At 66.3% G+C, this 110,888-nt stretch carries 109 protein-coding genes (1 of these 109 running past the window's edge); 44 read left to right on the top strand and 65 right to left on the bottom strand.

The window, feature by feature from the left end; genetic code table 11:
- Window positions 1-24: 24 nt before the first annotated feature.
- The gene (locus tag ACZ1I5_RS15480; protein WP_465170129.1) at window positions 25-477 is read right to left on the bottom strand and encodes a MarR family winged helix-turn-helix transcriptional regulator; all 453 of its coding nucleotides are present in this window, start codon (window positions 475-477) and stop codon (window positions 25-27) included.
- 156 nt (window positions 478-633) lie between these two features.
- On the opposite strand from ACZ1I5_RS15480, the gene ACZ1I5_RS15475 reads away from it, so the two are divergent.
- Window positions 634-1,047, top strand: coding sequence for an organic hydroperoxide resistance protein (locus ACZ1I5_RS15475; RefSeq protein WP_465170128.1), 414 nt, complete (start codon window positions 634-636; stop codon window positions 1,045-1,047).
- Between the two features lie 212 nt (window positions 1,048-1,259).
- Window positions 1,260-2,267, top strand: a complete 1,008-nt coding sequence (locus ACZ1I5_RS15470; RefSeq protein WP_465170127.1) for an alpha/beta fold hydrolase — start codon at window positions 1,260-1,262, stop codon at window positions 2,265-2,267.
- A 103-nt stretch (window positions 2,268-2,370) separates the two neighbouring features.
- Here ACZ1I5_RS15470 and ACZ1I5_RS15465 read toward each other — a convergent pair whose 3' ends face one another.
- Entirely contained in the window at window positions 2,371-3,702 is a 1,332-nt protein-coding gene (locus tag ACZ1I5_RS15465) for a methyl-accepting chemotaxis protein (RefSeq protein ID WP_465173983.1), read from the bottom strand.
- A 355-nt stretch (window positions 3,703-4,057) separates the two neighbouring features.
- Between ACZ1I5_RS15465 and ACZ1I5_RS15460 the strand changes: the two genes are divergently transcribed.
- Window positions 4,058-6,319 carry an NADP-dependent malic enzyme gene (locus tag ACZ1I5_RS15460; RefSeq protein WP_465170126.1) on the top strand — a complete coding sequence of 754 codons (2,262 nt, stop codon included), beginning with the start codon at window positions 4,058-4,060 and terminating at the stop codon, window positions 6,317-6,319.
- A gap of 151 nt (window positions 6,320-6,470) precedes the next feature.
- On the opposite strand, the gene ACZ1I5_RS15455 is transcribed toward ACZ1I5_RS15460, so the two are convergent.
- Both ACZ1I5_RS15455 and ACZ1I5_RS15450 read right to left on the bottom strand, forming a co-directional pair.
- A complete protein-coding gene (locus ACZ1I5_RS15455) occupies window positions 6,471-7,259 on the bottom strand; it encodes an SDR family oxidoreductase (RefSeq protein ID WP_465170125.1) in 789 nt (262 codons plus the stop codon).
- A gap of 126 nt (window positions 7,260-7,385) precedes the next feature.
- A complete protein-coding gene (locus ACZ1I5_RS15450; RefSeq protein ID WP_465170124.1) occupies window positions 7,386-8,531 on the bottom strand; it encodes an acyl-CoA dehydrogenase family protein in 1,146 nt (381 codons plus the stop codon).
- Between the two features lie 155 nt (window positions 8,532-8,686).
- Here ACZ1I5_RS15450 and ACZ1I5_RS15445 point away from each other — a divergent pair, with 155 nt between their 5' ends.
- Both ACZ1I5_RS15445 and ACZ1I5_RS15440 read left to right on the top strand, forming a co-directional pair.
- Window positions 8,687-9,517 (top strand): SDR family NAD(P)-dependent oxidoreductase, encoded by an 831-nt coding sequence (locus tag ACZ1I5_RS15445; protein ID WP_465170123.1) that lies wholly within the window; start codon window positions 8,687-8,689, stop codon window positions 9,515-9,517.
- Window positions 9,514-10,977, top strand: a complete 1,464-nt coding sequence (locus ACZ1I5_RS15440; RefSeq protein ID WP_465170122.1) for an MFS transporter — start codon at window positions 9,514-9,516, stop codon at window positions 10,975-10,977. The genes ACZ1I5_RS15445 and ACZ1I5_RS15440 overlap by 4 nt, the downstream gene beginning before the upstream one ends.
- 3 nt (window positions 10,978-10,980) lie before the next feature.
- Here the strand turns inward: ACZ1I5_RS15440 and ACZ1I5_RS15435 are convergent, their stop codons facing one another.
- Window positions 10,981-11,439, bottom strand: coding sequence for a hypothetical protein (locus ACZ1I5_RS15435; protein ID WP_465170121.1), 459 nt, complete (start codon window positions 11,437-11,439; stop codon window positions 10,981-10,983).
- A gap of 203 nt (window positions 11,440-11,642) precedes the next feature.
- On the opposite strand from ACZ1I5_RS15435, the gene ACZ1I5_RS15430 reads away from it, so the two are divergent.
- Window positions 11,643-12,191 carry a CHAP domain-containing protein gene (locus tag ACZ1I5_RS15430; protein WP_465170120.1) on the top strand — a complete coding sequence of 183 codons (549 nt, stop codon included), beginning with the start codon at window positions 11,643-11,645 and terminating at the stop codon, window positions 12,189-12,191.
- A 196-nt stretch (window positions 12,192-12,387) separates the two neighbouring features.
- Here ACZ1I5_RS15430 and msrB read toward each other — a convergent pair whose 3' ends face one another.
- Window positions 12,388-12,885, bottom strand: a complete 498-nt coding sequence (gene msrB, locus ACZ1I5_RS15425; RefSeq protein WP_465170119.1) for a peptide-methionine (R)-S-oxide reductase MsrB — start codon at window positions 12,883-12,885, stop codon at window positions 12,388-12,390.
- A 234-nt stretch (window positions 12,886-13,119) separates the two neighbouring features.
- Between msrB and ACZ1I5_RS15420 the strand changes: the two genes are divergently transcribed.
- The 3 genes from ACZ1I5_RS15420 to ACZ1I5_RS15410 are packed head-to-tail and all read left to right on the top strand — an operon-like array spanning window position 13,120 to window position 14,868.
- Window positions 13,120-13,584, top strand: a complete 465-nt coding sequence (locus tag ACZ1I5_RS15420) for a carboxymuconolactone decarboxylase family protein (RefSeq protein WP_465170118.1) — start codon at window positions 13,120-13,122, stop codon at window positions 13,582-13,584.
- Window positions 13,571-14,467, top strand: a complete 897-nt coding sequence (locus ACZ1I5_RS15415; protein ID WP_465170117.1) for a sigma-70 family RNA polymerase sigma factor — start codon at window positions 13,571-13,573, stop codon at window positions 14,465-14,467. Before ACZ1I5_RS15420 ends, ACZ1I5_RS15415 begins: the two co-directional genes overlap by 14 nt.
- On the top strand, window positions 14,467-14,868 hold the full coding sequence (locus tag ACZ1I5_RS15410; RefSeq protein WP_465170116.1) for a hypothetical protein: 402 nt from the start codon (window positions 14,467-14,469) through the stop codon (window positions 14,866-14,868). The genes ACZ1I5_RS15415 and ACZ1I5_RS15410 overlap by 1 nt, the downstream gene beginning before the upstream one ends.
- 151 nt (window positions 14,869-15,019) lie before the next feature.
- Here the strand turns inward: ACZ1I5_RS15410 and ACZ1I5_RS15405 are convergent, their stop codons facing one another.
- Both ACZ1I5_RS15405 and ACZ1I5_RS15400 read right to left on the bottom strand, forming a co-directional pair.
- Window positions 15,020-16,261, bottom strand: coding sequence for a cytochrome P450 (locus tag ACZ1I5_RS15405; RefSeq protein ID WP_465170115.1), 1,242 nt, complete (start codon window positions 16,259-16,261; stop codon window positions 15,020-15,022).
- Window positions 16,262-16,409: 148 nt separating this feature from the next.
- On the bottom strand, window positions 16,410-17,150 hold the full coding sequence (locus ACZ1I5_RS15400; protein ID WP_465170114.1) for an SDR family NAD(P)-dependent oxidoreductase: 741 nt from the start codon (window positions 17,148-17,150) through the stop codon (window positions 16,410-16,412).
- A gap of 80 nt (window positions 17,151-17,230) precedes the next feature.
- Here ACZ1I5_RS15400 and ACZ1I5_RS15395 point away from each other — a divergent pair, with 80 nt between their 5' ends.
- Window positions 17,231-17,926 (top strand): TetR/AcrR family transcriptional regulator, encoded by a 696-nt coding sequence (locus ACZ1I5_RS15395; RefSeq protein WP_465170113.1) that lies wholly within the window; start codon window positions 17,231-17,233, stop codon window positions 17,924-17,926.
- A gap of 84 nt (window positions 17,927-18,010) precedes the next feature.
- Here the strand turns inward: ACZ1I5_RS15395 and ACZ1I5_RS15390 are convergent, their stop codons facing one another.
- Together ACZ1I5_RS15390 and ACZ1I5_RS15385 are read right to left on the bottom strand one after the other, a co-directional pair.
- Window positions 18,011-19,252, bottom strand: coding sequence for an ABC transporter permease (locus ACZ1I5_RS15390; protein ID WP_465170112.1), 1,242 nt, complete (start codon window positions 19,250-19,252; stop codon window positions 18,011-18,013).
- A complete protein-coding gene (locus ACZ1I5_RS15385; protein ID WP_465173982.1) occupies window positions 19,249-20,187 on the bottom strand; it encodes an ABC transporter ATP-binding protein in 939 nt (312 codons plus the stop codon). The genes ACZ1I5_RS15390 and ACZ1I5_RS15385 overlap by 4 nt, the downstream gene beginning before the upstream one ends.
- Window positions 20,188-20,319: 132 nt before the next feature.
- Here ACZ1I5_RS15385 and queG point away from each other — a divergent pair, with 132 nt between their 5' ends.
- Window positions 20,320-21,453, top strand: coding sequence for a tRNA epoxyqueuosine(34) reductase QueG (gene queG, locus ACZ1I5_RS15380; protein ID WP_465170111.1), 1,134 nt, complete (start codon window positions 20,320-20,322; stop codon window positions 21,451-21,453).
- Between the two features lie 337 nt (window positions 21,454-21,790).
- Here queG and ACZ1I5_RS15375 read toward each other — a convergent pair whose 3' ends face one another.
- Both ACZ1I5_RS15375 and ACZ1I5_RS15370 read right to left on the bottom strand, forming a co-directional pair.
- Entirely contained in the window at window positions 21,791-22,171 is a 381-nt protein-coding gene (locus ACZ1I5_RS15375; protein WP_465170110.1) for a hypothetical protein, read from the bottom strand.
- 13 nt (window positions 22,172-22,184) lie between these two features.
- Entirely contained in the window at window positions 22,185-22,865 is a 681-nt protein-coding gene (locus ACZ1I5_RS15370) for an EI24 domain-containing protein (RefSeq protein ID WP_465170109.1), read from the bottom strand.
- Between the two features lie 97 nt (window positions 22,866-22,962).
- Here ACZ1I5_RS15370 and ACZ1I5_RS15365 point away from each other — a divergent pair, with 97 nt between their 5' ends.
- Window positions 22,963-23,961, top strand: a complete 999-nt coding sequence (locus ACZ1I5_RS15365) for an adenosine kinase (protein WP_465170108.1) — start codon at window positions 22,963-22,965, stop codon at window positions 23,959-23,961.
- A gap of 82 nt (window positions 23,962-24,043) precedes the next feature.
- Here the strand turns inward: ACZ1I5_RS15365 and ACZ1I5_RS15360 are convergent, their stop codons facing one another.
- The 7 genes from ACZ1I5_RS15360 to hisB form a co-directional block, all read right to left on the bottom strand.
- Window positions 24,044-25,570: an amino acid permease gene (locus ACZ1I5_RS15360; RefSeq protein ID WP_465170107.1), complete on the bottom strand. Its 1,527-nt coding sequence runs from the start codon at window positions 25,568-25,570 to the stop codon at window positions 24,044-24,046.
- A 158-nt stretch (window positions 25,571-25,728) separates the two neighbouring features.
- The gene (locus ACZ1I5_RS15355) at window positions 25,729-26,106 is read right to left on the bottom strand and encodes an HIT domain-containing protein (protein ID WP_465170106.1); all 378 of its coding nucleotides are present in this window, start codon (window positions 26,104-26,106) and stop codon (window positions 25,729-25,731) included.
- A 118-nt stretch (window positions 26,107-26,224) separates the two neighbouring features.
- The gene (locus tag ACZ1I5_RS15350; protein ID WP_465170105.1) at window positions 26,225-26,545 is read right to left on the bottom strand and encodes a phosphoribosyl-ATP diphosphatase; all 321 of its coding nucleotides are present in this window, start codon (window positions 26,543-26,545) and stop codon (window positions 26,225-26,227) included.
- Between the two features lie 48 nt (window positions 26,546-26,593).
- Window positions 26,594-27,364 carry an imidazole glycerol phosphate synthase subunit HisF gene (hisF, locus tag ACZ1I5_RS15345; protein WP_465170104.1) on the bottom strand — a complete coding sequence of 257 codons (771 nt, stop codon included), beginning with the start codon at window positions 27,362-27,364 and terminating at the stop codon, window positions 26,594-26,596.
- 217 nt (window positions 27,365-27,581) lie between these two features.
- Window positions 27,582-28,316, bottom strand: coding sequence for a 1-(5-phosphoribosyl)-5-[(5-phosphoribosylamino)methylideneamino]imidazole-4-carboxamide isomerase (gene hisA, locus ACZ1I5_RS15340; protein WP_465170103.1), 735 nt, complete (start codon window positions 28,314-28,316; stop codon window positions 27,582-27,584).
- On the bottom strand, window positions 28,313-28,924 hold the full coding sequence (gene hisH / locus ACZ1I5_RS15335; RefSeq protein ID WP_465170102.1) for an imidazole glycerol phosphate synthase subunit HisH: 612 nt from the start codon (window positions 28,922-28,924) through the stop codon (window positions 28,313-28,315). Before hisH ends, hisA begins: the two co-directional genes overlap by 4 nt.
- Window positions 28,917-29,510, bottom strand: coding sequence for an imidazoleglycerol-phosphate dehydratase HisB (hisB, locus tag ACZ1I5_RS15330; protein ID WP_465170101.1), 594 nt, complete (start codon window positions 29,508-29,510; stop codon window positions 28,917-28,919). Before hisB ends, hisH begins: the two co-directional genes overlap by 8 nt.
- An 86-nt stretch (window positions 29,511-29,596) precedes the next feature.
- Between hisB and ACZ1I5_RS15325 the strand changes: the two genes are divergently transcribed.
- The 4 genes from ACZ1I5_RS15325 (at window position 29,597) to gmk (ending at window position 32,719) form a co-directional block, all read left to right on the top strand.
- Entirely contained in the window at window positions 29,597-30,079 is a 483-nt protein-coding gene (locus ACZ1I5_RS15325) for an SspB family protein (RefSeq protein WP_272625331.1), read from the top strand.
- 99 nt (window positions 30,080-30,178) lie between these two features.
- A complete protein-coding gene (gene fumC, locus ACZ1I5_RS15320) occupies window positions 30,179-31,567 on the top strand; it encodes a class II fumarate hydratase (protein WP_465170100.1) in 1,389 nt (462 codons plus the stop codon).
- Window positions 31,568-31,780: 213 nt separating this feature from the next.
- Window positions 31,781-32,002, top strand: a complete 222-nt coding sequence (locus ACZ1I5_RS15315; protein ID WP_465170099.1) for a hypothetical protein — start codon at window positions 31,781-31,783, stop codon at window positions 32,000-32,002.
- Window positions 32,003-32,053: 51 nt separating this feature from the next.
- The gene (gmk, locus tag ACZ1I5_RS15310) at window positions 32,054-32,719 is read left to right on the top strand and encodes a guanylate kinase (protein ID WP_465170098.1); all 666 of its coding nucleotides are present in this window, start codon (window positions 32,054-32,056) and stop codon (window positions 32,717-32,719) included.
- Window positions 32,720-32,721: 2 nt separating this feature from the next.
- On the opposite strand, the gene ACZ1I5_RS15305 is transcribed toward gmk, so the two are convergent.
- From ACZ1I5_RS15305 to crcB, 7 genes are all read right to left on the bottom strand, one after another.
- Entirely contained in the window at window positions 32,722-33,405 is a 684-nt protein-coding gene (locus ACZ1I5_RS15305) for an ATP12 family chaperone protein (protein WP_465170097.1), read from the bottom strand.
- A 1-nt stretch (window position 33,406) separates the two neighbouring features.
- On the bottom strand, window positions 33,407-33,628 hold the full coding sequence (locus tag ACZ1I5_RS15300; protein ID WP_465170096.1) for a hypothetical protein: 222 nt from the start codon (window positions 33,626-33,628) through the stop codon (window positions 33,407-33,409).
- Entirely contained in the window at window positions 33,625-34,287 is a 663-nt protein-coding gene (locus ACZ1I5_RS15295) for an HAD-IA family hydrolase (protein WP_465170095.1), read from the bottom strand. Before ACZ1I5_RS15295 ends, ACZ1I5_RS15300 begins: the two co-directional genes overlap by 4 nt.
- Entirely contained in the window at window positions 34,284-34,985 is a 702-nt protein-coding gene (locus tag ACZ1I5_RS15290; protein WP_465170094.1) for an FMN-binding negative transcriptional regulator, read from the bottom strand. The genes ACZ1I5_RS15295 and ACZ1I5_RS15290 overlap by 4 nt, the downstream gene beginning before the upstream one ends.
- Window positions 34,967-35,314, bottom strand: coding sequence for a hypothetical protein (locus ACZ1I5_RS15285; protein WP_465170093.1), 348 nt, complete (start codon window positions 35,312-35,314; stop codon window positions 34,967-34,969). The genes ACZ1I5_RS15290 and ACZ1I5_RS15285 overlap by 19 nt, the downstream gene beginning before the upstream one ends.
- Before the next feature lie 201 nt (window positions 35,315-35,515).
- Window positions 35,516-36,625, bottom strand: a complete 1,110-nt coding sequence (locus tag ACZ1I5_RS15280) for an RluA family pseudouridine synthase (RefSeq protein WP_465170092.1) — start codon at window positions 36,623-36,625, stop codon at window positions 35,516-35,518.
- Window positions 36,622-36,999: a fluoride efflux transporter CrcB gene (gene crcB / locus ACZ1I5_RS15275; RefSeq protein WP_465170091.1), complete on the bottom strand. Its 378-nt coding sequence runs from the start codon at window positions 36,997-36,999 to the stop codon at window positions 36,622-36,624. Before crcB ends, ACZ1I5_RS15280 begins: the two co-directional genes overlap by 4 nt.
- 133 nt (window positions 37,000-37,132) lie before the next feature.
- Between crcB and ACZ1I5_RS15270 the strand changes: the two genes are divergently transcribed.
- Window positions 37,133-37,363 (top strand): hypothetical protein, encoded by a 231-nt coding sequence (locus ACZ1I5_RS15270; protein WP_465170090.1) that lies wholly within the window; start codon window positions 37,133-37,135, stop codon window positions 37,361-37,363.
- A gap of 80 nt (window positions 37,364-37,443) precedes the next feature.
- Here ACZ1I5_RS15270 and ACZ1I5_RS15265 read toward each other — a convergent pair whose 3' ends face one another.
- The 6 genes from ACZ1I5_RS15265 to ACZ1I5_RS15240 all read right to left on the bottom strand — a co-directional run bounded on the left by ACZ1I5_RS15265 (window position 37,444) and on the right by ACZ1I5_RS15240 (window position 42,047).
- Window positions 37,444-37,872 (bottom strand): OsmC family protein, encoded by a 429-nt coding sequence (locus tag ACZ1I5_RS15265; protein WP_465170089.1) that lies wholly within the window; start codon window positions 37,870-37,872, stop codon window positions 37,444-37,446.
- Between the two features lie 89 nt (window positions 37,873-37,961).
- A complete protein-coding gene (locus tag ACZ1I5_RS15260; protein WP_465170088.1) occupies window positions 37,962-38,273 on the bottom strand; it encodes a glycine zipper 2TM domain-containing protein in 312 nt (103 codons plus the stop codon).
- 805 nt (window positions 38,274-39,078) lie between these two features.
- Window positions 39,079-40,005, bottom strand: coding sequence for a bifunctional riboflavin kinase/FAD synthetase (locus ACZ1I5_RS15255; RefSeq protein ID WP_465173981.1), 927 nt, complete (start codon window positions 40,003-40,005; stop codon window positions 39,079-39,081).
- Window positions 40,006-40,075: 70 nt separating this feature from the next.
- Window positions 40,076-41,239 carry a dipeptidase gene (locus ACZ1I5_RS15250; protein ID WP_465170087.1) on the bottom strand — a complete coding sequence of 388 codons (1,164 nt, stop codon included), beginning with the start codon at window positions 41,237-41,239 and terminating at the stop codon, window positions 40,076-40,078.
- 141 nt (window positions 41,240-41,380) lie between these two features.
- Window positions 41,381-41,863, bottom strand: coding sequence for a dihydrofolate reductase (locus ACZ1I5_RS15245; protein WP_465170086.1), 483 nt, complete (start codon window positions 41,861-41,863; stop codon window positions 41,381-41,383).
- A gap of 49 nt (window positions 41,864-41,912) precedes the next feature.
- Window positions 41,913-42,047, bottom strand: a complete 135-nt coding sequence (locus ACZ1I5_RS15240; RefSeq protein ID WP_465170085.1) for a hypothetical protein — start codon at window positions 42,045-42,047, stop codon at window positions 41,913-41,915.
- Window positions 42,048-42,204: 157 nt separating this feature from the next.
- Here ACZ1I5_RS15240 and ACZ1I5_RS15235 point away from each other — a divergent pair, with 157 nt between their 5' ends.
- A complete protein-coding gene (locus ACZ1I5_RS15235) occupies window positions 42,205-43,449 on the top strand; it encodes a phage tail sheath family protein (protein WP_465170084.1) in 1,245 nt (414 codons plus the stop codon).
- Here ACZ1I5_RS15235 and ACZ1I5_RS15230 read toward each other — a convergent pair.
- From ACZ1I5_RS15230 to ACZ1I5_RS15195, 8 genes are all read right to left on the bottom strand, one after another.
- Window positions 43,446-44,240 carry a thymidylate synthase gene (locus tag ACZ1I5_RS15230; RefSeq protein ID WP_465170083.1) on the bottom strand — a complete coding sequence of 265 codons (795 nt, stop codon included), beginning with the start codon at window positions 44,238-44,240 and terminating at the stop codon, window positions 43,446-43,448. The genes ACZ1I5_RS15235 and ACZ1I5_RS15230 overlap by 4 nt on opposite strands.
- An 86-nt stretch (window positions 44,241-44,326) precedes the next feature.
- The gene (locus tag ACZ1I5_RS15225; protein ID WP_465170082.1) at window positions 44,327-46,330 is read right to left on the bottom strand and encodes an SPFH domain-containing protein; all 2,004 of its coding nucleotides are present in this window, start codon (window positions 46,328-46,330) and stop codon (window positions 44,327-44,329) included.
- Window positions 46,331-46,398: 68 nt separating this feature from the next.
- Window positions 46,399-47,073, bottom strand: a complete 675-nt coding sequence (locus ACZ1I5_RS15220; RefSeq protein WP_465170081.1) for a hypothetical protein — start codon at window positions 47,071-47,073, stop codon at window positions 46,399-46,401.
- A gap of 109 nt (window positions 47,074-47,182) precedes the next feature.
- A complete protein-coding gene (locus ACZ1I5_RS15215) occupies window positions 47,183-47,881 on the bottom strand; it encodes a class I SAM-dependent methyltransferase (RefSeq protein WP_465170080.1) in 699 nt (232 codons plus the stop codon).
- A 98-nt stretch (window positions 47,882-47,979) separates the two neighbouring features.
- A complete protein-coding gene (gene prfB / locus ACZ1I5_RS15210; RefSeq protein WP_465170079.1) occupies window positions 47,980-49,107 on the bottom strand; it encodes a peptide chain release factor 2 in 1,128 nt (375 codons plus the stop codon).
- A 155-nt stretch (window positions 49,108-49,262) separates the two neighbouring features.
- Window positions 49,263-51,785, bottom strand: a complete 2,523-nt coding sequence (locus ACZ1I5_RS15205) for a penicillin-binding protein 1A (protein ID WP_465170078.1) — start codon at window positions 51,783-51,785, stop codon at window positions 49,263-49,265.
- Window positions 51,786-52,422: 637 nt separating this feature from the next.
- The gene (locus tag ACZ1I5_RS15200) at window positions 52,423-52,662 is read right to left on the bottom strand and encodes a hypothetical protein (RefSeq protein ID WP_465170077.1); all 240 of its coding nucleotides are present in this window, start codon (window positions 52,660-52,662) and stop codon (window positions 52,423-52,425) included.
- Window positions 52,663-52,845: 183 nt separating this feature from the next.
- Window positions 52,846-54,111 (bottom strand): N-acetylmuramoyl-L-alanine amidase, encoded by a 1,266-nt coding sequence (locus ACZ1I5_RS15195; protein WP_465170076.1) that lies wholly within the window; start codon window positions 54,109-54,111, stop codon window positions 52,846-52,848.
- Between the two features lie 479 nt (window positions 54,112-54,590).
- Between ACZ1I5_RS15195 and ACZ1I5_RS15190 the strand changes: the two genes are divergently transcribed.
- From ACZ1I5_RS15190 to ACZ1I5_RS15170, 5 genes are all read left to right on the top strand, one after another.
- Window positions 54,591-57,323: an Rne/Rng family ribonuclease gene (locus ACZ1I5_RS15190; RefSeq protein WP_465170075.1), complete on the top strand. Its 2,733-nt coding sequence runs from the start codon at window positions 54,591-54,593 to the stop codon at window positions 57,321-57,323.
- A gap of 351 nt (window positions 57,324-57,674) precedes the next feature.
- Window positions 57,675-59,027, top strand: coding sequence for a M48 family metalloprotease (locus tag ACZ1I5_RS15185; RefSeq protein ID WP_465170074.1), 1,353 nt, complete (start codon window positions 57,675-57,677; stop codon window positions 59,025-59,027).
- Entirely contained in the window at window positions 59,024-59,770 is a 747-nt protein-coding gene (locus tag ACZ1I5_RS15180; protein ID WP_465170073.1) for a DsbA family protein, read from the top strand. The genes ACZ1I5_RS15185 and ACZ1I5_RS15180 overlap by 4 nt, the downstream gene beginning before the upstream one ends.
- Before the next feature lie 66 nt (window positions 59,771-59,836).
- Window positions 59,837-60,772 (top strand): ABC transporter ATP-binding protein, encoded by a 936-nt coding sequence (locus ACZ1I5_RS15175; RefSeq protein ID WP_465170072.1) that lies wholly within the window; start codon window positions 59,837-59,839, stop codon window positions 60,770-60,772.
- Window positions 60,769-61,545 carry an ABC transporter permease gene (locus tag ACZ1I5_RS15170; RefSeq protein WP_465170071.1) on the top strand — a complete coding sequence of 259 codons (777 nt, stop codon included), beginning with the start codon at window positions 60,769-60,771 and terminating at the stop codon, window positions 61,543-61,545. Before ACZ1I5_RS15175 ends, ACZ1I5_RS15170 begins: the two co-directional genes overlap by 4 nt.
- Window positions 61,546-61,724: 179 nt before the next feature.
- On the opposite strand, the gene ACZ1I5_RS15165 is transcribed toward ACZ1I5_RS15170, so the two are convergent.
- Together ACZ1I5_RS15165 and ACZ1I5_RS15160 are read right to left on the bottom strand one after the other, a co-directional pair.
- Window positions 61,725-63,596 carry a CocE/NonD family hydrolase gene (locus tag ACZ1I5_RS15165; RefSeq protein ID WP_465170070.1) on the bottom strand — a complete coding sequence of 624 codons (1,872 nt, stop codon included), beginning with the start codon at window positions 63,594-63,596 and terminating at the stop codon, window positions 61,725-61,727.
- 77 nt (window positions 63,597-63,673) lie between these two features.
- Window positions 63,674-64,330 carry an FABP family protein gene (locus ACZ1I5_RS15160; RefSeq protein WP_465170069.1) on the bottom strand — a complete coding sequence of 219 codons (657 nt, stop codon included), beginning with the start codon at window positions 64,328-64,330 and terminating at the stop codon, window positions 63,674-63,676.
- Between the two features lie 469 nt (window positions 64,331-64,799).
- Here ACZ1I5_RS15160 and ACZ1I5_RS15155 point away from each other — a divergent pair, with 469 nt between their 5' ends.
- Window positions 64,800-65,195 (top strand): glycine zipper 2TM domain-containing protein, encoded by a 396-nt coding sequence (locus tag ACZ1I5_RS15155; RefSeq protein ID WP_465173980.1) that lies wholly within the window; start codon window positions 64,800-64,802, stop codon window positions 65,193-65,195.
- Window positions 65,196-65,326: 131 nt separating this feature from the next.
- On the opposite strand, the gene ACZ1I5_RS15150 is transcribed toward ACZ1I5_RS15155, so the two are convergent.
- On the bottom strand, window positions 65,327-65,551 hold the full coding sequence (locus ACZ1I5_RS15150; RefSeq protein ID WP_465170068.1) for a hypothetical protein: 225 nt from the start codon (window positions 65,549-65,551) through the stop codon (window positions 65,327-65,329).
- A 160-nt stretch (window positions 65,552-65,711) separates the two neighbouring features.
- Here ACZ1I5_RS15150 and ACZ1I5_RS15145 point away from each other — a divergent pair, with 160 nt between their 5' ends.
- The 5 genes from ACZ1I5_RS15145 (at window position 65,712) to ACZ1I5_RS15125 (ending at window position 71,129) form a co-directional block, all read left to right on the top strand.
- Window positions 65,712-66,443 (top strand): response regulator transcription factor, encoded by a 732-nt coding sequence (locus ACZ1I5_RS15145; protein ID WP_465170067.1) that lies wholly within the window; start codon window positions 65,712-65,714, stop codon window positions 66,441-66,443.
- Window positions 66,440-67,771 carry an ATP-binding protein gene (locus ACZ1I5_RS15140; RefSeq protein ID WP_465170066.1) on the top strand — a complete coding sequence of 444 codons (1,332 nt, stop codon included), beginning with the start codon at window positions 66,440-66,442 and terminating at the stop codon, window positions 67,769-67,771. Before ACZ1I5_RS15145 ends, ACZ1I5_RS15140 begins: the two co-directional genes overlap by 4 nt.
- Before the next feature lie 84 nt (window positions 67,772-67,855).
- Complete coding sequence (locus tag ACZ1I5_RS15135; protein WP_465170065.1) at window positions 67,856-68,551, top strand: carbonic anhydrase; 696 nt, start codon at window positions 67,856-67,858, stop codon at window positions 68,549-68,551.
- Window positions 68,548-70,062, top strand: a complete 1,515-nt coding sequence (locus tag ACZ1I5_RS15130; RefSeq protein ID WP_465170064.1) for a SulP family inorganic anion transporter — start codon at window positions 68,548-68,550, stop codon at window positions 70,060-70,062. Before ACZ1I5_RS15135 ends, ACZ1I5_RS15130 begins: the two co-directional genes overlap by 4 nt.
- A gap of 251 nt (window positions 70,063-70,313) precedes the next feature.
- Window positions 70,314-71,129 (top strand): TorF family putative porin, encoded by an 816-nt coding sequence (locus ACZ1I5_RS15125; protein ID WP_465170063.1) that lies wholly within the window; start codon window positions 70,314-70,316, stop codon window positions 71,127-71,129.
- 48 nt (window positions 71,130-71,177) lie between these two features.
- Here ACZ1I5_RS15125 and ACZ1I5_RS15120 read toward each other — a convergent pair whose 3' ends face one another.
- The 4 genes from ACZ1I5_RS15120 to ACZ1I5_RS15105 form a co-directional block, all read right to left on the bottom strand.
- Window positions 71,178-72,875 carry a hypothetical protein gene (locus ACZ1I5_RS15120; protein ID WP_465170062.1) on the bottom strand — a complete coding sequence of 566 codons (1,698 nt, stop codon included), beginning with the start codon at window positions 72,873-72,875 and terminating at the stop codon, window positions 71,178-71,180.
- A gap of 172 nt (window positions 72,876-73,047) precedes the next feature.
- Window positions 73,048-73,419: a hypothetical protein gene (locus ACZ1I5_RS15115; RefSeq protein WP_465170061.1), complete on the bottom strand. Its 372-nt coding sequence runs from the start codon at window positions 73,417-73,419 to the stop codon at window positions 73,048-73,050.
- 70 nt (window positions 73,420-73,489) lie between these two features.
- Complete coding sequence (locus ACZ1I5_RS15110) at window positions 73,490-74,791, bottom strand: OmpP1/FadL family transporter (protein ID WP_465170060.1); 1,302 nt, start codon at window positions 74,789-74,791, stop codon at window positions 73,490-73,492.
- A 53-nt stretch (window positions 74,792-74,844) separates the two neighbouring features.
- Window positions 74,845-75,252 carry a DUF2147 domain-containing protein gene (locus tag ACZ1I5_RS15105; protein ID WP_465170059.1) on the bottom strand — a complete coding sequence of 136 codons (408 nt, stop codon included), beginning with the start codon at window positions 75,250-75,252 and terminating at the stop codon, window positions 74,845-74,847.
- Between the two features lie 259 nt (window positions 75,253-75,511).
- On the opposite strand from ACZ1I5_RS15105, the gene ACZ1I5_RS15100 reads away from it, so the two are divergent.
- The gene (locus ACZ1I5_RS15100) at window positions 75,512-75,916 is read left to right on the top strand and encodes a hypothetical protein (protein ID WP_465170058.1); all 405 of its coding nucleotides are present in this window, start codon (window positions 75,512-75,514) and stop codon (window positions 75,914-75,916) included.
- On the opposite strand, the gene ACZ1I5_RS15095 is transcribed toward ACZ1I5_RS15100, so the two are convergent.
- The gene (locus ACZ1I5_RS15095; protein ID WP_465170057.1) at window positions 75,851-76,438 is read right to left on the bottom strand and encodes an NAD-dependent epimerase/dehydratase family protein; all 588 of its coding nucleotides are present in this window, start codon (window positions 76,436-76,438) and stop codon (window positions 75,851-75,853) included. The two genes, ACZ1I5_RS15100 and ACZ1I5_RS15095, sit on opposite strands and share 66 nt — an antisense overlap.
- A gap of 143 nt (window positions 76,439-76,581) precedes the next feature.
- Between ACZ1I5_RS15095 and ACZ1I5_RS15090 the strand changes: the two genes are divergently transcribed.
- Window positions 76,582-76,995, top strand: coding sequence for a cupin domain-containing protein (locus ACZ1I5_RS15090; protein ID WP_465170056.1), 414 nt, complete (start codon window positions 76,582-76,584; stop codon window positions 76,993-76,995).
- A gap of 7 nt (window positions 76,996-77,002) precedes the next feature.
- On the opposite strand, the gene ACZ1I5_RS15085 is transcribed toward ACZ1I5_RS15090, so the two are convergent.
- Complete coding sequence (locus tag ACZ1I5_RS15085) at window positions 77,003-77,602, bottom strand: YdeI/OmpD-associated family protein (protein WP_465170055.1); 600 nt, start codon at window positions 77,600-77,602, stop codon at window positions 77,003-77,005.
- Window positions 77,603-77,787: 185 nt separating this feature from the next.
- Between ACZ1I5_RS15085 and ACZ1I5_RS15080 the strand changes: the two genes are divergently transcribed.
- The 3 genes from ACZ1I5_RS15080 to ACZ1I5_RS15070 all read left to right on the top strand — a co-directional run bounded on the left by ACZ1I5_RS15080 (window position 77,788) and on the right by ACZ1I5_RS15070 (window position 79,168).
- Entirely contained in the window at window positions 77,788-78,300 is a 513-nt protein-coding gene (locus ACZ1I5_RS15080) for a DUF3617 domain-containing protein (RefSeq protein WP_465170054.1), read from the top strand.
- Window positions 78,301-78,378: 78 nt separating this feature from the next.
- Window positions 78,379-78,717: a hypothetical protein gene (locus ACZ1I5_RS15075; RefSeq protein WP_465170053.1), complete on the top strand. Its 339-nt coding sequence runs from the start codon at window positions 78,379-78,381 to the stop codon at window positions 78,715-78,717.
- 28 nt (window positions 78,718-78,745) lie between these two features.
- Window positions 78,746-79,168 carry a lysozyme inhibitor LprI family protein gene (locus ACZ1I5_RS15070; RefSeq protein ID WP_465170052.1) on the top strand — a complete coding sequence of 141 codons (423 nt, stop codon included), beginning with the start codon at window positions 78,746-78,748 and terminating at the stop codon, window positions 79,166-79,168.
- 30 nt (window positions 79,169-79,198) lie between these two features.
- Here ACZ1I5_RS15070 and glpX read toward each other — a convergent pair whose 3' ends face one another.
- The 4 genes from glpX to ACZ1I5_RS15050 all read right to left on the bottom strand — a co-directional run bounded on the left by glpX (window position 79,199) and on the right by ACZ1I5_RS15050 (window position 82,526).
- On the bottom strand, window positions 79,199-80,164 hold the full coding sequence (glpX, locus tag ACZ1I5_RS15065) for a class II fructose-bisphosphatase (RefSeq protein WP_465170051.1): 966 nt from the start codon (window positions 80,162-80,164) through the stop codon (window positions 79,199-79,201).
- A gap of 111 nt (window positions 80,165-80,275) precedes the next feature.
- Window positions 80,276-81,043, bottom strand: coding sequence for a glutaminyl-peptide cyclotransferase (locus tag ACZ1I5_RS15060; protein ID WP_465170050.1), 768 nt, complete (start codon window positions 81,041-81,043; stop codon window positions 80,276-80,278).
- Window positions 81,040-81,864 (bottom strand): 2,3,4,5-tetrahydropyridine-2,6-dicarboxylate N-succinyltransferase, encoded by an 825-nt coding sequence (dapD, locus tag ACZ1I5_RS15055; RefSeq protein WP_465170049.1) that lies wholly within the window; start codon window positions 81,862-81,864, stop codon window positions 81,040-81,042. Before dapD ends, ACZ1I5_RS15060 begins: the two co-directional genes overlap by 4 nt.
- Window positions 81,864-82,526: a pyrimidine 5'-nucleotidase gene (locus ACZ1I5_RS15050; RefSeq protein ID WP_465170048.1), complete on the bottom strand. Its 663-nt coding sequence runs from the start codon at window positions 82,524-82,526 to the stop codon at window positions 81,864-81,866. The genes dapD and ACZ1I5_RS15050 overlap by 1 nt, the downstream gene beginning before the upstream one ends.
- A 164-nt stretch (window positions 82,527-82,690) precedes the next feature.
- Between ACZ1I5_RS15050 and ACZ1I5_RS15045 the strand changes: the two genes are divergently transcribed.
- On the top strand, window positions 82,691-83,689 hold the full coding sequence (locus ACZ1I5_RS15045) for an LLM class flavin-dependent oxidoreductase (RefSeq protein WP_465170047.1): 999 nt from the start codon (window positions 82,691-82,693) through the stop codon (window positions 83,687-83,689).
- Here ACZ1I5_RS15045 and ACZ1I5_RS15040 read toward each other — a convergent pair whose 3' ends face one another.
- The 3 genes from ACZ1I5_RS15040 to ACZ1I5_RS15030 form a co-directional block, all read right to left on the bottom strand.
- Window positions 83,690-84,997, bottom strand: a complete 1,308-nt coding sequence (locus ACZ1I5_RS15040; RefSeq protein ID WP_465173979.1) for a sensor histidine kinase — start codon at window positions 84,995-84,997, stop codon at window positions 83,690-83,692.
- 146 nt (window positions 84,998-85,143) lie between these two features.
- Complete coding sequence (locus ACZ1I5_RS15035) at window positions 85,144-85,809, bottom strand: response regulator transcription factor (RefSeq protein ID WP_332720422.1); 666 nt, start codon at window positions 85,807-85,809, stop codon at window positions 85,144-85,146.
- 34 nt (window positions 85,810-85,843) lie between these two features.
- On the bottom strand, window positions 85,844-86,149 hold the full coding sequence (locus tag ACZ1I5_RS15030) for a PepSY domain-containing protein (RefSeq protein ID WP_465170046.1): 306 nt from the start codon (window positions 86,147-86,149) through the stop codon (window positions 85,844-85,846).
- Between the two features lie 122 nt (window positions 86,150-86,271).
- On the opposite strand from ACZ1I5_RS15030, the gene ACZ1I5_RS15025 reads away from it, so the two are divergent.
- A complete protein-coding gene (locus ACZ1I5_RS15025) occupies window positions 86,272-88,053 on the top strand; it encodes an ABC-F family ATP-binding cassette domain-containing protein (protein WP_465170045.1) in 1,782 nt (593 codons plus the stop codon).
- A 28-nt stretch (window positions 88,054-88,081) separates the two neighbouring features.
- On the opposite strand, the gene ACZ1I5_RS15020 is transcribed toward ACZ1I5_RS15025, so the two are convergent.
- The 4 genes from ACZ1I5_RS15020 to prsK form a co-directional block, all read right to left on the bottom strand.
- A complete protein-coding gene (locus tag ACZ1I5_RS15020) occupies window positions 88,082-89,038 on the bottom strand; it encodes a sensor histidine kinase (RefSeq protein WP_465170044.1) in 957 nt (318 codons plus the stop codon).
- A gap of 128 nt (window positions 89,039-89,166) precedes the next feature.
- Window positions 89,167-89,979: an ATP-binding protein gene (locus ACZ1I5_RS15015; protein WP_465170043.1), complete on the bottom strand. Its 813-nt coding sequence runs from the start codon at window positions 89,977-89,979 to the stop codon at window positions 89,167-89,169.
- Window positions 89,980-90,036: 57 nt separating this feature from the next.
- Window positions 90,037-91,401: a PEP-CTERM-box response regulator transcription factor gene (prsR, locus tag ACZ1I5_RS15010; protein WP_465170042.1), complete on the bottom strand. Its 1,365-nt coding sequence runs from the start codon at window positions 91,399-91,401 to the stop codon at window positions 90,037-90,039.
- A complete protein-coding gene (gene prsK / locus ACZ1I5_RS15005; protein ID WP_465170041.1) occupies window positions 91,398-93,458 on the bottom strand; it encodes an XrtA/PEP-CTERM system histidine kinase PrsK in 2,061 nt (686 codons plus the stop codon). The genes prsR and prsK overlap by 4 nt, the downstream gene beginning before the upstream one ends.
- 222 nt (window positions 93,459-93,680) lie before the next feature.
- Between prsK and ACZ1I5_RS15000 the strand changes: the two genes are divergently transcribed.
- Both ACZ1I5_RS15000 and ACZ1I5_RS14995 read left to right on the top strand, forming a co-directional pair.
- Entirely contained in the window at window positions 93,681-94,733 is a 1,053-nt protein-coding gene (locus tag ACZ1I5_RS15000) for a mannose-1-phosphate guanylyltransferase/mannose-6-phosphate isomerase (protein WP_465170040.1), read from the top strand.
- A gap of 200 nt (window positions 94,734-94,933) precedes the next feature.
- Complete coding sequence (locus ACZ1I5_RS14995) at window positions 94,934-95,896, top strand: bifunctional helix-turn-helix transcriptional regulator/GNAT family N-acetyltransferase (RefSeq protein WP_465170039.1); 963 nt, start codon at window positions 94,934-94,936, stop codon at window positions 95,894-95,896.
- A gap of 8 nt (window positions 95,897-95,904) precedes the next feature.
- On the opposite strand, the gene pepF is transcribed toward ACZ1I5_RS14995, so the two are convergent.
- The 5 genes from pepF to groES form a co-directional block, all read right to left on the bottom strand.
- Complete coding sequence (gene pepF, locus ACZ1I5_RS14990) at window positions 95,905-97,773, bottom strand: oligoendopeptidase F (protein WP_465170038.1); 1,869 nt, start codon at window positions 97,771-97,773, stop codon at window positions 95,905-95,907.
- Between the two features lie 117 nt (window positions 97,774-97,890).
- A complete protein-coding gene (locus ACZ1I5_RS14985) occupies window positions 97,891-99,525 on the bottom strand; it encodes a DUF6311 domain-containing protein (protein ID WP_465170037.1) in 1,635 nt (544 codons plus the stop codon).
- A 34-nt stretch (window positions 99,526-99,559) separates the two neighbouring features.
- A complete protein-coding gene (locus tag ACZ1I5_RS14980) occupies window positions 99,560-101,173 on the bottom strand; it encodes a DUF6311 domain-containing protein (protein WP_465170036.1) in 1,614 nt (537 codons plus the stop codon).
- A 397-nt stretch (window positions 101,174-101,570) separates the two neighbouring features.
- On the bottom strand, window positions 101,571-103,214 hold the full coding sequence (gene groL, locus ACZ1I5_RS14975; RefSeq protein ID WP_332720395.1) for a chaperonin GroEL: 1,644 nt from the start codon (window positions 103,212-103,214) through the stop codon (window positions 101,571-101,573).
- A gap of 53 nt (window positions 103,215-103,267) precedes the next feature.
- The gene (groES, locus tag ACZ1I5_RS14970; protein WP_372849354.1) at window positions 103,268-103,555 is read right to left on the bottom strand and encodes a co-chaperone GroES; all 288 of its coding nucleotides are present in this window, start codon (window positions 103,553-103,555) and stop codon (window positions 103,268-103,270) included.
- Window positions 103,556-103,821: 266 nt separating this feature from the next.
- Here groES and sppA point away from each other — a divergent pair, with 266 nt between their 5' ends.
- The 6 genes from sppA to ACZ1I5_RS14940 form a co-directional block, all read left to right on the top strand.
- Window positions 103,822-105,714 (top strand): signal peptide peptidase SppA, encoded by a 1,893-nt coding sequence (gene sppA / locus ACZ1I5_RS14965; RefSeq protein WP_465170035.1) that lies wholly within the window; start codon window positions 103,822-103,824, stop codon window positions 105,712-105,714.
- Window positions 105,711-106,271, top strand: coding sequence for an N-acetyltransferase family protein (locus tag ACZ1I5_RS14960; RefSeq protein ID WP_465170034.1), 561 nt, complete (start codon window positions 105,711-105,713; stop codon window positions 106,269-106,271). Before sppA ends, ACZ1I5_RS14960 begins: the two co-directional genes overlap by 4 nt.
- A gap of 551 nt (window positions 106,272-106,822) precedes the next feature.
- Window positions 106,823-109,780, top strand: coding sequence for an isoleucine--tRNA ligase (locus ACZ1I5_RS14955; RefSeq protein ID WP_465170033.1), 2,958 nt, complete (start codon window positions 106,823-106,825; stop codon window positions 109,778-109,780).
- Complete coding sequence (gene lspA, locus ACZ1I5_RS14950) at window positions 109,777-110,295, top strand: signal peptidase II (protein WP_465170032.1); 519 nt, start codon at window positions 109,777-109,779, stop codon at window positions 110,293-110,295. Before ACZ1I5_RS14955 ends, lspA begins: the two co-directional genes overlap by 4 nt.
- A complete protein-coding gene (locus ACZ1I5_RS14945; RefSeq protein ID WP_465170031.1) occupies window positions 110,288-110,704 on the top strand; it encodes a DUF3035 domain-containing protein in 417 nt (138 codons plus the stop codon). The genes lspA and ACZ1I5_RS14945 overlap by 8 nt, the downstream gene beginning before the upstream one ends.
- 46 nt (window positions 110,705-110,750) lie before the next feature.
- A protein-coding gene (locus tag ACZ1I5_RS14940) for an endonuclease domain-containing protein (protein WP_465170030.1) crosses the window boundary here: on the top strand, window positions 110,751-110,888 show its 5' end (the start). 279 nt of this gene lie beyond the right edge of the window; 138 of the gene's 417 nt are visible here — the first part of the coding sequence; it begins with the start codon at window positions 110,751-110,753; its stop codon lies beyond the right edge, outside the window.

The following is a 110,888-nucleotide window of genomic DNA, read 5'->3' as shown; positions in this document are numbered from 1 at the left end:
GGAGGAAGGCCGGTCCGGCTGGACTCAGGTCTGGTTCCGCGTCGATTCCAGCAGATTGTCGCGCAGCTTGCCGATCGCCCGTTGCAGGATGGGGAATTCCTCCGCGGTCAGGCCGGTCGCCTCGGCGAGGTTCACGCACAGGCTGCGGCGGTGCAGGTCGCGGCCGGCATCGGTAAGGCTGATCAGCACCTGGCGCTCGTCCGCAGCGGCCCGGGTGCGGCTGAGGAACCCCACCGCCTCGAGCTTTTTCAGGATCGGGGTGAGCGTGTTGGATTCGAGGAACAGCTTCTCGCCCAGGCCACCCACGGTCTGATTGTCTTCCTCCGCGAGCGCGACGATCACGATATATTGAGTATAGGTGATGCCGAATTGTTCGAGCAGCGGCTTGTACGCCCGGCCGAAGGCGAGGTTGGCCGAGTAGATCGAGAAGCAGAGAAAGTTCGACAGTTTCAGGTCGGGCGGGATGGCGACGTTCATGGCGGATCCTTGGCGGCGGCGCGGATGCCGTCGATGCATAGTATATATATCGCATGCGATTAAATCGGAAGGGGGTTGACTCGCGTTTTGATCGGCCTATTTAGATCGCATCCGATTGAAGCGGATACGATGAATATTCAACCAAGGAGCCAGACCATGTCCGAGACCAAGACCCTTTACACCGCCAGGACTCACACCACCGGCGGCCGCGATGGTGCCGCGCAGAGCAGCGACGGACGGCTCGACATCAAGTTGTCCTCGCCGGGCAGCACCGGCACCGGCACCAATCCGGAACAGCTGTTCGCGGCGGGCTGGTCGGCCTGCTTCATCGGCGCGATGGGCGTGGTCGCCCGCGCGATGAAGGTGACGCTGCCCGCCGAGCTGGCGGTCGACACCGAAGTGGATCTGGCGAGCGGCGAGGACGGCTATTCGCTCCGCGCGCGGCTGAACGTCAGCCTGCCCGGCGTGGACCCCGACACCGCCCGCGCGCTGGTGGACGGGGCGCATCAGCATTGCCCTTATTCCAAGGCGACGCGCGGCAATATCCCGGTCGAGGTCAACCTGGTCTGAGCGTGCTCGCAGCGGATGGCAGGGGCGCGGGCGGCTTGTGCCGCCCGCGCCTTTTTCGTGTCCGTGGCGGGCGAACCGCTCCCTGGCGTTCGCGCTTACCCCTGCACGTCGGGTGATCGCGAGGGGACGGCCTATACCTTTGGTCAGCTGCGTGACGCGGCCGGAGGCGTTACCTGTCGGTCGCATCATCCACTGCCAGGGGCGAGAAGAACATGTCCGAGACGATCGACCAGAACCGCCGGCGCCTCATCGGGGCAACGGCTGTGAGCATCGCCGCCGCGCCATTCGTCGCCATCGGATCGGCCCAGGCGAGCCCGCCCGCATCCTTCGGGCCGCTGAAGCAGGTCGATGCCGGACCGCTGACCATCGGTTATGTCGATGCCGGCCCGGCGGGCGGCCCGCCGGTGATCCTGCTGCATGGCTGGCCCTATGATATCCACGCGTTCGTCGAGGTCGTGCCGTTGCTGTTAGCCAAGGGGCACCGGGTGATCGTGCCGCATCTGCGCGGGCACGGCTCCACCCTGTTTCGCTCGGCCGATGCGCCGCGCAACGGGCAGCAGGCCGCGCTGGGGCAGGACGTGATCGCGCTGATGGACGCGCTGAAGATTGGCACCGCGATCGTCGCCGGGTTCGACTGGGGCGCGCGCACCGCGTGCATCGTCGCGGCGCTGTGGCCGGAGCGGTGCAGGGCCTTGGTCTCGGTCAGCGGCTATCTGATCGGCAGCCAGGAGGCGAACCGCATGCCGCTGCCGCCCAGGGCGGAATATCAATGGTGGTACCAATATTATTTCACGACCGAGCGTGGCCGCGAGGGCTATGCCAAATATCGCCGCGATTTTTCCCGGCTGATCTGGGAGACGGCGTCGCCGAAATGGTGGTTCGACGACGCGACCTTCGAGCGCAGCATGGCCTCGCTCGACAACCCCGACCATGTCGCGATCGTGATCCACAATTATCGCTGGCGGCTCGGCCTGGCCGAAGGCGAGCCGGCCTATGACGGCCTGGAGAAACGACTGGCCGCGGGCCCGGTCATCGGCGTTCCGACCATCACCATGGAGGGCGACGCCAATGGGGCGCCGCATCCGGACCCGGCCAATTACCGCGCGAAATTTTCGGGGAAATATGCGCACCGGACGATCGGCGGCGGGGTGGGGCATAACCTGCCGCAGGAAGCGCCGGGTGATTTTGCCCAGGCGGTGATCGACGTGGGTGGGTGGTAGGGCGGACCTTTCAGGACATTCCTTGTGCTCCCGCGAAGGCGGGAGCCCAGACTGGGCTCCCGCCTTCGCGGGAGCACAAGGGGGTTAGGCCATCGAGGCGATTTCAGGCCGCCACGCGCGCCGCGAAGTCGCCGGCGCTGCCCTTGAGCGTGCCGAGGCGGGCGTCGAGCCGGTCGAAACCACGGCCGACGCCGTCGATATCCTCGGCCACCGCCTCGGTATCCTCGCGGATCGCGGCGATGGTGTTGGACATGGAATCGGCGGCCAGCGCCGTCTCGTCGACGGCCGCCGTGATCGCGGTCACCGTCTGCGCCTGTGCTTCCATCGCGTAGCGGATGCGGTTCGCGCTTTCCTGAACTTCGGTCACGATCGACTTGATCGAGGCGTTGGTCTCGACCGTGGAGCGGGTGGCGGACTGGATCGCGGCGATCTTGCTGGCGATGTCGTCGGTGGCGCGTGCGGTCTGGCTGGCGAGCGACTTCACTTCCTGCGCGACCACGGCGAAACCCCGGCCGGCATCGCCGGCACGCGCGGCCTCGATCGTGGCGTTGAGCGCGAGCAGATTGGTCTGGCCGGCAATGTCGCGGATCAGCCCGAGGATCGATTCGATCGACTGGGCATGGCTGCTCAGCGTCTCGGACATGCCGACCGCGGCGCCTGCCTCGGACAGGGCGCGGGTCGAGATCTCGGCGGCGGCCTCGACTTCGGTGCGGGCATCCTCGATCGCGCGGATCAGGCCGGCCGAGGTGCGGGCTGCCTCGCGCATCGCGATGGCCGATTGCTCGGCGGCGGCGGCGACTTCGGAGGCCTTGCCGAGCATGCCGCGCGCCGAGGTCGAGCTGGCCCCGGCCTGGCGGCGCAGCTCGCCGCCCTCCTGGGTGGCCGCCTCGACGAGATGGGCGAGCCCGTCGCGGAACTCGGCGGCGAGCCGGTCGCGCTGCCGCTTCGCGTCGAACTCGATATAGGCCGTGAAGAGCGACGCGTAGATGTCGCATTCGAGCGAGCGCAGCCGGAAGAACACGTCGTTGATCTGCTGGCGCTCTTCCTTCGAGCAATCATAGAGCCGCCCGAGGATCTCCAGCATCTGAGTCGCGCCGGCGCAGGTCATCGAGATGAGTGCGGTGAGCGAGACATTGGCGGCAAAGGCCTGGGCGACCATCCGCTCCGCGGCCCGCACCCAATCGAGCTGGTCGGGGCGGTCGTAACGGTCGCGCAGATAGGTGACGCCGGCCTGCACGGTCCATTCGGAGCCCTGGCCGCGATCGCCGAAGAAACGGCGCCACTGCGCCTGCTGAGTCTCGGCGACCCTGGCCAGCTCGGGCTCGGCGATGGTCCACATACGTCGCGCCATGGCGAGATCTTCAGCGCTGAAGCCGAACAGGCGCAGGCGATCGGCGAGATCGATCGCGTCGGCGGCATTTCCGGCGACGGGCATTTGCTTGAGCTGGACGGCATCATTCACGGCGGGGACCCTGTAACGGAGCAAGCAACGGGTGCGGATGACAGAAAGGCCTGGCACCACTGGCGCGGGCTTAGCCGATGCACGGTTAAGGACGGGTTATGCGTGGCGCCGTCAGGAGCCGGGGTGCGCCATGCTTTTCTGCCGAACAGGGGGTTTTTGCCGGGACAGGCTTGTCCCGGCCCGATCCTTGTCGCAAGAGCCCCAGCAACGAGCGGCGGGGTTGGGCCGGGATACAACTCCGGGATGACGTAGGGTCACTTCGTGTCTAAAGGCGATGATCCTATAGGATTCGTGCCCGCTGATGGTGACGAACGAAAGTGAGAGATGCATGGCCGACGAATCGAACGTCCAGTTTTCCGAGCGTGAGGCGCTGCTGTTCCATTCGGAAGGCCGACCGGGCAAGATCGAGATCATCGCCTCCAAGCCGATGGCGACTCAGCGCGACCTCGCGCTGGCCTATTCCCCGGGCGTCGCGGTGCCGGTCCGCGCGATCTACGAGGATCCGGCGACCGCCTATGACTATACCGCCAAGGGCAATCTGGTGGCGGTGATTTCCAACGGCACCGCCATTCTCGGCATGGGTAATCTCGGCGCGCTGGCGTCGAAGCCGGTGATGGAAGGCAAGGCAGTGCTGTTCAAGCGCTTCGCCGATGTCGACGCGATCGACATCGAGCTGAAGACCGAGGATGTCGACCGGCTGATCGATGCGATCGAGCTGATGGAGCCGAGCTTCGGCGGCATCAACCTGGAAGACATCAAGTCCCCCGAATGCTTCATCATCGAGCAGACTCTCCGCGCGCGGATGAACATCCCGGTGTTTCATGACGACCAGCACGGCACCGCGATCATCGCCGCCGCCGGCCTGATCAACGCGCTGTACCTGACCGGGCGCGACATCAAGGACACGACGGTCGTGATGAACGGCGCGGGCGCCGCCGCGATCGCCTGTGCCGAGCTGATCAAGGCGATGGGCCTGCCGCACGACCAGCTGCTGATGTGCGACCGCACCGGCGTGATCTGGCAGGGCCGTACCGACGACATGAACCAGTGGAAGTCGGCGCATGCGGTGAAGACCGAGAAGCGCTCGCTGGCCGAAGCGCTCGACGGCGCCGACGTGTTCATGGGGCTTTCGGCCGCAGGCGCGCTGCCGGCGGAGCTGCTGATGAAGATGGCGGCCAAGCCGATCGTCTTCGCCATGGCCAATCCCGATCCCGAGATCACTCCGCCCGACGCGAAGCGGGCGCGGCCCGACGTGATCATCGCCACCGGCCGGTCGGACTATCCGAACCAGGTCAACAATGTGCTCGGTTTCCCGTTCATTTTCCGCGGCGCGCTCGACGTGCGCGCGACGACGATCAACGACGAGATGAAGGTCGCCGCCGCCGAGGCGCTGGCCGCGCTTGCCCGCCAGCAGGTGCCGGAAGAAGTCGCGGTCGCCTACGGCGTGCGGCACACCTTCGGCCCCGATTACATCATCCCGGCGCCGTTCGACCCGCGGCTGATGGAGATCGTCCCCGCCGCCGTCGCCAAGGCAGCGATGGATTCGGGCGTGGCGACCAAGCCGATCCTCGACATGGACGCCTATCGCCAGACCCTGCGCGGGCGGATGAACCCGACGACGTCGGTGCTCAGCCTGGCCTATGAGGGCGCCAGGGCCCATCCCAAGCGCGTGCTGTTCGCGGAGGGCGAGGAAGAGGTCGTGTTGCGCGCGGCGATCGCGTTCAAGGACGGCGGTTACGGCACGCCGGTGCTGGTCGGGCGCGAGGATGTCTATGACCGTTTGAAGGCACTCGGGGTGACCGATCCGGACAGCTATGAGCTGCACAACAGCCGCAACTCGCCGCTGGTGCCCAAGATGGTCGACTTCCTCTACAACAGGCTGCAGCGACGCGGCTATCTGCGCCGCGACGTCGAGCGGATGATCAACCAGGACCGCAACATCTTCGGCGCGGTGCTGCTCCAGCTCGGTGAGGCCGATGCGATGATCACCGGCATCACCCGCACCTATGCGCACACCATGCGCGAAGTGCGCCGCGTGATCGATCCCGAGGCCGGCCGCACGCCGTTCGGCATCCATCTGATGGTCGGGCAGAGTCACACCGTGTTCATGGCCGACACCACGATCAACGAGCGGCCTTCCGCCGAGGAACTGGCCGATATCGCCGAGCAGACCGCGATGGTCGCGCGGCGCATGGGGCATGAGCCGCGTGTGGCGTTCCTCAGCTATTCGACCTTCGGCAATCCGGAAGGAAACTGGCTGGAGAATATCCGCGCTGCGGTGAAGGTGCTCGATGAGCGCCAGGTGAGTTTCGAATATGAGGGCGAGATGGCGCCGGATGTGGCGCTCAACCCGAAGCAGCTGGCGAATTATCCGTTCGCGCGGCTGTCGGGCCCGGCGAACGTGCTGATCATGCCGGGGCTGCAATCGGCGAATATCTCCGCCAAATTGCTGCGCGAGCTGGGCGGCGACTCCGTGATCGGCCCGATGCTGGTCGGCATGGAAAAATCAGTGCAGATCGCGCCGATGACCTCCACCGCAAGCGAGTTGGTAACCTTGGCGGTGCTGGCTGCGGGCGGCATTGCGCGCTGATTAATTCCTCCCCGAGCTTGCTCGGGGAGGGGGACCAGCGAAGCTGGTGGAGGGGCTTGGAGCGCGGGGCAGACGTTCCGCGCTCCAAGCCCCTCCACCACCCGCTGAAGAAGCGGGCGGTCCCCCTCCCCGTTCCGGGGAGGAGTTAGCGTCACGCGTCGATCGACGTCCCCAGTGCCGCGTTCACCAGGCCGCCATCGACCGTGATCGTGTCACCAACCACATAATCGCCGGCGCGACTGGCGAGGTAGATGGCGGCGCCGGCCATGTCCTCGTCGACGCCGATGCGCTTGGCCGGGATGCTCCGCGCGATGGCGTCGCCATGGTCGCGGGCGGCCTTGTTCATCTCGCTGGCAAAGGCGCCTGGCGCGATCGAGGTGACGTTGATCGAATCCGTGATGAGCCGGGCGGCCATGCGCTTGGTCAGGTAGATCAGCGCCGATTTGGACGCGTGATAGCTGTACGTCTCCCACGGGTTGAGCCGCTGACCGTCGATCGAGGTGATGTTGATCACCTTGGCCGGGCGCTCGGGACTCGCCGCCGCCTTGAGCGCCGGGTGGAGCGCCTGAGTGAGGAAGAAGGGCGACTTCACGTTGAGATCCATCACCTTGTCCCAGCCCTTTTCAGGGAATTGCTCGAACGGCTCGCCCCAGGCGGCGCCGGCGTTGTTGACGAGGATATCGAGCTTGTCGCTATGTTCCGCGAGCTGGGCGGCGAGTGCCTTGCAGCCGGCGACGGTGGAGACGTCCTGGGGCAGGGGGATGCATTTCTCGCCCAGTTCCGCCGCGGTCTCGAAGCAGTTGTCGGCCTTGCGCGAGGAGATGTAGACGGTCGCGCCCTGGGCGATGAAGCCGGCCGCGATCATCTTGCCGATGCCGCGCGAACCGCCGGTGACCAGGGCGATACGGCCGTCCAGGCGGAAGAGGTTGGTGGTGTCCATTGTCGTCTCCTGAATTCCCCTCCCGCTTGCGGGAGAGGCTAGGGGAGGGCCTGTCCTCCCCGCGAGCGTCATTGTTCGGGGACAGGCCCTCCCCCGACCCCTCCCGCCAGCGGGAGGGGAGAAATCCTATCCCCCGCGCTTTATCGTCTCACGGGCGATGATGAGTTGCTGTATCTGGCTGGTTCCCTCGTAGATCCGGAACAGGCGTACGTCGCGGTAGAGGCGTTCGATGCCGTAATCCGCGATATAACCCGCGCCGCCGAAGATCTGCACCGCGCGGTCGGCAACGCGGCCGACCATCTCGCTCGCGAAATATTTGGCGGCGGCGGATTCCATCACCACATCGCGTCCCGCATCCTTCGCCGCCGCCGTCTCCAGCACCAGAGCGCGGGCGGCGAGGGCTTCGGTCTTGGAATCGGCGATCATCGCCTGGATCAGCTGGTGCTCGGCGATCGGCTTGCCGAACTGCTTGCGGTCGCTGGCATAGGCCACGCAGTCGGCGATCAGCCGCTCGGCCACGCCGACGCAGACGGCGGAGATGTGCAGCCGCCCGCGATCGAGCACGCGCATTGCGATCTTGAAGCCCTCGCCCTCGGCACCGAGCCTGTTGGCGGCGGGCACGGGCACGTTGTCCAAGATCACATCGGCGACCTTGGCGCCCTTCTGTCCCATCTTCTTTTCGGGCTCGCCGATTGAGAGGCCGGGCAGGTCGCGCGGCACGAGGAAAGCGGAGACGCCGCGGCCGCCGGCTTCCGCGCCGGTGCGCGCCATCACGGTGAACAGATCGGCCTTGTCGGCATTGGTGATGAAGCGCTTGGTGCCGGTAAGCCGGTACACGTCACCGTCCTTCACCGCCTTGGTCTTCACACTGCCCGAATCGCTGCCGACATCCGGCTCGGTGAGCGCGAAGCTGGTAACGATCTCGCCGCTGGCGATGCGCGGTAGCCACTGCGCCTTCTGCTCGTCCGATCCCGCCATCACCAGGCCCTGGCTGCCGATGCCGACATTGGTGCCGAAGCTCGAGCGGAAGGCCGGCGTGGTGCGGCCGAGCTCGATCGCGACGCGCACTTCCTCGCTCATTGTGAGGCCCAGGCCGCCATATTCCTCGGCGATCGACAGGCCGAACAGGCCCATGTCGCGCATCTCGCCGATCACCTCGGCGGGGATCGCATCGGCTTCCTCGACAGCGGCTTCGAGCGGGCGCAGGCGCTCGGTGACGAAGCGGCGGACCATGTCGATCAGGGCGTCGAAAGTTTCTGGATCGAGGGCCAAGGGTTAGTCTCTCATCGTCACGAGTCCGGGTGACGGTTGGTAGTGAAGGGCACGCGGTCCCGCAAGCGCGCGCAAACCCGAAATTCCAAAAAGGCCGCATTGACCGGGTCAAACCCCATACTATGCTGACCAAAATCATGATGCAGGAGAATGAAATGCGCTTTTCAGGCAAGCGCGCCGTGGTGACCGGCGGCGCTTCGGGGATCGGCCGCGCGACGGCGTTGCGGCTCGCCCAGGAGGGCGCGGAGGTGTGGATCGGCGACATCGACGAAGCCGGCGGGGAGGATGTCGCCGCCACCTCGAACGGGCGGATCCACTTCCTGCGCACCGATGTGATGGAGGTCGGGGACATCGCCGCGCTGATGGCGGCGGCCGATGCGGCGGGCGGTCTGGACGTGGTGTTCAACAATGCAGGCGCCGGCGGATCGCGTGATCCGATCGACGAGATCTCGCCCGAGGACTGGGACAGGACCCAGGCGCTGCTGCTGCGGTCGGTCGCGATGGGCATCCGTTATGCCGCGCCGCTGATGATCGCGCGGGGCGGCGGGGCGATCGTCAATACGGCCTCGATCGCGGCGCTGCAGACCGGCGCGGCGCCGACCGCCTATTCAGTCGCCAAGGCAGGGGTGCTGCATTTGACGACCATGGCCGCCGCCGATCTTTCCCGTCACAATATCCGGGTAAACGCCGTATGCCCTGGGTTCATCACCACGAACATCTTTACCGCGGTGCTAGGCATAGAAGGCGAGAAGCGCGAGATGGCCAATGGCGTGATTCGAGGTATAGCGGCGCATGCCCAACCCATGCAGCGCGCCGGAAAGTCCGAGGATATCGCCGCTGCCGTCGCCTATCTGGCGAGCGACGATGCGAGCTTCGTCACCGGCACGCACATCACGGTGGACGGCGGCATGACGATCGGGCCGCGTCACAGCTGGGATCCCGCCGCGCCGTCGCTGTTCGCCGCGCTCGATCGGTTCGCGTCTTGAGTGGAGTCCTGATCGCCGCGCCGCCGCCGCGCACCCTGAGCGCGCGGAGCCGCTGGTCGTTCGGCTTCGGATCGATCGCGTACGGCGTGAAGGACAATGGCTTCGCGACCTTCCTGCTGCTGTTCTACAATCAGGTGATCGGCCTGCCGGCGAGCACCGTCGGCATCGCCATCATGTGCGCGATGGTGGTCGAGGCGTTCGTCGACCCGGCGATCGGCTATCTTTCCGATCACACGCGCAGCCGCTGGGGGCGGCGGCATCCCTGGATGTACGCGTCCGCCCTGCCGATCGCGATCGGTTGGCTGCTGCTGTGGAATCCGCCGCAATGGTCCGAGACGGCGACCCTGTTCTACGTCTTCGGCAGCGCCTTGCTGGTGCGAATCGCGCTGTCCGCGTTCGAGATTCCGTCCTCGGCGCTGGGCCCCGAGCTGAGCTCCGACTATGACGAGCGCACGCGTCTCTTTTCCTATCGCTACCTGTTCGGCTGGGGCGGCGGGCTGGCGATGCTGGCGCTGGCCTATGGTGTATTCCTGGTGCCGGATGCGACTCATCCGGTCGGCCTGCATAATGCCGACGGCTATTCGCGCATGGCGCTGTTCGGCGCGATCGTGATGGCCGTGTCGATCACGCTGTCGTCGATCGGCCTGCATCACGAGATCAAATATCTGCCCAAGGTCCCGAAATCGACTGCACGCTTCGGCACGCACCTCGCCCAGTTTCGCGCGACGGTGTCGAACAAGGCGTTCCTGATCCTGATGGCGGCCGGCGTGTTCGCCTATTCAGCGCAGGGCATCTCCTTCGCGCTGTCCAACTATCTCTATTCCTATGTCTGGCGGTTCGAGGGATCGGACTATCAATGGCTCTCGCTCTCGCTGCTGCTCGGGGCGATCGGTGCCTTCTTCATCGCGCCGCTGCTGACGCGGGGCGGCAACAAGCCGCGTGTCGGCATGATCCTGTCCTTCGTCAGTGTCAGCCTGTTGGTGGCACCCTATGTGCTGCGGCTGCTCGGGCTGTTCCCGGCGCCGGGCTCCGCGCTGATGCTGCCGCTCCTGCTGCTGATCTTCATGGTCAACACCGCGTGCAGCGTCGGGGCCTTCATCCTCGGCGCGGCGATGCTGGCCGATGTGGTCGAGGAATCCGAGACGCGTACCGGCAAAAGGTCCGAGGGCGTCTTCTATGCCGGCAGCTTCTTCGTGCAGAAGATGGTCGGCGGGGTCGGCATCTTCATGGCCGGGGCGATCCTGGCCTTCGCGGCTTTCCCCGCCGCGGCGCGGCCCGGGCAGGTGCCGGTCGCGACGATCGACCGGCTGACCATGGTCTTCATCTGCCTCGAGCTGCTGTTCTACGGCCTGGCCGCGCTGTGCTATTCGCGCTTCCCGTTCGGCCGGGCGGAGCATGAGGCGCGGCTGGCGCGGAGCACCGCGGCGGCGGAACGCGAGGGCGCGCCGCACGCGCCCTGATGCCTATCCCGCGATCAAGCGGATGAACGCGCTCGATACCCAGCCGGACTTGCATGGGCCATTATAGGCGCGCGGCGACGCCACCGGGGCGGCGACGCCGCAATCCGTGTCGGGCGCTTCGGCCGGCGCGACCACCACGCCCATCCAGCGCTGGTCGATCGAACGGGTGCAGACACGAAGCTGGGTGCCGGCCTCGAGCCGCATCAGCTCGTCGGCCTCGGTGAAGGGCGCGGCGCGCACCGGCAAATAGGCTTCACCGCTGGGCAGGTTCACCACGCGGCCAAGACTGTTGCAGGCCTGGAAAGCGGGGCCGCCTTCGCCGATCCGCACCGGCTGCGTACCCGGGCTCAGCGCGACCGACGTTTCGTTCTCGTTCAGCAGGACATTGTCATTGCCGCCGGCGCCGCTCCGGTCCGAACAGGCGAGAAGGAGCAGGCACAGGGCCGGGACGAACGATTTCATATAGGTGATTCTACCGATGATGCGGCGCCTTGGCGAGCGCGCATTGCGCCGCGCGCGCCAATCGGCGTGCGGCGAGGGGCAGTCATCGCCCGGTAAACACGGTTCGTCCTAAAAGGTTCCCTTCGTCGAGCCGATGGGGTTCCCCATGCCCGTTCGACCTGCTCTTACAGGCTCACGAGTTTAGCGGGACCTGAGGGGGCCACATGAATTTCCGGGCGTTTGCAGCGCGTTTTGCGCTGGTGGCTTCGTGCAGCCTGATGGTGGCGACCCCCGCCATGGCGCAGTTCTGGCAGTGCGCTCCCTATGCCCGCACCATTTCCGGCATCGCGATCCACGGCAACGCCAATACCTGGTGGAACCAGGCAGCCGGCCGTTACGCCCGCGGCCATGCGCCGAAGGTCGGCGCCGTGCTGGCTTTCTCCTCGACCGGCAAGATGCGCCTCGGCCATGTCGCGATGGTCAGCGAAGTCGTCAGCGACCGCGAGGTCCTGCTCACCCACGCCAACTGGTCGCGCCGCGGCGGAATCGAGCGCAATGTCCGCGCGGTCGACGTATCCGAGGCCGGCGACTGGAGCATGGTCAAAGTGTGGTACGGCCCGAATGGCGGCCTCGGCACCAGCGCCTACCCGACCAAGGGTTTCATCTATTCGGATCGTGACGCGAGCACCGACATGGTCGAGAGCGAGACGCAGGAGCCGATGGCGCCGCTGACGATCGCGTCGCTCGGCATGTCGGACGAGATCAGCTTCTGATTTCTTTCCCTCTCCCTTGACGGGAGAGGGTTGCGCAGACTTGGTCCGCGTTCTTCACGCGGGCCTAGTCGGAGCTGGGTGAGGGTGCGCGCTCGCCCTTCCGCGAGCGCGTTTGTGGCCCCACCCTCTCCAACTACGACTAGGCAGCAAGCTGCCAAGTCTTCGTATCCTCTCCCGTCGAGGGAGAGGAAGGTCGTCACACCCTCCCCGGCCTGAACGTCATCGCCACGCCATTCATGCAATAGCGCTTGCCGGTCGGCTTCGGTCCGTCGTCGAACACATGGCCGAGATGCCCGCCGCAGCGCCGGCAATGCACCTCGACGCGCGAGAAGCCGAGCGTGCGGTCCTCGCGAGTGCGCACCGCATTCTCCAGCGGCGCCCAGAAGCTGGGCCAGCCGGTGCCGCTCTCGAACTTGGTCTTCGACGAATAGAGCGGCAGCGCGCAGCCGGCGCAGGAGAAGATGCCGGCGCGGTGCTCGTCGTTGAGCGGGCTGGTGAACGGCGTCTCGGTCGCTTCGTGGCGCAGGGTGCGATAGGCGACGGGGGAGAGCTTCGCCTTCCACTGCGCGTCGGTCATCGTCACTTCGAACGTCTCGGGTGCTCCGGCCGAGGCGCTGCCGCGACAGCCGAACAGCGCGAAGGCCGCGGCGCCGGTGCCGGCAAGGGTGAGGAAGCTGCGGCGGTCTGGGGTCATGATCGTCCTCGAAGGGCTTGATAGGGCATATGTAGGTACGCGGGTCCGCTCCGACGAGATGCACGGCGCGTCCGGAAGGGTCGTCGTGAAACGGAATCACCACGTACGCTATTCGTCGGACCCCGAGTGTCGGTTACGGAGACCCAGCGAAAAAATTCGCTCCCCCATGTCACACTCGCCGGGGCTATCCCGTCATGTTTGTATGCGTGCATGGTGCACGCTTGGAGACAGACCATGACCCCACGTTTGCGCAATCCCCATCTGCTCGCTCCCGAAGCAGTGCAGGCCATGATGGCGCTGGAGGCGAGCTTCGACTCCTCGACGCTCGAATTGGTGCTGCGGAACCTGGTGAAGCTGCGTGCGTCGCAGATGAACGGCTGCGCTTTCTGCATCCACATGCATTCGACTCACCTGCGCGAAGAGGGCGTGAGCGAGATGAAGCTGTACATGCTGCCTGCATGGCGTGAATCGACCCTGTACAGCGATCGCGAGCGGGCGGCGCTGGGCTGGACCGAGTCACTGACCCGTCTGAGCGAGACAGGTGCCCCCGATGCCGATTACGCGCCGGTCAAGGCTGCCTTCACCGAGGCCGAGCAGGTCCAGCTCACCCTGCTGATCGGCGCGATCAATGTGTGGAACCGGTTGCAGGTCGGTTTCCGCGCACCGCATCCAGTGGAGCGCTCCAGTGTCGCAGCCTGATCCGGCCGCTTCGCTATTCGAGGCGCAGCGGCCGCGGCTGCAGCGCCTCGCCTATCGCATGCTCGGCTCGGTCTCCGAGGCCGAGGATGTGGTGCAGGACGCCTGGCTGCGCTGGTCGAAGGTCGAGGAATCGGTCGATGTGCCGGCGGCCTATCTCACCCGCATCGTCACCCGGCTGTGCCTCGACCAGATGCGATCGGCGCGGGCGCGGCGCGAGACCTATTACGGCGCCTGGCTGCCCGAGCCGCTGGTCGGCTCGACCGAGGACGAGCAGGCCGACGACCTGACTCTTACCCTGATGCTTGCGCTCGAACGGCTCTCGCCGTTGGAGCGTGCGGCCTTTCTGCTGCACGACGTGTTCGGCGTCGCGCTGAGCGAAGTCGCCGGCACGCTCGACCGCGATGCGGCGGCGGTGCGCCAGATGGCGGTGCGCGCCCGCAAGCATGTCCAGACCGCGCGGCCACGCTATCCGGTCGAGCAGGCCGAGGCGGACCGCATTGCGCGGGCCTTCTTCGCCGCGGCGCGCGACGGCGATGTCGCGGCGTTGCAGTCGATGCTGGCGGAGGATGTGGCGGTCTATTCCGACGGCGGCGGGCGCGTGCTCGCTTTCCGCAACCCGATTATCGGCGTGGCCAAGGTGCTGCGCATGTTTGCCGGGCTGGCGCGCAAGCATGCCTGGCGGCCGGTCATGCTGAAGCCGGTCTCGATCGACGGGCTGCCCGGCTATGTCAGTATCGACCGCGGACAGTTGCTGCAGACCACGGCGCTGGAGATCCGCGATGGGCGGATCGCGGCGATCTACATCATGCGCAACCCCGACAAGCTGGCTCATGTCGCTGTCGCCTTCAGCCAGGGGCAGGCCGCTATTCCAGGAGGACAATGATGCGGGGCACGGTTCCCATTCTCGCCGCTATTCTCGGCCTCGGCGCGGTCGCCAACGGCCTGATCATGCTCGCCGTGCCGGCCGACTGGTATGTCGCGGTGCCGGGCGTCACTACCACCGGTCCGTTCAACCAGCATTTCATCCGCGATATCGGGCTGATCTTCGTATTGATCGGTGCCGCCTATATCTGGGGCGCCGCGCGGCCGGTGATGCGGGTTCCCTTATGGGGCGCGGCGAGCTTCTGGCTTGCCGGGCATGCGCTGTTTCATTGGTGGGAAGTGGCGGTCGGCATCTGCGGCACCTCCGCCCTCGCGCGGGATTTCCCGGCGGTGACCTTGCCGGCGATCCTTGGGATCGGGTTTACGGTGTGGGCGATCCGGGCGCGCAGCCAATCGGCGTAAGCTGCACTTTACTCCCTCTCCCAGCGGGAGAGGGAAGGGGCCCATCGCTCTTGCGATGGGAAGGGTGAGGGCGACCGGCAGTTTATTGGTCACCCTCATCCGGCGCTACGCGCCACCTTCTCCCGATGGGAGAAGGGAGAAGAGAAGGGTTTTAGTACTTCGAAATCTCCACCGGCAGTTTGCGATAGCCATGGACGAAACAGGCAGCGACGCGTTCCGGCTCGCCGAGCACGTTCACCCGCATGCGGCGCTTGGCCATTTCCTCCAGCAACGTCGCGATCTGTAGTTCCGCGAGCCGCGCGCCGACGCAGCGGTGGATGCCATGGCCGAACGCCAGATGGCGCCGCGCATTGGGGCGGTCGACGATGATCTTGTCGGCATTCTCGAACACGCTCTCGTCGCGATTGGCCGAGAGATACCAGAGCGCGAGCTTGTCGCCGGCCTTGATCTGCTGCCCTTCCAACTCGGTGTCCTCGGTCGCGGTGCGGCGCATATGGGCGAGCGGGGTCTGCCAGCGGATGATCTCCTGCACGGCATTGTGGATCAGCGACGGGTCGCCCTCCAGCTTTGCGCGCTGGTCCGGGAACAGGTCGAGGCCATAGGCCGCGGCGGTCATCGAATTGCGCGTCGTGTCGTTGCCGCCGACGATCAGCAGGATCAGGTTCCCGAGAAACTCCATCTGGTCCATCTCGGCCATCGCATCCGAATGCATCATCATCGAGATGAGATCGGGCGTGGGCTCCTTGCCGAGCTTCTGGTTCCACAGATTCTGGAAATAGCCGCCGCATTCATACATGTGCTTGAGCCGTTCGAGGCGCAGCTCCTCGGTTTTCACCAGCTCGATATCGCCGGCCCAGTCGGACCAGAAGGTCAGCTTGCGCCGGTCTTCCCAGGGGAAGTCGAACAGGATCGCGAGCATCTGCGTGGTCAGTTCGATCGAGACCGTGTCGACCCAGTCGAACTCCTTGTTCCACTCCAGGCTGTCGAGCACCTCGGCCGTGCGCATGCGGATATTGTCGGAGAGGCGGACCATCTCGCTCGGCGTGAAGGCCGGGGCGACGGTGCGGCGCTGGCCGGTATGCTTGGGTCGGTCCATCGCGATGAACATCGGCATGCGCACATCGGTCGGCGAATGTTCGATGAAGTCGGCCAGCGTAATGCCGCCGGCCTGGGACGAATAAATGTCCGGCAGCGATTCGACCTGAACGATCGGCTTGTAGGTCGAGACCGACCAATAGGGGCCGAAGCCGGACCGCTCGACATAATGGACCGGCGATTCGGCGCGGAGCTGCCGAAAGGGTTCCTGCCAGATATCGTCGCGGTAAAGCTCCGGCCGGCTTACGTCGAGCGGATCGACCCTCGTTTCCACCGCGTGCAGAGCCTGTGTCGCCATTTTCGCCTCTCCTTTGGGTGCAGGAAAGCCTTAGCTGACACTCATGTCAATTGCGATGTGCAACGGGATCGGCGAGATGGTGGTTAGCGGCGATGGCCGGGTGACAGCGACGGAGGGGCGCTGACCGCCCCCCAGCCGCCGCGGAGTGTCAGGTCGTCTGTCCGCCGTCCACGGTCAGGATCGCGCCGGTGATATGCCGTGCCGAAGGGCTGGCCAAAAAGGCAACGGCGGCGGCGACATCGTCCGGCGTGCCGTAGCGGCCGAGCGGGCTGAGGCTCCGCTGGAAGTCGGAGAATTCGCCATTGGCCGGGTTCATCTCGGTGTCGGTCGATCCCGGCTGGACGAGGTTGACCGTCACGTCGCGCGGGCCAAGCTCGCGTGCCAGGCCGCGCGTGAAGGAATGCAGCGCGGATTTGGTCATGAAATAGATCGTGCCGGTATCGCCGACGATGCGTTCGGCACCCGCGGAACCGATCGTGACGATGCGCCCGCCCGCGGAAAGATGGGGGATGGCGGCCTGAGCCGCGAGGATCGGGCCGCGTATGTTGACCTTGAGCAGAGCGTCGATCGCCTCGACACTGACGTCCGCGATGGATGCATAGAGCGCGATCGCCGCATTGTTGACGAGGATGTCGAGGCCCCCAAGTGCCGCCGCCGCCTCGTCGACCGAGCGCTTCACCGCTGACGGATCGGCGCTGTCGGCCCGGATCGCTACTGCCTTGCGGCCTTTCTCCTCGATCGCATGGACCACGTCGGCCGCACGCTCGACCGAGCGCTCATAGGTGATGGCGACATCGGCGCCCTTCTCCGCGAGCGCGACTGCGATCGCCGCGCCGATCCCGCGTGATCCACCCGTCACGAGAGCGCGTTTTCCAGCCAGTTCCGTCATCATGGTTACCTTATGTAATGATCGATACATAATTAATATGATCGTTGCCGCGTCACGTCAACGGGATTATATAACGATCGATGCAAAATTCTGACGCTCCGCTCGATACCGCTTCTGCCGCTGCCCGCGGCCGGGGACGGCCGCGCGCCTTCGATCGCGATGCGGCGCTGGAGCGGGCGACCTGGCTTTTCTGGTCGAAGGGATTCGAGGCGACCTCGATCGCCGATCTGACTCAGGCGATGGGCATCGGTGCCCCCAGTCTCTACGCCGCCTTCCGATCCAAGGAGGCGCTCTACGCGGAAGCACTGCGGCATTATGCCGAGACCAACGAGGGCTATGTATGGGCAGGCTTCCGCGTGGCCGAAACCGCGCGCGAGGCCGTCCGGGCCTTGCTCATGGATTCGGCGGCCGCGTTGACGGGTTGCGTCGTGGACATTCCCCGCGGCTGCATGGTCACGCTTTCCTCGGTTGGTAGCGAAGGCCATGCCGAGCTCGGCCAACTCGTCCGGTCGGCCCGTGCGGTCACGCTCGAACGTCTTTTGGCACGTCTCGGTCAGGCCGTGGCCGATGGCGAGATTCCGGCCTCGACAGATATCCACGGGCTCGCCCGCTTCGTGCAGACGCTCCAGAACGGCATGTCGATCCTCGCCCGGGATGGCGCCACGCGCGCGGAGCTGGAAGCGGTCACGGATGTCGCGATGGCCGGCTGGGATGCCAGAACCACTGGCGGCGACGGCGAGGAGCGGGGCTTACTGCGCCGGCCGTTCTCACAATAAGCCTGTTTCGCGCGAGGCGAGTTCCCTGACTTGCTGGTCATCCCGTTCGCACGACGGATGCCAGAGTCGCATCAGGCAGACGCGTCAGCGCCCGATCAGGCCCTTCCAGTTGATCTTGCCGCTGCCTGACTGGAGCACGCCGCGGCGGAAGGCACGGGCGGCGATGGTGATGACGATCGCGACCCACAGCAATTGCCAGGCCAGCGCCGCAAGATGTGGCCAGAGATCCGGCAGGTTCGCCGCGCGCCCGGCCATCGCATAAGGCGAGCTGAACGGGAAAACCTCCACCGCAATTGCCATCCAGCTATTGGGTTTCGATACTGCCTGGACCGACAGGCCGAAGATGATGATCTGCAGGATGGTGATCGGCAGCGACAGGAGCTGCAGCTCGCGCGGGGTGCTGGCCTGGGCGCCGACGCCCATGAACACGGCGCCGAGCAGCATATAGGCCATGGCGAAATAGGCGACGAACAGCAGCGAGAAGACCGGCATGCCGATCGCCGGGCCGATGTCGCGGAACGCGGCGCCGAGCCCCCCCGGCACCAGGACGTCGAGCTGGCTGGCGAGCGTGCCCCAGAAACCGATGAACAACAGCGCCGACCCGAACATGCCGATCAGCTTGCCGAAGAACACTGCCTCGAGCGGGACGGCGGCGGCGAGGATCTCGACCACCTTGTTGCTGCGTTCCTCCGCCATGGTGCCGACCGCCTGGCCCGCGAGGAACAGGGTGAGGAAGAAGATGCCGAACACGGCGAAAAAGGCCGATCGCTTGTTGCCGGTCGGGCTGGGTTCGGCGCGGGCGATCGAAGTCAGGGTCGGTGTGCTGAGCGCGGCGGTGCCGCTCTTCTCCATGCGCAGGGTTTCCTCGGCGAGCTGGGCGAGGAAGTTCGCGTCGCGCCGGCCAAAGCCGCCATAAAGGATCGTCGGGCGGCTTAGGTCGCCGAACATCGCCGCTGAGGCATCGCTGCCCTTGTCGCTGAACGCGATATGCGCCTGGCCGGCGGGATTGTCGGTGGGGGTCTGTACCACCAGCGCCGGTGGCCGGTCGTCGCGCGCATAGAGCTGGCGCAGGCGCGTGTCGGCGGCGCGCATCGCCTCGTGCCGGGCCGGATCGACGATCGCGACGATGCTCGCCTTTTCGACCGAGGCGCTGGTGACGGAGGAGGCGCCCATGCCGCCGATCAGCCCGAAGGACAGCATCAGCACTGGCGTGAACAGGAACACCAGGAACATCGGCGTGAACACGGTCGCGACGAAATCGCGGCGCGCGATGGTCAGGGTCTGGCGGACGAGGCGGCGGAGATTGCCGGGAGGGGAGGCGCTCATGCCGCGACCTCCGTGTCTTCCGTCCGGTCCTTGAGGGCCTCGGGACCGACGATGCGGACAAACGCGTCGTGCAGGCCGGGCCGCTCCATCGCGAGGCCGGAGATGCCGAATCCTCCGTCGATCAATCGTTTCAGGATATCCTCCACCCCGCTGTCGGGCACGATGAAGCGCCAGCCATCGCCGTCGCGTTCTGCATCGGGTGGGAGCAGGGCGGCGATGCCCTCTCCATCGAAATGCGGCACATAATGAGCGCGCATCGGCAGCTTGCCGCGCGCATCCGCCACCGTGCCCTCGAACCGCGCCTTGCCGCCGGCGATGATGGTCAGCCGGTCGCACAGCCGCTCGGCATGCGCCATGACATGAGTCGAGAAGAGGATGGTCGCGCCGCGATCGCGCTGGGCGACGATCAGCGCCTCGAGCCGATCCTGGTTGACCGGATCGAGGCCGGAAAAGGGTTCGTCGAGCACGAGCAGATCGGGTTCGTGCACGACGGACCCGAGCAGCTGGACGAGCTGCGCCATGCCCTTCGAGAGTTTGCGGATCTTGCTGTCGACGGCGTGGCCAAGGCCGGCGCCCTCCATCAGCATGACGGCACGCCTGCGTCCGGTCTTGAGGTCGAGGCCGCGGAGTGCCCCCATGAAGGCGATCGCGTCCTTCGCCCGCATGGCCGGATAGAGGCCGCGCTCCTCGGGCAGATAGCCGACGCGGTCGCTCACTGCGCGCGGATATTCATGGCCGAGCAGGGTGCGGGTGCCGCCATCGGGCTCGATGATGCCGAGCAGCATGCGCAAGGTGGTGGTCTTGCCGGCGCCATTGGGGCCGAGCACGCCGTAGATCAGGCCCTTGGGCACCGCGATGTCGATGCCGTCCACGACGCGGCGGCCACCGAATTTCTTGACCAGCCCGGTAGCGCTGATCGCCAGATTGTCGGTTATCAAGTCTCACCTTCCGTTCGTCCCGAACGGGACGTCACAGGCCAGATACCAGCGCTTCGTTAATGTGTCTCGACCTCTCGACACTTATGGCAGGTGGGTCGCATTTTACGGCCGCTATGGTAGCGGGTGCGCGTGCGCGACGAGATCGCCCTGAATGAAACACTTAAGGCGAAGGCGGCCGAGCTTGGCTTCGCCGCGTGCGGGATTGCGCGTGCCGATGCGGCGCCGCTGACCGCGCAGCGGCTTCGCCAATGGCTGGGCGAGGGCATGCATGGCGACATGATCTGGATGGAAGCCCGCGCGCATCACCGCGAGAGCCCCGCCGGGTTGTGGCCCGAGGTGAAGAGCGTGATCTCGCTGGGCATGAGCTACGCGCCCGCCACTGACCCCTTCGCGCTGGCAAGTGAGGCGGAGAGGGCGCGCATCTCGGTCTATGCGCAGGGCGCGGATTATCACGATGTGATGAAGCGCGCGCTGAAGGCCTTGGCGCGGTGGCTCGTCGCCGAGGTGAAGGACGTGGACCTGAAGGTGTTCGTCGACACCGCGCCGGTGATGGAGAAGCCGCTGGCCGAGGCGGCCGGGCTTGGCTGGCAGGGCAAGCACACCAACCTGGTCAGCCGGGAACATGGCAGCTGGCTGTTCCTCGGCGCGATCTACACGACGCTCGACCTGGTGCCGGACAGACCGGGCCGCCAGACCTGCGGGTCGTGCGACGCCTGCCAGACGGCATGCCCCACGGACGCGTTTCCGGCGCCGTACCGGCTCGATGCGCGGCGGTGCATTTCCTATCTGACGATCGAGCATGCCGGTCCAATCCCGCACGAATTCCGCGCGGCGATGGGCAACCGCATCTATGGCTGCGACGATTGCCTGGCGGTGTGTCCGTGGAACAAGTTCGCGGCGGCGGCTAGCGCGAACAAGGCCTTTGCGCCGCGCGCGGAGCTGGCGGCACCGGCACTGGCGGATCTGCTGGCCTTGGACGATGCTGGCTTTCGCGAGGTGTTCGCCGGATCGCCGATCAAGCGGATCGGGCGGGACCGGATGGTGCGCAACTGCCTGATCGCCGCGGGCAACAGCGGGGCGGCGGGATTGGCCGGGCCGGCGGCAGGATTGCTCGACGACGCGGCACCGGTGGTGCGCGGCGCGGCGATCTGGGCGCTTGGCCGGCTCGATCCGGAGCGCTGGGAAAAGGAACGCACGCTACGGCGCCCGGGCGAGCCGGACGAGACGGTTCTGGCTGAATGGAGCGCCCGTCCGGCCCTGTAAGACGGGCGCTCCGACTCATGCCGACATCCGGATCACGCCGATATGTTGCGCCACGCGGCATCAGCCGCTTTCGCCAGATGCCAGCCATTCTCTCTACGGATCATCTGCCTTCTGCACCCGGTGCAGACGCTGCGGAAATCCTCGCCGTCATGCTTCACCAATCGTCGATCGCGTTTGTGACGCCCCAAGGCACATCGCCAAAGCTGCAAAATGTTCATGTCCAACCCCCCGCCAGGCGGATTGCCTACGGTCCCTCCGCTTCTAACTTTCCGCTGGCGCGATTCGGACTATCACAGCCTGGCTGTGATTTTTAGTGAAAAGCCCGACATGATGGCGACTATCTTGCGGGGTTTCGTCCCACGCTCAACGCCCCGACACAGCTGGCGCGGTCGATCGGGCTGCCGTTGGTCTGCCGCGCATCGACATAGGTGACGACGGCCTCGCCGCGGCCTTTGGGGTAGAGATAGGCATCCAGCACGCAGGTCGCATTGCCGAACTGGAGCTTACGCGCATTGCCCTCGCGCACATCGGCCGCCGGTTTGCCGAACAGGCCGATCAGCGCGTTACCGGTCTGGCCGATCACCCGATCCAGGCCGGTAGTGCCGCCAGGGATCGGAATCGGTACCGGGGCCGCGCGCGCCGGACGGGGGGCCACGCCCGTGTCGCCGCACCCGGCGAGGATCAGTGCGGGCAGCATCGCGAGGGCCAGTTTCTTCATGACGCAAACACCTTCATATCCGCCGTTTTCCATGGAACAGATGCGTTGCCATCGCGGCGCCAAGCACTGGGGCGACGAGGTTGAGAATCGGGATCAGGAACAGACCGGTCCCGGCAAGGCCGAGCAAGAAACGCTGGAAGCTGGTCGAGCCGCGCCAGCTCTTCATGTCCTTGCGCGGCACATGGCGTGCCGCGACCATATCGCCCAGATCCTGGCCGAGCAGCCAGCCGTTCACGACAAAGAACAGCAACGCCGTGCCGACCCCGGTGATCAGCAGCAGCAGGTACAGCGGCGACACGGCAAGGTTGACCAGGATCAGCCGCCCGGCCGAGCCAAGCCCCATCGCCACCGATCGTCCGAACGGCACGTCGCGCGCCTCGGCCAGCGCCTCGGGATAATGTTTCGCCTCGACGGTGGCGACCACCTCGTCGGCGAAAATGCCGATCACCGCGACGGCGATCACGCGGAACAGGAAGAAGCCGGCGAACAGCCATAGCAGCACCGCTGCGGCGCCGGCCCAGCTACCCGCCTCCGGCGTGGCGCCGATCCAGGCGACCAGCCGCACTACCCCGTACCACAGGGCGGCACCGACCAGGAGAAGCACTGTCAGCGTCACCCCGAGCGATTTCAGCAAGACCCTGATGATCTTCGGATCGCCGAGCTGGCCGACAGACAGGAAGAAGGCGCTGAGCATTGGGCCGGTGTAGCCGGGCCTTCTCTCAAGTCCAGACGGTTGCGCTCGTCTGCGTGCCCCTTTACGGCCAGCCGGTATTTCCATTCAGGAGACTGACTTGACCAGCCCAACCTATGACGTGGTTGCGATCGGCAACGCGATCGTCGACGTGCTCTCCCAGGCCGAAGATGCGTTCATCACCGAACAGGGCATGGCCAAGGGCTCGATGCAGCTGATGTTCTCGCCCGAGGACGCCGACGCGCTCTACGCCAAGATGGGCCCGGGGATCGAAGCGAGCGGCGGTTCGGCGGCGAACACCGTCGCGGCGATCGCGGCGCTCGGCGGTCGCGCCGGCTTCATCGGCCAGGTGGCGAACGACCAGCTCGGCGAAGTGTTCGCGCACGATATCCGCGCGACCGGTGTCGCCTTCACCACCGCGGCGCGCGACGGCGAGCCGACCACGGCACGCTGCCTGATCTTCGTCACGCCCGACGGGCAGCGGACGATGAACACCTTTCTCGGCGCGTCGCAGTTCCTGCCCGAGAGTGCGCTCGATCGCGAGCTGATCGCCTCGGGTGCGATCCTGTATCTCGAGGGTTATCTCTGGGATCCCGAGGAACCGCGCAAGGCGATGCGCGCCGCGATCGAGGTCGCGCGCAAGGCCGGCCGCAAGGTCGCCTTCACGCTCAGCGACGTGTTCTGCATCTCGCGCCATGGCGGCGATTTCCGCGACCTGATGGCCAAGGGCCTGGTCGACATCATGTTCGCCAACGAGGCCGAGCTGCTTGCGTTGATGGAGACCGAGGATTTCGAGGCGGCGGTCGAGGCCGCGGCGGCGCAGGTGCCGACCCTGGTGGTGACGCGCAGCGAGAAGGGCGCGATCGCCATCTCCAGCGGCCAGCGCGCGTCGGTGGTGGCGGAGCCGATCGAGAAGGTCGTCGACACCACTGGCGCGGGCGATCTGTTCGCGGCCGGCTTCCTGTCGGGCCAGGCGCAGGGCAAGAGCCTGGAGCAGTCGCTCCGCCTCGGCGCGATCTGCGCGGCGGAGATCATCTCGCACTACGGCGCACGGCCGATGTGCGACATGAAGGCGCTGGTGGCGGAGAAGCTGGGCTAAGCGCTCGCCTTCTTTCGAAACCCACGAAAAAGGGGCCGGGGAGTTGATCCCCGGCCCCTTTTCTTTTTGCCGTGCGGGCCGGTTATTCCGTGATCGGCGGAACCGGCTGCGGCGGCGCATCGGCGTCGGTCTCATGGACCTCGACATGCCCGCGGCCCACATGGCTGCGGCTGTAGCTATAGGAGAAATACACCACCAGCCCGACCGCGGCCCAGCCGAGGAACATCAGCTTGGTCTCCATGCCAAGGCTGAAGAACAGATAGACACAGCCAAGGATGGCGACCGGTGCCGTGAACATGACGCCCGGCGTCCGGAACGGGCGGCGGCGATCCGGGTCGGTCTTGCGCAGCACCATCACCGCGATCGACACCGCCGCAAAGGCGAACAGGGTGCCCGAGTTGGAGATGTCAGCGAGGATGCCGACCGGGAAGAAGGCGGCGAATAGCGCCACGAAGACGCCGGTCAGGATGGTGATGACGTGCGGCGTGTGGAACTTCGGGTGGATCTTCGAGAACATCGCCGGCAGCAGGCCGTCGCGGCTCATCACGAAGAAGATGCGGGTCTGGCCGAACATCATCATCAGGATGACGGACGGCAAGGCGAGACCGGCGGCGAGGCCGATCAAATTGCCGATCTGCGGCCAGCCGATTTCGCGCATCGTCCAGGCCAGGGCTTCCTTGGAACAGACGACGGCGGCATCCTTGATCGCCGCGCACTGGCTGGCAAGTTCGGCGCTGCCTGGTGCCAGCGGCAGCCCGGTCGTGCCCGCAACCGGCTGGGCACCGACACTGCCGATGACGCCGGCGGCGACCAGCAGGTAGAAGACAGTGCAGATCGCAAGCGAGCCGATCAGGCCGATCGGCATGTTGCGTTGCGGGTTCTTGGTTTCCTCGGCTGCGGTCGAGACCGCGTCGAAGCCGACATAGGCGAAGAAGATCGAAGCGGCAGCCGCCGATATGCCGGCAAAGCCGAGCGGCGCAAAGGGCGTGAACTGGTCCATGTTGATGACGGGTACGGCTAGGATGATGAACAAGGTCAGCGCCGACACCTTGATCGCGACGAGCACGGCGTTGACCATGGCGCTTTCCTTGGTGCCGATCACCAGCAGCCAGGTAACCAGCCCCGCGATCAGCATCGCGGGCAGATTGACCAGGCCCCCGTCATAAGGTCCGCGTACCAGCATATTGGGGATATCGATGCCGAACGCATGTTCGATCAGCCCGACGACATAGCCCGACCAGCCGACTGAGACCGCGCCGGCCGCGATGGCATATTCGAGGATCAGCGCCCAGCCGACCATCCACGCGACCAGTTCGCCCATCACCGCATAGCTATAGGTGTAGGCGGAGCCGGAAACCGGCACCATCGCCGCCATTTCCGCGTAGCAGAGCGCAGCGAAGGCGCAGACGAAGCCGGCGATGACGAAGGAGGCCATCATGCCGGGGCCGGCCTTTTGCGCCGCTTCCGCCGTCAGCACGAAGATGCCGGTGCCGATGACCGCGCCGATGCCGAGCATCGTCAGCTGGAAGGCACCTAGCGATCGTGTGAGCGATTTTTTCTCGGCCGTCGCCAATATGGCGTCGAGCGACTTGATGCGTCCGAATATCATGAACGAGGAACCCCCCAGGAGCGACACCGCGGTGCCGCCGGATTTCGCCAATAGCAGCGCTACGGCGCCGCCAAGTTTTTCGATCGCGGGAGCCTAGCCTGAAATCAAGGGGGCGCAATCCCCAAACGCGCGGCGCTCCGGCGGCGCGCCGAAAAGCATCAGCGCGCGAGCATCGGCCCCAGCGGCGCGCCGGCGAAGACATGGACATGGAGGTGCGGCACCTCCTGCCCGGAATGCTGGCCGGTATTGGCGAGCAGCCGGTACCCCGGCGCCACCCCGCCGGCCGCGCGCGCCACCGCACCGACCGCGCGAACGAAGCCGGCGATCTCCGCATCGGACGCCCTGGCGCTGAAATCGTCCCAGGAAACGTAAGGGCCGCGCGGGATCACCAGGATATGCGTCGGCGCCTGCGGATTGATGTCGTGAAAGGCGATGGCGAAATCGTCCTCATAGACGCGCTTCGACGGGATCTCGTCGCGGAGGATCTTCGCGAAGATATTCTGGTCGTCATAGGGCTTGGTGGCGTCGATCGGCATGGCTATTCCCCTCCCGCTTGCGGGAGAGGTCAGGGGAGGGCCTGTCCCCATAGACTCCCGGCGGCATCGATCCTGGACATGCCCTCCCCCGACCCCTCCCGCAAGCGGGAGGGGAGAATTAAGAGGTCCGCCCCGCCTTTTCGTCGATGCCCGACACGCTCTCGCGGCGGCGCAGTTCGGCACGGACATCGTCGAGCGAGACACCGGCATCGGCCAGCAGCACGAGCAGATGGAAGACCAGGTCGGCCGCCTCGCTGGTGATCTCGGTCCGGTCGTCGCGGATCGCGGCGATCACTGTCTCGGTCGCTTCCTCGCCGAGCTTCTGCGCGATCTTGGCGCGCCCGCGCGCGAACAGCTTCGCGACATAGGAGGTGTCGGGATCGCCGCCCTTGCGGGCGCGGATCACGGTTTCGAGCGTGTCGAGGAAATCGTCTGCCATCCACGCGGGCTGCCCCGGACGGGCGCGAAGGTCAATCCCGTTGGGGGTTCAGGCGAAGAGGGGCGTCCGCACCGGCACGCCCGCGGCCGCCAGCGCGGCATGCGCGTCGGCGATGCTTGCCTCGCCGAAATGGAAGATCGACGCCGCCAGCACGGCGCTCGCATGCCCATCCAGCACGCCCGCCACCAGGTCCTGCAGCCCGCCGACTCCGCCCGAGGCGACCACCGGCACCGCGACTTGATCTGCGATGGTGCGGATCAGCGCCAGGTCGTAGCCGTCGCGCGTGCCGTCCCGGTCCATCGAGGTGACGAGCAGCTCGCCCGCGCCGAGCGCGACCAGCTTCAGCGCATGCTCGACCGCGTCGATGCCGGTCTCGCGCCGGCCGCCATGGGTGAACACCTCCCAATGGTCGCCCACCCGCCGCGCGTCGATCGAGGCGACGCAGCACTGGCTGCCGAAGCGGTCAGCGATGTCCGACACCACTTCGGGGCGGGACACGGCGGCCGAATTGACCGCGACCTTGTCCGCGCCGGCGAGCAGCAGCGCGCGCGCATCCTCGGCGCTGCGCACGCCGCCGCCGACCGTGACCGGCATGAAGCACACCTCGGCGGTGCGGCGCACCACGTCGAGGATGGTGCCGCGCGCTTCATGGCTGGCGGTGATGTCGAGGAAGCAGAGCTCGTCCGCCCCAGCCGCATCATAGGCGCGGGCCTGCTCGACCGGATCGCCCGCATCGCGCAGATCGACGAAGTTGACGCCCTTGACGACGCGGCCATTGGCGACGTCGAGGCAGGGGATGACGCGCGCGCGGACGGTCATTCTTCTTGCCCTCCCCCCTTGCGGGCGCAGAGCCGCCGGTTCGTCCCCCGGACGAACCAAAGGGCGGCTCTGCGGGTAGGGGAGAGGGGCCGGCCGCGTCTGCGGCCGAAAAGAATCACCCTCTCCCAGCTACGACTAGGGCCGCGTGAAGAACGCGACCCAAGTCTGCGCAACCCTCTCCCGTCAAGGGAGAGGGAAAGGGAAAGGCGTTCTCCCCTCACGCCGCCGCCGCCACGCTCAGCGCCGCGGCCAGGTCGAGCCGCCCGTCATACAGCGCCCGCCCGGTGATGACGCCTTCGATCCCATCCACCGCATGCAGCGCGAGCACATGGATCTCGGCAATCCCCTTCACCCCGCCCGAGGCGATCACCGGGATCCGCACCGCCCGCGCCAGGTCGACGGTAGCCTCGACGTTGCACCCCTTGAGCATCCCGTCGCGCCCGACATCGGTGAACAGCAGCGAGGCCACGCCCGCATCCTCGAAGCGCCGCGCAAGATCGATCACTGCGACCGTCGAGACATCGGCCCAGCCGCGCGTCGCGACCATGCCGTCACGCGCATCGACCGCGACGACGATGCCGCCTGGGAAATCGCGCGCGGCCTCGCGCACCAGCTCCGGATTCTCCAGCGCGGCGGTGCCGATCACCACGCGCGACACGCCCAAATCGAACCAGCGCTCGATCGCGGCGCGGTCGCGGATGCCGCCGCCCAGCTGGACATGGCCGGGGAAGCGCTCGACGATCGCCTTCACCGCCTCGCCATTGACAGAAGCGCCGGCAAAAGCGCCGTCGAGATCGACGACATGGAGGTATTCGGCGCCCTGTCCGGCGAAGATCATCGCCTGGGCGGCGGGATCGTCGCCATACACGGTCGCCCGGTCCATATCGCCCTCGGCGAGGCGCACGACCTGGCCGCCCTTCAGATCGATCGCCGGGAAAACGATGAGGCTCATGGCCGCCACTCCAGAAAACGTGCGAGCAGCTCCAGCCCGTAACGCTGGCTCTTCTCGGGATGGAACTGCACGCCAAGCATATTGTCGCGCCCGATCGCCGCGGCGACGGGGCCGGCGTGATCGGTGCTGGCGATCACATCCGCGCCTTCGAACGCATAGCTGTGCAGGAAATAAGCCTCGCCCGGCTCGATCAGCGGATGCTGCACGGAAGGGACGACGTCGTTCCACCCCATATGCGGTACCTTGGCCGTGGGATCGGCGGGGGTGAGCAGGCGAACGCTGCCGCTGATCCAGCCCAGGCCCGGATGAATCCCATTCTCCTCGCCGGCATCGGCCATCAGCTGCATGCCGACGCAGACGCCAAGGAACGGCGCGCCTTCCCGCCGCACGCGGCGGTCGATCGCCTCGACCATGCCCGGCACCGCGCGCAGCGCCGAGGCGCAGGCCCCGAACGCACCCACGCCGGGCAGCACGATCCGGTCGGCCCGCGCGACAACATCAGCGGAATCGGTGATCGCGACATTGCCGGCGCCGGCCGCTTTCAGGGCATTGGCGACTGAATGGAGATTGCCCGCGCCGTAATCGATCAGCGCCAGCGTCTCAGCCACCCAGCATCCCCTTGGTCGAGGGAATCGCGTCCGCCTTGCGCGGGTCGATCTCGACCGCGGTGCGCAGCGCCCGGGCCAGGCCCTTGAACGCGCTCTCGATGATATGGTGGTTGTTCCTGCCGTACAGCGTCTCGACATGGAGCGTCAGGCCCGCCGAACCGGCAAAGCTGTGGAACCAGTGCTCGAACATCTCGGTGTCCATCTCGCCGAGGCGCTTCTGCGAGAACTCGCATTTCCACACGAGATAGGGCCGGCCCGAGATGTCGAGCGCGACGCGGGTCAGCGTCTCGTCCATCGGCGACAGCGCGTCGCCATAACGGCGAATGCCCTTCTTGTCGGCAAGCGCCCTGGCGACCGCCTCGCCGATCGCGATGCCGACATCCTCCACCGTGTGGTGCTGGTCGATATGCAGGTCGCCGACCGCCTTCACGTTGAGGTCGATCAGCGAATGGCGCGAGAGCTGCTCCAGCATATGATCGAAGAAACCGATGCCGGTCTCGATCGTGTAGCTGCCGGTGCCGTCAAGGTTGACGGTCACGTCGATCTTTGTCTCCTGGGTGGAGCGCGAGATGGTGGCGGTGCGCATGCGCATCCCCATAGCGTGCGCTCCCCATCATGCAATCTTGCTCGGACAATCTTGACGGGGTTTCAAAGGCCGCTAGTCCATGCGCGATGAGCGATGGCCTGCCCGATAGCCTGATTCCCTATGACGAGATCGTCCAGGAGGCCCTGCGCGCCGTGGTCGGCCGTGTTCTCGGCTCCGTCGCCGAGAATGGCGGACTGCCCGGCGACCATCATTTCTACATCACCTTCAAGACTCAGGCGGCCGGCGTCGACATCCCGCAGCGCCTTATCGAGCGTTTCCCGGACGAGATGACGATCGTGATGCAGAACCGCTATTGGGATCTGGTCGTCGACGATACCGGCTTCTCGATCGGGCTGAGCTTCAATCAGGTGCCCTCGAAACTGGTCATCCCCTATGCGGCGGTGACGGGTTTCCACGATCCCTCGGTCAATTTCGAGCTGCGTTTCCAGGCACAGGAAGGCCCCGAAGGCCCCGATCCGCACGATGAAGCGGAGAATGACGGCCCGACCGTCACGCCGGTCGAGGACGGATCGAACGTCGTCTCGGTGGATTTCAAGCGGAAGAAGTGACCTTCCGTTCGCGCTGAGCTTGTCGAAGCGCTGTCCTGCCTCCACTTCTGCGGCAAGAAAAGCAGCCCTTCGACAAGCTCAGGGCGAACGGAGGTTTGCGTGACTCAGGAAACCCGCACCGAAACCGATTCGATCGGCGCCATCGAAGTGCCCTCCGACGCCTATTGGGGCGCCCAGACTCAGCGCTCGATCGAGAATTTCCCGTTCGGCGCGACCGAGCGCATGCCGATCGGCATCGTCCATGCCCTTGCGCTGGTGAAGCAGGCCGCCGCGCGGGTGAACCGGGCGCATGGACTGGACCCGAAGGTCGCCGACGCGATCGAAGCCGCCGCGGCCGAAGTCGCGAGCGGCAAGCTCGACGATCAGTTCCCTTTGGTCATCTGGCAGACCGGCTCCGGCACCCAGAGCAACATGAACGTCAACGAAGTGATCGCCGGCCGCGCCAACGAGATGCTGGCGGGCACGCGCGGCGGCAAGGTGCCGGTCCATCCGAACGATCACGTCAATATGAGCCAGTCGTCCAACGACAGCTTCCCGACCGCGCTGCATATCGCCGCGGCGATGGCGGCGACGCAGCGGCTGCTCCCCGCGCTCGACCGGCTGCACGATGCGCTTGAGGCGAAGGCGACTGCCTGGACCGGCATCGTAAAGATCGGCCGCACGCACCTTCAGGACGCGACGCCCGTCACGCTCGGCCAGGAATTCGGCGGCTATGCCAACCAGCTCTATCGCTGCCGCGCGCGCATCACGCCCGGAGTAGTGCACGGCATGTGCCAGCTCGCCCAGGGGGGGACCGCGGTCGGCACCGGCCTCAACGCGCCGAAGGATTTCGGCGAGGCGATCGCGGCGCAGCTTTCGGACCTCACCGGGCTGCCCTTCTTCACCGCCGAGAACAAGTTCGAGGCGCTCGCCTCGAACGATCCGATCGTCCATCTCTCGGGCACGCTCAACACGCTGGCGGTGGCGCTGACCAAGATCGCCAACGATATCCGCCTGCTCGGCTCCGGTCCGCGCTCGGGCATCGGCGAACTCGATCTGCCGGCGAACGAGCCGGGCAGCTCGATCATGCCGGGCAAGGTCAACCCCACCCAATGCGAGATGCTGACCATGGTTTCGGCCCAGGTGATGGGCAACAATGCCGCGATCACCATCGGCGGGTTGCAGGGGCATCTCGAGCTCAACGTGTTCAAGCCGCTGATCGGGGCGAACCTGCTGCGCTCTATCCATCTGCTGAGCGTCGGCATGGAGGGATTCGCCGAACGCTGCGTCGACGGGCTCGAGCCGAATCGCGGGCGCATCGCCGAGCTGGTCGACCGGTCGCTGATGCTGGTGACGGCGCTGGCGCCCGAGATCGGTTACGACAATGCCGCGAAGATCGCCAAGCACGCCCATGCCGAGGGGCTGACGCTCAAGGAGGCGGGGCTCGACTTGGGCCTGGTGGACGCCGCGACCTTCGACCGGCTCGTGCGGCCGGAAACGATGGTGTGAAAATTCCTCCCCGAGCTTGCTCGGGGAGGGGGACCGCCCGCTTCTTCAGCGGGTGGTGGAAGGGCTTGGAGTGCGTGACTGACGTTCCGCACTCCAAGCCCCTCCACCATTCGCCGGAAGAGGCGAATGGTCCCCCTCCCCGTTCCGGGGAGGAACTAAAGGGAACCACCCGCCGCCTCACGCGCTCTCCACCCCGCAACAAGGGAACGTCCAATGAAAGCCAGCACCATCATCGGCGGCCTGATCGGCAGCGCGATCGACAAGCGCAGCGGCGACGACAGCAGTGTGGACGGCGCGCTGATCGGCGCCGGCGTGGTGACTGCGGCGCGGGTGATCGTGCCGATCGCGGTGACCTTCGCCGTCGGCTGGCTGGCGCTGCGCGGCCTGAGCAAGCTCACCGATTCAGTGCTTGGCCAGCGTCCCACCGAAAGCTGATCTGCGGCAAGACGGGTTGACGGCGGCGGTACGCCCGCGCCACTAGCGCGCATGGACGCCCATGATCCCGATCCGCACGGCTTCAAACGCCGCGGTGTACTCTTTGTTCTTTCCTCGCCGTCAGGCGCCGGCAAGTCGACGATCGCGCGCAAGCTGCGCGAGGACCAGCCCGAGCTGGTCGTCTCGGTTTCCTACACCACCCGGCCGATGCGCCCGGGCGAGGTGGACGGCGTCGACTATCATTTCGTCGACCTCGAAACCTTCCGGACGATGGTCGCGAATCACGAATTCCTCGAATGGGCGCATGTCTTCGGCCATCGCTACGGCACGCCAAAGGCGCAGGTCTGGAACGTGCTCGAACAGGGGCGCGACATCCTGTTCGACATCGACTGGCAGGGCGCGCAGCAGCTCCACCAGCTCGCCGGCGGCGATATCGTCCGCGTCTTCATCCTGCCGCCCTCGATGGCCGAACTGCGCACCCGGCTCGAGCGCCGCGCGACCGATACGCCTGAAGTGATCGACGCGCGCATGGACCGCGCGGCGAACGAGGTCAGCCACTGGGACGGCTATGACTATGTCCTGGTCAACGACAATGTCGACCATTGCTTCGAGTGCGTGACGACGATCCTCGCGGCCGAACGCCTGAAGCGCTCGCGCCAGACCGGGATCATCGGTTTCATCCGCAAGCTGATCCGGACCTCTCCAACGGGCGAGTGAGCCTAGCGAATCAGGGTTAGGAACCGAACCCCCGCATCGAAATCCCGACGCCGCGATTCGAGCGCGCCGAGCGACAGCTCGTCCCGGCCCCATTGCTCGGCCTGCCAGTCCTCGTCGAGCTCGACTGCGCGCCACACTTCCTCCGCCGTCGCCGCGCCTTCGGCCAGCGCCAGCGCCGCGACCAGCGATCCGCCGATGGTGACGATGGGGGACAGGCCCGCCAGCTCCCACGCGTTCCGCGCGGCAATCGCTTCGGCCAGCCGCGCGATCGTCGCGGGCGGCTGGGGCTTGTGCATCACGCCCGCGGCGATCTCGAAATGCACATCGTAGCGCGTCCGCGCCCAGTCGAGGATCGGGTCCCACAAGGCGGCCTGCCGCGCGACCAGATCGTCGGGGCTCTCGGCGCGGTAACAGAGCAGGTCGCTCTCCCCGAACGCAGCGAGCGCGGCGGAAAAGGCGGCGGGGTCGATCCGCTCGATCGCTGCATTGGCGAGCCCGGTCAGCGGCATTGCGCGGGGATCGATCTCGGCGCCTTCTGCCACGGCGCGCCATTCCTCGGCGACGGCTTCGGCCAGCGCGGGGGTGGGGAGGACGAGCGGCTGCTTGCCGGGCGTCCGCACCGGCTTGCCGTCGAGCGCGATGCCGCGATCCTCGCCGATCGCCACGCTTTTCCAGAATCTCTTCACATCAGGCCTCGGGCGGGGTCCGCCAGCGCCGGGCGAGCGAGCGCGGCACGGTCGCGATCATCACCAGCGCCGACAGCACGATCGCGACCCCCAGGATCTTCGGGCCCAGCGTCTGCGCGCGGCCGAGCAGCACGACGCCGAAGATCGCGCCGGCCGATCCAGCAACCCGGGTGAGCGTCATCGCCAGCCAGCGGTTGCGGGCGGTTGTATCGGGGTCGGTCATACCGTCTCCATATGGTCGGGCAGGCTCGCCACCGTCGTGGCCACGACATGCGCCCCCGCGGCGAACAATTCTTCGGGCGGATGATAGCCCCAGGCGACGCCCAATGCCCGCGTGCCCGCCGCGCGCGCCATCATCATGTCATAGCTGGTGTCGCCGATCATCACCGTCGTTGCGGGCGAGGCGCCGGCCTCGGCCATCGCCAGCTCGATCATCGAAGGGTGCGGCTTGGACGGGTGGCGATCGGCAGTCTGCAAGGTGACGAAGCGGCCGGCGATGCCGTGATGCGCCAGGATATGGGCAAGGCCGCGATCCGACTTGCCGGTCGCGACGCCGAACAGCCAGCCGGCCTTTGCCAGCGCGTCGAGCGCGTCGATCATGCCCTCGAACAGCGGTTCCTCGTCCATCGCGCCCGACTGGCGCAAGGCGAAGAAGCTGGATTTGTAATCGTCGGCGAGCACCCGGTGCCGCTCTTCGTCGAGGTCGGGGCTGAGCGCCGCGATCGCGTCGACCAGGCTCAGGCCGATGATGCGGCGGATCGCTTCTCGTTCCGGGGCGACGAGCCCGCCGATCCTGAACGCCTCCTCCATCGACTGGCAGATATTGGCCTGGCTATCGACCAGCGTGCCGTCGCAATCGAACAGGGCAAGGCGGTTGGTCATGCGTTCCTCATCGGGCTTTGCCTCATCAGATCGGCGAGCGCGGCGTTGCCGCTGCGGTCGAGCCCGTCGATCGCGCCAAGGCGATCGGCCTCCGGCTTGTTCTGGCCCAGCTTGTTGGTGCCGCGCACCGCCTCGATCGTCACCTCGAAACCGATGATCGCGCGCAGCATCGCGCGGAAACGCGCATCGTCCATCTTGGCGCGGGTCCAGGGGTTTTCGGGGACCACGCGTGGCTCATGGATCGCGGCGAGCGTATCGAGCTGCTCGATCAGGCCCTGCTCGTCGATCGCCCGGGCAACGCCCTCGATCTCGACCGCGACATAATTCCAGGTCGGCACCTGCTGGACCGGATCGGCATACCAGTTGGGCGTGATGTACCCGTCAGGCCCGGCGATGCTCAGGATCACCCGGGCGCCGTCGAGCAGCGGGGCGAGCCGGTTGCCGCGCGCCAGATGGAAGCGGAGGTGCTGGTCGCCCGCCGGCACGATCGGCGCGTGCGCGACCATCGGCCCGTCGCTGGTCGCGGCGAAGAGGTGCGCAAAGCCCCGCACGAACGCCCAGTCGAGCATCGCGGCATCGCTGTCGAAGCGGAAGGCCTTGTTAGGGTGCATGACATTGGCCGTAGCGTCCCGGTCGCGGGAATCAATTGCCTGCTGCGGCGGCAGGTCGATGCCGAGCTCTAGTACGCCGGTTTGCAATGGCCGATATCGAACCCGATGGCGCAAACATGGCTATCCACGATCTGCCGTTTACGCGCGCGATATAGGTCGGCGCTCACCGGATCATGCTCTCCAAAGCGTGCGCCGAGGGCGCGTCGTGTGTTGGCCACCGCCGCCGCGCGCGCATAACCATCACAGTTTCGAGCGAAGCGCGAGGCCTGTGGATAGCTGACCGGACGTAGCGCGGCAGCCGAGTGAGCCCGTTCCACCATGCAACGACGAAAGGCTGTCTCGGGGTTTTCCTCGCCTCCACTACAGCCGGCAAGAGCGGCGAGACACGTTACGGCCGTGAAGAAATGCGTCAGCATATGGCAAGGGTACGGCGCGATTTTGATTTGGACAATGTCGGGCTGACAAGAGTCAGAAGAAGGCCTCAATTAAAGACAATCTCTTGAGTTCTATCAGGTGAATGTCAGCAACCCTGATGATATTTTGAATGTCACGGCTTGGTCCAACCAGATTTCCAAGCGTGGCACACCATCGCCGTGGCATTGCCGTCCCGACCGGCCTTAGGCGCTCCCGCGGCTCCGGCGTTCGCCGCGGCGGGCCTTGCGCACCGTCTTGGCGTGGGCCTTGGCCTGCTGCTTCTTGACCGCCTTGTTCGGCGGGGGCGGGGTGTCGAGCGGCATGTTGTTGCCGAGCATCTCGTCGAAGCCGAGTTGCTTCAGGCTTTCCGCGAAATGCTGGGGCAGCTCAGCCTGGATATCGATCTTGCCGCCATCGGGATGGTCGACCGCGATGCGCCGCGAATGCAGGTGCATCTTGCGGCTGATCCCGCCGGTCAGGAACGCGGCCTGGCCGCCATATTTGCCGTCGCCGACGATCGGATGGCCGATCGCCGCCATGTGCACGCGCAGCTGGTGCGTGCGGCCGGTATGCGGGATCAGCTCGACCCAGGCAGTGGTGTTGCCGGCGCTCTCGATCACGCGGTAGCGCGACCGGGCGAGCTGGCCCTCCTTCTCGTCGACATGCATCTTCTCGCCGCCGCTGCCGGGCTGCTTGGCGATCGGCAGGTCGATCGTGCCGTCCTCGATCGACGGCACACCGACGATCAGCGCCCAATAGGTCTTCTTGGCGCTGCGCGAGGAAAAGGCCTTGGCGAAGAAGGCGGCCGCGCGGGTGGTCCGCGCGATCAGCAGGGCGCCGCTCGTGTCCTTGTCGAGCCGGTGGACCAGCTTGGGCCGGCTCTCGCCCTCGAACTGCAGGCCGTCGAGCAGGCCGTCGACATGCTCGTGCGTCTTGGTGCCGCCCTGCGTGGCGAGACCCGCTGGCTTGTTGATGACGATCGCCTGCTTGTCGCGGTGGATCACCGTTTCGCGGATGAAGTCGGTTTGCTCCTCGCTGAGCGGCGGGCGCTCGCGCTTTTGCGGCGCATCGACCCGGACCGGCTCGGCTGGCGGCACGCGGATCGACTGGCCGGCGACGATGCGGTCGCCCGGTGTGGCGCGCGCGCCATCGATGCGCAGCTGCCCGGTCCGCGCCCATTTGGCGACGGTGGTGAAGCTGGTGTCGGGCAGATGCCGCTTGAACCAGCGATCGAGCCGGATGCCGTCGTCATCGGCGCCGACGTTGAACTGGCGGACGTTTGCCTCATCCTTGGTGTTGGGCTTGTCGCTCATGCCGCCACCCGTACCAGCGCAAGGCCGGCGAACAGGGCGGCGATCGCGCCGATCATCGAGAGGAGGATGTAGAACAGCGCCATGCCGAGGTCACCGCGCTGGATCATCGTCACCACGTCGAGCGAGAAGGCCGAGAAAGTCGTGTAACCGCCAAGCACGCCGACGCCGAGCAGCAGGCGCCAGTTCTCGCCCGGAACGGCCATCCGCGCGAGGCTGCCGACCAGCAGGCCCATGGCGAAACCGCCGATCAGATTCACGGCGAGCGTGCCATAGGGAAAGGCCGGGCCGAACGCGGAGAGCGTCGCCCGCCCGGTAAGATAGCGCGCGCCGGAGCCGACGGCACCGCCGAGCATCACGAGAAGAAGTTGGAACATCGCGCCGCGTTAGCGCGGATTGGAGGAAATGAGAACCTTGCCGGCGAATCGGCGATTTCCGACCCGCCTTTCCCGCATATTTGTTTGCCGCGACATACTTGCGTCGGCGGCCAGTGGCCGCCATCATTGAGACATGGGAATCATCGTCAACATCATCTCGTTCCTGATCGGGCTGGTCGCGTTGCCGATCGCGCTGGTCGGGCTGGTGCCGTTCCTGGGCATCGCGAATTATTTCGCGATCCCCATCGCGGCGTTCGGCACGCTCGTCGGCATATTGTCGGGCTACAAATCGGGCCGGAACTTCAACATTATCGTCATCATCATCGCGATGATCCGCCTGTTCCTGGGTGGCGGCCTCATCTGAAACGCGGGCCCATGGCTCAAACGAAAGGGCCCGGCGATCGCTCGCCGGGCCCTTCGTCGTTTCGGGCCGATCGTCGAGAATCAGGCGTTGAGGCGATGGGTCAGGGTGATTTCCGCGTTCAGCACCTTGGACACCGGGCAATTCGCCTTGGCGTCCGCCGCGATCTCGGCGAACTGGTCAGCGTCGATCCCGTCGATCGTCGCGCTGAGGTCCAGGTCGGAACGGGTGATGGTGAAGCCGTCACCCTGCTTTTCGAGCGTCACCTTCGCGCTCGTCTCCAGCGTGCCGCCCGAGAAGCCGGCGCGGGCGAGGGCGAAGCTCAGTGCCATGGTGAAGCAGCTGGCATGCGCTGCCGCGATCAGCTCCTCGGGGTTGGTGCCCGGGCCTTCCTCGAACCGGCTGCTGAACCCATAGGGCGTGTCGGCAAGCGCGCCTGATTGAGTCGAGACGTGGCCGACGCCGTCCTTGCCGAAGCCCTGGTACCGGGCCGATCCGCTGCGAGTCGTCATATTGGGTCTCCTGCGATGGGGAGGCCCGAATACACGAAGGGCGCGACTTGCGCCGCGCCCTTCACCGTTATTTCCGTAAAAGAAATCGTTTAGCGGCAGCGACGCTTGCTGCCGCCGCGATCGATCTCGCGACCGGCGAGTCCGCCCAGGACCGCGCCGCCAAGCGTGCCGACCGTGCGGTCGCCGCTGGTGTCGATCGTGCGGCCGAGCAGGGCGCCGCCCACCGCGCCGACGAGCAGACCGGTCGTGCCGTCCGACTTGCGGCAATAGGTGCGGCCGTCACGACCGCGCCATTCCTTGTACCTGTACTGCTTGCGGGCTTCGGCGCTGCTGACCGGAACGGCCATGGTTGCCGGGATCACCAGCGAGGCGGCAACAGCCGCCATGATCATCTTACGCATCTTCTACTCCCTTGCGTTGAATCAATATCAGGGGCGTAACGCTTCCGGTTTGGCCGAAGTTGCATGAACCTAAAACAACGTGCCGTTCATCGCCGCGCGGGATCGGAGAGGGAGCGGATTCTTCTCCACGATATCCACGTTATCCACAGCCGCGGCGAATCGTTTGGCTCTTTGCACGACTCGGATTCGATGACAGCATCATGACTGTAAGCGGACGATGAGGAAGCGAGAAATCGCAGAGACATCAGTCACTTGCACCAAGGTTGTGGAAAGGTGCCGCAAGGAAACCGTTCATGATGTTGGGGGAGTGTCGGACCACGCAGGAAGGCCCGCCATCGCGCAAGCGAAGGCCTGGCGGACAGGCGAGGAAAGATGTTCCAAGCGTCCTTTTCGATCCCAGCGATGGGGAAGGGCGTGGCCGTGAAGACCGGATACGCGCCGCCTCGCAACGGGTGGAAGGTGGTTCGGAGATAGTGGCCAAAGCGCGATTGTCGGGTTTCGGCCTGATGATCGAGCTGGCCGCCGGAGGTCGCGGCGCTGAGGCCCGCAAGGGTATCGCGCCCGACCCCGGTGACCAAAATGCGAAGCCTGATGCCGTTCGCGGCATGGGTGGAGCATGCCGCCGAAACCAGAGGGCGCGGGCGTCTCTTCGGAGGAGCCAAGCGGATCGAAGTCCGGCGACAGGGGGTCGGCAGCGATGCCGGCCCCCATTTTGCGTTCGCGCGCTTCCCGGCAGTGCGGATGCGCGAGCCCTGCGCGGGCCAAACTTGCTTCTCCCAGGAACGACGTCGCCCGCGCAGGCTCGCTAGCCGGCCAGCAATTCCTTCGCCCGGGCGCAATCCTTTTCCATCTGGGCAGTCAGGGCTTCGAGGGTGTCGAATTTCGCCTCGGGGCGGAGGAAATCGACCAGCGCGATCTCGATCGTCTGGTTGTACAGGTCGCCGGAGAAATCGAAGAAATAGGGTTCGAGCAGCTCGCGCGGGGGATCGAAGCTGGGGCGGACGCCGAGATTGGCCGCGCCGTCGAGCACGCGTCCGTCGGGCAGCCGCCCGCGCACCGCGTAGATGCCGTAAGCGGGGCGCAGATAATTGCCCATCTCGATATTGGCGGTGGGGTAGCCGATCTGTCGGCCGCGCTTGTCGCCATGCTGGACCACGCCCTCGATCGCGAACGGCCGGGTGAGCAGCCGCGCCGCCCCGCGCGGATCGCCGGCGATGAGCAGGTCGCGGATCCGGCTCGACGATACTTCCTCGCCGTCCAGCTCGACCGGGGCGACGGTATCGACCGAAAAGCCGTTCTTCGCGCCGAGATCGGCGAGGACGTCGACATTGCCGCCGCGCGCCTTGCCGAAGGTGAAATCCTCACCCGTCACCACGCCGCCCACGCCGATCTTGTCGAGCAGGCGATCAGCGACGAACTCCATCGCGGTCAGGCCAGCGAGCGCCGCGTCGAAGCGGAACACGATCATCGCGTCGGCGCCGGCGCCGGCGAACAGCTCTTCGCGCTGGTCGAGCGTGGTCAGGCGAAAGGGCGCGGCATCGGGCTTGAAATGCCGCACGGGATGCGGATCGAAGGTGGCGACCAGCACGGGACGGCCTTCCGCACGGGCGCGCTCGACCGCGCGGCCGACCACTGCCTGATGCCCCATGTGGAACCCGTCGAAATTCCCCAGCGCGACGATCCCGCCCCGAAGTTCGGGAGGCACCACCGAGCCGCCGTCAAGCCGCTCCATGAGTTCGGGCATAGGGATGGGAAGCGAGAGACACAATCCTCTCCGTGCTGGCCTCCCCGTGCCGGGAAGGTCATGAAGGCGCGATCCCCGCTTTCAGTACCCGCAACACATTGCCGCCCATCACCTTGGCGATATCCGCATCCGAGAAACCCCGGTCGATCAGCGCCTGAGTCACCGCCACGACCTGGCTCGCGTCGAAGCCGGTGGTCACCGCGCCGTCGAAATCGGAGCCAAGACCGACATGGTCGATCCCGACCACATCCCGCACATGCGCGACCGCCGCCGCGACCGCCTCTGGCTTGGTGGAGCAGATCGCCGCGTCCCAATAACCGATGCCGATTACCCCGCCGGTCTTCGCGATGCCGCGGATCTCGTCGTCGGTGAGGTTGCGGTTGACCTTGCAGGTTGCCTGCACGCCGGTGTGGCTGGCGACGATCGGACGCCTGGCCATGGCGATCACCTGCGCCGTCGTCGCATGGCTCGAATGCGCGACGTCGACGACCATGCCGAGCTTCTCCATTCGCCGCACGACCTGCACGCCCAGCGGCGAGAGGCCGCCCTTGGCGACGCCGTGCATCGATCCGGCCACGTCATTGTCGAAGAAGTGCGCCAGCCCCGCCATGCGGAACCCCGCCGCATGGAGCCGGTCGAGATTGGCGAGCTTGCCTTCCAGATCCTGCAGCCCCTCGATCGAGAGCATGCCGCCCACCACCTTGTTCCCCGCGGCACGATCCGCCAGCAGCGTGTCGAGCTGCGCCGGGGTGCGGATCACGCGGAACTGGCCGTTCGACGCGGCGGCATAACGGTCGAGCTTGGTCGCGTGCCACAAGGAGCGTTCGAGCAGCGAAACCCAGGTCCGCGGCGGCTGGAGATCAGCGATGACGAGCGAGGTGATATTGTCACTGTCGGCGGTGTTGGCGTCGTAATTCTGGCCCTTGGGCGTCTTGGTCACCGAGGAGAAGACCTGCAGCGCGTAATTGCCCTGGATCAGCCGGGGCAGATCGACCTGGCTGCGATCGACCCGGTCGAGCAGGCTGCGTTTCCACAACAGCGTGTCGGCATGCATGTCGGCCACTTGCAAGGTCGGGTGGAGCGCGCGGGCGCGCGGCGTGATCTTCAGCGCGACCGGCTCGACCTTGTTCATCGAGCGTTCGATCATCGCCGGGGCCAGGGTGAAGAAGGCGATCGCGGCGATCAGAATCAGGGCGAGGATGCCCCAGAGCCATTTGCGCATGTCACCCCTCCGCGATGTCGGCATCACAGGTGCCGATCTGTCCGATGGGTATGCGGGACGACGGGCCTTGGAACAAGACGGCGATCGCGATGCCCGCTCTAACCAACTGCTCCGGCCTTTGCCGGGGAAGGAGATACCGGCCTATCGTTCCAGCGTCACGAAACCATAGGCCGGTCGCTCACCCTCTGCAGGATGCTCCTCGCGCCCGACCTCGCGCCAGCCGGTGAAGGCAGGGACGGTCGCATCGCCCTCAGGCGCGGCATGGACCTCGGTCAGCTCGATGCGGTCGGCGCGGCCGAGGAACAGCGCGAAGATCTCCGCACCGCCGATCACGGCGATGTCAGGGGCGTCGGCGAGCGCGATGGCCGCTTCGACCGAATGCGCCACTTCGGCGCCCGGCGCCGACCAGCGGCCATCGCGGGTCAGGACGATGTGGCGGCGGCCGGGCAGGGGGGCCGGAAAGCTCTCGAAGGTCTTGCGGCCCATGATCATCGGCTTGCCCATGGTCTGGGCCTTGAAGCGCCTGAGATCGGCGGGCAGGCGCCAGGGCAGCCCTCCATCGCGCCCGATCACGCCATTGTCGGCACGGGCAAGGTGGAGGGTGATGCGGGGAGGAATCGACATGAGCCGCTTATGCGACGGGCGCGGCGGTGGTGCCACCGCCTTGTGCCGTTCATGACGGGATCGCCCTCGGCGCGCAGGTACAGGCAAGTTTCTTCACGGGCTCGGCAGTGGTCTGGCTCGCCAGCAACTGCAGCAGCGCGGCGGCGAGGGTGGCCGTGATGATGGTGTAATGGATTTCCCGCACGCTTTTTCTCCCTTTTTTCCTGTCCGACTACATATGTAATCGTTCGACTGAACGGCGGCTGAATCGCCGCTGGAAATGGAGCCGGTCGCGGCGATATTGGCCGTTGCGCAGGGCAGGCCGCCTGTTAGGCTCGCCGTTCAGGCATCGGGGGGTGGACATGAACGAACTGAAGACGCCGGGCGTCTATGTCGAGGAGCTGCCCGGCTTTCCGCCCTCGATTGCCGGGGTGCCGACCGCCATTCCCGCCTTTATCGGCTATAGCGATAAGGCGATCGAGCCGGACAGTGGCGCATCGCTCGAGAACCAGCCGACGCAGATCGCCTCGCTGATCGACTATCAGACCTTTTTCGGCATGGGCTGGAGCGGCGACGCGACTGGAATCGCCCCGATTCTCTGGGAAAGCCTCGTCCTGTTCTTCGGCAATGGCGGCGGCAATTGTTATGTGGTGTCGGTCGGCAGCTTCGCCGATTTCACCGCCGATCTGGGCGAGGCCGGGCTGGCGCCGCAGCGCCTCTGTGCCGGCCTCGATATCGTCGCGCGGCAGAATGGGCCCACCCTGCTCGTCGCGCCGGATGCGCTGGCGATGGCCGAGGCGGACTATCATTCCTTTGCCTGCGCGATGGTGAATCAGGGCGCGGCATTGCGGGACCGATTCGCGATCCTCGACGTGCCGGGTGGCCGCGATCCGGCCAACGACACGCCCGCGCTGATCGACGACGCCATCTCCCGCTTCCGCGCCGGCATGGCGCTGGAGGGTGACGCGCACAGCTATGGCGCGAGCTATTTCCCGTTCCTCGACGCGGTGATCGGCGGCAACCGGCGGATCATGCCGGCCTCTCCTGCGATGGCCGGCCTCTATGCGGATACCGATAGCAGCCGCGGCGTGTGGAATGCGCCGGCGAATCTTTCGGTCGCGATGGTCGACGGCGTGACGATCCCGATCAACGATGCCGAGCAGGGCGACATGAATGTGCCGCTGGACGGGCTGGCGGTAAACGCGACCCGGCTGTTCCCCGGCCGGGGCGTCGTGGTCTGGGGCGCGCGGACGCTCGACGGCAACAGCAACGATTATCGCTACATCCAGGTGCGGCGGACGCTGATCTACATCGAACAGTCGATCAAGGCGGCGCTCCAGCCCTTCGTCTTCGCGCCCAATACGCAACAGACCTGGGCGAGCGTGACCGCGATGATCTCGAATTTCCTGACCGGGCTCTGGGCGCAGGGCGGGCTGATGGGCGACAAGGCGTCCGACGCGTTTCAGGTCCGGGTGGGACTGGGATCGACGATGACGGGACAGGACATATTGGACGGCACGATGCGCGTCTCCGTCACCTTGCAGATGATCCATCCGGCCGAGTTCATCGTGCTCGACTTCACCCAGCAGATGGCGGGCTCCGACTAGACCGCGACGGGCGCCTTGATGTGCGCCTGGGCCTCATATCCGACGAGGCGGAAATCCTCATACTCATATTGGTCGATCCCGCCCGGTTTGCGCAGGATCTCGAGCCGCGGCAGCGGACCCGGCTCGCGCGAGAGCTGCTCGCGCGCCTGATCGAGATGGTTGGAATAGAGATGGCAGTCGCCGCCGGTCCAGATGAACTCGCCCGGCTCGAGTCCGCATTGCTGCGCGAGCATATGGGTGAGCAGCGCATAGCTGGCGATGTTGAACGGCACGCCGAGGAAGATGTCGGCCGAGCGCTGGTAGAGCTGCAGCGACAGCCGGCCGTTCGCGACATGAGTCTGGAACAGGCAGTGGCAGGGCGCGAGCGCCATGGCGTGAAGGTCGCCGGGGTTCCAGGCGGTGACGATCTGGCGGCGCGAGGCGGGGCTGGTCTTGATCTGCCCGATCAGGTCCTTGATCTGGTCGATATGGCGGCCATCGGTTGCGTCCCAGTCGCGCCATTGCTTGCCATAGACCGGCCCGAGCTCGCCTTCCTCATCCGCCCATTCGTTCCAGATGCTCACCTTGCGGTCCTGCAGCCACTGGACGTTGGTGTCGCCGCGCAGGAACCATAGCAGCTCGACGATGATCGAGCGGAGGTGGAGCTTCTTGGTGGTGAGGACGGGGAAGCCCTTCGCCAGGTCGAAGCGCATCTGGTGACCGAACACGGAAAGCGTGCCCGTGCCGGTGCGGTCCATCTGTTCCGCGCCGGTGTCGAGCACGCGCTGCATGAGGTCGAGATACTGACGCATGGCCGACCGATAGCGCGGCGCCGGCCCCGCGCCAAGCGATCAGCGCGCGGGCACCGCCAGACCGGCGGCGCCCGCTGACGCCACGACTATTCGGCTGCGACGGTCTCTTCCGGATCATTGGCTGCGGCCGGGCTACCCAGCATCGCCATGCCCTTTTCGGACAGCATCATGCCGATCAGCGCCTGGATCGAACCGCCGTTTTCGCCGCGTTCGCCGCCGGTGTTGATCTGCACCCGCGGGACGATGTCGACGCCCGACTTCTCCAGCGCCTCGGCGAGCCGCTCGATCACCTGGCGCGTCAGCTGATACTGCGCGCCGCCCGAGGCAGCCGCCTGCTTCTCGATCGTCTCGGCCGTGGCGAGGCCGGTCTTGGTGATGCGGTCCGCCTCGGCACCTGCCAGCGCCACGACCTTCGCCGCTTCGCCCTCGCCGATGATCCGGATGCGGTCCGACTCGGCTTTAGCCAAGGTGCGCGTCTGCTCCGCATCCTGAGTCGCGCGCTTCACGGCTGCCTTGCCCTGATTCTCCTGCACGGTGATCGAGAGCTCGGACTCGGTGATCGCGGTCTGCTGATGCGCGCGGGCCTGGGCCTCGCGAAGCTCCTTCTCGCCCTGCGCCGCGACGCGCTGCTTCTGATAGGTCGCGACCTGTTCCTCGGCGACCTGGCGTTCGCGCAACTGCTGCAGCACTTTCTCGATCTGGTCGTTGCCGGCGGCGGCACGGGGCGTGCCGATCAGCACCTCCTGCAATTCCAGATTATAGCCGCTGAACTTGGCGCGCATCTGATCGCCGGCCTGCTCCTGGATGTCGGAGCGTTCCTGCAACAGCTCGATCAGCGTGCGCTTCTGCGCGACGTTCTTGAAATAGGCCGAGACCATCGGGTCGAGCGTCTGTTCGACCAGTTTCCTGATGTCGCCGAAGCGCTGAATCACCAGCGGCGCCTTGCGGTAATCGATATGCACCACGACCGAGAGCGGCAGGGTCGGTTCGAACGCGTCGCGGGTGATCAGCGACACTTCGGACAGATTCTCGTCGAGCTTGTGCTGCCCGGTCGTGTCCGCATCCCATTTCAGGATGAAGTTGGTGGTCGGCACGATGACGATCTTGCCGGCATAGGTGTTGAAGGCATATTTGCCCGGCAGCAGCGGATCGCTCCAGACGCCGCGCGTACCCCGATCGACCAGCTCGCCGTGCCGGTAATCGTCGCCCGAGGTGTCGGCGCCGCTGTCGCCGGTATAGCTGATCACCACGCCGACATGGCCGACCTCGATCACGGTCTTGGCGACCATCTCGACCGTCGCGAACAGGCGGTTGATGAAATAGCTGCCCTCGACCAGCACCTGGAGCTGACGCCCGCGACGTCCGCCCGCAGCGATGAACTTCTCGGGATCCTGAAAGCTGTTGTGGAAGGTGGCGGTGTCCGCCTGATCGACGCCGACCTCGGGCGCGATGATCTGGTCGGCGGTGAGCGCCGGGCCATCATGCACCGTCACCACGCCGATCTGGTCGGACGCGTCCTTGATCACCACCGCGCCGAAGCCGGTGCGGTCCTCGATGACGCTCTGCATTTCCGCGAAGAGATCGCGATCGGCGGCCTCGAGCATCAGGCCATAGATATGCTCGCGCGTGATGATCACGAACTGGGCGAGGTTGATGGCGTAGGTGCCTTCACGCAGGATCGTGCGCTGCGGACCCTTTTGCCCGCCCTCGCTCAGGAAGGTGCGGACATCGAGGAAATCGGCGGTGCGCAGGTTGCTCGCCAGCGTCTGGGTCGGGCCGAGCGGCGCGCCATCTCGCGCGAAGATATAACCGACCTGGCCCTGCGGGATAGTAACCAGCGGCTGCGCGTGAATCCGGTACTGAAACGGGATGAAGAAGTGATAGCCGCCACGCAACACCTCGGGCTGATATCCTGCCTCTCGATTGAGCGCGATCAGCCCGCCGGGCACGGAACCGCGACGACTCCATAGTTTCTCTACGATGGCGACGCGATTGTTCCCGACATATCGCACGCAGCGAGAGATGGTGAAAAGTAAAACGACGACGAGCACCACGACGGCCGATGCGCCGAGCATGTACATATTTGTCATTTTGTGGGGGTGTCCTTGGGACCTTTAGACGAGCGCAAGAGCCGCGCTCCCAGTCTATTTACGCCTGTTCAGGGCTGGTCTCCAGTGAAATCGGAAGGCCCGTATCGAGATTCGACATAGCGTGCGACGGTCAAGGCATCGCCTTCGTCGAGGCGTCCGCGCTCGGCGCGCAGGGCGGCGACTGCGCGGTCGATCCGATCAAGCGCGACGGCCGCCCTCTCCAGGATCGCTTCGCGGCGCTCGGTCGGCGCGGTGGCCAGGGCCGCTGCGGAGGTGCGCACGATCTCGGCCAGGTCCGCCGACAGCGCCTGGCAACGCGGATCGGCATGGTCGCACGGCGTCGCGGCAAGCCTGTCGAGCGCAGGCGGGCCCCGGTCGCCGTACAGGCGCCGGCCCCCGGCAATGGCCCGGGACAGGCGCTCCGCCGATCGCAACGCCGCGAGTCGCGGATCGCGCGCGTCGCGCCGGCGCCGCGATCGGCGAAGCGCCGGGTCGAGCAGCGCGGCGCCGAGCGAAAAGAGCGTGCCGGACGCGGCATAGAGCGCAAGGAACCAGCCGCTGAACGGCAAGGCCAGTTTCAGGACATGCTCGACCGTCGCGGCGGGCGGGGCGGCGAACAGGCAGGCGAGCGGTACCGTGAGGATATAGGCGGGCACGGCAAAGTGAAGAAAGGCGCCGGCCACGAGGCGCCATGGCAGGATTGCGTGGTCATCGCCGTCGGGGCCTGGGTCGCCGTTGGCCATGATCGCCTGAGTGGTCAGTCCAGAGCGTTTTCGAGCTGGCTGGAACAGTCAGCGGCTCGGAAAACGCGACAACAAAATCTGGAGCGATTCGACCTTGGTCGAACGCGCTCTAGTGGGGAAGCTTGCACGGCTTGATCGCCCTGGGCTCCGGCCTCGGCCCGACCGCGCGGAAGGTGGCGAGATACCCGCCGGCCGAGGGCATGTCGTACATCCCGACCTGGCTATAGCCGACCGCCGCCATCTCGCAGCGCAGCAGGCCCGGCGGGGTCCCGTGATCCTGAGTCGCGCGGTTGGCGTCGACCACCACGACCAGGCCGTCGGGTTTCAGCGAGGGCCGCATGCGCCAGAGGAATTCATAGGGCTGCTCGATCTCATGGTACATGTGCACCATCAGCACCCGGTCGAAGCTCGCATCGGGCAGGCGTGGATTGGCGGGCAAGCCGAGGCGCACGCTGACATTGTCGAGCCGCTCGCGCGCGACGCGCTCGGCCAGCGCGTCGCGGACGCCGGCGACGATATCCTCGGCGAGCACGCGGCCATCCTTGCCGACACGGGCGGCGGCGCGGATCGTGTAATAGCCCTCGCCGGCGCCGATATCGGCGACGGTCATGCCGGCCTTGAGCCCGGCCTTGTCCATCACCTCGGACGCCTCGTTCAGCCGGTCACGGGCTTCCTCGGTCGACCAGCGCGACGAGATGATATGGGCGACCGGGCGATCCGCAGCGGGGAAGGGACCGGCCTTGTCCTGTTCCTCGGCGACACGCGCGGGCCCGGGCTCGCAGGCGGCCAGTGCGAGGAGCAGGCCCATCCCCAGGACCGTTCGTTTCGAGCGCAGTCGAGAAACCGCGGCAGGGGCCACGGTCATGTTGCTCGACTGCGCTCGAAACGAACGGCGGGTGAAAAGCCTCAATCGACGTCCTCCACCTCGACCGTCTCGCCGGTCACCCGCTGCGACAGGGCAGCCGCCATGAAGGAATCGAGATCGCCGTCCAGCACATCGGACGGGCTGGTCGAGGTCACGCCGGTGCGCAGGTCCTTCACCAGCTGATAGGGCTGGAGCACATAGGAGCGGATCTGGTGGCCCCAGCCGATATCGGTCTTGGTCGCGTTCTCCGCATTGGCGGCGGCTTCGCGGATCTGGAGTTCGCGCTCATAGAGCTTGGCGCGGAGCTGGTTGTACGCCTCGGCCTTGTTCTTGTGCTGGCTGCGCTGGTTCTGGCACTGCACCACGATGCCGGTCGGGATGTGGGTGATGCGCACGGCCGAATCGGTCGTGTTGATGTGCTGCCCGCCCGCGCCCGACGCCCGATAGGTGTCGATGCGCAGCTCGCTCTCGTTGATCTCGACCTCGATATTCTCGTCGATGACCGGATAGACCCAGACGCTGGCAAAGCTGGTGTGGCGCCGCGCCGCGCTGTCATAGGGGCTGATGCGGACAAGGCGATGCACACCGCTTTCGGTCTTGGCATAGCCATAGGCGTTCTCGCCCTTGACCAGCATCGTCGCCGATTTGATGCCGGCCTGCTCGCCCGAATGCTGGTCGACCAGCTCGACCTTCATGCCATGGCGTTCGGCCCAGCGGGTGTACATGCGCTGCAGCATGCCGGCCCAGTCCTGACTCTCGGTGCCGCCGGCGCCCGAATTGACCTCGATATAGGTGTCGTTGCCGTCGGCCTCGCCGGCGAGCAGCGCCTGGATCTTGTCATGCTCCGCGCGCGACGCGAGATCGGCCAGGCTCCTGGTGCCGTCGGCCGCCATTTCCTCGTCGCCCTCGGCCTCGGCCATCTCGATCAGTTCGGCGGTGTCGTCGAGCTCGGTCTGGATGGCGCGCGTGGCGTTGATCGCCTCTTCGAGACGGCGGCGTTCGCGCATCACCGACTGGGCGAGCTTGGGATCGTTCCAGAGCGCCTGATCCTCGACGCGCGCGTTCAGCTCGTCGAGCCGCCGGAGCGCGCGGTCCCAGTCGAGAAAGCGGCGGAGCAGCGCGAGCGCGTCATTGATGGTGTCGACATGAGCCTGCGCTTCGGCGCGCATGGTGGAAACTCCGGAAAATACTCGTCATGCCGGCAGGAGCCGGCTCACAGGGATAGATAGGGCGGGCTAGTAGATTCCGCCCGTCCTTGGCAAGAAGCGGCTGCTACGGGATGCGATTTGGCGCCCGACCGGCGCGGCTGAAGGCGGTTGCCCGATCAATAGATACCGCCTTCGCGCTGGAGGAAGTCGGAATCGCGCGGTGCCGTATCCTGGCGCTCGACGGGCTTGGCTTCCTTGGGTTTGTCGGCGGCGGCGTCCGTCTCGAGGTCGCGGCGCGCGCGGCGCGGTTCGCTTTCCGGCTTGAACGCTTCCCAGATCACCGCGGCTTTCGGGTCGCTGGTCGGCCAGGCGCCGAACACCGGCTTGCCCGAGGCGCGGTCGATCCTGACCATGCGGATGCCGGCGGGCGCGCGGAACGGGATCTTCTCCATGCCTTCATAGGCCTTGAGCGCGAATTCCTTGAAGATCGGGGCCGCGATGGTGCCGCCCTGGGCATAGCCGCCGAGCCCGGTCGGGGAATCATAGCCGATATAGACGCCGCCGATCATCTGCGGGGTGCCGCCGATGAACCACACATCGGTCGGGCCGGAATTGGTGCCGGTCTTGCCGAACATCGGCCGGTCGAGATCGCGCAGCACAGTCGCGGTGCCGCGCTGGATCACGCCTTCGGCGATATGCACCATCTGATAGGCGCTCTGCGCGTCGACGATCTGGCGGCCGCGCGTCACCGGGCGGGGCATCGGCTTGCCGTTCCAGTCGGGCGCGTTGCAGCGATCGCACGCGCGCCAGTTCTCCGGCCAGATCACCTTGCCGTGACGGTCCTGGACGAAATCGATCAGGGTGGCGGGGTGGCCGCGGCCCTGGTTGGCGAGGATCGCATAGGCGTTGACCATGCGCATCACCGTCGTTTCGCCCGCGCCGAGCGCGAAGGAGAGATAGGGCGGATATTTGCCGACGCCGATCTGGTCCATCAGCGACACGACATGCTCCATGCCGGTCTGCGAGGCGGCACGCACCGTCATCAGGTTGCGCGACTGCTCGACACCCCAGCGCATGGTGTGCGGGCCGGAGCCGCCGCCGCCGAAGTTGCGGAAGCATTTCTGGCCGAGCCTGGCGCCCTGATAGACGCAGAACGGCCCGTCGACGATGATCGAGGCGGGCGTCATGCCGCCCTGCAGCGCCGCGGCATAGACGATCGGCTTGATCGTGGAGCCGGGCTGGCGCATCGCCTGGGTGGCGCGGTTGAACGACTGGATGCTCGAATCGAAGCCGCCCTGCATCGCCAGCACGCGACCGGTCGCGGGTTCCTCGACGACGAAGCCGCCCGAGATCTTCGGCACCGCGCGCAACGCGAAGACGCCGCCCTCCGGCGCGACCGCCAGGATGTCGCCGACCTTCAGCGCGGCAAAGGCCGTGCCGCCCTGGCCGCGCACCGGCATCTGCGCGCCCGAGGCGGGCAGGGTGCCGGTCTGGCCGTTGCCGAAGCCGAGCGTGGCGGAGCCGCCGCCGATCGCGGTGACGATCGCGGCGCGCCAGTCGAGATAGTCGAGGCGGAGATTGGTGTTGAGCAGCGCGGACTGCCAGTTGTCGCGGGAAATCTCGACATGGCGCAGCGGGCCGCTCCAGCCGCGCCCGCGATCGAACCGGACCAGGCCGTTGCGCAGCGCCGTCTGGGCGTCGAGCTGAATCTTCGTGTCGAGCGAGGTGCGCACCCACAGGCCGCCCGAATAGACGCTGTACGGCCCGGCCTTCTCGTCCTCGCCATATTTGTCGATCAGCTGGCGGCGGACTTCCTCGACGAAATAGCCGGCACCGGCGACCTCGGTCTTGGGCGTCTGGCGCGGCACCGCGCCAAGCGGCTCGGCGGCGGCCTGGTCATGCTGCGCCTGGGTGATGAAATCGTTCTTCAGCATTTCGCCCAGCACGTAATTGCGCCGGTCGAGCGCGCGCTGAGTGCTGCGGAACGGATCGTAATTGGACGGGCCCTTGGGCAGGATGGCGAGATAGGCCATCTGCGCGAGGTCGAGCTGGCTCAGTTCCTTGTTGAAATAGGCATAGCTCGCCGCCTCGACGCCGAACGCGTTCCGGCCGAGCGCGATCTGGTTGAGATACAGTTCGAGGATCTGCTGCTTGGTCAGCGTATCCTCGATCCGGTAGGCGAGGATCGCTTCCTTGATCTTGCGCGTCGGCGAATAGGTGTTGCCGATCAGCAGGTTCTTGGCGACCTGCTGCGTGATGGTCGATCCGCCCTTGGCGCGGCGGCCGGTGCCCATCTTGGTCGCATAGTCGATCACCGCACCGGCCATGCCGGGATAGTCGACGCCGTGATGCTCGAAAAAGGTCTTGTCTTCCGCGGCGAGGAAGGCGCGGACGAGCAGCGGCGGATATTCGGCATAGCTCAGCTCGACGCGGCGCTCGCGGGCATAGCTCTGGACCGGCATGCCGTCGACGCCGCGCACATTGGTCGGCAGTGGCGGCTCATAGGCGCGCAGCTTGTCGACCGAGGGCAGGTCGCTGGCGAAGACATACCAGAAGATCGCATAGGCGATGGCGATCAGCACCGCGAGAATGGCGAGCGCCTTGACCCACCAGCGCCCCCAGGCGCGCCCGGCGAGACCACGAATTCCCTCCACGTCGCGGCGGAGGCGGAACTTCACGCTGGATTCGGTACTGGTCATACAGGGCCGACGCTCTAGCAAGTTTCTCAGGGCTTGCCAGCCTCAGTCCTTCCATCGCGCCGGACGCGAGGTTGGCCGGGGCGGGCCGCCACCGCGCCGAGCCTCACCACCCGCCCGATCGTCGCCGGGCGGCGGGGGCTGGAGTGGCGCGGAGACCTCGGTCACATGCAGCGTGGCGACGTGCGTTTGCCGACCGCCTGGAAGGATAAACGGAGCGGCCATCGTCGCCGGTAGCATCGTGGCGAATGGCTCCTTTTCCGTTGAGCCGCCGACAGTCCGCAGGGGCCGCTCTCTCTGTTCCGGGCCATTAACAGGGTGGAACAGGGCCGAGTTTTTTTCTTGCCCTGTTATTTCCAACTTTGTTGGAGATATTTTTCATATATTTCAAAATATTGATGGTCGTTTGCCCTGTTCCTGAAGAACAGGGCGAAGTTCCCGCGGAACAGGGCGGGTCCGTGCCGTTAACAGGGCACGGTCGCCGTAGCAGGGACGGATGAGGCAATGATGCCGCGACCGTCATGAGAAAGAGCGGGCCGGATTTCATCACTCTCCGGCCGGCCTCCATGGTGCAGCGATTCGGATCGCCGTTGAATCGATCAACGACAGATTCGAACAATCATCCCGGATTTTGGTGAGTTTACTGATTAATCCCGGGTTTCGGCTCTCGCCGTTGCGTGGCGAGCGTCCGCTCAGTTTGCCGCTCGTTCGCCTCGATCCACGCCGCCCCCAATGGCCTGCCATGGGCGGCGGTGCTCGACCAGCGCCAGTCCGCCGGCGGGTCGACCAGGCGCGCCCGGACCGGGTTTATCGCGACGTATCGGGCGCTGGCCAGATACGCATCGTCCATCGCCACCGAGCCGACCCGTCCCTGCCACACATGGTGGGGACAGCGGGGATCGATTCGTGCCAGCGCGCCATCTGCCTATGGTCGCGAGGACTGGCTAATTAGTAAACTGTCACCGAAATAGCGGGTTTTGGAACGCGCCCTGTCACGCGATCAAGAATGCGCCCTCTCTCGCTCGCGGTCCGCGTCGGCCCCAGGGGGCGCCCGCGTCCGGCATCACTCCCCCGCCGCGAGCCGCCGCGCGAAGTGGATGTCGACGGCGCGACGGACGCTTTCGGCGATGCGCTGGCGGCCGTCGCGCGAATCGATGAAGGCCGCGTCCTTCGGGTTGGAGATATAGCCGGTCTCGAACAGGATCGACGGCATGTCGGGCGCCTTCAGCACCATCAGCGAGGCCATGCGGTGGAAGTTCGGCTTCAGCGGCATCAGCGACTGGGCCTCGCGGCCGAGCAGCCGGGCGAAGCTGGCCGAGCTGTTCATCGTCTCGCGCTGCGTGAGGTCGATGAGGATCGAGGAGATATCGGCCGAGGTGGAGGCGAGGTTGACGCCCGCGATGATGTCCGCCTTGTTCTCGCGCGCCGCGAGCCTGGCGGATTCCTTGTCGGACGCGACTTCGGACAAGGTGTAGATGGTCGCGCCGGACGCGTCGCTGCTGTCCACGCTGTCGCAATGGATCGAGATGAACAGGCTCGCCTTCAGCTTGCGGGCGATGCCATAGCGTTCCTTCAGCACGAGATACCGGTCGTCCTCGCGGGTCAGCGCGACACGGACCCGGCCCGAGCGGAGCAGTTCGTCGCGGATCGCCCGGGCGATCCTCAGGGTCACGTCCTTTTCGCGGCGGCCATCGACCGGCGAGATCGCGCCGGGATCGACGCCGCCATGGCCGGCATCGATCACCACCAGCGGGCGGCTGTCGTCATCGCCATAGACGCGCGGCAGCGCCAGGCTGCGGCGGGCCCTGGGGATGGGCACCGATACCTCATATTTGCGCGCCGGCGCGGCCCTCCCCATATCGAAGCTTGGCAGGAAGCGCAGGCGCCGGTCCGTCGTGGCGCGGGCGAAGCGGGTATCGTCGACGGTGCGCAGCGCGAGGGTCAGCTCGCGGCCATCGGCGCCGAAACTCCCCTCCGTGACGATCGCCGGACGGCTGAGGTCGAACACGATGCGGAGTCCGTCCGTGCCGCGCGGCGACTGGCGCACCGCCGAGACCATGTCCTTTGCCCCGCTTGCCCGAACCGGCGACCCCGGCGTGGCGCCGGTGATGTCGACTGCGAGCCGCTGAGGCCGGGCGAGCATGAAGCTGGAGGCGTCGGCGACGCGCTGGTCAAAACGGATGACGATGCGGTCCCGCCGGATCTCGACCCGCTCGATCTTCGCGGCCCATGCGGGGACGCCGCCGAACCAGCAGGCCAGGAAAGCGAGAAGCAACGACACCGATCGGTAATGCAGGCCCGGCAGGGCAATGGTCCAGCGAAAAGGCACGGGGCGGGATCCCATCGGGTACACAACAACCCGCGCGATGGGCGGGCATTCCTTCCGGCATGGGTAGCAGAAAATGGCGCGCAGCAAAATTTGACATGAAATTGCGGCGTACCCGGGGAGAAACGTCCCGGTTGCTGCGCGAGCACAGCGGTGCTAGGCATGAAATTGCACCGGCAAGCGCCTCTTCTGGCGTCTGTTCGGTCCCATGGCCGCGCCGGATTTCTCGGTGGCGGCTCTTCAGGTTGACGTTCGCATGATGCATTTTTCCCGCCCCTCGCACCGCCCGGTTCATACCGGCGGGATCGCGAGCGCGCGGGATGCCCAGGGCCAGATGCCGGGGCGTGGATCGCGAACAGAGGCATTTTTCGAAACCACACGCGGCACGGACAAGGGCGGCAATTCCGCCACCACGTCGCCGCATCACAATCGCGCGCGGCGGATGCCGCCAGGCCCCGGACCGCGCGCCCGGAGAACAATAAATGACCATGCGTATGCTGATCGACGCGCGGCACCGGGAAGAGACCCGGGTTGCCGTCGTCAAGGGGAACCGGATCGAGGAGTTTGATTTCGAGTCCGCCGAGCGCAAGCAGCTCAAGGGCAATATCTATCTAGCCAAGGTTACCCGTGTCGAACCGTCGCTCCAGGCGGCCTTCATCGATTACGGCGGCAACCGCCACGGCTTCCTCGCCTTTTCGGAAATCCACCCCGATTATTATCAGATCCCCAAGGAGGATCGCGACGCGCTGCTGCGCGAAGAGGCCGAGCATGCCGCCGAAGAGGCAGCATTGCGCGCCCAGATGGATGCCGAGGACGATCTTCACGAAGGTGAGGGTGAAGGCGAGGGCGATGACGGCTTCGAGCCCGATCCCGAATCGGTCGAGCGGTTCGAGGACGATGGCGGCGCCGACCCCGAGGTAAGCGCCGAGACCGAGAGCAGGGGCCGCGGCCGCCGCAAGCGCACCGCATCGGACGACGCGGTCGACGATCTGCGCGAGCGCCGCACCAACCTGCGCCATCGCTACAAGATCCAGGACGTGATCCGCCGCCGCCAGGTGCTGCTGGTCCAGGTCGTCAAGGAAGAGCGCGGCAACAAGGGCGCGGCGCTGACCACCTATCTGTCGCTCGCCGGCCGCTATTGCGTGCTGATGCCCAACACGTCGCATGGCGGCGGCATCAGCCGGAAGATCTCGAATGCGGGCGACCGCAAGCGCCTGAAGTCGATCATGGCGGACATGAAGCTGCCTCCGTCGATGGGCTGCATCGTGCGCACCGCGGGCCTCCAGCGCACCAAGGTCGAGATCAAGCGCGACTTCGATTATCTGGCGCGCCTTTGGGATGGCATTCGCGAGACCACATTGTCTTCGTCGGCGCCGGCCCTGGTTTACGGCGACAGCGACCTGCTCAAGCGCGCGATCCGCGACATCTACAACCGCGACATCGACGAAGTGATCGTCGAGGGCGAGCAGGGCTATCGTCAGGCCAAGGAGTTCATGAAGCTCCTGATGCCGAGCCATGCCCGCAAGGTGAAGCATTATTCCGATCCGGTGCCGCTGTTCCAGCGCAGCCATGTCGAGGAACAGCTCGCTGCGATGTACCACCCGGTGGTCCAGCTGAAATCGGGCGGCTATCTGGTGATCAACCCGACCGAGGCGCTCGTCTCGATCGACATCAACTCCGGCCGCTCGACCCGCGAGCACAGCATCGAGCAGACCGCGACCGCGACCAACCTCGAAGCCGCGCACGAGATCGCCCGCCAGCTGCGTCTGCGCGACATGGCCGGCCTCGTCGTCATCGACTTCATCGACATGGACAATGGGTCCAACGTCCGGAAGGTCGAGAAGGCGATGAAGGAAGCGCTGAAGAACGATCGCGCCCGCATCCAGGTCGGCCGCATCTCCAGCTTCGGCCTGATGGAAATGAGCCGCCAGCGGCTGCGCACGGGCGTGCTCGAAGCGTCGACCCGCCAGTGCCCGCATTGCGAGGGCACCGGCCTGGTCCGCACCGCCTCGTCGGCCGGCCTGTCCGCGCTGCGCCTGATCGAGGACGAAGCCGCCCAGGGCCGCGGATCGCAGCTGCTGCTGCGCGCCAGCCAGGAAGCGGCCTTCTACCTGCTCAACCGCAAGCGCGCGGAACTGGCCGAGATCGAGGATCGCTACGGCGTGATGATCGAGGTCGCGCCGGACGGCGAGCAGGAAGGCGCGCGCATGTCGGTCGAGGTCTCCGGACCGCCGCCGGCGCATGCGCCGCGCTTCGAAGCGCCGATCGAAGAGATCGAGGACGATATCGAAGAGGATATCGAGGACGAGATCGACGAGGTCGAGGACGAGGAAGAAGAAGAAGCGCCCCGCGAGGCACGCGCTCCCCGCGAGCCGCGCGAGCGTGGCGAGCGGTCGGAAAGCGACGAAGGCGGTTCGCGCCGTCGTCGCCGCCGTCGCGGTCGTCGCGGCCGCAATCGTCCCGAGGGCGAGGAGGGCGCTCCGCGCGCTGAAGGCGAAGAGGGCGAGCCCGACGGCGATGCCGAGGCAGCCGATGAGGGCGCCGAGGAGAGTGGGGCCGAGGTCGCGGGCGAGCAGCCGGTAGCGGGCGAAGGTGATGGCGGGGCCGAAGGTCGTCGTCGTCGCGGACGCCGGGGCCGTCGCGGCGGTCGTCGCGGCGAGGGCGATCGCGCCGAGGGCGGCGAGTCCGCGCCGGTCGAGGCTGAAGCTGGTGAGGCTGAAGCCGTCGCCGAAGCACCGATAGCCGAAGAGGCACCGGCCGAGGTCGAGGCGCCCAAGAAGGGCCGCCGTCGTCCCAAGGCACGGGAAGCCGTTGAGCCGGTAGCGTCCGAGCCCGTCGTCGAGGCGGCGCCGGTCGTCGAAGCTCCCGCCGCCGAGGCGGAGGCCGCGCCGGCCAAGCCGAAGCGCGCACGCCGCAAGAAGGCGGACGCCGCTGAAGCCGAGGCGGTGGTTGCCGCGCCGGAGCCGGAGCCCGTCGTCGAGGCGGTCGAAGCGCCCGCCGAGGAAGCACCGGCCAAGCCGAAGCGCGCCCGCCGCGCCAAGGCGGCTGCGTCCGAAGCGGCGGCGCCCGAGTCGATCACCGAGGAGGCGCCTGCCGTTGCGCTCGTCGAGGACGGCGCGGCGCCGGCCGATGACGCCGCCGGTGGGATCGATCCCGATCCGGGCGAGGCGGGCTCGCCCCGTCGCGGCTGGTGGCAGCGGACGTTTGGGCAGTAACGACCCGCGCCTCTGACGAGGTATGGAGTGGATCAGCGCCGGCCGGGACTCGATGTCCCGGCCGGCGTTTCCTTTTGGGGAGAGCGTTGTGGAAGCGTGACTTCCCAAACTCCACCCGTCACCCCGGACTTGTTCCGGGGGCCATGGTTCCGCGAACGCAGCATCTGCGGCGCTTGCGGGACGATGGATGCCGGAACAAGTCCGGCATGACGAAGAGGGTCGATGGCGCCTCTGATCGTCGGAGTGCTTCCGTGGCAAGAAACACCACCTTCACCCGCCATTCACCCCTTCCCCCGCAGGGATCGCCCTAGTTCAATTGCCTGTGAGGGATTTCTCGGCGATATGTCGTGCATGAAGCGGCTCATCGCGCTGTTCGCGGTTTCCATCCTCCTCTGGGCGCAACCGGCCTTCGCGCAGTCGATCCTGCGCGATGCCGAGACCGAGGCCATGTTCAACGACATGTCGCGCGGGCTGATCCTCGCCGCGGGGCTGTCGCCCAACAATGTCCGCGTCGTCCTGATCAACGACGATTCGATCAACGCCTTCGTCGTCGGCGGGCAGACCGTCTATGTCCATTCGGGCCTGATCCAGGCGGCCGACAACGCCAATGAAGTGCAGGGCGTGATCGCGCACGAGCTGGGCCATATCGCCGACGGCCATGTCATCCTGCAGGGCGCCGGGACCAAGCCCGCGATCGGCATCACCATTCTCAGCATGGTCATCGGCATCGCGGCGATGGCGGCGGGCGCGGGCGATGCGGGCGCGGGCATCCTCGCCGCCGGGCAGACCGCGGCGATGGGCAAGTTCCTGGCCTTCACCCGGGTGCAGGAGGCGACGGCGGACGCCACCGGGGCGAAGTTCCTGCGCGAGGCCGGGGTCAGCGGGCGCGGCATGCTGAGCTTCTTCAAGAAGCTGCAGAACGAGGAATATTCCTATGGCCTCGCCAATATCGATCCCTTCGCGCAGAGCCACCCGCTGAGCGGCGCGCGCATCGCCAACCTGACCGGCGACGTCATGGCGTCACCCGCCTGGAACAAGCCGAACGACCCGGCGCTGGAAGACCGGTTCCGGCGGGTGAAGGCGAAGCTGCGCGGCTATGTCGCGACCTATCAGCAGACGCTGACTGAATTCCCCGAGAGCGACCAGTCCGCCTATGCGCATTATGCCCGGGCCTATGCGTGGCACAAGGCGGGCTATCCGGACAAGGCCGATGCCGAGGCGGAGGCGCTGGTGAAGGCGGCGCCGCACGACCCCTATTTCCTGGAGATCAAGGGACAGATCCTGCTCGAGGCGGGCAAGCCGACCGAGGCGCTGGCACCGCTGCGCGAGGCGACCGAGCGATCGGACAATTCCCCGCTGATCGCCACGACCTTCGGCCATGCGCTGATCGCCACCGAGAACAAGGCGAACTATCCCGAGGCGATCCGTGTGCTGCGCCAGGCGGTGGCGCGCGACGACGACAATCCCTTTGCCTGGTATCAGCTCGGCACTGCCTATTCCCGGACGGGTGACGAGCCGCGCGCGCTGCTGGCGACCGCCGAACAGGCGAGCCTGACCGGCGATGTCCGCACCGCCGCCTATGCCGCGCGGGGCGCGATGCAGGGCATCCCCCCCAACAGCAGCGACTGGATCCGCGCGCAGGACATCGCGATGACGTCGCAGAACGAAATGGACGACAACCCGAAAAAGTATAAGCGCCGATGATCGAACGCCTGTCGAAGAATCCGCTGGTGCTCGCCGGGCTGGCGCTGGTCGCGGCGTTGGTCGGCGCGGGCGCGTTCTGGCTGTTCCAGCTGGCCGCGCCGTCGTCGCTCGGCAGCGCGGACCAGGCGCGGGTCGAGCGCGTCGTGCGCGAGTATGTGCGCGCCCATCCCGAAATCGTCTCCGAGGCGATTCAGCGGCTGCGCGACCGCGCAACGGGCAAGGTCATCGACGCCAATGCGGACGTGATCCTGAAGCCGTTCGGCAGCGCCTGGGCCGGTAACGCCAATGGCGACGTCACCATTGTCGAATATTTCGATTATAATTGCGGCTATTGCCGCGCCAGCCTGCCCAATGTCGCGCGGCTGATCGCGTCGGACCCCAAGGTGAAAGTGGTCTATCGCGAGCTGCCGATCCTGGCCGAGACCAGCGCCGACGCCGCCAGGCTGAGCCTTGCCGCGGCCGACCAGGGCAAGTTCACCGCCTTTCACGACGCGCTCTACGCCGCCGGACAGGTGACGCCCGAGAGCATGACGGCGGCGGCGCGCAAGGCTGGCGTCGACCTGAAGCGCGCCGCCGCCTTCGCGCCGCGCGCCGATGCGGAAATCACCACCAACATCCAGGTGATGCGGCAGCTCGGCATGACCGGCACGCCGAGCTTCGTGATCGGCAACCGGGTGGTGTCCTCGGTCCTGTCGTTCGAGGACCTGAAAGAGGCCGTGGCCGCGGCCCGCGCCGACAGCTGAGTTTTCGCGGGCCGGTTGTTCCGCCCGGGGCGCGTCCTTATTTGTCGCCCAACGAAAAGGGGCTTCATGGAAACCATCCTGTCCGTAAAGGGCGTCTCCAAGACCTATGCTTCAGGCCAGCGCGCCCTGGAACCGGTCGATCTCGATATCAACAAGGGCGAAATCTTCGCGCTGCTCGGGCCGAACGGCGCGGGCAAGACGACGCTCATCAGCATCATCTGCGGCATCGTCACGCCGTCCTCCGGCACCGTCACGGTGATGGGGCATGACGCGCTGACCGATTACCGCGCGGCGCGGCGGCTGATCGGGCTGGTGCCGCAGGAATTGTCGGTCGACATGTTCGAGACGGTGCTGGCGACGGTGCGCTTCAGCCGCCGGTTGTTCGGCCGGCCGGGGCATGACGCCTATGTCGAGCAGGTGCTGCGCGACCTGTCGCTGTGGGACAAGCGCAAGGCCAAGATCATGGAGCTGTCGGGCGGCATGAAGCGCCGCGTGCTGATCGCCAAGGCATTGAGCCACGAGCCCGACATATTGTTCCTCGACGAGCCGACCGCGGGCGTCGACGTGTCGCTGCGCCGCGACATGTGGAAACTGATCCACCGGCTGCGCGAGAAGGGCACCACCATCATCCTCACCACCCACTATATCGACGAGGCGGAGGAGATGGCCGACCGGGTCGGCGTGATCGACAAGGGCAGGATCATCCTGGTCGAGCAGAAGGCCGAGCTGATGAAGCGACTGGGCAAGCGCCAGATGCTGATCTCGCTGCAGGAGAAGCTGGAGGCCGTTCCGCCGGCGCTGGGCGAATGGCAGGTCGAACTGGCCGACGAAGGCTGCAAGCTGCTCTACAATTTCAACGCCGAGGACGAGCATATCCCCGCGCTGCTGGCGAAGCTCGGCGAGCTCGGCATCGGCTACAAGGATCTGGAGACGCACAAGAGCTCGCTCGAGGACATCTTCGTCGACCTTGTCGAACACAAGCCGGTGGAGCAGGCGGCATGAGCGCGGCTGGAATCAACACGCACGGCATCTGGGCGATCTACCGCTTCGAGATGGCCCGGGCGCTGCGCACCCTGTGGCAGAGCCTGGTCACGCCGGTGATCACCACCTCGCTCTATTTCGTCGTGTTCGGCGGCGCGATCGGGTCACGCATGCAGGAAGTGGGCGGGGTCGGTTATGGCAGCTTCATCGTGCCGGGGCTGATCATGCTGTCGCTGCTGACGCAGAGCATCTCCAATGCGTCGATCGGCATCTATTTCCCAAAATTCACCGGCACGATGTTCGAGCTGCTCTCGGCACCGGTCACCCCGATGGAGATGGTGGTGGGCTATGTCGGCGCGGCGGCGACCAAGTCGATCGTGCTGGGGCTGATCATCCTCGCGACGGCAGCGTTGTTCGTGCCGCTGCACATCGCGCACCCGCTGGCGATGCTGAGCTTCCTGGTGCTGACCAGCGTGACGTTCAGCCTGTTCGGCTTCATCATCGGCATCTGGGCCAAGGGCTTCGAGCAGTTGAGCTTCGTGCCCGCGCTGCTGATCACGCCGCTGACCTTTCTCGGCGGTGCCTTCTACTCGATCGACATGCTGCCCGAACCGTGGCGGACGGTCAGCCTGTTCAACCCGGTCGTCTATCTGGTCAGCGGCTTCCGCTGGGCCTTTTTCGACAAGGGCGATGTGAGCGTGCTGGTCAGCCTGGGCGTGACGGCGTTGTTCCTGGTGGCGTGCCTCGTGCTGGTCGGGTGGATCTTCAGGACCGGGTGGCGGCTGAAGAACTGACCTTCTTGTTCCTCCCCGAGCTTGCTCGGGGAGGGGGACCGCGCTTCTTCAGCGCGTGGTGGAGGGGCTTGGAGCGCGGAAGCTCTGTCCCGCGCTCCAAGCCCCTCCACCATTTGCAGAAGGTGCAAATGGTCCCCCTCCCCGTTCCGGGGAGGAATCAGTCCGGGGAGGAACAAAAATCACATCACCGGCAGGGTCACCTTCGATCCGGCACAGACCTTCTGCGTCGCCTTCACGAAGTCCCCCGCTTTCGCGCGCATGATGTTCGGCACGAACTTTTGCGGGTTGCGGTCGAGCATCGGGAACCAGCTCGACTGGACCTGCACCATGATGCGGTGGCCCTTGAGGAAGACATGGTCGCGTTCGTGCAGCGGCACCTCCCACGCGACCACCTTGCCCGGCACCAGCGCTTCCGGCGCGGTGTCGCTGGTCAGGAAACGCCCGCGACGGACGTCCATCGCGATCGGCAGCTGATAGCCGTTGAGCGACTTGGCATAGTCGCCCGACTGGAGCTGCTCGGGATTCTTCACATAAGTATCGGGGAAGACGTCGATCAGCTTGACCACGAAATCGCTGTCGGTGCCGCTGGTCGACGCCATCAGCCTGGCCGCGACGGTGCCCGTGACGGTCAGGTCCTCGGATAGTGGCGCGGTCATATAGTTCAGCACGTCGGGCCGCCCGCCGAGGAATCGTTGGTCGGCCGCTTCCCACCAGCGCCAGTCGGGGCTGAGATAGGTGCCCGACATCGGCGGCTGGCGGAACGGCACCGGGTTCGCCGGATCGGACACATAATCGCGGCACGCTTCGCCGGCGACGGGCGCGGTGAAGGAGAGCGAGCCATCGGCGTGGAGGAACAGGTCCTTCGCCTTCGCGCCGGCGGCGGGCCACCCCTTGTAATCCTTCCATTTCCAGCTGCCGCTCTGGAAGCTCTTCACCCCGGCCTCGGGGCGCTTGCCCTTGCCATGGAGCCAATAGGCGAAGAACGGCGCCTCGATCTGTTCGAGGAACTGCTGGCCGCTCGGCACGCCGTAGGGGATCGGGCCGAGGGCGTCGTTGGGCGTGCGCCAGGTGCCGTGCGCCCAGGGCCCCGAGACCATCGAGACGAGGCCGTCCGGGTCGTTCTGCTTCTGCTTGAAATAGATCTGCCAGGAACCCCAGGGATCCTCCTGATCCCAATAGCCCGCGACGTTGAGCGTCGGCACCGTCGCCTTGCCGAGCGAGTCGGTCCAGCGCTGATCGGTGTAGAAACTGTCGTGATTGGGATGGTCGAGCAGCGCGGTGAACATCGGCACCCGGCCCTTAAAATGGAGCTTGTCGATATTCTCGACCGGGCCGATCTTCAGAAACCAGTCGTACGTATCGTACATATCGTACTCGAACGCCTTGTTGTCGTTCTTGTCGATCTGCAGGCCGGACACCCAGTCAGTCGCATAGCTCAGGCGCAGCGCACCGTTGCGGTGGAGATCGTCGCTCATCCAGTAATCGATCCACGCCGCCTGCGGGCTGACCGCCTTCAGCGCCGGATGCGGATGCGCCAGCGCGACGGCGGCGGCGAAGCCGGGATAGGACACGCCGAACATGCCGACCTTGCCGTTATTGTCCGGCACGTTCTTCACCAGCCAGTCGATCGAATCCCAGGCGTCGGTCGCTTCGTCGATCGCCTTGGGATCGTTCGGGTGGACCGCGGTCGACAGAGTGAAGACGCCGTCCGACTTGAAGCGGCCGCGCATCGACTGCGAGACGAAGATATAGCCGTCCTTGTCGAGCGCCGCCCAGTTCTTCGGCACCGAGGCGGGCGCCGAGAGGTTCAGGCCGTACGGGGTGCGCGAGAACAGGATCGGCAGGGGAACGGTCTGGTTGCGCGGGCGCAGGATGACGGTCTGCATCTTCGCGCCGTCGCGCATCGGCACCATCACTTCCTCGAGGATATAGGGCGATTGCGCGGCGGGGGCGGGGGCCGCCTGGGGGCGGGCGGACAGGGGTGTCGTCGCGCAGAGCAGCAGCGCAGCGCCGAAGGCGAGGGGCGCGCAGGTGGATTTCAAATGATGCACGAAAATCTCCGTCGCTGGATGGCCCGCAATCTGCGGCGAAGGGAAGGGAAGTCAATCACCGCGTGGCGATCGAACCGTCATGCCTGTTTGGCGGCTCGCTTCGCCAGGATGGCGGCGAGCGGGTTGGGTTTCGGCTCTCCGATCCTTTTGAGCGTGTTCTGGTCGCGGTGCGCGAAGGGCTCGGCGCGGCCGTGGACGGTGAGCACGGTATCGGTGACATAGCTGAAGCTGCCGTCCGGGTTGAAGGTGATCTCGATCCGGTAGCTGTCGGTGCGAAAGGCATATTCGAGAAAGGCGGTGGAGCAGATGCCGTTCTCGGTCTGGCCGCGCACCGAGGAGACCATGATGCTGTCCGCGTCGGGGGTCGACTGGCCCGAGGCCAGCGCGACCTGGCCGCGCGGGATCGCGACGGTCTGCAACACCATGCCGGTCGCCGGCTCCCACAGCCAGTAACCGACCTGGTCGTGGAAGGTGATGTCCTCTTCCTCGGTGGTGATGTGGATGTGATAGCGCAGGCCGTAGAGCAGCTGCGGCCCGTTCGCCTGCGGATCGATCGGATCGAAGCTGATCCGCTCGATGAACACGCGACGCTCGGGGCCGTCGGCCTTGGGGTTCAGATCGACGCCCTTGCGCGCCTGCCACCGCCCCGCCAGCCGCCGCAGCGGCCCGAGATTGGCGAGCGTATCGGGATCGACGTCGCTCGGTTCGGTGAAGACGTCTTCGGGGAAGATCATCGGCGTCCTTTCGGGAGCGAGGGCGAGAGAAAGACGTTTCTTCGCGCCGCGGCGACGGCGGCGCAAGGGGCCAGACAGCACGAATATTGAGACCGGAATGGCACTTATTGGCGACTGGGGGGTTTCAGTTCGCAATCGTATCAAACGATTAGAGTCTCAGGAGCGAATTATGAAGATCATCACCCTATGCAGCGCCGCGGCGCTCGCAGCCATTGGTTGCGCCCCGCTCGCGGTACAGGCGCAGGATTGGCGCGGCAGCAGCAACAGCGCATCGAACTGGGACCGCGACAGTTTCTGGCGCGGCGCGCCGGACAGCCCGCGCGACCGTATCTCCTTCCTGCAGCGCCGGATCGATCGTGGCGTGGCCGATCGCAGCCTCGACCGTCGTGAGGCACGTCGCGCGCAATATCAGCTCAACACGATTCGAGCCGACCTGAACCGTGGCCGTCTGACACCGCAGCGTCGCGAGATGATCCTGACCCGGCTCGACGACCTCAGCCGCTCGCTGCGCTGGGCGCGCAACAACGACTATAACGGCTATGGCGGCGCGGTCGCGGTGCGTGACGACGATCGCCGCTTCGCGACCGATTATGACGCCTCGCGCTATTATCGCGACGATCCCCGTTATACCGAGCGCCGCCTGTCGTCGAACGACGAGGTCTATCGCGGTTCGGACGGTCGCTATTATTGCAAGCGCAACGACGGCACGACCGGCTTGATCGTCGGTGCGATCGGCGGCGGCATCCTGGGCAACGTCATCGATGGCGGACGCAACCGGGCAGCCGGCACGCTGATCGGCGGCGCGCTAGGCGCGCTTGCCGGCAAGTCGATCGACCAGAACAGCAGCGACGTGCGCTGCCGCTAACAGCGACCCCCATGCCGAAATCGAAGGCCCCGCCGGTGTTCCGGCGGGGCCTTTTTTGCCTGTTCCGCCGGCGGGCAAAAAAGCCCGTCATGCCGCGCAGGACCGGCATGACGGGAAGGGGCCGGGGGGACTTAGTTGCGGGCGACCGGGGCCTTGGCCGGCTGCTCGTTGCGCGCGATCTCGGGTGCCTTTGCTTCGCATTTGACGATCGGCGTGACGACGCCCTTGCCATGGGGCGCGCCCTGTTGCGCGAGCACGCACTGCTTCGCTGATTCGGCGCGGGGCGCGTCCGATACGGCGAGGGCGGGGACGGCGACGCTCAGCAGCGCGGCGCCGAGAAGGGTACGGACAAGCATGGGCTATTCCTCGTAAATGAATGCGAGTATGCCCAATAGCCGGCTGGTCTTTTCTCGCCCGGCACCGGTCCGTGACAAATTGTTTCTGGCCGAGCTACGATCGTCGAAGCGATTGACCCTTACGGAACGGGTACTTACCTCGCACTGCAACATGACAATAATGCACCCCCGCCCAAGCCCCGAAGTCGCCCCCACCATCTTGCTGGTCGAAGACGATCCGGCGCTCCGCACGCTCTCGACCCGGGCGCTGCAGGAACATGGCTATATTGTCCGCCCGGCCTCGGCCGCGCCCGAGATGTGGCTGGCGCTGAAAGCGGGACCAGTCGATCTGGTGCTGCTCGACATCATGCTGCCCGGCACCAGCGGCATCGACCTGTGCCGCCAACTGCGCAAGACCAGCGACGTGCCGATCATCTTCGTCAGCGCCAAGGGCAGCGAGACCGACCGCGTGATCGGGCTCGAGCTCGGCGCCGACGATTATCTCGCCAAGCCGTTCGGCACGCGCGAGCTCGCCGCCCGAGTCCGCGCCGTGCTGCGTCGTGGCGCGCTCGACCGGCGCAGCGGCGAACGCGAGCAGGGCATGCTCAGCTTCGACGGCTGGACGGTCAACCTGCCGCGCCGCGAATTGCTGTCGCCGGCGGGCTCGGTGGTCGAGCTGACCGGCGCCGAATTCGACCTGCTGACCAGTCTGCTCGACCATGCCGGCCGGGTCATCGCGCGCGAGCGGCTGATCGAATTGTCGCGCACCCGGCTGACCGACAGCTCCGACCGCAGCGTCGACGTGCTGGTCAGCCGGTTGCGGCGCAAGCTGACTCAGGGTGACAAGCCCGCCCCGATCGTGACGGTGCGCGGCGTCGGTTATATGTTGAATACGGGTGTCACGCGCAGTTGAGCCATTTCGTGCGCCCGTCGATCGGCCTGCTCGGGCGGATCGTCGCGATCCTGCTGCTGGTCGTCATCGTCGAGTTCACCGCCAGCACGATCCTTTATGAGCGCGCGAGCCATTTTTCGCTGAGCGGCGACCGGGCGCGGCGGCTGGCCGAGCATCTGGTGATCGCGCGCCGGCTCGTCGCCGAGCTGCCTGCCGTGGAACGTCCGGCGATGGCGGCCGAACTGTCGACCGATCACTACATGATGGCGTGGGAACGCAGCCGCCCGCCGCCCCCGCCGCTCGCCCCGTCGCTGGACAGCATGCGCAAGGAAGTGGTGGCCTGGGAGCCGACGCTCGGCCCGACCGACCTGCGGTTTCGCGTCGTCTCGCTCGGCAGCAGCTCGGTGGTGGTGGGCGGCGTGACTCTGCCCGATGGCAGCTGGCTGCATTTTCAGACGCTCAAACCGGTGCCCAATATCGATTTTGCGCCGAGCCGAATCCTCGTTGCCTCGTTGCTGGCGATCGCCGCGATGTTGCTGGGCGGCCTGCTGATCCGCCGCACCCTGCAGCCGATGCGCCAGCTGGCCGACGCGGCCGACCGGTTCGGCAGCCCCGATCAGGCGCAGGTGCCCGAAGCCGGCCCGGGCGAGGTGCGCCGCGTGATCGGCGCATTCAACCGCATGCAGGCCAGAATTCACCGCCTGATCGTCGATCGCACCCAGGCGCTGGCCGCCGTTGGACATGATCTGCGCACGCCGCTCGCCCGGCTGCGGCTGCGCGCCGACCGTGTCGTCGAGCCGGACCTGCGCGACACGATCCATGCCGACATCGCGGAGATGGAGGCGATGGTCTCCTCGCTGCTCGCCTTTCTCGGCGGCGATCAGGATGCGGAGAAGCCGGCGCTGATCGACCTTGCCGTGCTGTGCGCGACGATCGCCGACAATGCCGGGGATGTCGGCCAGGACGTGCGCTATGTCGGCCCCGATCACCTGGATGCGGTGATCCGGCCGTCGGCGATGCGCCGCGCGATCGGCAACCTCGTCGAGAACGGCCTGCATCACGGCCAGGCGGTGACGATCACGCTTGCCGGGCGGCGCGAGCACATCACGATCTGGGTCGACGACAATGGGCCGGGCATTCCGCAGGAATCGCTCGAGACGGTGCTCGAACCCTTTGTCCGGCTGGACAATGCGCGCCGCCGCGACACGGTCGGCTTCGGGCTGGGCCTGTCGATCGTGGTGAAGGCGATCGAGAATGAAGGCGGGACGCTCCGCCTGTCGAACCGGCGGGAAGGCGGCCTGCGCGCCGAAATCATTCTGCCGCTCGGTAGACATGATTCCTTACAGTGATGCGGCATCGCAGCAAAACTGCCCTCCTAGATACCCTGCCTAAGCCGCGCCCGACCTGTTGGGCCCGGCAGCAGGAGCCAAGCAGTGAACGACCTTATCGGCCGCGTCCTCAGTTTCGAGAAGCAGGTTTTCCCCAACCAGAGCGCCCTGTTCGCCAAGCTGGTCAATGACGGGCAGAGCCCCAAGGCCCTGATGATTTCCTGCGCGGATTCGCGCGTGGTGCCCGAGCAGATCATGCAGGCTGGCCCGGGCGACCTGTTCGTATGCCGCAACGCCGGCAATATCGTCCCGCCCTTTTCCAATCACACCGGCGGCGTCTCCTCGACCGTCGAATATGCCGTGATGGCGCTCGGCGTGCGCGACATCATCGTGTGCGGCCATTCGGACTGCGGCGCGATGAAGGCGCTGATGAACCCCGAAGGGCTCGAGCGCATGCCCAATGTCGCGGCGTGGCTGCGCCACAGCAATGCCGCGGCCAGCGTGGTCAATGAATGCTACCCGCATATGGAGGATGCCGAGCGGGTCCGCACAGCCGCGCTGGAAAATGTCGTCGCGCAGATCGCGCATCTGCGCACGCACCCCTCAGTCGCCTCCGCGATCGCCCGGGGCGAGATGACCCTGCACGGCTGGTTCGTCGATATCCGCGAAGGCGCGATCCTGGCGCTTGACGGCACGGCCGGCCGCTTCGCCACGGTGCGGGACGATCGTCCGTTGCCGGTCGCGCTGCCGGCGGCGCAGCGCCTCGCCAACGGCATCGAATATCTGGAGGCGGCGGAATGAAGATCGCCGGTTTCGACCTGCCCTCGTTCAGCACCGTCTCGCGTGATTTCACTGCTTCGATCGTCGTTTTCCTGGTCGCGATGCCGCTTTGCATGGGCATCGCGGTCGCCTCCGGCGTGCCGCCCGAAAGAGGCCTGATCACCGGCATCATCGGTGGTGTCGTGGTCGGCTTCCTGGCGGGCTCGCCGCTGCAGGTCAGCGGCCCCGCCGCCGGCCTTGCCGTCATCGTGTTCGAGCTGGTGCGCGACAAGGGATTGTCCGCGCTGGGCCCGATCCTGATCCTCGCCGGCATCATCCAGGTGATCGCCGGCATCGCGAAGCTGGGCGGCTGGTTCCGCGCCATCTCGCCCGCCGTGGTGCATGGCATGCTGGCGGGCATCGGCGTGCTGATCGTGGTCGGCCAGTTCCATGTGCTGTTCGACGCGACCCCGCTGTCGAGCGGCCTCGCCAATATCGCCGCGATGCCGGGACGGGTGCTCGGCCTGTCGATGGACGTGTCGGGCGTCGAGCGCGCCTTTGCGATCGGCCTGCTGACGATCGGTACCATGCTGGGGTGGGAACGCTTCCGTCCCGCCGCGCTGAAGCAGGTGCCGGGCGCGCTGGTCGGCGTCGTGGCCGGCACCCTGGCCGCGTTCACGCTTGGCCTCGACGTGACTCGCGTCAACGTGCCGCAATCGATCGCCTCGGCGATCGCGCTGCCGGGCCCGGATCTGCTGCAGAAGTGGATGGACCCGTCGGTCTTGGTCGCGGCGCTCGCCATCGCCTTTATCGCCAGCGCAGAAACATTGCTGTCGGCCGCCGCGGTCGACAAGATGCATGACGGCGTCCGCACCAACTATAACAAGGAACTGCGTGCCCAAGGCATCGGCAACCTGTTGTGCGGTTTCGCCGGCGCCTTGCCGATGACCGGCGTGATCGTGCGCAGCTCCGCCAACGTCCAGGCAGGCGCCACGACGCGCCTGTCGACGATCCTGCACGGCGCGTGGATCCTCGGCTTCGTAGCGCTGTTGCCCTGGCTGCTGCGCGAGATCCCGATGGCGGCGCTCGGTGCCGTTCTGGTGGTGACCGGCTGGCGCCTGGTCAGTATCGCGCATGTCCGCCACCTGTTCGGCAATTACGGCATATTGCCGGCCGCGATCTGGGCGATCACGCTGATCCTCGTCGTGGTCGAGGATCTGCTGACCGGCGTGCTGGTCGGCATCGGGCTCTCGCTGCTCGAGCTGATCCCGCATGTCCGCCGCCTGCGCCTGAAGGTCGCGTCGCACGACGACGATCAGGGCAGGGCGGTCCAGCTCTCGGGCAGCGCGACCTTCGTTACCCTGCCCAAGCTCTCCGATGCGCTGGAGGAGCTGCCGCAGGGCCAGAAGGTACGGCTCGACATGTCGCGGCTGGCGACGATCGACCATACCTGCGCCGAACTGCTCAAGGACTGGCTCAGCCGTCGTCGCGCGTCGGGGCACCCCGTCGAGCTTATCGGCGCGCCGTCCAAGCTGGCGGCTGCCGCGCACTAGAGGTCGACTCTCCCCACCGTCGGCCTTTGGCGGCCCTCTTCCTCCCCTCGGGCGAGGAAGGGGGCCGTTCGCTCGTTGGGGACGGGCGTCGCAGGCAACACTTCGTTACGAAGCGGCAACCTAGGCAAACAAGCGCCTCGCTAGAAACATTCCTGCCCGGGCCGACCCTTTCCTACCCCGTTCAGCCGGGGGGCGAGAGAAGCGGCGGTCCCGGCCGCAGGAGGGACCCTATCCTAACAAAGGGGTGTCCCATGAAAACTCTCTATGTCCTTGGCGCGGCCATGATGACCATCGCCGCACTGCCTGCCGCCGCGCAGGACACCGCGCCGCCGCCACCCGTCACCGTTTCCGGCAGCGTCGCGCTCGTTTCCGATTATCGATTCCGCGGCGTATCCCAGTCCGACAAGGAAATGGCGATCCAGGGCGGCATCACCGTCTCGCACGAGAGCGGCTTCTATGCGGGCGTCTGGGGATCGAACCTGGCCGGCTGGGGCACGTTCGGCGGCTCCAACATGGAGCTCGACCTGATCGGCGGTTACAAGCGCTCGTTCGGCGGCGCGACGGTCGATGTCGGCCTGACCTGGTACATGTATCCGGGCGGCGCCGACCTGACCGATTTCGCCGAGCCTTATGTGAAGGTCAGCGGCACGGCCGGTCCGGTCACCCTGCTGGCGGGCGTGGCCTATGCCCCCAAGCAGAAGGCACTGGGCAACTTTTCCAACACGCCGCAAAGCGCCGGGCAGAGCGAGGACAATTTCTACATCTGGGGCGACGCGAGTGCGGGCATCCCGAGCACGCCGATCACCGTGAAGGCGCATGTCGGCTATTCCGACGGCAATCCCGGCCTGGGCCCAAACGGCACCAGCGTGGCGCCGACCGGCAAATATGTCGACTGGCTGCTGGGCGTCGATTACGTGCTCGGCCCGGTCACGCTCGGCGCGGCCTATGTCGATACCGATATCAGCACTGCCGAGGCGGCTTATCTTCAGCCGAACTTCTCGAGCACGAAGGACGGCTCGTCGATCGCGAGCAGCCGGCTCGTGGTGTCGGTAACGGCGGCGTTCTGAGCAATCAGGTCGGCCCCTTCCCCGAAGGGAAGGGGCCGACCAATTCGACTAATCCCGCAGCTTGCCGAACAGCGGCTTGGGTTGCGCCCCGGCACCCGCATAGCTCGCCTTCTGCTGGAGCAGCCAGGAGAAGTCCGCGGTCAGCTGACCGGATTTCGTGCCGGTGCCGCTCGTGGGATCCCAGCTGGTCCAGATGCCCGCCGAGCTGTGGCAGCCAGTGCAGCTTTCGGTGATGAAGGACAGGGTGTTGACCCCCGGCGTGACGGGCTTGCCGAGATTGTTCAGCGCCGAGTTCCACACCGGCGGTTCCACCGCGCTACCATCCGGGCAGTTGACGCCGTTCGGCAGCTCTTCGCTGTTGCACGCCGCCTGATTGCCCTTCTGGAAATAGGTTTCCATCGTGATGTTGGTGAGGAAGGTCGGGGTCGGATGACCGCCGGGCTTGTTGGTCACCGCGCCGGGCAGGCCGGCGTCCCACGCGGTCGGCGGCGCACTCGGGTCGGTCGGCCACTGCGTGTCGATCAGCTGATAATATTGCCAGACGCTGCCCAGTTTCTTCAGCGCCGCCTGCGCCTGGGCATTCAGTGCCACCTTGTCCCCTGGGATGGGGATGGCGCGCCATGCCTGAGTCGGGATGCGCGGGTAGACGCCGTTCACCTTGACCGGCAGCTGGTTGACCGCGCAGCCGGGGCAGTTGGTGTCGACGAAGGACGGCTTCAGCGTCGGATGCGCGACCGGATCGACATCGAGATTGTCGATCTGCTCGAAGGTCGACCAGATCCATTGCGGCGAGGTCGAGCTCTTGTGGCCGATATGCATGCCGACCAGGCCGACCGTCACCTTGCGCTCGACCTGGGCACCGTCAGGCCCCTGGTCGATCACCACGGCGGGTTGGGTGTGGAAGCGGCTGAAATCGTCGCTGCCCTTTTTCAGGATGCGCCAGGCGAATTTCAGCTCGGTCGATCCGGTCCAGTCCTTGTCGGGGGTGCCGAACGGCATCTGCACCTTGCCGCCGGCCTGGCTGAAGGCGACCTGGCCGTTGATGTTGTAGAGGCTGTTGGCGCAGAGATAGTCGACCTCGTTCGGGTCGATCATGATCTCGTAATAGACGAATTCGCCATTCTGATCGATCAGCGGGCCGGAAAAGGCCTGGTCGATCTCGCTGAGGTTGGACGCGTTGAGTTCGCCCACCGCGGACACCACGCCGAGGAAGCGGGTAAGGCGGGGATCGGCGCCGGAGGTCGCCTGAGCCGAAAAGGCCTTCAGCCCGCGGCTCACCGGCTTGCTCAGGTCGCGGCGCAGCACCAGCGTGCGCGCGGCGGCCTTGGAGGCGCAGGCGGCCGGCTTCGCGCCGTCAGGCTGGAAGATCGCATTGGAAGTCTGCCACAAGGTCCAGTGCGGCGCGCCGAAACTGGTGTCGGTCAGCTTGGGCGCTGCCTTGCCCTCGTTATCGGTGGGCCAGTTCAGCGCCAGGAACATCTGCCAGGAATAAAGGTCGAACTCGCGCTGGACCTGGGCGAACTTCTTCTCGCCTTCGAGTTTCTTCTTGAGTGCGATATCCACGTCGCCCGGGAATTGCGCGGTCACGTCCGGCGCTAAATCCGGGAAAGCGGCAAGATAGGACGGCCCGGCCGGCTTGTCCGGCTTCGTCGTGCAGGCGGCCAGCAGCCCGATGCCCGCGATCGTGGCCACCACGACGGCGGCACCGCGCCGGCCGATACGGCGCCCCTTGATCAAGTCTCTCATCATCGTCCCCTATGCGATTTCTGGTTCGAAATTGGGCGACGATTACGCGGTCGCCGGCGTCGCGCGGCCTGCAGCACAAGGCAGGGGCGCGGTGCCGGGACGATATGCCCGGGGGACGTTTATGCAATCGGAGACGAAATCGTTTCGGTGGCAACCCGAATCGGGGAGGCGGTCAGAGCGCGCCCGGCCGGACGATGCTCATCATCCCGCCGGACCCGAGCACGACCACCCAGTCGAGCGCGCGCAGGTCCTTGCCCGCGGTGCAATGCACGATCCAGGCATGATGCCCCTCGACCGGCGCCTGCACGGCCGACCCGGTCACCGCCGGGCATTCGCCGCCCGCATCCTTGATCGCCTTGAGCAGCACGGCATCGCGCTGCTTGTCGGTCAGCGCGTTGATGCGATCGGCATAATAATCCTTCTCGGCCGCCTTCACCGGTGCGGCCGGGGCGGCGGCGCCATTGTCCGGCGCCGGGGCGGAGGCCTGATCGCACCCGCCGAGCACGAGCAGGGTGAGCGCTGAGGCAAGTGCTGCGGTCTTCATCGATGCGAACTCCGATTGGCGTGACCCGGTTTGCCACAGGCGCTCCACCCGATCCAGAGTGCGGCGCCGGTCAGAAGGTCACCCGCCCTCCCAGCGAGAACACCAGGGCATGCGCATTGCGCAACTCGCCCGAAGTGAGCACCGGAGTCTGCGCCGCCGTGCCGACATAGGCCGCGGTGACGCGATCGATGCTCTGATCCTCGAAGTCGACATAATTGGCGCCGGCATCGATGGTGAAACGCGAGGTGAGCTTGTAGCTGCCGCCCGCGCCGAAGTTCCAGCGGTTCGAATCCGGCACGCGCGCATCGCGCTGGCCATTCTGGGTCGGGGTCTGGCCGCGCTGGACGCCTGCGCGCAGGGTGAGGCGGGAGGTCGCGTCATAATCGACGCCGCCCGCAACGCTCAGGCTGTTGCGATACAGCTCGGGGATCACGGCGTTGACCGGCGCCCCGAGGCGAATCGCGTCGAAATCGGCCCAGGTGAAGCGCGTCGCCTGGGCGTTGAGAGTCAGCTTCGGCGCGACCTTCACCCGGGCGCCGACGATGATCTGCGCAGGGGTATCGAAGCGCGCTTCGATGCCGGAGAGCGACATGTTCGATCCCGCCAGCGGGCCGACCAGCCCGTCGATCGTCAGATCGCCTTTCAGCTTGTGCTTGATGCCCGACTTGTAGGCGATGCCGACCGTGATGACATCATTGTGGAGCTGTACGCCGGCGCTCCACCCCAGGTCCCAGCCATGGCCCTTGAGTTGCTGGTGCCCGTCCGGCAGCGAGGCGAGCACATTGGGCAGGGCGTTGCTGAGAAAGGCATCGGTATATTCGACGTTGAGCCCGGCACCGACGCGGAGCCAGTCGGTCACCGCCACCGCGACGGACGGCTGGATGTCGATGGTCAGCAGCTTCGTGCGGTCCGCCGAATAGCGCGCCCAGCTATCGGCATCGTAATCGGTGGTGAAGCTGTAGGGCGAGGTGACCGCCAGGCCGAAGGCGATGCGGTCGTTGAGCGGAATCGCGATGGCGCCCGAGGGCAGGATCCCGTTGGTGATCGGGTTGCGCGAGCGCTGCTGGCCACCCACCGGCGCGAAGGGCTGGCCGGGGCGCCCGATCAGCGTGCCGGTGTCGACGACCTCGCCGCGCGGCAGGATCGCGGCGACGGCAAGCGCCGCCTCGGCATCGATCGAGCCGGCAATTGCGGCGGGGTTCCACCACAGCGACTGGGCGCCGGTATCGGCGACTTCGCCCGAGAAGGCGCGGCCCGCGCCGCGCGCCGATTGCTCCTGCAGGTAGAAAGCCTGGGCATGCGCCGTGCCGGCAAAGGCGAAAAGCGAGGCGGCAGTGGAGGCGGCGGCGAGGGAAGTCCTGAGATACGACATGGCATCAATCCTGTAAGCAATACGCGCCTTGCGGCAGGGTTCGGAAATGGGCGTCAGCGCACCCTGGTCCAGGTCTGGGTCTTGCAGAACGGCTTGAACACGCACCCACGCAGCTTGAGCTGGTTCGCGCCGGCCAGGGTGATCTCGGCATTATAGGTCTTGCCGTCCTCGGCATTGTAGATCTTGCCGCCGACCCAGCCGGCGTCCTGCCGCGTGAAACCGCCGAGGATCTGCAGGCCGCGCAACGGGCGGTTGCGCAGGGCGGGGTTGCCGTTCTTCTCGTCCTTGAAATTGGGATCGGTGCGCAGCTTGTCCGACGTGACCAGGCGGCCGCAGATCGACGCGCCGCAGCGCACGATCTCGACCACGCCGCCACGGGTCTCGGTCTTCCAGCTGCCGATGACGGAATCGGCGGGCTGCGGCGCGCCCGCAAGGGCGAGGGCGACCAATAGCAGAGTCATGGGACGATCTTTCCTGTTGCCGGGCCCTCGGGTTGGGGCGCCTCATCGCGCGGTGCCGGGCTATGCTGCAAAGCGCGCCACGAGGCTTGCGGGTCCATCGGAATCCCGATTTCTTTTTCCGATCAAAGCGCGATCCGGAAGCCATGGCGGTTTATAGCGCGCGGGGAGCGCGGCTTGCCCTATACCTTTGGTTTAGGTGGCACCCGGAGTGCTTCGACACCATATTCAGGGCCCATCACCTTCGGACAGGCGGATGACCATGCGCATATTCCCCACTCTGCTTCTCGGCGCGGCCCTGATCGGATCGGCCGCCCCAGCCGTCGCGGCGCAGCGCGACAATGCCAAGGGCGAAGCGAAACTCGCCAGGGCGCTGGCCGGGCGGGTCGCCGGACAGCCGGTGAACTGCATCGCCCAGTACAGCATCACCTCGAGCGAGACGATCGACGGCGTCGCGATCCTCTACCGAGTCGGCAGCACGATCTACGTCAATCGCCCGCGGATCGCGGCCGACTCGCTCGACAGCGACGATATCCTGGTGAGCAAGACTCAGGGCAGCCAGCTTTGCTCGCTCGACTCGATCGACCTGGTCGACCGCAGCTCACGCATCCAGCGCAGCTTCGTCACCCTTGGCGATTTCGTGCCCTATCCCAGGCCGCGGAAATGAGGCTGTGCGGCTGGAGCGCAATCGCTCCAGCTTGTTGAGTGTCGCATTTTCCGAAGGACGCATCCGCGCCATGACTCGCGCATAGAGCGCGTCGCCCGTGACCCGGTGCTCGTAAAACGGCTCGTTCGGGTCGGGGTCGACACCGTCCCCGGGGAAATAGCCGATGCGATCGGTGACCACGCGGGCGCCGAGCGCGCGATAGCGCGCGGCGAGATGCTCGACCGCCAGCTTGGCCCGGCCATAGGGGCTGTCGGCGCCGATCCAGAGCGAGGAGGGGACAAAGATCGCCTCATAGCGACGCCAGTTCTCGAGATGCCCGACCACGCGGTCGACATGGCCGTCCGGATCGCCATGTTGATAGGCCAGATCGAACAGATACAGCCGCTCGCCGGGCGTCGATGCGCGGTCCTGCGTCTCGCCCACCTCCACGCCGTGGACGTCGAAGCCGTCGGACGAAAGGCGAGAGGCGAACGCCCGGCCGAGGCGCCCCCGGGAGCCGGTAACGATCGCGGATTGTTTCATTCCTCCATCGTATCGATCGACCCGCCCCGGCGATAGCGAAAGCTGCGGCCGGGCTTTGAAAAGCGGCTGCCATGGGAAATGTTGACCGAGCGCGGGGCGGAACTAGGATCGACGGCGTGCCAAACGGCGGGGAGCAGCGGTTGATGGCAGAAACGTTGCAGGAAGCGGGGGATTGCCCTGCCTTTGTCCTCGACACCAGCTTCGTCCACCTCGACGACAAGGGCGGCGCATTCCTGTTGCCGGTCGATGCCGGATTCTGGGAAACACCGGACCCGCGGCTCGACGAGGGGCGCATGGTGTCGATCTTCACCAGCGAGAGCGACTGGCCGAACTGGGAGATGCATCCGGAAGGCGACGAACTCGTCTATCTGCTTTCGGGCCGGATGACGCTGATACTGGAAGGGAAGGATACGCCGCATCGCCGCGTCGACCTGGTCGTCGGCCAGGGGGTGCTGGTGCCATGCGGCACCTGGCATACCGCGGACGTCGCCGAGCCGGGCAAGGCGCTTTTCATCACGCCGGGCAGGGGGACGCAGGGGCGGCCAAGAACATGCTAAGGCATGCTCATTTGCGCCGCTGGGGGTAGATCGTCTCGCCGCGCTCGAGCATCTCGACAAAGGTCTCGATCTTCTTCTTCCGGCCGGCTTCGGTCTTCATATTGTGCATGCGGAAGGCGAGGGCGAAGCGGTTCTGCGCGGTCAGCGTCGCCAGCATCGCCCTGGCCTTGGGCTCGGCATCGATCGCGGCCTGCAGGTCGTCGGGGATCTTCATGTCCTTGCCGCTGCCATAGGCGCGGTCCCAGCGGCCATCGGCCTTGGCCGCCTCGACCTGGTTCAGGCCGTGTCCGGTCATGCGGCCTTCCTCGACCAGCCGGGCGACATTGTCGATGTTGATCTTGCTCCAGATGCTCTTTGCGGTGCGCGGCGTGTAGCGCTGGAGGTAGCTCCGTTCGTCGAAGCTCTTGCGCACGGCATCGATCCATCCCCAGCACAGCACGACGTCGATCGCCTCCTTCGGTGTGATGGACGGGAGGCCGGAGCCGACCTTGTGCAGCTTGATCCACACTTCGTCGGCGCTGTCGTGATGCTTGCCCAGCCAGGCGTGGAAGGCGGCGCTGTCCTTGAACTCGTGGACTTTCGCCGGGTCGACTTTCACCGCTGCCATGATTGCTCCTGATCGCCCTCGGCCGGAGGAGCTGAATAGCAGAGCCGGCGGCCGCGTGGGGCGCGATAGAGCCCGGCTCGTTATTTTTCTTCGGGCTTTTTCCGCTGCGCTGCGTTGGTACAGCGCGCGTCCCTGCGAGGCGCGACCGGATCAACGGCAAAGGAATATGGATGTACACCGACAGGATGATCGCCATGGCCGCTGCGGCAAGCCTTCTCGCGCTTGGCGCCTGCTCCGGCAAAAGCGACAAGGCGGCAGGCGGGGCCACCGACGCCGGTGGCGCGTTAGCGGATGCCCCGAAGATGCCAAAGGCCGGATTGTGGAAGATGACCGTCACTGCGGCCGGCATGCCGCAGCCAGTCAAGATGGAGGTTTGCATGGGCGCGCCAGCCGCCGGCAGCAATCCGTTCGCCCCGCCCGCACAGCCCGGTCAGAGCTGCTCGAAGAATCTGGTGAGCCCCACGGCATCGGGTTATGCAGTCGACATGGAATGCGCCGCGAACGGGATGACGATGGCGATCGCCGGCACCGTCAGCGGCGATTTCTCGTCACACTATCGCACCGAACTGGTCACCAAGATGAGCGGCCCGAACCTGCCGCCCTCGGCCCAGGCGCCGATAAAATCGTCGGTTGAATCGACCTATGCCGGGGCATGCCCGGCCGGCATGAAACCTGGCGAATCGCGGCAGGGTGTCTGATCGGCCACCGCCCGGCCCAGACAATGTGGCCGGGCGGTACCCCATAGAGTTGGATGCGCTGACGCGTCGAGGAAATGCATGAAAAAGAACCCGTTGATCCTGATCGCGCTGGGCGTGCTGATGCTTGTCGCCGGTGCCGTCATGAAATTTACCGGCGGCCCGCCGGGTGCCGATGCGGCCACTATCGCGCGTTGCGAGGAACGGCTGAAGGACCAGGGCGCCGAGATGCTGCGACGGTGCGAGGAAAGAGCGTTCGCTACGGCGATGACCGCCACGGATGCCAATGCGGCAGCCCGGGCGATCAGCGGCGCCAACAGCGACGAAATCGGGAGCAGCGCCCTGGCGATGTTCCTGATCGGCCTGGGCATCGTCGCGACGGCGGCCGGCGTGCTCGCAGCGCGACGCCGTACCATATGACGGATGTTGGCAGTGAAAGGATGGGCGCATGGGGTTGATCACTCAGGGTGCGGTACTGGCCGCCTTGCTGTTCGGCGCGTCGGCCGTGGCAGCGCCGGGGGATCCGACCGCGGCAGCGCTCGCCAGATGTCTGGACGATGCGGCCAACGCCTCCACGGCAGGCCAGACCGACTGCGAGGTGAGCGCATTGCGTGCCTATGACCAGCGGATGAACCTGGCCTATGCCGCGTTGCTCCGCAGCCTGCCTGCCGGAGCCGGGCAGCAGCTCAGACGGTCGCAGCGCCTGTGGCTTGCCTTTCGCGACTCGGAGCGGGGCACCATCGGCGCGATCCACGCCACGCGGCAGGGGACGATGTATGTTCCGATGCAGGCAGCCGAAGTCACCAGCCTGACGCGCGACCGCGCGCTTCAGCTGGAGACCTATCGCCGGATCATGACAATCGAGCCCTGACGGCGCGGGCGCCGCCCGGTGACCGCGCGGTCAGATGCGGTGCTCGCCCTTGACCCAGCGCACCGTGCCGGAGCTGGCGCGCATCACCACGCTCTCGGTGGTCATCACGCCGGCCTTGCGCTTCACGCCTGCCAGAAGCGAGCCGTCGGTCACGCCGGTCGCGGCGAAGATGCAATCCCCCTTGGCCAGTTCGGTCAGGTCATACTGCTTGTCGAGATCGGTCACGCCCCATTTATGGGCGCGGGCGCGCTCGTCGTCGTTGCGGAACAGCAGCCGGCCCTTGAACTGGCCCCCGACGCAGCGCAGCGCCGCGGCGGCGAGCACCCCTTCGGGCGCGCCGCCCGAGCCGAGATAGATGTCGATCGTCGTGTCGGGATTGGTCGTCGCGATCACCCCGGCGACATCGCCGTCGCCGATCAGCATGATGCCGCACCCCAGCGCGCGCAGCTCGGCGATCAGCGCCTGGTGGCGCGGACGATCGAGCACGCAGGCGATGATGTCACCGGGCTCGACGCCCTTGGCCGCGGCAACCGCCTTCACGTTTTCGGTCGGGCTCTTGTCGAGATCGATGATGCCGTCGGGATAGCCCGGGCCGACCGCGATCTTGTCCATATAGACGTCGGGCGCGTTGAGCAGGCCGCCCTGTTCGGCAATGGCCAGCACAGCGAGCGAGTTGGGGCCGGCGGTGGCGCAGATCGTGGTGCCTTCCAGCGGATCGAGGGCGATGTCGATCTTCGGGCCCTTGCCGATGGCGGAGCCGACCTTTTCGCCGATGAACAGCATCGGGGCCTCGTCGCGCTCACCCTCGCCGATCACCACGGTGCCGTCCATGTACAGCTCGTTCAGCGCCTCGCGCATCGCCTCGACGGCGGCGGCGTCGGCTGCCTTCTCGTCGCCGCGACCGACGAGTTTGGAGGCGGCGATCGCCGCTGCTTCGGTCACGCGGACCATTTCGAGCACGAGAACGCGGTCAAGGACCTTGCTGGCGGTGGTCATATGGCGTGGATTCCCCTCAGGTGTCGGGCGGGGGGATAGGAGGGGCTCGTGACGTTGTCGAGACGCAAGCTGCCGCTTTATTTCACTTCTCCGTGCGGCAGGGCGCACGGATTATCCTTTTGGGGGCCTGATCTCGAACAGGACGGGCCATTGCTTGCCCGTGACGTACAAATGCCGCCCCTTTTCGTCCCAGGCGATGCCATTGGGTACCGCGTCGGGATCGGTCGCCCCAACCGTGTCGATCAGTGCCTGCAGGTCGATCCAGCCGACGACGTGCCCGTCAGCCGGATCGATCCGCGCGATATATTGCGTGCGCCATATATTGGCGAGAATCTCGCCATCGACATATTCCAGCTCGTTGAGCTGATCGATCGGCCGGCCGTTCGCGGTGACGGTCACGCGGCGGCGCTCCTTCATCGTGGCGGGATCGAGGAAGCGCAGCTGCGCGGTGCCGTCCGACATGATGACGGCCTCGCCGTCTCTGGTCAGCGCCCATCCTTCGCCGCGATAGCTGAACTGGCCCTTTTTGCGGAAGCCGTCGAGCGTCCAGCGAAAGCCGAGATGGTGCTGCCAGGTCAGGCTGACGATCTGGTCGCCCACCGCGGTGATGCCTTCGCCGAAATAGGGCGGCGGCACCGAAACGCTGTTCAGAACCTTGCCGGTGGCGAGATCGACCTTGCGGATCGACGACTGGCCGACCTGCCCCGTGCTTTCGTACAGATGGCCGCGCAGATAGAAGAGGCCCTCGGTAAAAGCGGCCGGATCATGCGGCAATGTGCGGACCACCTGCGCCGGATCGATCGGCACCGGCCGCACGGCCGCTTGCGGCGCAGGAGCAGCCGCCAGCAACAGCAACAGACAGGCGAGCTTGCGGATCAATCCCGCAACAGCTCGTTGATGCTGGTCTTGGAGCGCGTCTGTTCGTCGACGCGCTTGACGATCACCGCGCAGTAGAGCGCGGGCTTGCCGTCTCCGCCGCCGATGCTGCCGGGCACGACCACCGCATAGGGCGGCACTTCGCCGCGGAAGATTTCGCCGGTCGCCCGGTCGACGATCTTGGTCGAGGCGCCGAGATAGACGCCCATCGACAGCACCGCGCCCTCGCCGACGCGCACGCCCTCGGCGACTTCCGCGCGCGCGCCGATAAAGGCGCCGTCGCCGATGATCACCGGATCGGCCTGGAGCGGTTCGAGCACGCCGCCGATGCCGGCACCGCCCGAGAGATGGACGTTCTTGCCGATCTGCGCGCAGCTACCGACGGTGGCCCAGGCATCGACCATCGTGCCTTCGCCGACATGGGCGCCGATATTGACGAAGCTCGGCATCAGGATCGCCCCCCTGGCGATGAAGGAACCGCGGCGCGCGACGGCGCCGGGAACCACGCGGATGCCGGCGGCGCGGAACTCGGCCTCGCCCCAGCCGGCGAATTTGGAGGGGACCTTGTCGAATGCCGGCGCGCCGGCCGCGCCGCCATCGATCAGCGCATTGTCGTTGAGGCGAAAGGACAGGAGCACGGCCTTTTTCAGCCACTGGTTGACGCGCCATCCGCCCGTGCCATCGGGTTCCGCGACCCGCGCCGCGCCCGAATCGAGCATGCCGAGTGCGGTCTCGACCGCGTCACGCACCGCGCCGGTGGTGCCGGTGCCGATCCCGTCGCGCGCGTCCCATGCCGCTTCGATCGTGCCCTGCAAGTCGCTCATCATGCCCCCAATATGTCTTCCAGCCAGTGCCGGATATCGTGTGTGGTGAAATCGATATAGCTGCGGTCCATGTCGACCGTCTGCTCGGAGCCGTTGTCGACCCACACCGTCGTCATGCCGATCGCCTTGGCCGGCTTCAGGTTGCGCGCCATGTCCTCCACGAACAGGCTTTCGGCAGGGTCGATCCCGAATGCCGCGCACAGGCCGGCATAGGCCGATTCCTGCGGCTTGGGCTTCAGGTCCATCGCATGGATGTCATGCACCGCCTCGAAGCTCGCGCCGAGCCCGAGCCGGTCGAGCACGCGGCCGGCATAGGGCGTATCGGCATTGGTGAAGACGATCTTGCGCCCCGGCAGCCTGGCGATCGCGGCGGCGAGCGGCAGATTCTCCTCCAGCACGTCCATCTCGATATCATGGACGAAATCGAGGAACTGGTGCGGATCGACGCCATGATCGGCCATCAGCCCGGCCAGCGTGGTGCCATGGCCGTGAAAATAGCCTTTCTGGATGCGGCGAGCCTCGGCCAGGTCGCAGCCGAAACGATCCGCGATATAGGCGCCCATCTTGCGGTCGATCTGGTCGAACAACCGCGCGCTCGCTGGATAGAGCGTGTTGTCGAGATCGAAAATCCAGTTGCGGATGGGGTCGAGACGCGCAAGCATGGTGCCGGGCTCTAGGCGTGCACCGCGCCATGGGCAAGGCGGGTGCGAGGGACGGTCGCATTCACCCCCAGGGCAAGGAATCCTTGCACCGCTGAAATCTTTGGATGCCGCGGCGCGCGGGTCGGGGCTTCCTCCGGCCGCATTCCATCCCCATCTTTCAAACCATGACAGCTTATTCCCTGCTCGATCTCGTTCCCGTCACTGAAGGCGGCAGCGTTTCCCGATCCCTCACCAATGCCGCCGATCTCGCCCGGCACGCCGAGACCCTTGGCTTCAGTCGCTATTGGGTGGCCGAGCATCACGGCATGACCGGAATCGCCAGCGCGGCGACCGCCGTGGTGATCGCGCATGTCGCGGCGGCGACCGACAGCATCAGGGTCGGCGCCGGGGGCATCATGCTGCCCAATCATGCACCGTTGGTGATCGCCGAGCAGTTCGGCACGCTCGACGCGCTGTTCCCCGGCCGGATCGACCTCGGGCTCGGCCGCGCGCCGGGATCGGACCAGATCGTCGCGCGCGCGCTGCGGCGCACGCTCGACAGCGATCCGAATGCGTTTCCGCGCGATGTGGTCGAGCTGCAGAGCTATTTCGCCGATGACGGCCAGACCGGCATCCGCGCGACGCCAGGCGCGGGCGCTGATGTCGCCTTGTGGATATTGGGATCGAGCACCTTCGGCGCGCAACTTGCGGCGATGCTGGGCCTGCCCTATGCCTTCGCCTCGCATTTCGCGCCGGATGCGCTGGATCAGGCGATCGCCATCTATCGCCGGGATTTCCGCCCCTCGAAGGTGCTGGCGAAGCCGCATCTGATGGCGGGGTTCAACGTGTTCGCCGCCGATACCGACGAAGAGGCCGAGCTGCTGTCGAGCTCGCAGCAACAGGCGTTCGTCGCGCTGCGCACCGGCAACCCCGGCAAGCTGAAGCCGCCGGTCCCGGGATATCGCGCGACGCTCGGGCCGCAGGGCGAACGGATCCTCGATCATGTGCTGCAATGTTCTGCGGTGGGGAGCCCGGCGACCGTCGCGCGCGGGATCGCCGCGTTCGTGGAGCGCACCGGCGTGGACGAGCTGATGATCGCGAGCTCGATCTACGATCATGAGGCGCGCAAGCGCAGCCTGACGATCACTGCCGAGGTGATGCGGGAGCTGAAGGTGGCGGCGTAATCAGTTCGCCGCCGGCAGTCTCAGCCTGACCAGCAGGCCGCCCAGATCCTCGCTCTCCTCGAGGCTGACCGTGCCTTCGTAAATCTCCGCGACGTCGCGCACGATCGCGAGCCCCAGGCCGGTGCCCGGCTTGCCGGTATCGAGCCGGACGCCGCGATCGAAGATGCGGATGCGCTCTTCCTCGGGAATGCCGACACCGTCGTCCTCGATCAGGAATTCGACGAATCCCGCCTGGGCGCCGACGGTGACGAACACGCTGCCGCCGCCATATTTGGCGGCATTCTCGATCAGATTGCCGAGCATCTCGTCGAGATCCTGGCGCTCGACATGGACTTGCAGGGTCTTCGGCCCGGCCACGTCGATCCGGACATGGCGGTAGAGCCGGGCGACCGCCCGCTCGACCGATTCGAGGCTTGGCCACACGTCCGCACGGCTGTGCGCCGAGCCGCGACGGCCGACGGCGCGGGCACGGGCGAGGTGATGGTCGACCTGGCGCCGCATCGTCCGCGCCTCGCGCACCACCGTCTCGCCGAGATCGTCGGCCTGCGCGGTCGCGGCATTCATGATGACGGTCAGCGGGGTCTTGAGCGCATGGGCGAGGTTGCCGGCGTGGCGCCGCGCTTCCTCGGCCTGTTTCTCGTTATGCTCGATCAGCGCGTTCAGTTCCTCGACCAGGGGCGCGACCTCGTTGGGCATGGCGCGTTCGACCTGGCGCGACTTGCCGGCGCGCATCCGGGCGATCTCCTCGCGCACCCGGCGTAGCGGCCACAGGCCGTAAAAGGTCTGCAGCGCGGCCATCACGATCAGGCCGAGCGCCAGCAGCAGGAAGCTGCGGATCAGCGTCCTGCGCAACACGCTGATCTGCGCGTCGAGCCCGTCGCGGCTCTGCGCCACCTGGAATCGCCAGCGGATTGGCGATCCCGGCAGCTTCACGTCGCGTTCGAGGATGCGCAGCTTCTCGTCGCCGAATTGCGGGCTGTCATAGGCGTGGACCGCCATGTCGCTGTGATTGCTGCCGAACGCCATCCGCCGATCCCACAGCGAGCGCGAGGAGAAGGGTTCGCGGCCCTTGGCGCTGACCTGCCAGTACAGGCCCGAATAGGGTTCGAGGAATCGCTGGTCGGCGGGTTCGCGGTTAAATACCACCTCGCCGTCCGGCCCGATCTCCGACGAGACGATCAGCGCGGTCAGCACATATTCGAGCTGGTCGTCGAAATTGCGCGTGACCGCCGTGGCCAGCACGCGGTCGAGCGCGAAACCGCCGCCGGTGAGCAGCAGGACGATCCAGCCAGCTGCGATGAAGATCATCCGGCGGCTGAGCGAGCCGGTGGTCTTCTGCTTCGGGTAGACGGTCGGGGCCGGACGCTGTTCCTCGACCGGTTTCGCGGTCGTGACCGGGGTGTCGGCCGCCAGCGCAGCCTCGCCGTCAGCCACCGGACGTCACGGGCGTTCGATCAGGCATCCGGGTCCTCGAGGCTGTATCCCAGCCCCCGGATGGTGGTGATCACGTCCTGGCCCAGCTTCTTGCGGATGCGCGTGACGAACACTTCGATGGTGTTCGAATCGCGATCGAAATCCTGGTCGTAGATATGTTCTATCAGCTCGGTGCGGCTGACCACCTTGCCCTTGTGGTGGAGCAGGTAGGAGAGCAGCTTGTATTCCTGCGCGGTCAGCTTCACCGGCTCGCCGGCCAAGGTGACCTTGCCCGACCGGGTGTCGAGCCGGACGTCGCCCGCCATCAGCTCCGACGAGGCATTGCCCGAGGCGCGGCGGATCAGCGCGCGCAGGCGGGCGATCAGCTCCTCGGACTGGAAGGGCTTGGCGACATAATCGTCGGCACCCGCATCGAGGCCGGCGACCTTGTCCGACCAGCTGTCGCGCGCGGTGAGCACCAGCACGGGCGCGGTGCGGCCTTCCTTGCGCCAGCGGTCGAGTACGGTCAGCCCGTCGATTTCGGGCAGGCCGAGATCGAGCACGATCGCGTCGTAATTCTCGGTGGAGCCGAGGAAATGGCCTTCCTCGCCGTCGGTGGCGAGATCGATGGCATAGCCCGCGCCTTCCAGCGTGTTCTTCAACTGCTGGCCCAGGCTGGGCTCATCCTCGACGATCAGAACGCGCATAGGTTTATCCCTTCAGACGACGCCTTGGTGGCGTTCAATTACCGTCCTGGCCGATGACTTTGCCCGAACGGGCATCGACATACACCCAGATGACCGTTCCCTTACGCACGAACTTCAGCGTGTAAATACTGGTGCTGCTGTCCAGCTCGACACCAAGATATTGCGAACCGGCCATGCGCGGCAGCACACGCGCCTCGATCTCGCGCAGCGGCATGATGCGGCCCTGGCGCAGCTGATCGAACGCTTCCTGCTGGTCGCGCCGCTGGACGGGTTCCGCAGGGGCGGAAACCGGGCCAAGCGCAGCAAAGGCGGATAACGCAAGCGGTACGAGCATCTTCATTGCGTCTCGCATAGGGAGCCGGGCTTGAACAGCCTGTGAATGCAAGCGTCAGCTACCGGTCATGCGCGCCCCCGTCGCGGAGCAACTTGCCGCAGCGGGCGCGCCGCCCTAACGGGACCCGCATGGCAGCCCCAATCCTCGCATATGAAAATCTCGGCATCATCCAGGGATCAGGCTGGCTGTTCCGCGGCCTCGACATCCACGTCCAGCCGCGCGACCGGCTCGCGCTGATCGGGCGCAACGGCGCGGGCAAGACGACCCTGCTCAAGCTGATCGCGGGCAAGATCGAAGCGGACGAGGGCCGGCGGACGATCGTGCCGGGTACGCGCGTGATCCTGCTCGAACAGGAGCCGGACCTGCGCAATTTCGCCACGCTCAGCGATTATGTGCTGTCGGGCGATGACGCCCCGGAGCGGCACGAAGCGGAGGCGATCGCCGACCAGCTCGGCATCGACCTGACACGCGAAGCCGCCAGCGCCTCGGGTGGCGAGCGGCGCCGGGCGGCGATCGTGCGCGCGCTGGCGCAGGACCCCGATGTGCTGCTACTCGACGAACCGACCAACCATCTCGACATCGTCGCGATCGACTGGCTCGAGGACTGGCTGTCGCGCTTCCGCGGCGCGTTCATCGTGATCAGCCATGACCGCACCTTCCTGACCCGGCTGACCAAACAGACCCTGTGGCTCGACCGCGGCACGGTGCGACGCGCCGAGATCGGCTTTGGCGGGTTCGAGGCATGGACCGAGACCGTCTTTGCCGAAGAGCAGCGCAATGCCGAGCGGCTCGATGCCAAGCTGAAGATCGAGGAGCACTGGCTGCTGCGCGGCGTCACCGGCCGGCGCAAGCGCAACCAGGGGCGGCTCGCCAAGCTGAAGGACATGCGCGCCGAGCGTGCGTCGATGATGGGGCCACCGGGCACCGCGAACCTGACGATCGGCACGGATGATGCGCGGTCCAAGGTGGTGATCGATGTGAAGGGCGTGTCCAAGAGCTTTGGCGACCGCACGATCATCCGGGACCTGACCCTGCGCGTCACGCGCGGCGACCGGATCGGTATCGTCGGCGCGAACGGCGCGGGTAAATCGACCCTGCTCAAGCTGCTGACCGGCGAGATCGCGCCGGACGAGGGGCATATCCGCTTCGCCAAGACGCTCGACGCGATCGTCATCGACCAGCAGCGCAGCCTGATGGCGCCCGACAAGACGGTGCGCGAAGTGCTCGCCGATGGCGGCGACTGGATCGAGGTCCAGGGCGTGAAGAAGCACATCATCGGCTATCTCAAGGAGTTCCTGTTCGAGCCCGGGCTGGTCGATGCGATGATCGGCACGCTCTCGGGCGGCGAGCGCTCGCGCCTGTTGCTGGCGCGCGAGTTCGCACGGCCGTCGAACCTGCTCGTGCTTGACGAGCCGACCAACGATCTCGACCTGGAGACACTCGACCTGCTGCAGGAAGTGATCGGCGATTATGACGGCACCGTCCTGATCGTCAGCCATGACCGCGACTTTCTCGATCGCACCGTGACGATCACGCTCGGGCTCGACGGGTCGGGTACGGTCGATGTCGTCGCCGGCGGTTATGAGGATTGGGAAAAGCGCCGCAAGCTGCGCGCCTCGGGCGGCAAGCGCCCCAATCCGCGCAAGGCCGAGCCGACCGCGCCGCCGGCGCCCAAGGTGAAGCTGACCTACAAGGACCAGCGCGATTACGATTTGCTGCCCAAGCGGATTGAGGAATTGGACAAGGCCATCGCGCGCGATGTGGAAGCACTGGCCGATCCCGATCTCTACACAAGGGATCCGAGCGCGTTCGACCGGCTGATGAAGGCGATCGACAAGGCGCGGGAGGAAAAGGACGCGGCCGAGATGCGCTGGCTCGAGCTGGCGGAAATGGCCGAGGGGCTGGGCTGAGCGTCGGTTGCTTCCCGCGCTTCGGCGCTCAGGCTTCCAGCTCCATCACTACCCGCGTCCCGCTATCGTCGCTCTCGGTGCGCAATGTGCCGCCGGCCTGGCGGGCGAAGGCGGCGACCAGGCGGGCGCCCAGGCCGCCGCCTTTGTCGGATCGGGCGGCATGCTTCGGCATGCCGACGCCGTCGTCGGTGACGGTCAGGCACCAGCCTCCTTCGGGGCGGTTGCGCAGGCCGACGGTGATCGTGCCGAGATCGCGCCCGGGAAACGCATGCTTGGCGGCGTTGGTGACGAGTTCGTTGACGACCAGACCGATCGAGACGGCCCGGTCGCGCGGCACGGCGGCCTGGTCGCTGTCGCACGCCAGGGTGATGCCGCCCTGGAGGAACAGCGATTCCGAGAGCGCGCCGCAGAGATCGGTCAGGTAATCGCTGATCTCGACGGTGCCCGGCTGGCCGGTGCCGCGATACAGGTGGCGGTGGGCGCGGGCGATGCTGTCGACGCGCATCTGCGCGGTTTCCAGCGCCGCCGCGGTCGCGGGCTCGGCCGCCCGGCGCTTCTGCAGGTCGAGCAAGCCGGCGACGATAGCGAAATTATTCTTCATCCGATGGTCGACCTCGGCGAGGAACAGGTCGCGATCGGCGATCTCGCGATCGCGGTCCTGCGTCGCGTGACGGGCGGTACGGCGGAACAGCTCGGCGATGACGATGGTCATGATCGCGGTGACGATCACGATGCCGACCGAGAAAGCGCCCGCGCTGTTGACGAATCTGAACGAGCGCTCGATCGGGTAGAGGAAATACCAGATATAGACGATCATGATTGCCGCGGTCAGCGCGCCGGCAAAGGCGCGGGCGAACAGGGTGGCGAGCATGATCGCCGGATAGATCAGCGCAAAGGGCGCCGCACCGCCCGCGACCATGTCGAACATCAGCCGGACGATCCGGGCAGCGAGCACGATCAGCAAGGTGACGCCGACCTGCGTCACCCAGACGGGTATCGCCGGCGACAATCGTTCACATAGATCAACGGCGCCGATGCGGGACATGGGTTCAGTCAGCCCGCAGGAGGTGCCGAGTCAAGGCGGGTTCCGACAAAGTTGAACCAAATCAATGACTATCTGAGAGATCTTCCGTTTCGTCCGGCCAGATCAGTGATGTAGTGCCAGGCAACCCGCCCCGAGCGGCTGCCGCGCCGCGTTGCCCAGCCGACCGCCTCGACCGGATCGAACGGCAGGCCATAGGCGTCGGCATAGCCCCGGACGATCGCGAGATAACCGTCCTGATCGATCGCATGGAAGCCCAGGCTGAGCCCGAACCGGTCGGCCAAGGCGAGCTGATCGTCGACCGAGTCGCGCGGGTTGATCGCGCTTTCCTGCTCGGCGATGTCGCGCGGGATGAGGTGGCGGCGGTTGGAGGTGACGATCAGCCGCGCATTGGCGGGCCGGGCCTCTGCGCCGCCCTGAAGCATCGAGCGCAGCGCACGGGCATCGCCGGCCGCATCGAAGCCGAGATCGTCGATGAACAGGACGAAGGAGCGCGGAAGCGGCGCAATCGCGGCAAAGAGCGCGGGAAGGGTATCGAGCCGGGTCGTCACCACCTCGATCAGCGCGAGATTGCCGCCCGTCGCCTGGACATGGGCGACCACGCTCTTGACCAGCGCCGACTTGCCGGTGCCGCGCGCGCCCCACAACAGCGCGTCGTGCGCCGCGGCGCCCTTTGCCAGGCGATCGAGATTGTCGACCAGCGCGGTCTTCTGGAGATCGATGTTCTGGAGCTGGTCGAGCGGCAGGCCGGCAAAGTCGCGCGCCGCGGTCAGCGTGTCGCCGCGCCAGATATAGGCCGGATGCGTGAGCGGATCGGCCGCCGGCGGTGCGGGTGGCGACAGCCGATCGAGCGCGTCGGCGATGCGGAGGAGCGGATCGGTCATTCCCGGCCTGTTACAACCACCCGCTTTCCAGGCAACAGCTTTTGCCGGGGCGGCGGCTCAGGCGTGGAGGTCATAGCTTTTCAGCAGGTCGTACAATGTCGGACGGCTCACCCCGAGCAGCTTGGCGGTATTCGAGATATTGCCCTCGGCCCGCGTCAGGGCGTGGCGGATCGCCTTGCGATCGGCGGTTTCGCGCGCGGCCCTGAGGTTGAGCGGCATGTCGTCCGCGCCCTCGGCAAGGTCGAGATCGGCGGCGGTGATCAGCTTGCCCTCGGCCATGATCACCGCGCGCTTCATGCGGTTCTCCAGTTCGCGGACATTGCCGGGCCAGCCCCAGGCGTCGATCGCCGAGCGCGCGTCCGGTGCAAGCCCGGTGACCGCGCTGTTCATTGCCTTGGCGTATTTCTTGAGGAAATGCCGCGCGAGCAGCCCGGCATCGCCGGTACGCTCGGCAAGCGACGGGATGCGCACGACGATCTCGGCGAGGCGGTAATAGAGGTCCTCGCGGAAACGGCCCTCGGCGACCATCGTGTCGATATCCTGATGCGTCGCGCAGACGATGCGGGTGTCGACCGGGATCGCCTTGCGTCCGCCGATCCGCTCGATCACGCGCTCCTGCAGGAAGCGCAGCAGCTTCACCTGAAGGGGCAGCGGCACGTCGCCGATCTCGTCGAGGAACAGCGTGCCGCCATTGGCCTGCTCGATCTTGCCCTCGGTCGTCTTCACCGCGCCGGTGAAAGCGCCCTTTTCATGCCCGAACAGCTCGCTTTCCAGCAATGTCTCGGGGATCGCCGCGCAATTGATCGCGACGAAAGCGCCCTTCGCGCGGTGGCTGGAATCGTGCAGGCCACGCGCCAGCAGCTCCTTGCCGGTACCGCTGGCGCCGAGCAGCATCACCGAGACATCGGCGCGGGCGACCCGTTCGATGGTGCGCGTCACTTTCAGCATCTCGGGCGCGGCGGAGATCATGCCGCCCAGGGTCGTCTCGCCCTCCTGACGCTCGGCGAGGCGGCGATTCTCCGCTTCCAGCGCATGGACATGGAAGGCCCGCGTGACGATCAGTCCTAGTGCGTCGATATCGATCGGCTTGGCGTAGAAATCCCAGGCGCCGTCGCCGATCGCCTTCAGCGCGCTGTCGCGGGCGCCGTGGCCGGAGGCGACGATCACCTTGGTATCGGGCTTGAGCGCGAGGATCGCCTCCAGCGTGGCGAAGCCTTCGCTCACGCCGTCGGGGTCTGGCGGCAGGCCGAGATCGAGCGTGACGACCGCCGGCTCCTCGGCGCGCATTGCGTCGAGCGCCGAGGCACGGTCGCTCGCGACGATCACCTCATAATCCTCATAAGCCCAGCGCAGTTGCCGCTGCAGGCCGAGATCGTCCTCGACGATCAGCAGCTTCGGTTTGGGCGCGCCGTTGCCGTTCATGCCGCTTTCCCGATCATCATCTCGCGCGCGGCGGGCAGGGTGACGCGGAAACGCGATCCTTCGCCCGTGCGGCTCGTCACGTCGATCGTGCCGCCCATCGCCTCGACGAGCTGGCGCGCCTCATAGGCGCCGATGCCGAAGCCGCCCGGCTTCGACGAGACGAAGGGTTTGAACAGCTTTTCGCGCAGGAAGGCAGGCGACATGCCGCAGCCCTTGTCGATCACGTCGATCTCCACTCTTGAATCCTTTGCCGTGACCGCGATCGTCACGGGTTCCGTCGGGTCGCTCGCCTCGATCGCGTTCTGGACGAGATGGCCGAGCAATTGCTCGAGCCGGGCCGGGTCGGCGCGTGCCACCGCCGGGCCGCGCGATATGGTGGCGATGGGGTGCTGGCTGCGCCGCCGGGTCGCGACTCGCTCGACCAGCGGCATCACTTCGACCGCGCGCGGTTCCTCGGCACGGCCGGCATGGTGCTGCGACAGACGGGCGAGCAGATCGTTCATGCGGCCGGCGGATTCCTGCAGCGTCGCGACCATGTCGGCGCGGAACGCTGGATTGTCGGCATGGCGCTCCGCATTGCGCGCGGTCAGGGTCAGCTGGCTCACCAGATTCTTGATGTCGTGCATGATGAAGGCAAAGCGGCGGTTGAACTCGTCGAAGCGTTGGGCGTCGGACAATGCTTCCTGCGCCCGCGCCTCGGCGAGGTAGCTCGCCACCTGGCGACCGGCGATGCGCAACAGATCGAAATCCTCCCAGTCGAGCGAGCGGTCGACCGGCGGCCGCGCGAGCAGGATCGCGCCCTGCAGCCGGTCCAGATGGACCAGCGGCACCAGCGCCCAGGCGGCGCTCGCGTCCATCATCCACAGGGGCACGCTGGCGAGTTCGCCCGGCTCGCCGGCATCGGCGCGCACCATGTCGAGCTCGATGATCCGCCCGGTCGTGGCGAGATAGGTCGCGAGCGCTTCGTCGCCGCCCGCTGGTGGCAGGTCGTCGCGTGCCCAGTTCCAGTCCATGCCGATGCCGAGGCCCGGCCCTTCGGGGACGAGCAGCACCCCGGCGGGCGAATCGGTGAGGTCCGCCACTGCCTTGACGATTCGCTCGTCGAGCGGCGCTGCGCCTTCGCCGGGCTTGCCCAGCGTATCGGTGAAGCGGATCCATTCGGCGCGATAATCATAGCGGTGCCGGAACAGGTGCTTGGCGACCTTCACCTTGGTCCAGGCACGGACCCAGGGCGTGGACAGGATGGTGAGCACCGCGGCGGTCGACCCGAAGACGAAGGCGGTCTGGAGCATCCGCGCATTGTCGCCGCCAAGGGCCGCGATCGCGCTGGTCGCAGCAAGCATGGCCAGCGCGTAGAACAGGGTGATGGCGAAGGTCAGCGTCTGCCAAGCGACCGTCCGCGACAGGTGCAACGTCCAGTCGCCATTGCGGTGCACGGCGATCGCGAAGGCCGGCGCGGCCAGCACCATGACCACCCCGCGGCCGACGATCAGCGCGCTCGGCGTCTGGCCGGTGAGATAGACGGTCGCATGGAGCAGCAGGTCCATGCTCCACATGCCCGCCAGCGCGATCACCACGAGCGAGATGCCGCCGCGCGCTCGCGGCGCGACGGCCGAATAGAGGTGATTGACCAGCACCAGCGCGCTGATCGCGGCCATGGTGCCGAACAGCGTGCGCACCGTGGCGAGCGCCAGCACCGAGCCCCGCCCGATCGTCTCGTCGGCGACCGCGAGGCCGGTCCCCACGACCAGCAATATCGCCACCACGCCGTAGATGGTCGCGACCGCGCGTTCGGCGGGACCCGTGCCGTTCCGGCGGACCAGCGCGAACATGAAGCCGAGCCAGGCGATATCGCGCGCGCCTTCGGCGATGCGCGTCACCAGATCGAACGGTCCGATCCCGGCCACGGCCAGCGCCCAGAGCGCGGTGACCCCGAGCGCGACCACGAAGGTCAGGCGGGGCAGGGCCGTTCCGGCATCGCGCAGGCGCGTGAGCGCCACGCCCGCGAACAGCAGGGCGGCGAGCGCGTGGCTCCACAGGATGGCCGTCACCGGCATCGAATCAGCCCGATCATCATCGTCGAGCCTTGTGCGCATGAAAGTGTAAACAAATCCGACACGCGACGCGCAGCGTCGCCGAAATTGACAAACACCGGCCGGTCGCGCGGTTTTATTCGCTGATCGTAACGAAGTTGCCATGGCTTGGACCCGGATTGATCCAGGGCAGTTTCTATGCGGCGCCTCCGGCTCTAGAGGGGGGTGTCTACAGGAGATTCGCGAATGCCGCTTTCCAAGCCGATCATCCCTGTCATCCTGTCGGGCGGGTCGGGCACGCGCTTATGGCCGATGTCGACACCCGAACGGCCCAAGCAGATGCTGTCGCTGACAGCGGAAGACACGATGCTCCAGCTGACCGCGCGTCGCGCCTGCGGGGAGCGGTTCGCGGCACCGATCGTGGTCGCCAATGCACGGCATGCCGACATGGTCGAGGAACAGCTCGCCGCGGTCGAGGCGGCGGCGCAGGCCCTGATCCTCGAGCCGATGGGGCGCAACACCGCGCCGGCGATTGCGCTCGCGGCGTTGGCGGCCGGCGGGGGTGCGGACCCGTTGCTGGTGATGCCGTCCGACCATGTCATCACTGACGTGCCGGCGTTCCATGCCGCGATCCACGCCGCGATGCCGCTGGTGGCGGAAGGATGGCTGGTTACCTTCGGGATCGATCCGCACACCCCCGAGACCGGCTATGGCTGGATCCATGTCGGCGAGGAGATTTCCGGCGGCGTCCACCGCGTCGCGACCTTCGTCGAGAAGCCGCCGCGCGACAAGGCCGAGGCGATGCTGGCGGCGGGCGACCATGCCTGGAATGGCGGCATCTTCCTGTTCCGCGCCGACATTTATCTGGGGGCGCTGGCGGCCTATGCGCCCGACATGTTGCTCGCCTGCCAGCGGGCCATGGCGGATGCGCGCACCGAGGACCGCCGCATCTATCCCGACGCAGATGCCTTTGCCGCGTCGCCGGCGGATTCGATCGACTATGCGGTGATGGAAAAGGCGGAGCGGGTCGCCGTGGTGCCGGTCAGCATGGGCTGGAGCGATGTCGGCAGCTGGGATGCGCTGCACGAGATCAGCCAGGGTGACGATTCGGGCAATGTGCATCATGGCGAGGTGATCGCGATCGACACCGCCAATTGCCTGGTGCGCAGCGACGGCGTGCGCATCGCGATCGTCGGGGTGGAGGATCTCATCGTCGTCGCCAGCGGCAACGATGTGCTGATCCTCCCGCGCGGACGCAGCCAGGAAGTGAAGAAGCTGATCGAGGCGATGAAAGGATAAGCGGCGCACGGCCTGTTGGAGACTTTTGTCACACCCCCATGAGGGCTTCTGCCAGAAATCCTCAGACATTGTCGATGTATATCAGTTGTTTGTTGGGGGCGGTCATATTGGCCGTGTGACAAAAATCGTCTGTTCGCGTGCGACTTGCATATCAAATACTGTGTTATATAACGCGTTATGTGATGTGTAGGGAGTAGCCCATGGCTGGCGATATCGTTGCTGAACTCGGGCATCTGTTCCTCGGAACCCGGCTGAAGCGGCTGGCGGAACGGATGCAGGCAGATGTGCAGAAAGTCGCGGCTGAGGCCGGTCTGCCGATCCAGCCCAGCCAATATCCGTTGCTCGCCCTTATCGAACGCGAAGGCAGCGTGACCGTCGGCCAGATCGCCGAGACGCTCGGCATCAGCCAGCCCGGGGTGACGCGCAACATGGCCCGGCTGATCGAGCTCGGCCTGGTCGAGGTGACGCGGGATGGGCGGGACCAGCGGCAGAAATCATTGTCCCTGAGCGATGCGGGCAAAGCGGCGATGGAAGTGTCGAAGCGCGAAGTCTGGCCACGGATCGACATGGCGGTCGCCGTGATGTGCGAGCCCTTGTCCGGACCGTTGCTCGGTCAGATCTCGGCGATCGAGCGCGCGCTCGACGAGAAGCCGCTCGATCGGCGCGCCGCCGATCTCGGGCTGACGATCCTGCGCTATGACGATGCGCTGGCGCGCCATTTCCACGACATCAACGCCGAGTGGATCGAGACGATGTACCGGCTCGAGCAGACCGATCGCGACGTGCTGGAGAATCCGCGCGCGCGGATCATCGATCCGGGCGGCGACATCCTGTTCGTCGCGGCGGAGGGGCTGGGCATTGTCGGCACCTGCGCGCTGCAAAAGACCGGGCCGGGGCGGTTCGAGCTGACCAAGATGGGCGTGCTGGCCTCGGCGCGCGGGCGCAAGGCCGGGGAATTCCTGCTCCGCGCCGTCATCGCGCGCGCCGCGGACATGGGTGCGGAGACGCTCTACCTGCTCAGCAACCGCAAGAGCGAGGCGGCGATCCATCTCTACGAGAAGCTGGGCTTCGTGCACGATCCCGACATCATGCGCGATTTCGGCGCGCGCTATGCGCGGTGCGACGTGGCCATGCGCTACCGGCCGGCCGAAACCGGCCGGTAGCCGCAGGCTCACCCCATCAGGGCTTCGGCCTGGTCGAGCGTGTCCCTGAACGTCGCGACCACTGCCTGGTACGGCGCGGGGCTCGCCATATCGAGGCCGGCGCGCTTCAGGATGTCGACCGGATAGTCCGATCCGCCGGCCTTCAGCACGCTCAGATAATTGTCCCGCTCCTTCGCGCCGCCCTTCAGGATCGAGCGGGCGAAATAGGACGCGGCCGAGATGCAGGTCGCATATTGGTACACGTAGAAGCTGGTGTAGAAATGGGGGATATAGGCCCATTCCGACGCGTAAGCCGGGTCGATCGCGACCTTGGGGCCATGATAGCGCTTCAGCAGATCGAGATAGATCGCGGTGAACTTCTCGCCCGACAGGCCTTCGCCCGCCTCGGCCTTGTCGTGCACCGCCAGCTCGAACTCGGCGAACATCGCCTGGCGGTAGAAAGTGCCGCGCATCGCCTCGAGCTGCTGGCCGAGATAGAAGAGCTTCTCTTCCTTCGTTTTGGCCTGCTTGACCATATAGGCGGCGAGCAGCTGCTCGTTGCAGGTCGACGCGATCTCGGCGAGGAAGATCGGGTAATCCGTCTTTTCGTAGACCTGGTTCCTGTTGGACAGCAGCGAGTGCATCGCATGCCCCCATTCATGGGCATAGGTCGTCATCCCGTCGTAATTCTCGCCGAGATTGAGCAGCAGATAGGGGTGCACGTCGTAGGATGCGCCGGGGTTCATATAGGCGCCGGCTTTCTTGCCGGGACGAGGGAGCGGGTCCATCCACTTCGCCGCGGTCGCCTTCGCGAACAGCGCGCCATATTCCGGACCGAGCGGCTTGACCGCCTCGATCGTGGTGGCGCGCATCTCCGCCAGGGTCACCTTCTTGTCGAGCTGAACCAGCGGCGGATAGATGTCGTAATAGGCCATGTCGGGCAGCTTGAGCATCCGGCGGCGCAGCTCGAAATAGCGGTGGAGCTGGGGCAGGCCGTTGTTCGTCTCGGCGACGAGCGAGCGGTACACTGCTTCGGGCACGTTGTTGCCGGACAGGTACATTGCCAGCGACGTCGGGTATTTGCGCGCTTTCTTGCGGAAGATGTCGGCCTTGACGTGGCTGAGATAGGCGGTGCCGAGGGAGCTCTGAAATCTACCATATTCGGCCCAGAACGTGTCGAATACCAGCTTGCGGTCGGCGCGGTTGGGCGCGTCGCGGGTGAGCGTATAATTCTGGTCGTCGAGCCGCACCTGCTTGCCGGTCGACAGGGTGACGGTCGGCCAGGGGATGTCCGACGCGACCAGCTGCTCGCGCGTGTCGCGCGCGCCGGAGAAGGGCGAGGAGGTGCCGGCAAGCAGATTCTCGCCTTCGGGCGACAGGGTATGTTCTTCCTGGCGCAGGATATCGGCGAGGTAGAAGTCGAAGCGTTTCTTCAGCACGTCATTGGCGGCGACGAAACCGTCGATCTTCGCCTTCCCGACCGCGAGCAGCTCGGGCGCGATCCAGGACGTCGCCTCGCCGAACGCCGTGAACATGTCGTTCGCCTGGGCCTGCTTTTCCTGGGCGGGGGCAAGGCGAAGATCTTCGTCGGCCTTCAGGCTGATATAGGTGTAGACCCGGCTGGCGACACGACCGAGATCCGACTGGGCGACCAGCGCCGCGGCGAGCGCGTCGGCGCTGGTGCCGAGCGTGCCCTTGAACGTGAGCAGGCCGGGAATCTTCGCCAGCACGTCTTTGCGCGCGGCGTCCCAGGCGGCGTCATTGGGATAGAGCTCGCTCAGGTCCCAGGCGGCGACGGCGCCGGCGGTGCTGGCGTCCTGCGCCCAGGCGGGCATGGCAACGGCGAGCGTGGTCAGGGCGGCGGCGGCGAGGGCCTCGCGGCGCGAAAGACTGGTCATGTGACGGGGATCCCCAAAGTATCGATCGCAACGACTTTGTCCCCCTTATCGGCTGTTGGAAAGGGGGTGGGTCGATAAACCAGGGCAGGTCTGCTGCGAACGACCTGCCCGACCGGCTCAACGGCACAGGGTGGGCGGCGGTGCGCGCCGTGCCGGCGGAATGAAGGCGATCCCGTCCAGCACCCGCACGCGCGCCGCGAGCGCCGCGGGGGCATTTTCGCCTTGATAGAGAATGTAGAGGCGCGTCGGATCCAGCCTCCCGGCAAGGAACGCGCGGCGGTCGGCGTCGATCCGCTGTTGTGCAGACCTGGGCACGCGCGACACATACATGTGGCGCATCGGGCGGCAGGCGCGCATCGCCCGCCAGCCGATCTCTTCGATCAGCTTGAGGTTGCGGAACGGATCGGGCGGCTGCATCTCGATCGCCGAGGCGCTAGCGATCACCGCATCCCAGCGCGGATCACGCGTGAGTTCATAGGTACCGGGCTGGCCTGCCCGGGCGGTGAGGCCGCGCAACGCGGCGAGCATCGGCGTCATGTCGGCGATCTGCAGTACGAGCGCGGCCGCCAGCACCAGGGTCCGCCGTTCGAGCCGGTAGACGATGAGGATCGCGACATAGATCAGCGTATAGGCGACCGGCCAGAACAACCGCCCCGAGGCGCGGACGATGTCGAGCAGGTCGACCACCGTCTGGGGCAGGGGCACGAACAGGATGCGTTCGCCGCGAAACAGCACGACATTGCCGATCGCGAGCAGGGTCAGCACGATATAGGCGGGCGCGAGCCAGCGCAGATCGTCCATGGGAACGCGCGTCGCAGAAGTGGGGGACGGCGCCGGCCCTCGCACCGCACCGACCAGCGCGACCACGACCAGCAGGATCAGCCCGGCCCCGAGATACTGATAGCCTTCGAAGCCGCGGCCCTCGTCATTCGCGGTCGACGGCCAGAACAGGCTGTAGCCGGGATTGGCCGGATTGATCAGCGCATCCAGCGCCATCGGGAAGGCGCCGAAGGTGCCGGTGGACAGCGGCGGATCGGCCAGGCCGTGGAGTAGTGCGAGCCCGGCCACGCCGAGCCCGACAACGCCGACCAGCCCCGCCGCGCGACGGCGATCACGCGCGGTGCCGGTCCCGATCTCGCGCAGCATGGCGCTACCCCAGATCGCACCGACCAGCAGCAACAGATAGCTGTGCACCAGCCCGGCCACGCCGATCACCGCAAGCCAGTGTCCCCAGCGCCGCGACCGGTCGCGGTCGAGGAAAATCCATAGCGCCCACAGGATCAGCCAGTGGGAACACAGGTTCGAATGGACCGAGCGATTGTAGAGCGTTGGCAGCAGGGTCATCAGCGCCGTGCCCATCCAGGCACTCCCGAAATCGGGCGCCCGGTCGCGCAGCAATAGCCAGGCGAAGCGTACATGCAGCGCCAGGCTGATCAGCAGCCACCAGCCGATGAATTGCACGCTTGCCGGCAGGAAAGGCGCCAGCGGTTTCAGCAACAGTCCGAGCAGGGGATTGCTGTCCATCATCAGCAGATGGATTCCCTCGGGCGACAGCACCAATGGCGTGCCGGTGCCGGGCCAGTCGCCCGCCCGAAGATAGGCCGCCAGGCCCAGCGCATTGGGCCCCCAATCCTGTCCGCCGAGCACCCAGCCGACATTGGTGATGTCGAGCGTCGCCGGGTTGATCCACGCCAGGAAGGCGCAGGCGACGATGGCCGAAAGAGCCAGGAAGCGGGGAAGCGCGGCGGTCATGACCCGCTTCTGCCGAATTTGCGCGACCATAGGGTTAACGCGGGCGTGTCGCCGCTGGAATGATCGAGACGCCGTCGAGCTTTCGCACCCGGCCGGCGAGGATCGGCGGGGCCTTGCCGTCGAGCAGCACATAGAGCCGGCGCGGGTCGGTCTGGCCGATGACGAAGGCCGCGCTGTCGGCGTTCAGCCGGCGCCGCACGGCAACCGTCTCGCGCGAGGCATAGAAGAACCGCACCGGCTTGCCGGCGAGGATCGCCCGCCAGGTGACTTCCTCCATCAGCGCCAGGTCGCGGTACATTTCGGGCGGCTCGAACTGGATCATGTCGGCGTCGGCGATCACCTTGTCCCAGCGCGGATCGAGCGTGCGGTGATACGGGCTGGCCAGTTCCGCCCAACCGCCGCTCTCCCGCGCGGACCGGAGCAAGGGCTGCAGGTCGACGATCTGGAGCAACAGCGCCGCCGCCAGCAGCCAGGTGCCGAAGCGCATCCGCCCCACCACCACGATCGCCGCGAAGGCAAGCGTATAGAGCACCGGCCAGAACATCCGGCCCGACGCGCGGATCGGATCGAGCATCTTGCCGACCCAGTCGGGCATCGGCAGGCTGGCGATCACCGCGCCGCGCCAGATGAGATGCGGCGCGATGGCGACGAGGGTCAGCACGGCAAAGGCGGGCAGCAGCCAGGCGAGGCGGCGGAAAAGCATGTCGTCGCGGATGTCGGCGCGGTGGCGCAACCCCTGGAAGATCGCCATGACGATCAGCGCGAGCAGGCCGAGACCGGGATAGTTCATGCCCTCGAGCGCCTGGCCCGGATCGAGCGCGCGGGCGGGGAGCAGCGCGGAATATGCCCGGTCGTTCGGATTCCACAGCGCATCCAGCGCCATCGAGAAACCGCCATAGCCGCCGACCGTCAGGGTCGGCTCGCTCACCGTGCCGAGCAGGATGGGAATGATCAGCAGCGGCGCGACGACGATCGCGACATCCCCGATCATCGCGACCCGCGCCTTGCCGTCGCGCGCGGCGAGGAACTGGCGGAGCATCGCGCTGGCCCAGATCGCCGCGACCATCACCAGGATATAGGGGTGGATCAGGATCGCGGCGGTGATGACCGCCACCCACCAGACCGGGCGCTCCGATCGCGCGGCATCGACATAGATCCACAGCGCCCACAGGATCAGCCACTGCGCGCACAGATTCACATGCCCGAAGCGCGCGAGGAGCACCGGCATCAGGGTCAGCAGCGCCGCGCCGATCCATGTCGCCAGCGGGCTCGGCATAAAACGACGGACCAGCGCCGCGGCGAAGGCGGTGTGGAGCAGGATGCAGGCGAACAACCACCAGCCGACATATTGGATGCCGGCCGGCAGCATCGATGCGAAGGGCCGCAGCACCAGGCCGAGCAGCGGATTGCCGTCGGTCAGCGAGAGCGGAATGCCGTCGGGCGCCATCAGCAGGTTGGAATGGAGCGACGGCCATGGCGGCGGCGCGCGCAGATAGGCGGCCATGCCGATCGCGGCCTGTCCGTGATCATTGCCGTCGAGCAGCCAGGCGATGCGCGTCGGGTTGAGCACCGATGGATTCTGCCAGCTGAAGAACGCGGCGATGCTCAGGGCGAGCCAGGGCAGGATCCAGGTGAACAGGCGGCGCATCGGCGAGGGTCATGGCGGAGTAGAGGCTGAAAATCCATGGCCCTGATCCTCCCCTCCGTTCCTCCCCCTGTTCCTCCCCGAGCTTGCTCGGGGAGGGGGACCGCGCGCTTCTTCAGCGCGTGGTGGAGGGGCGTGGAGCGCGGAACCTCTGTCCCGTGCTCCAAGCCCCTCCACCATTTGCAGAAGGTGCAAATGGTCCCCCTCCCCGTTCCGGGGAGGAATGAAAAAGAAAAGGGCCGGAGGTTTCCCTCCGGCCCTTTCTCTTTTCCAGCCAGTCGGCCGGGCAGTTCTGGAATTCCGGCGCGGGCCCTTCGACTGCCTGCCAGGGCAGGCACTCAGGGCCGGCGCTGTCGTCGGCCGGGTTCGGCGGCTTGCCGCCGACCCGCCGCCCTTCGGATCAGAAGTCCATGCCGCCCATGCCGCCCATGCCGCCGCCGCCCATGGGCATGGCGGGCTTGTCTTCCGGCAGCTCGGACACGGCGGCTTCCGTCGTGATGAGCAGGCCCGAAACCGAGGCCGCGTCCTGCAGGGCAGTGCGAACGACCTTGGTCGGGTCGATCACGCCGCTCTCGACGAGGTTCTCATACTGGTCGGTCTGCGCATTGAAGCCGAGCGTCGGGTCGTTGCCGTCGAGCAGCTTGCCCGAGATCACCGCACCGTCATGGCCCGCATTCGCCGCAATCTGGCGAACCGGCGCATAAAGCGCCTTGCGGACGATATCGATGCCGCGGGTCTGGTCGTCGTTCGCGCCCTTCATGCCCTCGAGTGCCTTGGTGGCATAGAGGAGCGCCGTGCCGCCGCCGGGGACGATGCCCTCTTCGACCGCTGCGCGGGTTGCGTGGAGAGCGTCGTCGACGCGATCCTTGCGCTCCTTCACTTCCACTTCAGTCGAACCGCCGACCTTGATCACGGCAACGCCGCCGGCGAGCTTGGCAAGACGCTCCTGGAGCTTCTCCTTGTCGTAATCGCTGGTGGTGTTCTCGATCTGCTGGCGGATCGCGTCGGTGCGGCCCTTGATCGCGTCATGGTCGCCAGCACCATCGACGATGGTGGTGTTGTCCTTGTCGATCGTGACGCGCTTGGCGGTGCCCAGCATGCCGATCGTGACGCTCTCGAGCTTGATGCCGAGATCCTCGGAGATCATCTCGCCCTTGGTCAGGATCGCGATGTCCTCGAGCATCGCCTTGCGGCGATCGCCAAAGCCCGGTGCCTTGACCGCTGCGACCTTGAGGCCGCCGCGCAGCTTGTTGACGACGAGCGTGGCCAGAGCCTCGCCCTCGATGTCCTCGGCGATGATCAGCAGCGGACGGCCCGACTGAACGACGGCTTCCAGGATCGGGAGCATCGCCTGCAGGTTCGACAGCTTCTTCTCGTGGATCAGGATGTACGGATCGTTGAGCTCGACCGACATCTTCTCCGGGTTGGTGATGAAGTAGGGTGAGAGATAGCCGCGGTCGAACTGCATGCCCTCGACGACGTCGAGCTCGAATTCGAGACCCTTGGCTTCCTCGACGGTGATCACGCCTTCCTTGCCGACCTTCTCCATCGCCTCGGCGATCTTCTCGCCGACGACGGTGTCGCCGTTAGCCGAGATGATGCCGACCTGGGCGATTTCCTTGGTGCCCGAGACGGGCTTGGAGCGCGCCTTGAGGTCCTTGACGACTTCGATGACCGCGAGGTCGATGCCGCGCTTCAGGTCCATCGGGTTCATGCCGGCCGCAACCGACTTCATGCCCTCGCGAACGATCGCCTGGGCGAGCACGGTCGCGGTGGTGGTGCCGTCGCCGGCGACGTCGTTGGTCTTCGAGGCCACTTCGCGCAGCATCTGCGCACCCATGTTCTCGAACTTGTCCTTCAGCTCGATCTCCTTGGCGACGGTGACGCCGTCCTTGGTGATGCGCGGCGCGCCGAACGACTTGTCGATCACGACGTTGCGGCCCTTGGGGCCAAGCGTGACCTTCACTGCGTCGGCGAGGATGTCGACACCGCGCAGAATGCGCTCACGCGCGTCACGCGAAAATTTTACGTCCTTGGCTGCCATGTGAGGCTACCCTTTCAAATTGGAAAGTTGAGGAAAATTGGAAAGGTCGTGGCTTAGCCGACGATCCCCAAAATATCGGATTCCTTCATGATCAGCAGGTCTTCACCGTCGATCTTGACCTCGGTGCCGGACCATTTGCCGAACAGGATCTTGTCGCCGGCCTTGACGTCCAGCGGGGTGATCGTGCCGTCCTCGGCGCGAACGCCGGTGCCGACGGAGACGACTTCGCCTTCCTGCGGCTTTTCCTTGGCGGTCTCGGGGATGATGATCCCGCCCGCGGTCTTCTCTTCAGCCTCTACGCGGCGGACGAGGACGCGGTCGTGCAACGGACGAAAGGTCATATGCGCTAGTCCCTTTTCAATGGGTCGATGAATCGTTGTTAGCACTCGCCTCAGGTGAGTGCCAGCACTGCGCATATGTGCCCGGCCTTGTCGCGCGTCAACCGCCGCTGGCTGAAAAATGCCACCAATCGTCGTTCCGTCGAGACGGCGCACAGAGGACCGGCCAGGGACCAGGCTGGGGCTTCCGGGGCTGGTACGGAAGTTTACTCGCGTTCGCGCTTGCTCTAGCGGTTGGGGCGTAACCGCATGTGCAGGGGTACCGCTTAGTGAAACTCGTTCGGGGCGCCTGGAAGATCCTGGTCGGCATCAAGGACGCGCTCGTCCTGATCGCCATGCTCATCTTTTTCGGCCTTATCTTCGGCGCGCTTTCCGCAAGGCCGGGGCCGACCGTGATCCGCGACGGCGCGCTGGTGCTGCGGCTCGACGGCCGGATCGTCGAGCAGCCGGCCGAGGCCGATCCCTTCGCGGCGCTGGGCGGTTCGGCCCCGGTGCACGAATATCGGCTGCGCGACCTGGTCCGCGCGCTCGACAAGGCGAAGGACGATGATCGGGTCAAGGCGGTCGTGCTCGATCTCGACTCGTTCGCCGGCGGCTATCCCGCCGCGGTGGACGAGGTCGCCAATGCCGTGCGGCGGGTGCGGGACGCAAAGAAGCCGGTGCTGGCCTATGCCACTGCCTATACCGATTCCGCCTATCGCCTGGCCGCGAATGCCGGCGAGATCTGGATGAGCCCGATGGGCGGCACCCTGTTCATGGGGCCCGGCGGCTCGCAGCTTTACTATAAGGGGCTGATCGACAAGCTCGGAGTCAACGCGCATGTCTACCGCGTCGGCAAGTATAAATCCTATGTCGAGCCCTATACCCGCGCCGACGCCTCGCCCGAGGCGAAGGAAGAGAATCTGAAACTCTACGGCGTGCTGTTCAGCCAGTGGCAGGAAGCGATCGCCAGGGCGCGCCCCAAGGCGAAGTTCGCCGATTTCCTGACCAGGCCCGGTGAAGTGGTCACCGCCGTCCAGGGCGATATCGCCAAGGCGAACCTGCAGGCCGGGCTGGTCGACAAGCTCGGCACGCGCTTCGATTTCGGCAAGCGCGTGGCGGAGATCGTCGGGTCCGACGGCAGCAAGCCGGCCGGCACCTTCAACACCATCAAATATGCCGCTTATGTCGATGCCAATCCGCTGCCGACCGGCGGCGCCGCGATCGGCGTGCTGACCATTGCCGGCGACATCGTCGACGGAAAGTCCGGCAGCGGCACTGCCGGCGCCGACACGGTGAGCAAGGCGCTGCTCGACGGGCTGGCGAAGAAAGACCTCAAGGCGCTGGTCGTGCGGATCGATTCGCCCGGCGGCTCGGCGCTCGCTTCCGAGGACATGCGCCGCGCGATCATGGAGGCGAAGGCGCAGAAGCTGCCGATCGTCGTGTCGATGGGCAGCCTGGCCGCGTCGGGCGGTTATTGGGTGTCGACCGCGGGCGACGTGATCTTCGCGCAGCCCAACACCATCACCGGATCGATCGGCATCTTCGGCATCATCCCCTCGTTCGAGAACACGCTGAAAAAGATCGGCGTCACCACGGACGGGGTGAAGACGACCCCGCTGTCGGGCCAGCCCGATGTGATGGGCGGCTTCACCGCGGAGACCGACACGATCTTCCAGGCGGGCATCGAGAATGGCTATCGCCAGTTCATCACCCGCGTGTCCGAGGCCCGCAAGCTCAGCCCGGCGCGTGTCGACGAGATCGGCCAGGGCCGGGTGTGGGACGGCGGCACCGCGCGGCAGATCGGCCTGGTCGATCGTTTCGGCGGATTGCAGGACGCGATCGACGAAGCGGCGAAGCGCGCCGGCCTGAAGCCGGCAGACGTCCATGCCGAATATCTCGAAAAGAAGCCGGCCTGGTTCGGACAACTCGTCCAGAAGTTTCTCGGCGACAATGACAATGACGACACCAGCGACGGCACCGACGCCTTCACCCGGATTTCGGCCGAGCGCCGGGCGATCTTCGCGCGCGCGCTGGGCGATGTGAAACGCATCGGCACCGGCGCCGCGATCCAGGCGCGCTGCCTCGAATGCGAAGGGCTGGGCGGCGGTTTCGGCACCGCCAGCGCTTCCGCCTCCGACATCAAGCTGCTCGATTTCGTACTCGCAAAGGTGACTCAATGATCGCAATCCGCGCCGCCCGACCCGACGACGCCGCCGCCATTGCCGGAATCTACGCACCCTATGTCGAGACCGGCACGGTCTCGTTCGAGCTCGAGCCGCCGGACGCGCGGTCGATGCGGACTCGCATGACCTCGTCCGACGGGCTCTATCCCTGGCTGGTCGTCACCAATGGCGACGAGGAGGGCGGGGTGCTCGGCTATGCCTATGCGACCAAGTTCCGCGACCGGCCGGCGTATAAATATATCGTCGAGACCTCGGTCTATCTCGCCAGCGGCACCCAGGGTCAGGGCAATGGGCGACAGCTCTACGAGGCGCTGGTCTCGACCTTGCGGGCGCAGGGTTTCACGCATGCGGTCGGCGCGATCGCGCTGCCCAACGACCATTCGATCCGCCTGCACGAATCGGTCGGCTTCCGCCGCACCGGCGTCCTGCGCGAAGTCGGCTACAAGCAGGGCCGCTGGATCGATGTCGGCTTCTGGCAGCGCGAACTGAACCCGGCGACGATCCCGCCGCTGGAGCCGAAGCCGTTCAGCGAGGTGGGGCTGGTACGGAGCTGACGTCCTCTCTTCGCGGGCTGGCCTTGCGATGAGGCCAAACAGGCGTGCCGGAACAGATCGTTGCTTGTTGGAGTAGATGGCCTTTGTGCTCCCGCCTTCGCCGGAGCACAAAGAAGCAGACATCGCGCCCGGTACCGGGAAGGCGGTCGATTCAAGCCGCTTTGGTTTGTTGATATGGCCACCGCGCCATCTCGCACGAGGCGCGAAGTACAGCATGAAGACAAACCCTTACCCCTCGCGTAATTACTACTTGCCGGCAGTAATGATGCGCGACTCGTCCGGCAGTCCCCCGAAGCTCTGCGCGTTACTTGCAAGATCGCGCTCTGCCGGTGCCGCGAAAAGATTCTGCAGGCACGAAATAGCGTTCGATTCTGGCCCCTTCGCAGGTGGGTCGCAAAATTCGTTCGTTGCTTGGTCTGGTTCGCGAGCCCATCTTGCGTGTTCCCGAACAGCATCGAGAAATAGTGTCTCTCCAACACCGCGTCTTGATCCGCTCTCGCACGGCACGGGTCTTTCAACCCTTCATCCTCTCGTCTAAAGCCCGCCCACTCATGACCGACACATCCGACACCCAGCGCGATTATCGCGACACCGTCTTCCTCCCGAAGACCGATTTCCCCATGAAGGCAGGCCTCGCCCAGAAGGAGCCCGCCATCCTGGAGCGCTGGGCGTCGATTGGCCTGTACGATCGCCTGCGCGAGCAGCGTAAGGGGCGCGAGCGTTTCATCCTGCATGACGGCCCGCCCTACGCCAATGGCGACATCCATATGGGCCATGCGATGAACAAGGTGCTGAAGGACATCATCGTCCGCAGCCAGTCGCTGCTCGGCAAGGACGCGCCCTATGTGCCCGGCTGGGATTGCCACGGCCTGCCGATCGAATGGAAGGTCGAGGAAGCGTATCGCGCGAAGAAGCTCGACAAGGATCAGGTCCCCGTCGCTCAATTCCGCGCCGAATGCCGCGCCTATGCCGAGAAATGGGTCGCGGTGCAGCGCGTTCAGTTCGAGCGGCTCGGTGTGATGGGCGACTGGGCAGACCCGTACCTCACCATGAAGTACGAGGCGGAAGCCGCGATCGTGAACGAGCTGCTCAAGTTCGCCGAAAGCGGCCAGCTCTATCGCGGCGCCAAGCCGGTGATGTGGTCGCCCGTCGAAAAGACCGCTTTGGCCGAGGCCGAGGTGGAATATGAGGACGTGGTGTCGACCCAGATCGACGTCGCGTTCGAGATCACCGAGGCCCCGAATGCGCCCGAGCTGGTCGGCGCTTATGCGGTGATCTGGACGACCACGCCGTGGACGATCCCGGTCAACCAGGCGCTGAGCTATGGGCCGGAGATTGAGTATGTGCTGATCGCGGAAGGCGATCGACGCTATCTCATCGCGGAAAATTTGATCGGCGAGTTCTATTCTCGCGTCTTCTCCACTTCGTTCCCCGGCGAAGGCCGGGGCCCAGTTACGCAGGTCCCTCAACTGGACCCCGGCCTTCGCCGGGGAACAGAAGACGGAGGCGATGCGATAGGCCGTGGCGCGATCCTGTGGCGTGGCAAAGGCTCGCAGCTCGCCGGCGCCATCGCCCGCCACCCGATGCACCATCTCGGCGGCTTCTTCGCCAAGCCGCGCCCGTTCCTGCCCGGCGACTTCGTCACCACCGACGCCGGTACCGGCCTGGTGCATATGGCCCCGGATCACGGCGAGGACGATTTCCTCCTCTGCAAGGCATACGGCATCGACCCGGTTTTCGCGGTCGATGGCGCGGGCATGTACCGTCCCGACTGGCTGTGGCTGGGCGGGCAGGGCAGCGTCATCAACAAGAAGTTCGTCGCCGCCGGAGCCGGAGGCGACATCAAAGAACCCGGGCCGATCTGCACCGATCTGCGCGAGGTGGGCGCACTGCTCGCGGCGTCGGACGATTTCGCGCACAGCTATCCGCATAGCTGGCGGTCCAAGGCGAAGGTGATCTTCCGCGCGACGCCGCAATGGTTCATCCCGATGGACGAGATCAAACAGGATCTCGCCGTCGCCGAGCCGATCGAGCTTGGCGCCGATCTCGGCTTCGCGCCGATGCTCGGCCACGGCGTCGGCAATGCGCCGACCCTGCGCGAGATCGCGCTCGACGCGATCGAGCGGACGCGCTGGGTGCCCGAGCGCAGCCGGAACCGCATCCGCGCCATGGTCGAGCAGCGGCCCGACTGGGTGATCAGCCGCCAGCGCGCCTGGGGCGTGCCGATCGCGCTCTATGTCGACCGCGTGACTGGCCAGTATCTCAACGATCCGGCGGTGAATGCACGCATCGTCGATGCGTTCAAGGCCGGCGGCGCCGACGCCTGGTTCGCGGCCGACCATCAGGCGCTGCTCGGCGAGAAATACCGCGCCGAGGATTATGAGGTGATCACCGACATCCTCGATGTCTGGTTCGATTCAGGCTCCACCCATGCCTTCGTGATCGAGCAGCGTTACGGCGAGGGTGTCCGCGCCAATCTCTATCTCGAAGGCTCGGACCAGCATCGCGGCTGGTTCCAGTCGTCGCTGCTGGAAAGCGCCGGCACGCGCGGCCGCGCGCCCTATGATGCGGTGCTGACGCACGGCTTCGCGCTGGACGGGCAGGGGCGCAAGATGTCGAAGAGCCTCGGCAATGTCGTCGACCCGCTCAAGATCATCCAGGAATCGGGTGCCGACATCCTGCGCATGTGGGTCGCCTCGACCGATTATTTCGACGATGTGAAGATCGGCAAGGAAGTGCTCGCCACCGCCTCCGACGCCTATCGCAAGCTGCGCAACACCTTCCGCTATCTGCTCGGCGCGCTCGACGGGTTCAGTGACGCCGAGAAGGTCGACACCCGGCACATGCCCGAGCTGGAGCTGTACGTGCTCCACCTGCTCGGCCGCCTCGATGTCGAGCTGAAGGCGGCGGCGGAGAATTTCGAGTTCAACCGCTATCTGCGGCTGCTCACGGATTTCGCGCAGGACGATCTGTCGGCCTTCTTCTTCGATATCCGCAAGGACAGCCTCTATTGCGACGCGCCGGACGATGCGAAGCGCCGCGCCTATCGCACGGTGCTCGACATATTGTTCGGTGCGCTGGTGCGCTATGCCGCGCCGATCCTCTGCTTCACCGCGGAGGAAGTGTGGCAGGCGCGCTATCCGGACGATCAGGGCTCGGTCCATTTCCTCGAATGGCCCGTCCTGCCCGCACTCCCGGGCGACGATGCCGTCGCGACCGTCTGGGCCGATGTCCGTGCGCTGCGCGAACAGGTGACCGAGGCGATCGAGCCGCTGCGCCGCGAGAAGATCATACGCTCCAGCCTCGAGGCCGAAGTGGTGGTGCCGAAAGCGCCGCTGTCCAACGAGGCGCTGGCCGAACTGTTCATCGTGGCGAAAGTGACGACGGGCGATGCCGTGTCGGTCACCCGCACCGCTTTCCACAAATGCGGCCGTTGCTGGCGCCATCTGCCCGACGTCGCGGAAGATGGCGCGCTCGACGATCGCTGCGCAAAGGTCGTTTCGCGATGAGCAAGCTTCCCGTCACCGGCCTCGCCACCGGCGCCGTCCTGTTCGTCGTCGACCAGGCGGCGAAATATGGCATCACCGAGGTGCTCGACCTCGACGCGCTGAGCAGTGAACGCGCGATCACCCCGTTCTTTATGTTGCGTTTCGTGCCCAACCCGGGCGTTTCGCTCGGATTCTTGCGCGCGGATAGCGACGTCATGCGCTGGGGTCTGGTCGCGCTGACCGCAGCCATCGCGATCGGCGTGCTGGTATGGATGCTGCGAGAACGCAACAAGCAGGATCAGATCGCGCTCGGCCTCGTGCTGGGCGGCGCGATCGGCAATATCCTCGATCGGGTGCGTTTCGGCTATGTCGTGGACTTCGCGGATTTCCATATCGGGGCATGGCGCCCCTTTTTGGTCTTCAATGTCGCTGATGCGGCGATTACGATAGGGGTGCTCATCCTGCTTGTGCGAGCGCTCCTGGTGCGCGACAAGCCGCGGGCAGGGCGTGCTTCAGTGGAGAATATGAATGCGTAAGTTGGTGTCGATCGCAACCGGGCTCGGCCTGTCCGTCCTGCTCGCCGGTTGCGGCCATGGCGGTATGGACCGTACCCGCCCCGACGAGTTCGCCGTCGCCCGGCAGGCGCCGCTGGTGATTCCGCCCGATTTCTCGCTGACCCCGCCCCAGCCCGGCGCCGCGCGCGCCAATGACGTGAGCCCCAACGCCCAGGCGCTCGACGCGCTGTTCGGCGGCAAGTCGGCGCGCTCCGCGTCGGAGAGCGCGACGATCGACGCGGCCGGTTCCGACGTCGCCGATCCGGGCATCCGCTCGGCCGTGGGCGATCCCGGCACGACGGTGGTCGACAAGGGCTCGACCACCCGCGACATCGTCGCCGCCCCTGAAGGCGACGGCCAGGACGCCCGCGCCGCGACGCCGAATCCTTGAGCCAAAACTCCCCTCCCGCTCGTGGGAGGGGTTGGGGGAGGGCTTGTTGGACAAAGGCTACGGCAGACCGACGCTGCGGGCTCGCGAATTGCGCGCCAACGCGACGGATGCCGAACGCTTGTTGTGGGTCCATCTCAGCGCCCGAAAGGTCGCAGGCGTCCGGTTCAACCGGCAGGTCCCCATT

The organism is Sphingomonas sp. BL-S-30 (assembly GCF_055521475.1).
This window is presented reverse-complemented; position numbering and strand designations above follow the sequence as displayed.

Coding starts and splice junctions, on each gene's coding strand:
- ACZ1I5_RS15225 (WP_465170082.1), bottom strand. CDS start 46,330: ATGACAAATATGTACATGCTCGGCGCATCGGCCGTCGTGGTGCTCGTC.
- ACZ1I5_RS15315 (WP_465170099.1), top strand. CDS start 31,781: ATGAAAGCCAGCACCATCATCGGCGGCCTGATCGGCAGCGCGATCGAC.
- ACZ1I5_RS15125 (WP_465170063.1), top strand. CDS start 70,314: ATGAAAACTCTCTATGTCCTTGGCGCGGCCATGATGACCATCGCCGCA.
- ACZ1I5_RS14995 (WP_465170039.1), top strand. CDS start 94,934: ATGGCTGGCGATATCGTTGCTGAACTCGGGCATCTGTTCCTCGGAACC.
- ACZ1I5_RS15070 (WP_465170052.1), top strand. CDS start 78,746: ATGGGGTTGATCACTCAGGGTGCGGTACTGGCCGCCTTGCTGTTCGGC.
- ACZ1I5_RS15130 (WP_465170064.1), top strand. CDS start 68,548: ATGAAGATCGCCGGTTTCGACCTGCCCTCGTTCAGCACCGTCTCGCGT.
- ACZ1I5_RS15350 (WP_465170105.1), bottom strand. CDS start 26,545: ATGGCAGACGATTTCCTCGACACGCTCGAAACCGTGATCCGCGCCCGC.
- ACZ1I5_RS15080 (WP_465170054.1), top strand. CDS start 77,788: ATGATCGCCATGGCCGCTGCGGCAAGCCTTCTCGCGCTTGGCGCCTGC.
- ACZ1I5_RS15465 (WP_465173983.1), bottom strand. CDS start 3,702: ATGCCCGTCGCCGGAAATGCCGCCGACGCGATCGATCTCGCCGATCGC.
- ACZ1I5_RS15100 (WP_465170058.1), top strand. CDS start 75,512: ATGCGCATATTCCCCACTCTGCTTCTCGGCGCGGCCCTGATCGGATCG.
- ACZ1I5_RS15230 (WP_465170083.1), bottom strand. CDS start 44,240: ATGCGTCAGTATCTCGACCTCATGCAGCGCGTGCTCGACACCGGCGCG.
- ACZ1I5_RS15035 (WP_332720422.1), bottom strand. CDS start 85,809: ATGCGCGTTCTGATCGTCGAGGATGAGCCCAGCCTGGGCCAGCAGTTG.
- ACZ1I5_RS15040 (WP_465173979.1), bottom strand. CDS start 84,997: ATGATCTTCATCGCAGCTGGCTGGATCGTCCTGCTGCTCACCGGCGGC.
- ACZ1I5_RS15445 (WP_465170123.1), top strand. CDS start 8,687: ATGCGCTTTTCAGGCAAGCGCGCCGTGGTGACCGGCGGCGCTTCGGGG.
- ACZ1I5_RS15455 (WP_465170125.1), bottom strand. CDS start 7,259: ATGGACACCACCAACCTCTTCCGCCTGGACGGCCGTATCGCCCTGGTC.
- ACZ1I5_RS15430 (WP_465170120.1), top strand. CDS start 11,643: ATGAATTTCCGGGCGTTTGCAGCGCGTTTTGCGCTGGTGGCTTCGTGC.
- ACZ1I5_RS15190 (WP_465170075.1), top strand. CDS start 54,591: ATGACCATGCGTATGCTGATCGACGCGCGGCACCGGGAAGAGACCCGG.
- ACZ1I5_RS15155 (WP_465173980.1), top strand. CDS start 64,800: ATGATCCTGACCCGGCTCGACGACCTCAGCCGCTCGCTGCGCTGGGCG.
- ACZ1I5_RS15170 (WP_465170071.1), top strand. CDS start 60,769: ATGAGCGCGGCTGGAATCAACACGCACGGCATCTGGGCGATCTACCGC.
- ACZ1I5_RS15390 (WP_465170112.1), bottom strand. CDS start 19,252: ATGAGCGCCTCCCCTCCCGGCAATCTCCGCCGCCTCGTCCGCCAGACC.
- ACZ1I5_RS14980 (WP_465170036.1), bottom strand. CDS start 101,173: ATGCGCCGCCTGTTCACCTGGATCCTGCCCTGGCTCGCCCTGAGCATC.
- ACZ1I5_RS15145 (WP_465170067.1), top strand. CDS start 65,712: ATGCACCCCCGCCCAAGCCCCGAAGTCGCCCCCACCATCTTGCTGGTC.
- prsR (WP_465170042.1), bottom strand. CDS start 91,401: ATGAACGGCAACGGCGCGCCCAAACCGAAGCTGCTGATCGTCGAGGAC.
- ACZ1I5_RS15260 (WP_465170088.1), bottom strand. CDS start 38,273: ATGCGTAAGATGATCATGGCGGCTGTTGCCGCCTCGCTGGTGATCCCG.
- groES (WP_372849354.1), bottom strand. CDS start 103,555: ATGACCTTTCGTCCGTTGCACGACCGCGTCCTCGTCCGCCGCGTAGAG.
- ACZ1I5_RS15360 (WP_465170107.1), bottom strand. CDS start 25,570: ATGATATTCGGACGCATCAAGTCGCTCGACGCCATATTGGCGACGGCC.
- ACZ1I5_RS15235 (WP_465170084.1), top strand. CDS start 42,205: ATGAACGAACTGAAGACGCCGGGCGTCTATGTCGAGGAGCTGCCCGGC.
- ACZ1I5_RS15285 (WP_465170093.1), bottom strand. CDS start 35,314: ATGCTGACGCATTTCTTCACGGCCGTAACGTGTCTCGCCGCTCTTGCC.
- ACZ1I5_RS15470 (WP_465170127.1), top strand. CDS start 1,260: ATGTCCGAGACGATCGACCAGAACCGCCGGCGCCTCATCGGGGCAACG.
- ACZ1I5_RS15110 (WP_465170060.1), bottom strand. CDS start 74,791: ATGTCGTATCTCAGGACTTCCCTCGCCGCCGCCTCCACTGCCGCCTCG.
- ACZ1I5_RS15370 (WP_465170109.1), bottom strand. CDS start 22,865: ATGCTCAGCGCCTTCTTCCTGTCTGTCGGCCAGCTCGGCGATCCGAAG.
- ACZ1I5_RS15480 (WP_465170129.1), bottom strand. CDS start 477: ATGAACGTCGCCATCCCGCCCGACCTGAAACTGTCGAACTTTCTCTGC.
- ACZ1I5_RS15160 (WP_465170069.1), bottom strand. CDS start 64,330: ATGATCTTCCCCGAAGACGTCTTCACCGAACCGAGCGACGTCGATCCC.
- hisF (WP_465170104.1), bottom strand. CDS start 27,364: ATGACCGTCCGCGCGCGCGTCATCCCCTGCCTCGACGTCGCCAATGGC.
- ACZ1I5_RS15115 (WP_465170061.1), bottom strand. CDS start 73,419: ATGAAGACCGCAGCACTTGCCTCAGCGCTCACCCTGCTCGTGCTCGGC.
- ACZ1I5_RS14945 (WP_465170031.1), top strand. CDS start 110,288: ATGCGTAAGTTGGTGTCGATCGCAACCGGGCTCGGCCTGTCCGTCCTG.
- crcB (WP_465170091.1), bottom strand. CDS start 36,999: ATGTTCCAACTTCTTCTCGTGATGCTCGGCGGTGCCGTCGGCTCCGGC.
- ACZ1I5_RS15180 (WP_465170073.1), top strand. CDS start 59,024: ATGATCGAACGCCTGTCGAAGAATCCGCTGGTGCTCGCCGGGCTGGCG.
- pepF (WP_465170038.1), bottom strand. CDS start 97,773: ATGACCAGTCTTTCGCGCCGCGAGGCCCTCGCCGCCGCCGCCCTGACC.
- ACZ1I5_RS15375 (WP_465170110.1), bottom strand. CDS start 22,171: ATGAAGAAACTGGCCCTCGCGATGCTGCCCGCACTGATCCTCGCCGGG.
- ACZ1I5_RS15045 (WP_465170047.1), top strand. CDS start 82,691: ATGACAGCTTATTCCCTGCTCGATCTCGTTCCCGTCACTGAAGGCGGC.
- ACZ1I5_RS15255 (WP_465173981.1), bottom strand. CDS start 40,005: ATGGAGCGGCTTGACGGCGGCTCGGTGGTGCCTCCCGAACTTCGGGGC.
- lspA (WP_465170032.1), top strand. CDS start 109,777: ATGAGCAAGCTTCCCGTCACCGGCCTCGCCACCGGCGCCGTCCTGTTC.
- ACZ1I5_RS15205 (WP_465170078.1), bottom strand. CDS start 51,785: ATGACCAGTACCGAATCCAGCGTGAAGTTCCGCCTCCGCCGCGACGTG.
- ACZ1I5_RS15030 (WP_465170046.1), bottom strand. CDS start 86,149: ATGAAGATGCTCGTACCGCTTGCGTTATCCGCCTTTGCTGCGCTTGGC.
- groL (WP_332720395.1), bottom strand. CDS start 103,214: ATGGCAGCCAAGGACGTAAAATTTTCGCGTGACGCGCGTGAGCGCATT.
- ACZ1I5_RS15090 (WP_465170056.1), top strand. CDS start 76,582: ATGGCAGAAACGTTGCAGGAAGCGGGGGATTGCCCTGCCTTTGTCCTC.
- gmk (WP_465170098.1), top strand. CDS start 32,054: ATGGACGCCCATGATCCCGATCCGCACGGCTTCAAACGCCGCGGTGTA.
- ACZ1I5_RS15300 (WP_465170096.1), bottom strand. CDS start 33,628: ATGACCGACCCCGATACAACCGCCCGCAACCGCTGGCTGGCGATGACG.
- ACZ1I5_RS15000 (WP_465170040.1), top strand. CDS start 93,681: ATGCCGCTTTCCAAGCCGATCATCCCTGTCATCCTGTCGGGCGGGTCG.
- ACZ1I5_RS14960 (WP_465170034.1), top strand. CDS start 105,711: ATGATCGCAATCCGCGCCGCCCGACCCGACGACGCCGCCGCCATTGCC.
- ACZ1I5_RS15270 (WP_465170090.1), top strand. CDS start 37,133: ATGGGAATCATCGTCAACATCATCTCGTTCCTGATCGGGCTGGTCGCG.
- ACZ1I5_RS15150 (WP_465170068.1), bottom strand. CDS start 65,551: ATGCTTGTCCGTACCCTTCTCGGCGCCGCGCTGCTGAGCGTCGCCGTC.
- ACZ1I5_RS15295 (WP_465170095.1), bottom strand. CDS start 34,287: ATGACCAACCGCCTTGCCCTGTTCGATTGCGACGGCACGCTGGTCGAT.
- ACZ1I5_RS15250 (WP_465170087.1), bottom strand. CDS start 41,239: ATGCGCAAATGGCTCTGGGGCATCCTCGCCCTGATTCTGATCGCCGCG.
- hisB (WP_465170101.1), bottom strand. CDS start 29,510: ATGCGCACCGCCACCATCTCGCGCTCCACCCAGGAGACAAAGATCGAC.
- ACZ1I5_RS15175 (WP_465170072.1), top strand. CDS start 59,837: ATGGAAACCATCCTGTCCGTAAAGGGCGTCTCCAAGACCTATGCTTCA.
- ACZ1I5_RS15395 (WP_465170113.1), top strand. CDS start 17,231: ATGCAAAATTCTGACGCTCCGCTCGATACCGCTTCTGCCGCTGCCCGC.
- ACZ1I5_RS14955 (WP_465170033.1), top strand. CDS start 106,823: ATGACCGACACATCCGACACCCAGCGCGATTATCGCGACACCGTCTTC.
- msrB (WP_465170119.1), bottom strand. CDS start 12,885: ATGACCCCAGACCGCCGCAGCTTCCTCACCCTTGCCGGCACCGGCGCC.
- ACZ1I5_RS15075 (WP_465170053.1), top strand. CDS start 78,379: ATGAAAAAGAACCCGTTGATCCTGATCGCGCTGGGCGTGCTGATGCTT.
- ACZ1I5_RS15025 (WP_465170045.1), top strand. CDS start 86,272: ATGGCAGCCCCAATCCTCGCATATGAAAATCTCGGCATCATCCAGGGA.
- prsK (WP_465170041.1), bottom strand. CDS start 93,458: ATGCCGGTGACGGCCATCCTGTGGAGCCACGCGCTCGCCGCCCTGCTG.
- ACZ1I5_RS15410 (WP_465170116.1), top strand. CDS start 14,467: ATGCGGGGCACGGTTCCCATTCTCGCCGCTATTCTCGGCCTCGGCGCG.
- ACZ1I5_RS14985 (WP_465170037.1), bottom strand. CDS start 99,525: ATGACCGCCGCGCTTCCCCGCTTCCTGGCTCTTTCGGCCATCGTCGCC.
- ACZ1I5_RS15220 (WP_465170081.1), bottom strand. CDS start 47,073: ATGGCCAACGGCGACCCAGGCCCCGACGGCGATGACCACGCAATCCTG.
- ACZ1I5_RS15405 (WP_465170115.1), bottom strand. CDS start 16,261: ATGGCGACACAGGCTCTGCACGCGGTGGAAACGAGGGTCGATCCGCTC.
- ACZ1I5_RS15245 (WP_465170086.1), bottom strand. CDS start 41,863: ATGTCGATTCCTCCCCGCATCACCCTCCACCTTGCCCGTGCCGACAAT.
- ACZ1I5_RS15400 (WP_465170114.1), bottom strand. CDS start 17,150: ATGACGGAACTGGCTGGAAAACGCGCTCTCGTGACGGGTGGATCACGC.
- ACZ1I5_RS15265 (WP_465170089.1), bottom strand. CDS start 37,872: ATGACGACTCGCAGCGGATCGGCCCGGTACCAGGGCTTCGGCAAGGAC.
- ACZ1I5_RS15420 (WP_465170118.1), top strand. CDS start 13,120: ATGACCCCACGTTTGCGCAATCCCCATCTGCTCGCTCCCGAAGCAGTG.
- ACZ1I5_RS15435 (WP_465170121.1), bottom strand. CDS start 11,439: ATGAAATCGTTCGTCCCGGCCCTGTGCCTGCTCCTTCTCGCCTGTTCG.
- ACZ1I5_RS15325 (WP_272625331.1), top strand. CDS start 29,597: ATGAGCGATGGCCTGCCCGATAGCCTGATTCCCTATGACGAGATCGTC.
- ACZ1I5_RS15460 (WP_465170126.1), top strand. CDS start 4,058: ATGGCCGACGAATCGAACGTCCAGTTTTCCGAGCGTGAGGCGCTGCTG.
- ACZ1I5_RS15280 (WP_465170092.1), bottom strand. CDS start 36,625: ATGAGCGACAAGCCCAACACCAAGGATGAGGCAAACGTCCGCCAGTTC.
- ACZ1I5_RS15095 (WP_465170057.1), bottom strand. CDS start 76,438: ATGAAACAATCCGCGATCGTTACCGGCTCCCGGGGGCGCCTCGGCCGG.
- ACZ1I5_RS15120 (WP_465170062.1), bottom strand. CDS start 72,875: ATGAGAGACTTGATCAAGGGGCGCCGTATCGGCCGGCGCGGTGCCGCC.
- ACZ1I5_RS15355 (WP_465170106.1), bottom strand. CDS start 26,106: ATGCCGATCGACGCCACCAAGCCCTATGACGACCAGAATATCTTCGCG.
- glpX (WP_465170051.1), bottom strand. CDS start 80,164: ATGACCACCGCCAGCAAGGTCCTTGACCGCGTTCTCGTGCTCGAAATG.
- ACZ1I5_RS15050 (WP_465170048.1), bottom strand. CDS start 82,526: ATGCTTGCGCGTCTCGACCCCATCCGCAACTGGATTTTCGATCTCGAC.
- prfB (WP_465170079.1), bottom strand. CDS start 49,107: ATGCGCGCCGAAGCGCAGGCTCATGTCGACACCATCAATGACGCGCTC.
- ACZ1I5_RS15475 (WP_465170128.1), top strand. CDS start 634: ATGTCCGAGACCAAGACCCTTTACACCGCCAGGACTCACACCACCGGC.
- ACZ1I5_RS15215 (WP_465170080.1), bottom strand. CDS start 47,881: ATGGGCCTGCTCCTCGCACTGGCCGCCTGCGAGCCCGGGCCCGCGCGT.
- ACZ1I5_RS15185 (WP_465170074.1), top strand. CDS start 57,675: ATGAAGCGGCTCATCGCGCTGTTCGCGGTTTCCATCCTCCTCTGGGCG.
- hisA (WP_465170103.1), bottom strand. CDS start 28,316: ATGAGCCTCATCGTTTTCCCGGCGATCGATCTGAAGGGCGGCCAGGTC.
- ACZ1I5_RS15015 (WP_465170043.1), bottom strand. CDS start 89,979: ATGACCGATCCGCTCCTCCGCATCGCCGACGCGCTCGATCGGCTGTCG.
- ACZ1I5_RS15085 (WP_465170055.1), bottom strand. CDS start 77,602: ATGGCAGCGGTGAAAGTCGACCCGGCGAAAGTCCACGAGTTCAAGGAC.
- dapD (WP_465170049.1), bottom strand. CDS start 81,864: ATGAGCGACTTGCAGGGCACGATCGAAGCGGCATGGGACGCGCGCGAC.
- ACZ1I5_RS15105 (WP_465170059.1), bottom strand. CDS start 75,252: ATGACTCTGCTATTGGTCGCCCTCGCCCTTGCGGGCGCGCCGCAGCCC.